Source organism: Paenibacillus sp. FSL M7-1046 (genome assembly GCF_038007405.1).
In the GTDB taxonomy this organism is placed as follows: domain Bacteria; phylum Bacillota; class Bacilli; order Paenibacillales; family Paenibacillaceae; genus Paenibacillus_AQ.
Window position 1 is genome coordinate 5247270 of the sequence record NZ_JBBOXB010000001.1, and the last position, 115343, is coordinate 5362612.

Sequence of the window (115343 nt, forward strand, 5' to 3'; positions counted from 1 at the left end):
TCGATATTGCCCCGAATGGCGATGTGAGCGCCTGCAAGTTCTTTTCTGAGTTGTCCATCGGCAATGTAAACGAACAAACGCTAACAGATATTTGGAACTCCGAGCGTTATGACCGGCTGCGGCGGATTCTGGATGAAGGGTTGTCCCCGGCCTGCTCCAAGTGCAATGTGCTGTACCTGAATACCTATTCGGCACTGACACATGTATGAGGATTGAAGGCGGGAGACACTCTTACAAGCTCGGCATTCTCGGTGCTTCTAATATCATCAGGCCTGCTCTGCTGGAACCGGCTCGTTATGTTGATGATATTACCGTATCCGCTATTGCCAACCGCACTCCGGTAAAGGCCGTGGAACTGGCTTACGCATACAACATCCCCCAAGTTGCAGGCAGTCTTGAGGCGTTGCTGGAAATGAAGGAGCTGGATGCGGTATATATCGCTCTCAGTAACGATCTTCATGCAGAGTGGGCCCTCAAGGCACTGGCGGCTGGCAAGCACGTGCTGGTCGAGAAGCCAATTGCCTTGACTCCCGCAGAGGCGGAACAATTGGGGACGGCTGCGGCACAGCCTACAGCACCGAAGCTAGTCGAAGGCCTGATGGTGGCCCATCATCCTTGGCAGCAGGCGCTCAAATCTATCATTGATTCCGGTCAATATGGCCAGCTGCGCAGTCTGAAGACCCGCATAACCATTCCTGCCAAGGACCAACATTCCGGGAATTACCGCAGCATCAAGTCAAAAGGCGGCGGTGCCTTTGCCGACCTGGGCTGTTACTGGCTACAGTTCGTGGAGAACATAGTGGGGCTTCAACATGTACAAATCTCCGGGCAGTCGCAATTTGACGGTCCGGACGGCTGCGACTGGACTTTTCAGGCATCGCTTAAGTATGACAGCGGGCTGGATGCGGAATGTCTGATCTCCTTTGAGCTGCCTTACCGTGCCTCGCATACCCTTTATTTTGATCAGACGGTGCTGACGGTACCCGATTTCTTACGGCCGCTCAAAGGATTCTATCCTATGAAAATACGCCATGATCTGCCGGATGACCGCAGTACAGTTCAAGATTTTGAACCAATGAATTATTACGTGAACCAGCTTCGAGCTTTCGTTGAAATAATGGACGGGACCCGTGAAGCTGGACTGGAGCGTTCCTTGGAACGGGTAACTCTTCAAGCGCGAATGATGGCTGTGGCCGAACAAGCCTGGAGCTATAGGTAAATAAGAAAACAGTCTGCATCCGGTGGCCAGAACTGCTGGTCCAGGGATCAGACTGTTTTTTTGTGCGGATTAACGGTCTGACAAGGGAGGCGGCTGGTCTATCCAGTTGCGCTCATTGTTCTTTACATAAATCCCCAGTGCTTGGTCAGAGGAAAGCCCGGGGTTGTGGAAAGAGAGCATCATCGCTGCAAACCGTGTGCTTTTATTGACGTTCGGATTGAGTAGAAGCTCTGTAGCCCGCTGTTTGAAATCCTCCGGTTTGTGCGGTGCGGTCTCGACCGTTTCAAGCAAGGCCTTGTGGCTGGGAAAGAGCATACGGTTATAGGCCAGGATCATCCGCCCGCTGTAAAATACCAGATTGCTTACCGTATGCGCCATTAGATAGGCATCGTTATTTTTGGCGGCTTCCTTAGCGAAATAAAAAGCATGCAGATGAATCTGCGCGTTGAAGTCCCGCAAATTGCGCTCACGGTTCTCTTCGGGATAAATGGGGATTCGAGCTACAAGACGCTCCAGTTCAGGCATTCTTGAGAAAAGCACTTGTGAACCGGTAAACGCATACCGTGTCGCCTCGTTACCGCGCTCAGCGGCCAGCTCCAGAAAGTGGAGATTAATCACCTTCACATCCACATACCCGCCTTCATAGGTGCTGGCCTCCCGGTCCACATAAGACAGGTTGTTGTTTCTTGCATGCGCTTCGTAGGATTCATCAGTTACCAACAGATGGACATCCACATCGGAAGTTTCCTTCGCCCGGTCCCGGGCAACCGACCCAGAGGTGATGACCGCCAGACATGAAGCGTCAACTTTCAGCTTGTTCACGAAATTCTCCATTGTCTGTCTATGGTGTTCCAACATCAGGTTCATCCTCTCTATATTGTTTTTGCTCTATTAAGCGTAACGATTACCGTGTTTAGCGGCTATGGTCAATGAAGACATCTATTCATCCGCAGCGTGTAATAATTTCGCTTGCTTTGGAGTTAACTCCAAGGAGTAAACTACATTTGAAGGAAACAATATCTATGGGGAAGTGGGGAACAATCAAATGGAATATGTGAAACTCGGAAATACTGGTTTGGATGTCTCTCGGCTATGTCTGGGTTGTATGAGCTTTGGTGAAGCAGAACGATGGGTCCATCCATGGGTCCTTGATGAAGAGCGGAGTCGTCCCATTATTAAACAAGCTCTGGAGAATGGGATCAATTTTTTTGATACAGCAAATGTATATTCAGACGGAACAAGCGAGGAAATCGTTGGACGGGCTTTAAAGGATTATGCTAATCGCGATGAAATTGTCCTGGCGACGAAAGTTTATTTCCGGATGCATCAAGGCCCAAACGGTGCTGGACTCTCCCGAAAGGCGATCATGAGTGAAATAGATAAGAGTCTTAAGAGACTGGGAACAGATTATGTGGATCTGTACCAGATTCACCGCTGGGATTTCAATACTCCCATTGAAGAAACGATGGAAGCATTGCATGATGTTGTTAAGGCCGGGAAGGCTAGGTATATTGGTGCTTCTGCCATGTACGCTTGGCAGTTTCTAAAGGCATTAAATGTAGCTGAGAACAATGGATGGACTAAGTTTGTATCCATGCAGAATCATTTTAACCTCGTATACCGTGAAGAGGAGAGAGAGATGCTGCCGCTTTGTAAGGAAGAAAAAATCGCTGTTATTCCATATAGCCCACTTGCATCAGGGAGATTGACGCGTGATTGGTCGGAAACCACACATCGCTCCGAAACCGACCAAGTCCAGAAATCTAAATATGATGCGACTGCAAATACGGACCGGTTGATTGTAGAGAAAGTTGCAGCAATCGCAGAGCAACGTGGTGTTCCCCGTGCTCAAATTGCACTTGCCTGGGTGTTGCAGAAAGAACCGGTAACAACCCCAATTATCGGTGCCACGAAAATGTCTCACCTTGAAGATGCCGTAGCCGCTCTTTCCATTACGTTAACAGCTGAAGAAATTGCGTCGCTGGAAGAGCCATATGTTCCTCATCCGGTAGTGGGTCCTATTTCGATGTAATGATAAAATTGCAAGCTATGAACAGACAAAGCCACTAACCTGCGTTAGTGGCTTTTGGTCTCTTTTACTGATTGGAGATTCTTAGACCCTATTTAATTTCCCTTAAATAATCTTCTAGCTTTTGTACTTCAGTATAGGAGAGCTTTAATGAATATCCATCGTTAAAATCCAAAATAAATAAATGCTCAAATGCGTTGTTTGGCAAAGCATATTCGGTTGAATTCATTGATTTTCTTGTCTGAGGAAAGGCATTAGGAAATAACAATGCAGACAAAACCGATCTATCGATAGTCATTTCATCGTTAAATTGTGTAATGATTTCAACCCTAAAAGGAGTCTCTTCTGTAAAATAAGAAGTTGTTTTAGTCTCATTTTTACGCAGCTTTTTATATTGATCTATATAACTTAACAACCTGTCTCTGTAATCACGGTCAATGAGGACAAGCTTTGTTTCATTACGAATGGAGAACTCTGATGACTCAAATGAATCACCAAGGAATGAGAAATCATAGTAGTTGCTATGCAATGATTTTATAACCATTTTCTCAGTATCCGGGGAATTCGCAATTTCGACATTTTGACGTGATGTTATAAACTCATATCGATTTTGAACTCTTGAATTAAACTCTTCATTACGAATACCCTTCATTTCATTACGATTAATATTCAAATTAGCGCCGTAATACACGGGTAGGTGTATGCGGCTGTCCTTTTGCGATTCCACCTGATTCTTTGCATAATCTGGATTCAAATATTGTGTATACGGCTGATAGAATGAACTGTAAGTATGTGTTATTAGCTTGTCAATTTGATCTGGCGAGAGAGGAAAATCTAAAGATTCTAGGATACGACTTTCCTTAATATCAATTAAGTGATAATCAAGCTCTTTATCTTCAGCGAAAGGAGAACCAACCTCATAGATCAGAAATTCCCCCTCCGAGAACCCGTACTGCAGAACAAAATATAAGGTGTCTTCGTTATAAAAAAATACGCTCATTGGTTCATCATGTTGTAAAGTACTAAGATATGAATCTTCGGGAACTCTAAGCCTATATTCATATGGAAACCCTTCAATTTCCATAGCTAATATATTTTCGCTGGTTTTGTTATTGAAAAAAGGATTAACATCGATTAACTGGTATCTAACACTCTTATCATGGAAAACTGAAGACAGATACTCTTTTACATCAACGGGCTCCGAATACAAAAAATGAGGATCAGAGATAAAGCCGCCGTATAAAGGAAAGATTCCGGACCACTCAAAATTCCGCAAGTTATATTTATCTCGCTTGATTTCCACGTTGTTCCCATCATATTCTTTAGAAGATATTTGATTGAACCCGAAAATTTCTTTTTCATAAGTTCGTAAGATTAAGAACGAGAACACAACAAAAGAAACTAAAGTAATTATTATGTAAAATCTTTTCACTTTCATCGCTCCTACATAGTTGTTTCTATTTTATACAATATACTAAATGTATGAGATAGACATTGACTTTACTATACAGTTTTATTGTTGCGGCTGTGCTCTTTTTGCTGAAGTAACGATCGGTGGATTAAAAATTAATGAAAGATATATGACAGTTTTTATTCACCTATAATACCCACTTGACTAGGGGGAATAATAGGTTTATAGTATGAAAAAAGCTTGAAAAACAGAGACGTGTTTTAAAATAATCATCTATTTAATCTATTAATTTAATAATTGTATACAATTATACAAATATATTTAAAGCCACTCTCAAATTATCGATGAGGAGCAATATAGGTATGGTGATACGATCACGAAGGTTGTCAAAGGATAATACCTACTATGCATTAAAACAAAAAATTATTGATAGTGAGTTAGAGCCGAATCAAGCGGTAAATGAAGAAAATTTGGCGGCGTTGCTCGGGGTCAGCCGGACTCCTTTAAGAGAGGCCATTCAGAGATTGGAGAATGAGGATTTTCTCGTTCGTCAGCCGAATGGCAGGTTGCGGGTAGCCTCCGTAACTATCAAAGAGGTGGAAGAGGTATTTCTGATTCGCAGCATGCTTGAAGGCTATATTGCAAGAAGTGCAGCTAAGCATGCTACTGATAAAGATATTCTACATTTAACGACGATGATGGAGCGAATCAAACATTCCTTCCAGTTAGGTGACAAACAGGATTTTGTATCCTATGGCTTTGAGTTCCATGATTATTTATCTGAAATCAGTGAACTTAGGACCTTTGAGAAAGTTCTGAATCAATTAAGAGATCATTCGCTTCGCTACTGTCGCTATGTCTCCATGCATGGAGATTGGAACACACAGGCGGATGAAGAACATAATTATATCCTGCAAATGATAGCTGACAAAAATGAAGATGGTGCAGAAAAAGCAATGCGGGATCATATTCTAAGCAGCTTATCTACTGCGCTTGCGCGAATCAAAGGGATGGAAGAAAACGAGATAGACCATATCGGTCCATAACGAAAGGGGATTACTTCACCTATGAAGCCACTGCATAAGATTGATCAAGCTTTAGCTAGTCAATTGATAGAGGTTCGAAGAAACCTGCATCGAGAACCAGAGCTGGCATATGAAGAGTTCAGAACAACAGAGAAACTGCGCGAATGGCTGACAACTGCCAATATACATATTTTAGACCTCCCTTTAGAGACTGGACTAATCGCAGAGATTGGACAAGGTGACGGGCCTGTTGTGGCCATTCGCTGTGATATTGATGCACTTCCGATAGAAGAACAAACGGAATTACCTTTTGCCTCAGAGATTCCAGGAAAAATGCATGCATGTGGCCATGACTTTCACACCGCTACCATCTTAGGCGCTGCCTTGTTGTTGAAGGAGCGTGAAAGTGAATTGCCGGGAAGAGTTAGAGTCTTGTTCCAGCCGGCAGAAGAAACAGGACACGGGGCGGAAGGTGTCTTAGCATCAGGAGGCCTCAAGGATGTAGCTGCTATATTCGGTTTACATAACTCACCTGACTTGCCTACAGGATCTTTTGGAACGAGATCGGGAGCTTTAACGGCAGGTGTTGACCGGTTTGAAATCACTGTAAAAGGCGTTGGTGCTCATGCTGCTACTCCGGAAAAAGGTGTGGATTCGATTGTGACCGCTGCGCAAATTGTTACAATGCTGCAAACCATCGTAAGCCGCCAAAATAATACTTTAGAGCCAGTTGTGTTAAGTGTTACCAGAATTAACGGAGGCTTCACATGGAATGTGTTGCCGGAAAAAGTTGAATTAGAAGGTACGGTACGTACTTACAATGAAGAGATCCGCCGCCAGATTCCTATACAAATGACCCGAATTATCGAAGGGATTGCTGCAGGAGCCGGGGCTGAGGCGCAATTGCATTGGTATCCAGGCCCGCCAGCAACTATCAATCATGGGGACTGGGCTGACTTCACCAAGGAAGTCGCCTTAGAAGCCGGATATGATGTGCATGATATCCCGCCGCAAATGGGGGGAGAAGATTTCTCATACTATTTACAGCAGATACCGGGTGCTTTTGTAAATATCGGAACAGGCCCGGCCTATGCTTTGCATCACCCCCGATTCGATGTTGATGAGGCAGCTATACTGCCTGCCGCTAAATATTTTGCTTCATTAGCAGAGCAAGCACTTCAGAAGCTGCAAGAAAAGGCTTAATCCTAAATCTTAAATCTACAATATGATTGAGGGGAATGAACATGATTGAATTAAAGAATGTGTACAAAACATTCACTCGCAAAGATATTACGATTGATGCTCTGCAAGGGATCAATTTAAAGGTTGAAAAAGGCGATATATTCGGGGTTATCGGCTATAGTGGTGCGGGAAAAAGCACATTAATCCGTTTAGTCAATTATTTGGAAAGACCCACAAAAGGACAGGTTCTAGTAGCCGGGCGTGATTTGGGAACATACAGCGATAAAGAGCTGCGGGCGGCCAAGAAAAATATCGGCATGATTTTTCAACATTTTAACCTGCTAGAATCTAAAAAAGTATTTGATAATGTCGCGATTCCTCTTGTTCTGTTGAAAAAGAATAAAGATGAAATCCGCAAGCGGGTACAGGAGCTGCTTGAGTTTGTCGGATTAAGTGACAAAGCTGGAAGTTACCCGAGTGAATTGTCAGGTGGACAGAAGCAGCGGGTCGGGATTGCCAGAGCGCTTGCCTCGAATCCGTCTATCCTGCTGTGTGACGAAGCGACTTCTGCCTTAGATCCACAGACAACACGATCTATTTTACAGCTTTTGAAAAAAATCAATGCGGAATACAACATTACGGTGATGATCATTACGCATGAAATGTCTGTCATTCAAGAGATTTGCAACAAGGTGGCTGTGATGGAAGAGGGACGGATCATCGAGCAAGGAAGCGTGCTGGATGTATTCGGTCAACCCAAACATGAGACCACGCAAAATTTTGTGAAAACCGTTATTCAAAACAGCATGACGTCCAGCGTTCAAAAATCAATAAAAGCAGAACATGGAAGTCTGCTCTATAAACTCAGTTTTGTTGGTGAAAGTGCATCTGAGCCCGTTCTGTATGAGATGATTCGTTTTTCCGAGATAAAGGTCAATATTTTATTTGCGAATATGACAGAGATTCAAGAAACGACACTCGGAACAGTGATCATTCAATTAAATGGAGAGCAATCAGAGATTAACAATGCTTTAGCTTTCCTGAAAAGAAGCGGAGTCGGTGTAGAGGAGGTAGAATCTTATGTTTTCGACCACAGTAACAAGTGAACAATTTATGCAGGCCATAATAGAAACGATTCAAATGGTAGGGTTCTCCTTGTTTCTTGGTTCCCTGCTCGGGATTCCAATCGGGATATTGCTTGTAATCACTCGTCCAGGCGGTGTTTTGGAGAACAAAGCCCTTTACGCCATCATAAATCCGATGATTAACATCATTCGCTCTCTACCTTTTATTATTTTGCTGGTTGCGATTGTTCCGTTTACACGGGCCATTGTGCATACTTCGATTGGGACAAGCGCAGCGATCGTACCGCTGATTATCTATATCGCGCCTTATATAGGACGTTTGGTAGAGAACTCGCTGCTTGAAGTGAATCCGGGAATTCTGGAAGCCGCAGAGGCGATGGGGGCTACTCCCTTTCAAGTCATCTGGTACTTTTTGTTGCCGGAAGCGGTCGGATCCTTAATCCTGTCATTGACAACAGCAACGATCGGATTGATAGGTGCAACTGCAATGGCCGGAACAGTAGGCGGCGGCGGAGTCGGCAACTTGGCCATAGTCTATGGATACCAGCGATTTGACACCGTAGTCGTGGTAGCCACCGTTCTTATTCTCATCATTTTGGTGCAAGGCATTCAATCTTTAGGTAACAAGCTGGCAAGAAAAATTCGCCGCTATTAGTTATTACAGAGACATGGAGGGATTGGCAGATGAGTGAATGGAGTAAGCAAGATCGGTTTAAAGCAATATTGTCCAGAGAACGGGCGGATCGTCACATTGTCAGCGGATGGCGTCATTTTATTGACAAGGAACAAAATGCAGAAGATTTAGCAGCAACAACGATTTCTTTCACGCAAAAATATGATTGGGACTGGGTCAAAATTAATCCTAGAGCAACTTATTTAGCTGAAGCTTGGGGTAATCAGTATGACTTTACGGATTATCAGACTGTCTTTCCAAGACAGAAGACGACTGCTATTCCTACAGCCGATAACCTGTGGGATCTCGAAGTGAAAAAGGCAACCCAGACTGCATCTCTGCAGGAGCATTTAGAGGCGGTCAGAAAAATTCGTCAAGGGTTATCGGACACTCCGCTAATCCAAACCGTATTTTCGCCATTAACGGTGTTGCTGTTTATCGTAGGGCGTTCTGCATATGTAACAAAAACAGTGTTTGGCATTGAGCAGCCTGTTACTTTGGAATCGTTGTTTAAAGAGCATAGAGCGGCAGCACACCATGCGTTACATGCTATTTCATTAACCTTAGCTGATTATGTGCAAGAGTTGCAGCATGCGGGTTCAGATGGTTTGTTCTACGCGGTGACAGGTACAGCACATCCGGGATTGTTTGACGAAGCGATGTTCGACGAGTTGTCCAGACCCTATGATTCTATTGTCTTGGAGGCCGCAAGCTATGGCAAAAACATCCTTCATACCTGTGGAGCCCATGCAAAGCCGGAGAAATTCAATGATTATCGTATTGATGGGATCAGCTGGGATACTATAGCCGAAGGCAATCCAGGTTTAGAAGCGAATCTTAAAGCTACTAAAGTAGGCGGCGTTGATCATGGATTGTTTGCAGTAAACAATATAGATCAAATTCAAAAGCAGGCGAAGGAAGCTTTGACGTTAATGAAAAACCAGCCTTTTATTCTCTCGCCAAATTGTGCGATCCCGCTAAATGTTACAGATGAGGCGTTAGAACAACTAAAAAACTCAGTATTTGAATAGGAGATGAAGGTAATGAAAAAGTTAATGTTAGTAATGTTGATAGGTGTTCTGGCGGTGTTAACAGCCTGCGGCAATAAGGAAGCAGAAAGCTCTGGAGATAAGAAGAAGCTTACCGTTGGTTTCGGTGTCGGAACCTATGAGGAACAATTCCGTCAATCGATTCTGCCAATCCTGGAGAAACAAGGCTATACCGTTGATATTAAAACCTTCTCGCAAAACATGCAGGTTAATCCGGCGATGAAGGAAGGCTCCATTGACGCGAGCATATTCCAAAGCACAGCCTACATGGAAGCCATTAATAAAGAAATTAATGCAGACATGACAGGGATTGCTTATGTGCCAGGCGCTCCACAAGGTCTTTATTCCGTAAATCATACTACTCTTGACGATGTTAAAGATGGTACAACGGTGGCGGTTCCCAACGATCCGGTTAACCAGGAGCGTGCACTGCGTATTCTGGAGGAATTGGGCTGGATCAAAATTAAAGAAGGAGCAGGTGTAGCAGACTTCAACATTAACAGCATGGAGCCGGATAAGTATAATATTGATATTAAAATTTTGGACCCGGCGCAAATTCTGGTTTCCCTTCAAGATGTGGATTATGGTGTTGTGAACGGTAATTATATTGCGAATTCACCCGACAGAAAGATTACGGATGCACTCAAGATTGAAAACACGCCAATGCAACACAGAATCATCGTATCGGTTAACAAAAAGGATGAAAATTCGCAGTGGGCCAAGGACTTGAAGGCTGCCTATGAATCCAAAGAGTTTGAAGAATATATCCTTGGAATCGAGAAATATGATGGTTTCATTTTGCCTGAAGCATGGAAAAATAATTAAGTAAGGAGTGAACGAACGTGACCAAGCAAAAGATTCATTTTATTGGCGGAGGACAGATGGCGGAAGCGATCATCCGCGCAAGTATTGCCAATGATACCCTGTCTGCAGAACAAATCAGTGTATCCGATATTAATGAAGCCCGTCTTCAGTTGTTGAATACAAAATACAGCGTAAATACAGATAGTTCGCAGGAGCACGGCCTCTCAACAGCAGAGTTGATTGTAGTTGCAGTTCGTCCACAGGATGATTTGACTGCACTCGGACAAATTGTGCAACAATTCGCTTCACCTGCTGCCGCAGTTGTATCGATTGTGGCGGGGGTAACGATTGCGAAGTTAGGACAATATTTTGGAACTGAACGCCCAATCATTCGGGTCATTCCCAATACGTTGACCGATACGGGTTACGGCTATAGTGGTGTAGCTTTAAATGCCTACGCCACTCGTGATCAAGTTGAAAAGTTCCTGCTCGGGTTCGGCAAAGTACAATATCTGGAGGAGTCATATATAGATATCTTCACTGGGTTCGGTGTAGCTGGACCTAACTATATCTATTATTTCATTGAATCTCTTGCGGATGCGGGTGTCCTCGCCGGACTGCCACGGGAGCAAGCTTGGAAGGTAGCGCTGGAGAATGTTATGGGAGCGGTTGTGATGCTGCAGCAGACAGGTCTGCACCCAAGACAACTGCTTGATATTAATAATTCGCCTGGCGGTGTTGGCATTCACGGCTTGTACGAGCTGAACAACAGTGATTTCGCGGCCGGACTGCAAAGAAGTGTTCTGGCAGCCGTAAAGCGTACTACTGAGCTGGGAGTGAAGGAATAATGGCAATCCTGAAATGGGATCATTTAGTACACTATGTCAATGATCTGGATAAACCGGTTGAAATCTTCGGCGATCATGGTTTGATTGCTTTCAAGGGAGGTTCTCATAAGGATTGGGGAACCTATAATGCCTTAAGTTACTTTGGGCTAACCTATCTTGAGTTTCTTGGCATCGAGAATCTGGAATTAGCGAAGGCAACAGAGCACAATGTTGTAGTGAGGGATGCGGTTAACCTTCTTCCAGAGAAGGAAGTCTTAAGCAGAGTTGTGATCCGGACGAATGATATTGAAGAAATCGCTGCCTCCTTGAAGGCAGCAGGTCTATCATTATCTCCTATAATCAATGGTAAACGTCTGGATAATAAAGGCAGATTAATAGAGTGGCGGATGATGACCATTGATGGAGACTTTCAAGGGCTGGTCTATCCGTTTATCATTCAATGGAACGGGACGGATGAAGAGCGATTGGAACGGTTAACGGCATCCGGAGTCATTCAATCCCATCCTGCGGGACATGCGGAAATCGTGAAGGCGGTATTCCGTGTCTCAGATCCTGCAGCCGCCGCTGAACATTGGGGAGCGTTATTTGGACTGCCAATTGCACAGTCAGAAGTGAATAACACCTTCACCCTTAAAATTGGAGATAAGTCTTTTGATTTCGTGCAAGGGGATGAGAACCAATTCAAGCAGGTCATTTTTGAAACGGATTCCACTGGATTAAAAGGAAAGACGATTCAAGTTGGTGCTGGTGAGTACGTGTTTGTTTAAAAAATAACTGCATCAACTGATTTCCTTGGTTGAAAATGGGTTGTTATCGCATAGCGCGGTAACAACCCTATCTGCGTTTTGTAGAGAGAATGTGGGGAACCTGCCGACTCTCTCTGCATTAAGGCTCTGCTCTGAATCACTTCTGGCTGTGCTGGAGTAAAAGCCGCTCGGCAGCTTCCAAATCCCGTGCAAAATAGTCAGAGCTATTCCGCTTCCCTGCCGATAAAGCGCATTAGCACTGGCAGCCGCATCCTCGAAATCTCCTCGATCCAGCGCATTTTCAAGATAAGGCAACCAACTTTGAAGCGGTGCATCATGGCATAATTTTAAGCTGCCTTCCTTGAGCGGTCTCGCATATTCATCCGCCGCTTTCCGGTCTCCCATCAGCAAATCCGCCTGATGAATGGCATCCAAATAAGCCGCCATCTGTACTGCCCCTCCAGCATGGATCGGAAAAGCTCGTCAAACTGCTAGGGGCGAATAAACAGGAAGCCCAAGCCAGTGAACAGGCAGGAATACAAGATTAAACTGTCGAAAAATGATGTAATTTTTATTATTGGGGCATTTTGCATCAGATGTTAAAATATATCTTATTCAGAAAGAGGAGGAAGTAATATTTATGAAATGGGTTTGGGGAGTAATAACGGCGGCAGTATCAGTAATTGTGCAATTGCTTATCTTGAGTCTCTTAGGTTTTAACTTTTTTAGCTTTTCTGTGTTATTCATTATTCCGGTAGGGGGGATTATTCTCGGAGGTATAGCCACCTTCGGGTATTTTTCTAAAACTGTAAGACAGGGATTAAAGCCGAATAAAAACAACTATTTAATATCGGTTATTTTCATATTACTTTCATTTAGCGGGTTTATGTATGGAGAATATCAGATGGCATATGTCTCATCATCGAATGAAATTAATTATAAGTTTGAGGGGGAGCATATAAGCAATTTTGTGTTTGGAGAATTAGATAAACCTATAACACTATTGAACTATTATGATTATAAATTTAATAATAGCAGTTTAAGCATATTTTCAAGAGGACATGTAGGCAATGCAATAGATATTGAACCAAATAAGTGGGTAAACATCAGCAAATTCCTCATACAATGTGTTGGTTTATTAATAGGTGGTCTAAGTGCCGGATTGCTGGTGACAAGTGGTAAGACACATTGTTCTTCGTGTAACAAAGCCTATTTACAGGAACATAAGCTCTTAGATGTAAATGATGAAATGATAGAGCCGGTATTAAGTGAAATCAATCAATACATACAAAATAACAACGGTGAAGGATTAACAAAATATATCACTGAACAAAAGACACTTTGTGAGGGTGGAGCTTCAGATACTAATGTTAAATATGGATTTAAGTTTGGTCATTGTCCCAATTGTCAACAGGGCTACCTGATCAAGAGTTGTTATACGCTAGATAAACATGGGAATTTTGAAGAGCAAGAAGATAAAAAGGCAGTAATTCCTATCAGCCAAGAGATTGTAACTAGTGTACAAAAAGCAGAAATAGCATCGTAAATGAAAATTTGAGAGAAGTGGAGAAACCTGCCACTTCTTTTTCACGTGCTCCCTTAGATGCGGCTGACAAAAGAAAAAGCGCTCCAGGTATGTTTTCCCATACTTTGAGCGCTTATTTAGACTGTTACTGCGGGATGAGCTGGGTGATCTGGTTCAATAGCTCGTTGACTTGGTTTATAGTCTCGGGAATACCTGTCGATTCGAAGGCGGCTTTTCCTTCTTCCAGGTTGGTTATGGCCTGATCCAGTCCTTGCTGCAGTGTTTCATTGTATCCGACAATAGATTGATGCAGGCCTGCCGCATATTCCGGAACCTGAAGCCCGGCATATTGGACGATCTGTTCCTTGAGGGCAAGCAGCCTATCCTTTAATTCATCCCTGGCCTGCGGGTCTGTGGCAGCATCCGTGGCCCAGGTTCCCATCTCTTGTCCGAACTCCGTCAAAGTTTGCATATAAGAAGCGGTATCGGCGGTGAAATTGACGCTGTCTCCTACCTTTTCCGCAATCCCGCAACCCGGTACAACCAGCAAGATGAGTAGCAGCAGACTTAAGCCATATTTCTTCATTTGCTTCACTCCTTTAGAGTATCGTATGTGCCAAGTTTACTGTAGTTCATACGGCCAGAAGGGCGTCAGGTTGCATGAAAGTGATATGCGGCTACGGTTACCGATGAAGACGATTCTGCTCCATACTTCCAGGGTTTAAGTGCTCCCAAAAGGTTGTGGGGTTCTGGGGGAACTCGTTATTTATAGGGACTTGTATTTTAGAATTTTCACATGGACTATTAAAAGAGATTTTTTTCCATTTTTGCGGGGATGCTGCCCCAAAACACACCTGTACGCTAATCTCCGTCGTGTCAAAAACCATTGAATGCAAGGTTCCTAAACAATCTTCATAAAATGGGCAACATACGCCCTGTGGCACTTTTTCCTCTAGGATTGTCTTTATTGATTCTACAGAAATAGATCCTTTCTTTTTTGAAAAAAAATCTTTTATAGTGTTGTATCGAATCACAGAATGCCTTCTGCGATTATTATCATAAGGCAACATTTCGTTATTCTGATAATGATTCGTCGCGATAAGAAGATCTTCACTGTTTCTAAAAGATATTTTTCTATCGTCTCCGAAGCAGGCAGTTTCAGCTATTGTGGCATTTCCGTAAGTATCAGCAATCAGCAGGTTTACATTGCTTCGTATAGGCATATTCTTCAAAAGATATATGGCATCCTCAACAGAGGAGCAATTATCCAATAAAGACCTCAGCACAAACGGGAACCAAAGTCCTTCACCAAAAGGGCGTTGTCCAAATTCACAAGATGACATGCTTACTGTTAAGCCATGCTCATTTATTCCGTCAAATCTCCCAAACAATAGCAGTGAAAAACCTATATGTGCAGGTTTTCCGTCTGCCCTTGTTACACACAAACACATCTCATCTTCAGTCGAAAATTCATAACTTCTGCCAATTAAAGTGTGCCCATCAGATGTAATACTTGGCAAAGCTGCGAATTGACTGCATGCTCCAGCTTCTATTACATCATCCGCAAATACAGCCAATTTCCCCAGTGGGATTTTTAAGCTGTCTGAAAGTCCAAGGATTTCCTCGTTTACTCCGGGACAAAATTCATCTAAAAGGGTTTGTTTCTTTCTTAATAAAAAACTATCCATACAATCACCTTGTATATTGATACTCATAAGCTCCGGGTTGTTTCTGACTGTATGAGCCAGCTTAGTGCCAATCTCGTAATGGCTGCCCTCTGAGACGAATTTTGAAAAGCTAACGAACTGGTTTGACATGTTGAGCGCCTTCTTTCAGACTATTTTTCAAATAAGCGGGTGGCTTATACTCACCCCTCTGCATATTATGATATTGTTTTTCTTTCATACTGTCCTGTCATTACCTGCGCATAGTTGACAGATCGAAGAGGGTCACAGGCAGAAGTGCAAACTTCGAAAAATAAGTTATATTCTACCATTTAGTAGTATAATAAAAACATGCATCAAGCAGGCGTTTAAACACGATCTAGCATGGAAACTACTTAATAATCTCTAATTGAGGGTGAATTCATAGAAATATTGGATTTTGTGGATGATCCAGGTTTTTTTCGGGACTTGAAAGTAATGGAGGGAAGTCAGAAAGTAATCAGAGAATTGAGTAAATATTACGAGATTTATATCACAACAGCAGCAATGGAGATATTATTTACTGCTCCACACAATGTCAACGAATCAGGTTATGTGCGAGTTAACAACTGGTATGAAGTTGGGGACTATTTTTTAAGTGATAATAAACAAACAACACAAGACTCATAAAGGAATTTTGAGAGTATGCTTGAAGGGGGCATACACTTCAGACAACATCGCATTCACGCAGCGTGCCAGCAAGCTGCCTAATGGGAGTTTTTATTATTTGAAGATAAGCAATTACTACCATTCAAATATTTCCACATAGTATAAGAATACGACATAATATAAGTATCATCACATAAAACGAAATCAGTCTTTTGCAAGGTTTTTTCGTAGCTTATCAATAGAAGGGGTTTCCATCTTACTCTTCATGATCAGCACATCAAATTCATTTTGAAGGCAGACCATCTCGGATTTTGCCACGGCCGTATGCTTTGCCATGACTGTTTCGGCAAACTTTGTGCCCATAATAATTTTAAAAATTGGGGCAATCAAAAAAACGGGAAGTTTGAAATAATGGAGTTTTGATGGTTTGATATTTATACCCAATTTAGTCAACACAGCAAATCCTTCTTTTATCCCCAGAACCAGCAGCTTAATATCTGCATATGATTTTGCTAAAGCATAATTATTACTATTGTATTTATAAAGAGCGTTTCCGATACTTGTAACCATTGCTACATGAGTTTTCTGCCACATATCCATATTATTGCTTACAACAGAAGGAATACCGGCACAGTTAAAAACATCTACTATTTTTTTGAGCCGTTCGGTTTTTTGACCATTGTATTCTGAAAAGGTTGTGGTCTGAAAAATCCGCATGAATCCCTTGCCGATAAAGTAATGTACTCGACCGTCTACACGTTCTCCTCCTGCGGACGGAAAGCCGAGCATCAGCCGGTCACTACCCACAGCCTGAACCCAATCGTCATAACCGGATGCCGTATTGACCACAAAGATGATATTCTTAGATATGTTTTGAGAAAGAACCGGTAATACACTATCTATCTGTATTTTCTGCATTACAACGAGTATGTAGTCGAAAATATGGTCTGGCAGCAGATGTTCAATCACATCTATCTTTGCGATTTCTTCTCGGTTATTGCCTGGATTTACGAGAATCACACCGTTTTTTTTTAGCTCAACAAGTCTTGCTCCCCTTGCAAGGATAGTGACATCATATCCTGACAAAGCAAGTTTCCCAGCGAAAACACTCCCGATTGTGCCCGCACCATAAATTAGGATTTTCAAAAGATCCTTCCTCCTCAAATAAAATATTACATAATTATACAACAAATCCATTGGTAATGCGGTTCGTTTATTCTAAACCTCTGCCTCTAGGCTTACCTTTGTTTCTTAATCAGGTTTGCAAAAATAAAAAAAATCAGTTATATTCAATGTAATTAGATAATCTAACTATAGGAGTAAGGAGGTATACAAATTGAAAAGAAAGCCTGCCAAGGAATATACAACTGAGCAACAATTACCGAGACTTGGAACATCACCTTATTTGAAGTTGATGGAGCTTACAGCTTCATCCGATACCAATCTAAATTCAGCGCATCTGGGACTAATTATGATCTGGCTGGGAGATAACATTTTAGACATGGTGGATATTGATTTAGCTGCTTTTGACATCACGGAGAGCAAGCTGGATCTATTACTCCTATTATCCCTTCACGCCGATCAGGAGTTGGTAACACCTTCATCCATAGCAGACCGATTGGGGATTCGTCGATCGTCTGTAACGGCCTTGTTAATATGGCTGGAGAAAAAAAATTTGATTGTTCGCGAACCGTATGCTAAGGATGGCCGCATGACTCACGTTCGTATTAGCGCTGAAGGCAGTACGCTTGTGAATCAAATATTGCCTACGTTCTGGTCTACTTGCGCATCCCTTGTTGATGAATTAGATAAAGAGGAGCAAGCGGTGTTCCAAAAAGTGCTGGTTAAACTAAATGCAAGCTTAGAAAAACGACTTGGATCGGGTAGATAATTTTTTTGGTCATATAGTTAGATAATCTAATTACATGAGATCAGAGATGGATATAATCTGATTTGATAACCGTGATGGACATTACAAATGAAGGTATGTGATTCAAAATGAAACAAACTCGGCATTCCGGGGACCAGCAGCAGAGTCGTGAACAGCATTTTATATCGCTGCGCATCATGTTTAAGGAGATGTTCTTGCACACAAGGACGCAATGGGTCTTGCTTATGCTTGGTGCCGTCACAGTGATAGCCATTTCCATTCTTGAATTTATGATCCCTCAGTTAACTAAAGAGATCATAGACCAGATCATCCCTGAAAAAAGGTATTACGCACTACTAGAAACGGGAGGTCTTATCCTGCTAGCTGCATTGCTGCTGGGGATATTTAACTTCAGTAGCAGTTATGTAATGACAATTGTTAGTCAGAAGGCAATTCTCCAGTTGCGAAACAAATTGCACAAACACACATTAAGTTTGGATCTGAAATTTTTTGATCGTAATCGGACCGGGGATCTTATGGCAAGGTTAACGAGTGATGTAAATCAACTACAGGAACTGGTTTCAGCCGATAGCCTGTCCATCATAGCGGATGTCATAACCTTCGCTGCGATCGTGGGGTACTTATTATATACGGACTGGCAACTAGCATTAATTACGCTTATTACCTTGCCATTCTTATTTGTAACGTCACGATATTTCAGCCTACGCATTAAGAGTGCCTATAGAGCGGTACGTCACATATCAGCTCAGTTAAACAACTCACTTCAAGATACGTTGTCAGGCATACGAATGATCAAGTCTTTTGCAAGTGAAGATGCGGAAGCTAAGCAGTTCGAGGCATTGAGCGAACAGCATCGGATAGCCACAGTTTTTGCTTCAAGGTTGTCGGAAACTTTCTCGCCAATTATCGATTGGCTGAATTATGTAGGTATGACGTCGGTGCTCCTGTTCGGAGCGTGGCAGGTTATGCATGGGAACATGTCCGTTGGTGATATCGTAGCTTACTTAGCTTATTTACGTTTGTTGCAAGCGCCCATCCGCTCCTTTAGCAGAATGATTACCAAAGTGCAGCAATCGGCAGCAGCATTCGAGCGCATTCAAGAAGTCTTAGCAACCGTTCCAGAGGTTTACGATAAGGAAGGAGCGATTGTTCTGCCGCCAGTAAAAGGACAAATTGTGTTTGATGATGTTGAGTTTGCATATGAAGAAGGACATCCCATTCTACAAAACTTTCAATTGCGGCTTCCATGTAACCAAACTACGGCTTTGGTTGGTTCGTCAGGATCAGGAAAGTCAACGATTGCTTATTTGATTGCCCGTTTGTACGACGTTCAGCGAGGGGACATTTATATTGACAGTTATCCGTTAACGGAAGTGACGGTGAAGTCGCTTCGACAGCAGATGGGGATCGTATCTCAGGACGTAATCCTCCTCAATGGCACGATACGTGAAAATATTGCTCAGGCCACAGAAGATGAGATTAAAGCGGCTGCCCATGCCGCAAACGCCCATGAATTTGTTTCAGCCTTTCCAATGGGTTATGATACGCCCATCGGTGAAAGAGGGGTCAAGCTTTCCGGAGGACAAAAGCAAAGATTGTCAATCGCCAGAGCTTTCTTGACCAATCCTCGTATTCTTATTTTGGACGAAGCTACGGCTGCCCTGGATACGGAATCTGAACAACGTATTCAGCATGCGTTATCTGTGCTTCTTCCAGGTCGAACTTGTCTGGTTATCGCCCATCGTCTTTCCACGATTCAAAATGCCGATCAAATTGTTGTATTGGAGCATGGAGAGATTGTGGAGCTGGGAAATCATGAAAACCTACTCCGCCGAAATGGGCGATACAAGGAACTATACGAGATGCAATTTCCAACAAAATCTAACTTCGAACAAATTTTATAATTGAGGTGTAATATGAACAATCCAATCAATGCTACGGGTGCAACTAGAAATTATAAGCTTATGACCATTATCCTTTGCTGGACCGGCCTTGTTGTCATGTCCAGTCTATACGTAACGATTCCGCTAATTACATTGTTTGCACAGCTTTTTGAAATTTCCACGACGAATGCTGCCGCTGCGGGAAGCACCTTTTCGATAGGCTTTGCCATTGGTTGCTTAATCTATGGCGCGCTGTCCGATAAATACGGACGGAAGACTGTTATATTTGCAGGGCTCCTTTTCCTGACATTGATATCATTAATTCTGGGAACCGTTCACAGCTTTGCATGGATTTTAGGATTAAGAGGACTACAGGGAGCAGCAGCAGCAACCTTCTCTCCAGTAGCACTTGCCTATGCGGTTGAGATGTATCCAGCGGAAAAACGGGTAACTACCATTGGTTTTATCAGTACAGGATTTCTGATTGCAGGTATTGTTGGTCAAGTGGTTAGTAGTATACTCAGTGAGCATTATGGCTGGAACGCTGTTTTTTATATTCTTGCCGTTGTTTATGCGGTGACCGCCATATTAGTGTTCTTCTTCCTTCCCAAAGGCGGTATCCAGCAGGCACACGCTAATATCTGGGAGCCTATTAAGCAAATTGGCAAAGTGTTTGTTCAAAAACAATTGGTATTATGTTATCTAGTAGCATTCGTTCTGCTTATGTCTTTTGTAAGTATGTATACAGTGCTGGGTAACTATCTAAGTACAGCTCCATATGAACTAAGCAAGCAAGAAATTCTTTCTGTCCGTATTATCGGCATAGTAGGCATGCTCGTTTCTCCATTCGCGGGAAGAATATCCAAGCATGTCGGCGTAGGTAGAACGCTTCGCGGTGGATTGTTGCTAGCGATCATTGGTTTGGCGTCTATGGGGATGATTTCTAATCTGCCACTTCTTATTGTGATGAGCATCCTTTTTGTAGGGGGGATCGCACTAGCCGTTCCTTCACTTGTTTCGCTTGTTGGGCAAGTGGGCGGCAAGATGCGCGGGATAGCTGTATCCGTATATACTTTTATATTGTTTACAGGCACAAGCTTCGGTCCGATTATCTCGCTTCAATTGATGAATAATGCAAGTTATTTAATTACGTTTCTTCTATTGGCATGTATTCTGTGCATTGGGTTGCTGGCAGCATGTCTTATTCATCATGAGGAGGCAGGGGAGTTAAACAGCCAGTAAATGTGTGATCAATAAACAAAAAACGATGAAATGACATCATAACGATTGTTTATTAAAGGTAACTTCATTTGAAGTTGCCTTTTTTATTTTCTGAGATTAACGATTACTCATCTGATTTCTTTTTAACGAATCCGTTCTGGAAAGTTAGCAATGAGAGGGACTGGACACGACTGTAATAGAACTTTTTAGATTGTGAATATGCAAGGTTCTGTATAAGGATAAGTTGCTTAGTTTTAAAAATGATAGGAGATGCACCAAAGATCTATGTTTCAAAAGACATTGGTATAGCTAGTCATTGACCCACACGTATTTGTCACTGATGGGATGTTCGCGTGAATCAATTGTTGAATTAATAGAACAGACAATATCATATATATACGATAGGAAAAATTCATGTTATGCTTCAATAACTATGAAAAACTATTTCATCGGAGGTATGTGATTTGGATTTTAGACAAAAGTTATTTGAATCGGTTTCTAATGATTTTATTAATTATCTTGAAATGAAAGAACGATCTACTAGCTATGAGACAAAGAAAAGATATTTGGATGATTTGAATTTCTATATACAAAATTGTATTAATAGTAAAGTCCTTATTGAAGATTATAAAGATTTTTTTAGTAAATATTCTCTAAAAAGCTACCACAAATTGAGAAGTTCAGCTACTGCCAGATATGCTGTTACAAATCTACTTGATTTTTACTTTATTGTTGGAAGGATTAAGCCACAGGATTATATTGAAATAAAAAATGAATTGAAGCAATATCAAAGTAAAAAACAAGAACCATTAGATTTTTTAATAAAAGATGATTTGAATTTTTTACTAGACTTTAATTATCAATATAGCAAGAGAAGGGCTTTCGAAGATAGTTTGTTAACACCCATGATTATTTCTTTGTCATATTCTGCTTTGTTTGAACAGAATCATCTTGCAAAATTGAAGTGGAGTGATTTTGACATTAAATTAAAGAGGATACGGAATATTAGATTTGATACAGATCCATTAGTTAATGAATGGATTGAATTGAATGAGAAATTTTATGAAGTCTGCGAAAAATATTACAACTATAGAATATCAAATGAAATTATAGAAAAATCAGACAATATGATAAGTATTAACGGTCAATCCGCTGACAATTTGTCGATAAATAAATTATTAAATGTGTTAAATGATAATAAGTCAAATAGTTTATTTTTATCCACAAGAGTCAATACACAAAAAATAATACGATCTAGAATTTTAAATGATTTATTGGAAACAAAAGGTAAAGGTCTGATTGATTTTTATAAGATAATTGGTTTTAACAAAGATACACAAATAACAAGTGCAACGAAGGAGTATATAATGAGAGAAAATTCAAAAAAAGCCTATCGGATAAATTAATAAGTTTTGTCGAATGGTTAAAGCATGTTTTAATAACTTAAACTCCCGCAGTCAAAGGCACGGGAGTTTTCGCAATTCTATTAAACAACATGAAGTTACTTTCAATTAACATGAATGTTACACAATAGAATAGTGTTACATAGGCCAAATGACCACGAGGGTAGGCGGGGTAAGACATCCGGGTTCTTTTCGGCTCCATGGAGCTTTGCCGTTTACGTCGAAAGTAACACAATATATAATTATTATATAGTTAGTTACATTAAGTTTAAGAGGTGTTTGGTATGGAATTTGTAGAACCTATCCGTAGTAAGAAACAGATTGATGCTTTGAAGAAGTATCTGCGAGGGCAGAATATCCGAGACTATCTGTTGTTTGTGCTTGGCATTAACTCAGGATTGCGAATATCTGATTTGCTCAAGCTTCAGGTGGAAGAGGTGTACAATCAAGATCGGATCAGCCTTCGAGAGCAGAAGACAGGTAAAAGAAAAGATTTTCCCTTGTCAGATACCTGTAAAAAAGCAATTCAGGAATATGTAAAAGCAACAGGTCATAAGTCAGGAGCGCTGTTTGCCAGCCGCAAAGGTGGGAATCCAATTAGCCGAGTACATGCTTACCGGATACTGAGTGAAGGGGCAAGCCGTGTTGGCATCAAAGAAGCCGTTGGAACACATACCTTGAGAAAGTCGTTTGCCTTTCATGCTTACCAAAGTGGTGTAGATATTACTCGTATTCAAAAGCTGCTCAACCATTCAGCACCGAGTGTCACTCTGGCATACATAGGAATCACTCGACAAGAGCTAGATAATGTTTATTTCAATCTTAACCTATGAAGACGTTAACGGATGTAATACATCTGGTTAACGTCTTTTTCATTTTCAGTAGCATATGAAGGAGGCGTTTTACTAATGAAGCAAATCATCAATGCCAAAGGAACGAACATTTATCCGGGACAAGTAAAGTATGTATGGGTTGCAACTTGTTCTTGTGGGAATAAACTTGTACGAGCAATGAAAGAATCTGGTTTAAACATGTATGTTGGTAAAGAACGGTTTTCCTGCAAACAATGTGGAGAACGCTTACAAAAGGAAGGACAACATTATTTTAAAGGAGATCAGATGATTGGTCGGGAGCAGGTATGGGCGGAAACTGATTTTGATGAATAGCTTTTTTTTAAGAATAGCCTTGAAGTGGTCAAAGTGTTAATTCTTTGTTCAATGAATCTTTACACTTTCATGTGAAGCTATTCCTTCAGGTTATGTTTTGCTCAACAAGATATATGATTCAACTAAGCCGCAAAAGTGGAAATAAGGTGTAAGGAAGTGTCAATTATGGATAAACAAATGCTGCTGATGTTTGCAGATGCCATTGAGCGAAAAAGGTTACTACGAGTTACGTTTACAACCAGAAGTGGAGAGGAACGGAGTAGACGATGTGCGCCACTGGATTTGGCACCTAGTGAACGAGCAAAGATCAAATTTTACAAATATCATATGTGGGACTTGGATAGCGAGCCAAAACCACATTTTCTGAGTTTAAGTCCAGATCAAGTTATCCAACTGGAGATTATCACAGAGCCATTTATACCGGAGCAGATTGTAACCTGGACAAGGAAGAACCCTTGGACAATCATTAGGGATTGGGGAAGCTTGTCGTAAAGCGTGCAAGATAACTTCATTTTAATCAAGCTTTATGAGCCTGTAGTGTAGAAATTCACTATGGGCTTTGTTTTGCCTTTTAAATGAAGATACATAGCAAAATAGTTACTATATTAAACGGAAGAAACGGTGTACGAGGGTCAAGCATGTTGATAAGATCGACTTAAGAAAAATACCAATTTATAGGAGTTAAGAAATGGCAAATAAGAATAGGGTTTCAGGCAGAAACAGCCGTGGAAGTAATCATCTTGAACTGGAAGGTGAACAAACGATGTCAGAACAGCTTCAAAGTGAAAATGAGCAGACAAGTATTGAGGCAGAGGATATTCAAGTTCATGAAGATACAGGTCAAGAACAAGCTCAACAGGACGAGGAGGTCTCGGTTCAGGAAGAACCAGCTCCAACTGAGGCAGCTAATGAGAACTTAGAGGAAAAGCCAATTATTCATAAAGAACAAGAGATCGTGGCTGACCTAAATGATGGAAAACTTCAGCAAGTAATATTAAATGAAGCAAATATACAAGAGTTGCAGCCAGAATCAAACGATGGCAAAGAAGAGCGGCCGCTTGCCATTGAAGATATTGTAAAGCCGGGAAAATTCGGAGTAACGAACAGCCAAATGATTCCTGCCATGAAGCAAGTGATTGCGGATGGCTCAGTCGAAAAGCTGAGAATGCTTCGCTTCATGTACCTGTATTCCTTCGAGAATTCGCTAAGGTATCTGAATAAGTCGGAACGGGAATTCATTCAAAATAACCTCAAATAGAACAAGTCGGAGCATGGATGGGTCATATGCTCCGACTTGTTTTTATTTTGTTAATTTTTCTGACTGTCTTGCGTAGAATGATGCACTTTGGGGAGAGGTATGTCTATCTCGGCCTCGGCTTGGACAGTTTGGCTCAATATCCGGACCACATGCTCATGAAATTGCCGCAACGCTTTGTCGGATGGCTGATTACTTTCCTTGATTACATATTCACATTTTTTCATTGGTATTTTCCTCCAAAAATTTACAGTTGTCATATTCGATGATGTGTCATCAAAAATGCTCAACATTCTACTTGGATGGAGGCAAAAAATTAACAAGTTTGGAGTAGAAGCTATTATGGAAAGCAAAACAATTAAACACGTAGCCGTTTATTTAAGAAAATCACGGGACGATGGTGAGTTTGAAGACGTTCTCTCGAAGCATAGGGATACCCTTCTGACCTTGGTCGAGAATCGAAATTGGACCTATAGGCTATATGAAGAAGTGGCCTCTGGTGAAAAGATAGAGTCCCGTAAGGAAATGCAGAAGTTACTCCGGCATGTCGAAGACAAACTGTACGATGGAGTAGTGGTCATGGATATTGACCGTTTAGGGCGTGGAGAAAATAAGGATTGGGCACTCATTAAAGATACATTTTTAAACTCAGAAACAGTCATTATCACGCCAAACAAGATATACGATTTGGAAATAGACAATGACGATGTATCCTTTGACTTCATGTCCATTTTTGCCCGAATAGAATACAAAACGATTAAGCGAAGAATGAAGCAAGGCAAAGAGGCTGGGGCGAAGAAAGGCATGTGGACAAACGGAAAACCACCGTTTCCATACTATTATGATAAGAATATAAGGTCGGTACTGGTCGATGAAACGAAGCGCCCGATTTACCGAGCGATTGTTGAAAAGTATTTGAATGGAACAAACCTTGGTCATATTGCCATTTGGTTGACGGATAACAAGATACCTACGCCATACAACATTAAGCCCGATGGAAAGAACAAGGGATGGTCAAATATTACGGTTCAAAGATTGCTGGCAAGCGAGATCCATTTGGGTTATATCACTTATGGCAAAACCCGTTCCAAGCGTGGTCAGGTGGAACTTGTACCTGAAGAAGAGCGGATAAAAGTCATGGGAACGCATGAAAAGCTGAAAACGCCGGAAGAACATGAAGTCATTATGGAGCGGCTGCTTAAGAATCGCATGCTGAACCCCAATTCAAGGCGTAACATTTTTCCTTTGTCAGGCTTGCTGTATTGTGAGAAATGCGGTTCTCGGATGAGATTTAGAGTAGGTGAGAACAAGAAACAGGGACAGCACTGGAGTGCATTGTGCTATCACCAGTACAAAGATGGCAGCAAATGCGATCAGCGCGGGAAGGTAATGGATGCTGATTTTTTTAATGCTCTGTATGATCAGATTATTCATGTAGACCCGAACATTTTACGGGAGATAGAATTGCATGGAAGTAGGTACAATGATACACAGGTTATTATCGAGGTCAAAGAGCAGGAGTTGAAGAAGCAGAAGCGGGCATTGGACAAGCTGCATGAATCTTATGAAGAAGACATGATAACGAAGCAAGTGTTTTTAGAGCGAAAGGCTGTTCGATCAAGGCAGATACAGAAGTTGGAGGAAGAGTTGAAGAATTTACGGAAGGTTGTAGTAGATGAAGGTAATTATCCGACTGCGGAGCAGATATATGAGCGGATAGGTGAGTTTAGAGAGTTGTGGAGCAGTTCAGTGACAAGTGAAGAGAAGAATCGGGCGTTGAAGAAGCTAGTGGAGCGGATTGTGTATAATCGGGAAGGGAATAGGGTGGAGTTGACGGTTTGTTATAGGTGAGATTTGAATAATGCTATTGTAGACTTCTGGAATAAGTTCCAGAAGTCTCTTTTCGTATGGTACAATATACCTAAATTAGCTATTATCAGACATAGAATCGTAAATTAGAAGCACATTATGGTTTTTGCTGATTTTGGAAATCGATAATTATAAGTATGATTTGATCGTTATATTTCATGAAACGAGGAGGTTAGCCATGTTTATACATAAAATGATGATTAATAATTTTAGAAATTTTAAAGAACAAGTAATAGAATTTAATGATGGAGTGAATGTAATTATTGGTCATAATAATGCTGGAAAGTCAAATTTACTTAAAGCATTAGCTTTGGTACTTGATTCTCAAGGAACAAAGCGATTGAATGTATATGATTTCAATAAAAATGTTACACTGGCAGAATTGATAGAAAATCCACCTCAAATTAACATATCTTTAGTAATAAAGCAGAGCTTAAATGAAAATTTGAATTCTGATGATTTAGTGACAGTTGGGAATTGGCTTACCAAGTTAGACGAACCATACGAGGCAGTATTAACCTACGATTTTTTTCTTCCTGAAAAAGAAAGAGTTAGTTATGTAGAAGCTATTAGAAATGCCCCTGATCTAGATATAGCTTGGAAAATAATCAATCATGACTTTATAAGGCACTATGTCTATAAAATATGGGGTGGAGATAAGACTGCTCAAAACGTTGCTGATAGTGAAACATTACAGAAGTTTGATTTTCAATTTTTAGATGCAATCCGTGATGTTGAGAGAGATATGCTTTCAGGAAGAAATTCTCTTCTTAGAGATGTGTTGGACTTTTTTATGGATTACGAAATTAAATCAGATTTAGTTAAATCTGAGGAAGTAAAGAAAATAGAGATTAAGCAGAAGAAGAAGGATTTTAGTGAGATTGCAGATACGTTATTACGTGACTTACAAAACAGAATGAGTGTTGGTAAGGAACAGATTTTATCATATGCCAAAGATACGGGGGCTTCATTTAACAAAGCAATACCTAATTTTGAAGGAAGTCTCTCAGATGTGGAAATTTTCTCTGCACTTAGGCTTATTGTTGAATATGAATCCGGCATAAAGATACCGGCTACACATAACGGTCTCGGGTATAATAACTTAATTTTTATGTCACTGCTTCTATCAAAAATGCAAGTCAATGCAGACGGAAAATATTTAGGGAGTAATGCAAAGGTATTTCCGATATTGGCAATTGAAGAGCCTGAAGCACATCTGCATCCAGCCATGCAGTATCAGTTTTTAAAATTCTTAAAGAAAAATAAAAATGAAAAAAAGGTTAGACAAATTTTTGTTACCACTCATTCAACGCATATTACCTCCTCTGTTTCTCTAGATGAGATGATTTGTTTGCATAGCGATGGAGGAAACACCTCTGTTGGATATCCTGGAAAAGTATTTCCCACTGATGAAAGTAGTAAAAAATATGTACAGCGATTTTTAGATGCGACCAAATCAGATATGCTTTTTGCTCAAAAAGTAATTTTAGTAGAGGGTTTAGCAGAACAATTGTTGCTGTCAGTTTTCGCGAAATATGAAGGTGTTTCTTTAGAAGAAAATCATATTGCAGTTATAAATGTGGGTGGTAGATATTTCAATCATTTTTTACATCTGTTTGATAGTGAGAAAATAAATACTCTAAACAAAAAAATTGTATGTTTGACAGATCAAGACCCTGAAAGAAAGAAAAAATCATCTAACACTAATTTCAAAAAATGCTATCCGTTTGAATATGACGCTAATACTAAAGAGTATGAGTATAAAAGAAACACTTCATCATATCAACCAGGTACTCACCCTAATATTGCATTTTTTAGTCAAGATGAAGTTGAAGGAAAGACACTTGAATATGATCTGATTTTATTTAACCCTTCCCTCGAAATATTAGTGACAGATTCTATGAAAAATCAAGATGAAATTAAAAACTTAATGAAGCTTTATGCAGACCAAAAACCACAGACAGATTACGAATCCATACTGAGAAAAAGCGATGAGAATGATAGAATTATTGAAGGTATTAATCAAAATACTTCTTGGAGCGAGAAACAAAAATGTAGAGGATTAATTGCTTCACGATATCTTAATTCAGTAGGGAAAGGAGAAAACGCTTTGGAGCTTGCATATATTTTGGATGAAAATTTAGAAAACAAAGGAACTGATAAATACAAAAAATTTATTGTTCCTGATTACATAAAAGAAGCCATTGCGTGGTTATGTAAATGATCCCAATAAACTCTGATACATTGATTCCTATTGAGCACCATTTTCGAGTCTCTGCGGGTCCTGGGGCAGGGAAGACTCATTGGTTAGTTGAACATATTAAAAATGTTCTCCATAAATCAACAAGATTAGAGAAAACTCGTAAAGTAGCGTGCATTACGTACACGAATATTGGAGTAGAAACGATTTTAAACCGTTTAAACACTACAATAAACCAAGTTGAAGTATCTACTATCCATAGCTTTCTATACAAACATATTGTAAAACCATACGCCGTTTTCCTTGTTGATGATTATGGATTAAATGTGGAAGCAATGGACGGGCATGATGATATTATTTTATCAAATTATTCTTTTTTAAACGAATGGAAAGACCGAACTCAACAGCAAAGATTCAAGGAAGATAAATTAAATGTTGAAGCTTTTAATTCAACAAAATGGAAATTTGATGATTTAGGAGCTTTAGTAGTAAAGCCTGATTATCCTCGTAAGATTGGTAAATATTCTATCAAGAATGATTCGTACTATGAATATAAAAAAATGGCGTGGGAAAGAGGTATAATTCATCACGATGATGTACTCTTTTTTAGTTATCAATTAATTAAGAAGCATCCATTTATTCTAAAAGTGTTACAATCCAAATTTCCATACTTTTTTGTTGATGAATTCCAGGATACAAATCCTATACAAGTGAAGATTATGGGGTTAATTGGAAAAAAAGAAACGATAGTTGGGATAATTGGTGATAAAGCTCAGTCTATTTATAGCTTTCAAGGAGCAGAACCATCTCAGTTTCATTCATTTAACTTAAACAATATAGTTGACTATGTAATGGAAGATAACAGACGAAGCACAAATCAAATTATAGATATTTTAAATACAGTACGTATAGATATAAAACAAAACAAATACAGAAACATAAACGGAGAAAAACCCATAATCATTGTGGGAGAGCGGCTTGATGCCCTTAGAATAGCTAAAGAAAAGAGTAATAACGAGTCGGTAAATTCTTTGTCAAGAATAAATATAATCTCGAATGCAATGAAAAAGGAAATTAAAGGAGATTTATTTAACAATAAGTTAATTGAAGCACTTTTAACCGAAGATAATCCTAGCAGTAGCAATAAATACAGAAGTAAAGTGATTATTGCTTGTATAAAGTCAACTGAGTTTGCTCGCCAGAACGAATTTAAAAGTGCAATAAAAGAATTAGAGAGAATTTTCAAAGATAAGAATGACAAAGATAAAGGAAGAAAAGAAGCTCTGAAACATCTTTGTGTACTCCTTTCTCAGTATGGGGACTTTAAAGAAAAAAGCCTACTAGAATTCCATTCTTTTGTAAAAAGAATAATAAAACCTGATATATCAAATTTATCAAGGGGCGCAGCTAAAACTTTCTATGAAAATCATAGTTACCAGCAATTGGCTTTGTGTGTAAGAATTGATGAAGATACTAGCAGACACAAAACAATTCACAAAGCAAAGGGAGATGAATTTAAAAATGTCTTGGTTGTTCTAAAAGAAGAGAGCGACATCGAATTTTTACTTAATCCTAACTTAAACGATAACGATAAAGAAGAGCAAAGAATAAACTATGTAGCAATAAGCAGAGCTACCGATCGTTTATTTATCAATGTGCCAACATTATCCGAAAAAGAGTCGAAGAAGTTAAAATCACTGTTTGACATTGTAAGAACTGAAACATAAATATTTCATTAGCGATTAGAATCATTCCACAGGAACCAAAGAAATTAAACGTACTCATTTCCAATTAATGAAATAACTAAACTAATGACTCCCAGAAGTTTCTCGGAGTTTTTAGCAGATAATAGGGAGAAGAAAATGATAGACGAGTTATTGAAATACTATAAGAGTAACTTATCAACCTATTCATTAGTGTTCAAGTATATGCCATTTTTAAATGCTATGGTCTCATTCCTGTTCGTATTACTTATAATTTCCGGCTACATTCTGATAATAATCTTACCATTAAGTTTCGCTGCTCCAAGTTATGTTAAAGGGTCAGCTATTTTTTTCGGAGGAATATTGATTCTGTCAATACTAGTAATAAGTTTTTTCAACACAAAGGCTAAAAGAATTTTGAATAATCATTATTCTATTCAAGTTAAAAAAGGGGGGTGGAGAACAGAGCAGTTTGAAGATATGCAGAGAAAATTTCTATCTGAATATTTGAAAAGTAAGGGATTATATTCTGAGGAAAAGTTGAATTTATTAATTAAAATATTAGAAAAAGAAATCGTACGAAGTAAACCCCCAACCTTTTTAGCTCCCGGTGCTTTTTTAGCGTTATTTATACCAGTTTGGTCACAATATGCTGTATTCTTTTTTAAAGCTTTTGATAGTACAAAATTCAATGAATCAACCAGTGTTTTTGTAACTTTTACTGTAGTAGCATTATTTATTTCAGTATGTATAGGAACTTTTAAAGCGATGTTTAGTTTAGTTGAAGATTTTTTCATGATAGAAATAAATATTAAAAAGAGATTTTTGGAAAAAGTGGAAGATGCGTTGCTCTTTTATAATGATACATGTGTTGATTTAGAATACGTTCTTAACAGAAGTAATTAGAATAGTGAAACTACTACTCTTGATTAATTGGAAATATTATTAAGAGAGAGAATAGATGGTTGTTTGAAATAAGATGGAAACATAATGCTAGAGTTAATTCGAAAGGGTTCTTTAGGTCGATTTATATGACACGGATCAGGGTTGGAATAATTATCATCTAAGGAGTTTTTTATTATGAACGAAGAGCAGAAAATTAGAGAACTAAGTTATCTTCGCAATCAAAAAGAGAATCCTACGTCAGGTAATTATAGAAGATATATGGTGAATACTTACAATTATATTTTACAAAATTCCAATGCAGGAAATATGGGTTGGAGCAAAGCAAATACTCGGGAAATGCTAAATTTTGTATATGAAGGAACTCCGGATCATATGGGCTATGAAATGGTGGAGAAATTCAAAAAAACTCTTAGAGATTTAGGATATATTAAGACAGTAAAAGAAGAGAATGAGTGGCGTACTTACATACTCAAAGAATTGGGTTTTTAACTGTTTTAAGGAGAATTATGAAAAATACAACTATTATATTTGAAAATGCAAATAAAAAATTCTTAAATAATGAAGTGGATTTGATTCTTAGTGGTGTCTCAGAACGAACATTATGCGGTTCTTTAATGAGATATCTTCAGGAAGAGATTAAAGAAACTAATTATTCGAAATATCATGTGGATGTGGAATATAACAGAAACAATGGGAAAGTAAAGACCATTATTGATCAAAACATCGAAGTAATACCTATTAATTGTGATATCATAGTGCATAGCCGTGGCGAGATTCCTGAACAAGATAATATAATTGCAATAGAAATGAAAAAATCCACAAATAGAAATTCTGAAAAGATAAAGGATAAGAATCGTTTGATAGCTCTAACTAAAGAAACGTTCGATGATGTTTGGTCATTTGACGGAACAAATCTTCCTGAGCATGTGTGTAGATATAAATTAGGTATTTATTATGAAGTCAACATTAAAAGAAGTGAAGTTTATGTTGAGTACTATAAGAAAGGGCGATTGAGTTCTACAAAAATATTTAAGTTAAAGCTTGGGAGCAATCATGACAGGTAACCCATACCATATGGAGGTACTTTGTTTGCTTTACCTGCGCTTTCTCCCACCTTTTTGGGTAAACTAACCCTAAGTAATACTTCACCAAAATCCCACCGAAGAGGTGATGCCCCATGGCAACTCAAAAGATACCCAATAGATTAGCTAAGGAAAAGTCACCATATTTGCTGCAACACGCACATAATCCGGTGAATTGGTTCCCCTGGTCAGAAGAAGCTTTTGAAATCGCCAAAACGCGACAACATACCTGTCTTCCTATCTTTTAGCTACATCTAATTATTGACCCACACGTACCTGTCATTGATGTGATGTTCGAATGATTAAATTATTCAAGGAAGCTTCTTCCAGAGTTAGGTGGAGGCTTTTTAGTTTTTAAGTGTATTTTGAAATCGTAATATTCTTCCATTTGATAGTATAATTAAAACAAGCTTCAAGCAGGCGTCTAAACACGATCTAGCCTGGAAACTACTTAATAATCTCTAATTGGGCTGAATTCATTGAAGCGAACTATTGAGGACTTGCAAGGCAGAAGGTTATGGAGGATACGCTACATTTGAATGGTTAAATGATAACTTTCCTTTTATCCCACAACTATTTACTGCTCCACACAATGTCAATGAATAAGGTTTTGTGCGAGTTAACAACTGGTGTGAAGTTGGGGACTATTTTTTAACGAAAGAGGTATGAAATGAAAACAAAGTTCATTAACGTTGAAGGATTACATGGTTGTGGGAAATCAACAACTGCATGGAAGCTAAATGAAAAATTGAGGGAGCAAGGTTTCAACTCGAGAGTCTATCTTGAAGTGGACATGGACTATGCTCAAAGAAATCCCTGTGACCTTAGATTTTTAGCTTTATTAAATGAAGAAGAATATAAGAATCTAACTATTCAGTATCCTGAACAATCCAGCTTGATTGAAAGTTTAGTTGAGAAAATTGATGATGAATACTATCAAATTTATTACCCGGACATTAGTGATGATTGTAATGAATTATTAGACAAACTAAAGTCTTATCAGGCATATGAAGGAAGATTGAATAGTGATACTTTTGTAAGAATAATGTTTATGAAATTTAATGATTTTGTTGAGAAAGCATTACAGGATGATATTGTTTATATTTTTGAAAGTGTTTTATTTCAGCACATTATAAATGAATTATTGCGTTTCAGTAACTTATCAGAAACATATATTTCAGCATGTATAGCGAAAATGACAAATATTTTAAAACCATTGAACCCCATATTGTTTCATTTGCGCACTGATAATACTAAAGGAATTATAGATAAAGTTGCATCTGAACGCTTATCAGATAATTATGATTTATATCCTGATTGGATTGATTGGATGATTGAATATGTAAAGAATTCTAGCTATGGGGAGAAGAATGAAGTCGGAAACAGGGAAGATTTAATGGAATACTTTTATAAAAGGGCTGACATTGAAGAGAAGGTATTTAGTTTATTGGATATTGAGAAACATATAATTAACATAGATCCGATAACTAAAGAGACATTGAATTCTATGGTTTACAGTAAGGTAAAATGAAACCTCTTTCCCCAAATCGTACCGAAAAGAGGTAATGCCCCATGACAATTCAAAAAGTATCCTATTGGTTAGTCGAGGGGAAATCACCGTATCTGCTGCAACAAGCTTTGTATTAATATTCACGAGTCTCAAATCGGAGGAACATATGAACATATTTACAAAGCAATTGAAACTAGAGGATCTGAGCAATATCCAATATGAAGTACATACTGGCACATCAAGAGTAGTAGATTATCTCGAAATCATGATTTTAAAATTTATCGGGGATTATGGATATGGATCAGCTGGGAACTCGGATGCAACTTATATGAGCGCAATTGGTAAAGCCGTTTTAGAAGCTTGGGAACCTGGGGGACTAATAATTGACTTAAGCGATCTATCATATGAGTGGGGGGATCGAATTGAAAGCATCTTTTTTGTTGGAGAAGAAAAATATTTAGACACACCGTTTCCAGTAGCATTAATTGTAGGGCGCAGATCAGAAGAGGCTATTAGAACTCTAATAGTTGGCTTAGAAAGCAATAAAACAATTGAAGAAATTGGATGGGTGTTTAAAGATCTAAATAGTGCTTGGGAATATATTGAATCCAAATTAAATGAATATGAAATTAAGTAATCCCAATAAAAAATATAATAACGGAGGTTCTCTGTAATGACGACTGTTTTTTTCTGGGGAATGATAAACAACTCAAAAAAGTATGGTGAAGAACAAATTGAATGGTTAACCAAAGAATTAACAAAGTCCAGTAAAGAAGAGATCCTTCAATTTGAAATAGAATTTAGAAATAAGATGGAACAATCTTATACTTCTTCATTATGGGGGGCAGCGTTTGTAGTAATGGGAGGATGTTCAGATGATGGATTTGATTGCTTTAGGGGTTGGTTAATCTCCCGCGGAGAAGAAGTTTTCAATCAGGTAATAAAGAATCCTGAATTTCTAGCAGAATATTTATCTGAAGAAAATTTGCAAGAGGATGTTTTTGCACCCCAACTGGAAGAGATGCTGTCAGTTGCTTCAGACGCGTACATTTATCAAAAAACCGGTATGTCCGAGTACAACGATGATATAAACACTGAATTTTATAATGAGCTGGAAGCTCGAGGCTACAATTTTGAAGTAACAGAGATTGAAAATGATTGGGAGGAAGAAGACCTGGAAGAAATGTACCCATTATTATGGGAAAGATTTGGAGAGAACCCACTGACCTAAGGAATGTTTTGACGGCGGACAAACCGCCTCGGTCCTCCCGGAATGTAAGGGGTCTTGAAATTCGTGGACTGAGGTAACTGTATGATTTATTAAAATGTGGTGCTATGGAAAAATTTACGTTAGGTATTGCTGTATTGGTATTTGTGATCCTTGCGGGTTGTTCACAGAAGGAATATCATCCAACAAAAGAATCTATATCCAAAATAGAAGCTTCTGTTGAATCGCTAGAGAAATCTGCAGCAGAGATATTAAGTGATCTGGCTAATCAAGAGTTTTCAATCCACGCAGGTCAGATTAGTGAAGATGATTTTGCTTTTATGGAGGCCTTCGGAAAAGCATTCATAAATCTTTATACCGGAGCTGTTGCAGAACAGGAAACCGTATCGTTTAAAAACTACATCGCTAATAAAAATCTCCGTCAGTTCACTAATACAATGTTGGAGTTAGAACAACTGCAGGATTCGAAGGGTGGTAATGGTATAATATTCGGCCTGGACAATGAGTTTAAGAAAGCAGAGCTCAAGAGGCTGGATAACAATCTTTACTATTTAGAGTTACCCTTTTCAAACCAGGGTTCTGGGATGAGCTGCAAGCTGTTAATTCAATCTGTTAACAAGTCATTAACAATAGCGGATGTGTACTTTGGAAACAAAGATGGTGTAGGTACGATGACAACAGGCCACCCAGCGGTAAGGAAGCTTGATAATCCTAAATTGTGGGATGACCGGGAATGGGTTGACGGTGTAATGGAGAAGCTTGAAAAATATGAAACCGAACTCTTGAGCATGTAATGATTCTGTTGATAGTTTATTAGAATAGGCGGATTACGATGGAACCCAAATTCGGCCTTATTGAGTTTGGTGGAAGTACATCGATCCTTTCGGGCGCTGGTAATCAGCATATACTATGGAGGCATGCACTCTGTAGCGATTATACTGAGCATGGCAACCATCATATTGTGTCTCGTGATAAGAAAAAGTGTGCTCGGCAAGCCTACAGCTTATTTTGGATTTGTGGTAGGGATATTGGATCTTATCGGAGCCTATCTGTGGATGGTTGGAACTGCTATGGTATTTGTTTCTCAACTGGCTTTTGCTGCATGGTTTATTTTTCTCGGCTTGAGGGTGCTGGGGAGGATAGAGGAAGCAGTGGGATAGGCTACTTTATTAATATTTTCGGATTGTCCTATCAAGCTGATATACTTATTGGATAATTGAAAAACAAGCTCCCGTAGATTGTCACAGGAGCTTGTTTTTGCTGCGTACTATTCTTTTTTGCCGGGATAACGCTTGGGGTTGTCTGTCTGACCCAGAATATAGTCGATGCTTACTTTATGGAAATTGGCCAGAGTAATTAAAACGGCACTCGGGACATCCAAATTTCCATTCTCATAGCGGGAATAAGTGGCTTGAGTGATATGTAATAGCTCAGCCATTTGTTGCTGTGTCAGATCTTTGTCTTCGCGTAAGTCGCGGATTCTTGTGTACAATATGATCACCTGTGTGTTTAGCGAATAGGTTCCTTTGAGAACTGCGAGACTTACTGATTATTCTAGTTCAACTTTTTGGATAAGAAGCTTTTTGGTTCGTCCTGTTCAGCAAATAGTCAGTGCTCGTCTGATGGAATTCCGCCAGTTTGATTAGAATTGCCGTGGGAATATCAACATCACCGCGTTCATAATTACTATATATCCGCTGGCTGCATTGCAAATATTCGGCCATTTGGGTTTGAGTCAAATCTTTATCTTCACGCAAATCTCGGATACGTTGATACATTTTAAGCACCTCCAAAACAAGCATATCTTAGCGAATTATTCGCTATTGATTTTTAGCGATAAATTCGCTAAGATGGTTAAGAAGAACATTAGGGAGGGGGAGGCAGGTGAGCCTATTGGAGGATTTGTATTACGGAAAAATCTGCCCAAGTGAACGAAGCCATTCTAGCGATCCCAAATATGCACTGTACTCCAAGCAAATCTCTGAACTTATACAAATTCTAAAAGAAAAGCTGCCACCCGATGACTTCACTATGGTTGAAGAAGCCATGGATCTTAATGATATGTTGATCTCGGTCTCTTCCGTTTCTGCGTATACTCTCGGATTTAGAATGGGAGCTGCGATGATAGTAGAAGTATTAGGACACAAAGGAGAACTTATACATACGGAGGAAGGGTACCTTGGAAAAATAAAGTTGGATAGGAGAGAGTCATGAGAGGGCAGGAATCGGTTAGGGGAGAACGGAAAACAAATAAACTTAGTTCCAAAGAGCACTTGTTGATTGATGGATTGCTTATGGCAGAAAATTGGGGTGATAATCAAGGGAAGTGGGTACCCGCAATTAAGCAAGCTATCGCTATGGGTGAGATTGAGAAGCTATTGGAACTTAGGGCCAAGTTTCCATATTCTTTTGAGAACTCACTGAAGCATTTAAAGAAGGAGGAGCGGGAGGTTATAAGACATAAGTGCGAACTTGATTGGAGCAATAACGGGGATTCGGCAAATAGTGGAGGTAATGAATCAAAGTGACAGTTAGAGATGAATAGTATTATTAAAGAGAACCGGGGTGAGATGAATTTCGCTTTGGTTTTTTTGACCAAACCAAGTTAAATGGATTTCAGGAAAGTGTTTGAAATATTAGAGTAAGGTTGTAATAGATGATAGAATTATCCGACTGAGGAGTAGATATATGAGCGGCTTGGTCAGTTTAGGGAATTATGGGACGCCGATGTAACGAGTAAAGTGAAGAATAGGGCAATGAAGAAGTTGGTGGAGTTTATAAGTGGGAATCAGGTGGAGTTGACAGTTTGTTATAAATGAAGATTGCTACGGTGTATCTGTACTTTTGGTGGGAGCTTTTTTGTTCGGAAAGTATAGAATTAGCAATCGTAATATTCTTCCATTTCATTGTATAATAAAAACAGCATCGAAAAAAGCTGGTGTCGAAACTTTTACAACGGAAGAAAAATGCTTTTATCGACTATCTTGGATTATTCTGCGAAGTGTGGAAAATTTATGGTAGATGGAGGATTCAGGTTATGGGAGAAAACAAAATTGGAGCAAGCGATTATCTTGCATTAGGTTTATATGCTTTTGCAGGATTCGGTCTTGAAATTGTACTGTCAATGCTATTGCCTTTTATATTCGGTGTTGGAGGTTCTGAATATACCCTCATCCATCATTGTATACACTGGGTGCTTACATGCATTTTGTGGGGGAGTATGGCACTATTTTTGATAAGGCTTTCAAAGAAAAAATACTCCTTTGATATTATGAAGTTAAACGAAGCACCAGACTCCAAGGGATGGTTACTTGCGGTTGTGATTTCTGTTATAGCAATTACAGTTACCACTATTACATGGGGTGGTTTTAAGCCAGTTCAAGAATACAATGGTATCGTTAAATTCATTTTTCAAAATATCTATTACTTGTTTGAAGCTGCCTTGATTCTACTAACGATTGCTTTTGGACAAAAATTCGGTGAAACGCTCATAAAAAGAGGCAGTCTGCCTTATGGAGGGATTTTTCTTGCTCTCACATGGGGACTCATACACATTTTGCTCCAAGGAAGTCTAACAGGTGTTTATGCTTTCTTCATGTCCATTCTATATGGCATTGTATACATATTGTTAAAAAAGAATATCCGATATTCATATATGATGATGGTAATTATATTTATTTTATAAGCAATTTCAGCATACGGAATCACATAAGACTATGCATTAAAATTGAGGCGCGTATTCAAACTATTGTTACATGACGGAGGAGCGGTACAGACTGAGATCTGCTACCCCTCCCGAATCTTAACCGGGAAAAAATACTCTACCTGCCGGTAGCTCAAGCGTTCGTATGTATGTGGGACAGTAACCTGAAACATCACAGCATGCCCGGGCCGTTCATCAAGAGATGCTTATGAAACTCTTGCAGATGCGTATCAATGACAGGCGGATCCTGAAATTAATACGGAAGTGGCTTCAGGCGGGGGTTATGGAAGAAGGAAACGTAAGGCGATCCGATTTAGGAACACCGCAAGGTGGCGTGATTTCACCACTCTTGGCGAATATCTACCTGAACTACTTTGACCGGCTGTGGGAGAAACACGGAAGTGGGTTGGGAGAATTGACTAGGTATGCAGACGATTTTGTAGTGGTCTGTAAAACTAAAAAGGACGCCGAACATGCGTATGAACTCATATACAGGGTTATGGAACGTCTGGAGTTAACCCTGCACCCAACCAAAACTTGCATTGTAGGCTTATGGACAGGGGACGAAGGGTTCGACTTCCTGGGAATGCACCACCGGAAAACAAAAGCAGAAACTTCTCAAGGGAAGGTGTACTATACCACACAACAGTGGCTAACGAAGAAGGCAGAGGAACGTATTCGAGGCGTGGTTAAAGAAAGATTAGCACCACCCGGCATGCGTTCGAGATCGTTCGCGGAACAGGTGGAATGGCTCAATCCAAAGATTCAAGGATGGAGAAATTATGACTACACGAACTACAGCCAAAAGAGGTTAGCTAAGCTGGATTGGTATATTTTGCAGAGATTAACCCGGTGGTATGCGAAGAAGAAACAACGTAGGAGTTGGATGAGTTCACGATCTGAAGTCAAGTGTATTGCCAATATGTATGGATTAAAAACGCTATTGTAATCTGCATGCCCATGAATGACAAACATCGGAACGCCGTATGAGGGTAAACCTCACGTACGGTTAATGAGGAGGGGCTGGTTTAAACCCAGCCCTTTACTCTAGCAGGTATATATTTGCAGGGAATGAGATGAAATGAACGTCTAAACTAAGAATAGCATAGTGACGGCGAAGAGGGATTTTGAGCTTGATATTAAGGTAATGAAACTAGCCCGAGGGACAACCCAGCACATAATAGATGAGAAAGATATATGCAGGAAAAAGAACTGAGCTCGTATTACTCTGCTCCTTAGAATGCTGCTGTTCGTTTTGGTGGTGATCTGGCCTTACCTGTTGAACTACAGTTACTATATGCTTAGCGTATGGATGTCCTATTTGGTATTGTTGTGTATAGGGCTTACTGCTACTAGTTGCTTATTATTTATTCTATTGGCTGTTCGGAAAATGGCTGTAACATGTCTAAGAAAGGGTGGGTTTGATGTTCTACGTTAATTCGAGAGCCATCATTGAACGATTCAATGATGGAGAACCTGAGATTGTCATACAAAGAAGAATAAAAACAGATTTCTCCTTTAAGTTCGAACTTCCCGGGGGAAGAATAGAACCCTTTGAGTCATTGATCCAAGCTCTGATCAGAGAGGTTAAAGAAGAAACTGGATTAGATGTATACGAAATAGAAGGAATTGAAACAAGAATTGATACCATGGGGATTAATCCGGAATTTGAGGTGGAATACCTTAAACCATTTGCAGCTTATCAAACGGTTAAAGGTCCGGTCGATTCCGTCGGGTATTATTTTAGATGTAAGGCAAAGGGTGAACTCCTGGAAGCAGGTGACGAAACAGCAGATATCCAATGGATTAATATTAAGGAATTAAATAAATTATATATTGCGAATCCACTGGATTTCTCTGATGTTGAGCGGGCGGGGATTAAGTATTACCTGAAATATAGTGGAGTGGCGGAAATGAATTGTGGAAGCCATTTAGGGGACGAACAACAAGATTGACGTAATTGAATTCTGTTTAATTTTTCATAGAGATTATATTTACGAAATATGGTTAAGCGGAATGCAAACAAGCTCCTGTGATTATCACACGAGCTTGTTTGAAAAATGCGGCTTAGAATGCAATTCAGATTGGGCCAAAGGGAGAAACAGGGCCTATATTTGAACGCGTTATGTTATCTCCATTACAAGGATGGCAGAAAATGTGAGCAGAAGGGCAAGGTGTTGGACGAAGAATTTTTAGTTGCTTTATATGAGCGGATCATCAATGTTGACCCAAATATTTTGCAGGAGATCGAGTTACAAGGTCACGGTTATAACGATACGAAGACTATGATTGCCGTGAAGGAGCAGGAGCTGTAAAAGGATAAACGGGCATTAGATAAATTACATGAATCCAATGAAGAGGAGATTATTACGAAGCAGGTGTTTATGGAGTGAAAAATAGTTAGGACAAAGCAGATTCAGAAGCTGGAGGAAGAATTGCAGGATTTGCGGAAGGTGGTAGTAGAGGAAAGCAATTATCCTACGATGGAGTAGATTATTAGGAGGATTGTGGGATGTAGCGGTAACAAGTGAAGAGAAGAATCGGGCGTTGAAGAAGCTGGTGGAGCTTATTGTCTATAATGGGAAGGGAATCGGGTGGAGTTGACGGTTTGTTACAGGTAATTTGATTAAACAATCGACATTGGAGGCTTCTGGGAATTATTTTAGAAGTCTTTTTTTATGTGGTACAATATACCTAAATAATGTATTTTGAGAGATTTTGGTATTTTTAAAGTAGCGCCAATAGAGTTTTATTATTTTCAATAAAGTGGAGAATGAAAAATGAGTGTTAAAAACAACATTTTGAAATGAAGTGCTATTTATACAAAAAAAATGTTACATGAGAAGAGGGGTTATTTGAAAGAACTTCTTAAAAAATCTGAAAGTATGCTTAATTCGGTTGATTCTGATAGTCACAGTTTTGAAGAGTCGAAAAATGATTATGATTTATCTCATAAAGATATTGTAATGGTCAAGAACATTGAAAAACATCTTAGATTATTCGATATTTTTAAATTGAGAAATTCTCAAATGATAACACTTATTTTAGCAGGAGCAAAAACATTAGCCAGCGAGGCTGGCCGATTTTCAATTGAAGAAGCTCAAAACTATTTAAGCTATATGAGCAAGAAGAATCGGGATAAGGTGATCAAAGAACTTCTAGATAAAGGTTGGATTGTGTTTGATGGATTTGATTATGAAATCCCGGGTAAAGTTAGGTCTTTCTTATCTTCTATGTTTTTATCCTTTGCTAAGGAAAATCTTTCAATGGAAGAACAAATAAAAACCACTGTTATGCTTGCAGAGTTTGCAGATGAATTTAATATGAATGAAGAACAAACGGTGTCAATTAAGAATATGGGTTTTCGAGAACTGGCAGTCTGGAAAGACTATCTTGAGAGAGTAATTCAAAAGAATTCGCGGCGTGAAGTTCTAGAAATAGGGAAACATACTCATGGAATAATAAAAGTTATTAGTGAGACGCAGAAAAAACTCAACAGTAATCGGAAAGTTTTTGGTAGAGAAAAATACGACGAATTTTTTGATTTGACAAGCAGTCTTCTAAGTTTGACTACGCAAATTCTTTCTATAGCCATTCAATTTCAAAGAGAAAGTCAAAAAGGATTAGGTGAATTCATTTCTCCTGAAATGATAGAAACGGCTCTTCTCGACGCGCATCAAGAAATTTTAGCGAGTTTTTCAGAAAAAAACTTTTCGGCACCAAAGCATGTATATCAATTAAGAGAAGAGATCATAGATAGCAGAACTAGGTCGTTTTTTGAGAATGAAAAAGAGGGAATTATAGCAACACCACCTCCTGAACCCGTGGACATTATTGAAGAGGAAGTGTTTTTAGATCGAATTCAAAATCCTATGGAACTTTTTTATCAGGAGATTGTAGTGAAAATGAAATTAAAGGAAGTAGCACCTATGTATGAAATACTCTTTCAAAATATAAACAATTTTGGGCATGCTATGTATAAGACGGGGCAACTTCTTAAACTGACGCGAGAATTAAGTAGTGATGATCCTGAGATCATGAAAAAAGAAGTATTTGGACTGAAAGTAAATGATTCCTACAAAAAGCTACCAGAAGGACCTGTGGAAATTATAACAGAATGTTATGTTTGGAGAGATGGTAATGGATCAGAATAAGGAGTTCATTATTAATCCTGAAGCACAAAGAATTTGCTCAATGTTTCACTATGGGTGGGTCTCAAAAAAAGAAATTGGGACAATTGAAAAAGATATTCGTCTTTTTAGAGATGTTCAAATGTATCTATCTTTAACGGGATATGAACTTCTTAATCCTCCAGGGACTGATTGGTATGTTATACGATTAAAAAAAGAATATGATTCAGCCTCGTTTGATTATTTTCATAAGAAAATTAAAGGGTTAGACAGAAGGCACATGGCGCTTCTTACTGTGATTTATGCCAAATTAGTCCTTCCTAAAGAACTTCACCATACTGATCCCGAAAATGAACTGAGTCTGACGATTGATGAAATTGTATACAACTATGGGGCTAAGTTTCAACAGGGAAAACAGAGTCCGCGAAAGACAATCGAAACCTTGCTTACACCTCTAAAGAGGCATCATTATATCTTTTTAGAGAAAGGTAAATCAAGAATAACTGTTGGCCCTAGTATGTACATGCTACATAACGATATGTTGATAGATATATGCGATTATGTAATTCAAGGATTTACTGACAGTTTGAATTCTATTAAGAAAATTGAGGAAGAAGATCTCACTGATAATGAGGAGGATGAGTTAGGTTGATCAAAGACTTCTCAACTGTATATTGGGGATACCTTCCAATGACAAAAGAACCATATAAGGTTCATGAAAAGGTTAACGCCTTTATTGGGCCATCCGGTCATGGAAAAACTACGATTTGGGATGGACTTCGCTTAATGCTGGGTGCAAGTCATTTCGAAAGCAAACGCACATTTTCATTTTATGTTAAAAATAGCAATTGGGCCGTAGTAAGAGTAGCATTTTATAACTTACCTGATGTTAACGGTTTACGCCCTTTTGAATCGGTTAGAAAATTCAAGGATGAAGTTACTGCGTGTTGTAGAATTTATAAGAATGATCAGAGTTCATGGCAAAGAGATTATTATATCTTTGATGGTGAATTTAATGACCTTATAGATCTTCAAACGAATACTAAAGCTTACAGCGAAGCAGCACTAAATGTAAGTAAATATCTTCAAACTTTAGAACAATGTCTAGGAGTGACTAAAGAGTTTCGGAACTTGATGGCAATGAGCCCTGATACCATCAGAGAAGTTGTAAACTCTTCTCCTCGTGAGCTTTTCCATTTAATCTTTGATCTTAAAGGCACAAAAGATTATAAAAAACGCTACGATGAGAGTAAAGAAAGATTAAGTGTACAAGAGATATCCATTGAACGAGCAGAGGAAGAAATGGAACAGGCACAATCTCGATTTGAAGAAATCAAACAAAAAGCGCTAAAGTTCCGCCTCTATCAAACTAAAGAAAAAGAAGTCAAGGAAACCGAAATTAAACTCATTAAACTCGAATATTTTGAATCTCAGGATACAATGAAAGCTACAAACGAGGAATTAATCAAGATAATTGAACAAGGGAAACTGGAAGGTGACAAAGTAAATGAGTTAAATGTCAAAGTAAAGGTAAAGGAAAAAGAAATCGTAGAACTAAACACAGAGTATAATCGGTGGGATAAGCTTGAGGAGCAAGCTATTCAGGATATAACCAGACACACAAGCGAAAAAAGTGTGAAAGATGCAAATATTAATACTCTTGTCAAACAAATAAATGAACTGAAACTTATTGAACCACAAAGTATTGACTATTTATTACAACTAAATGATGTTCTTATAGAAAACTTGGATCAGAAGAAGATAGATTATTCTCAAGTAAAGAATAAGCTTATCGAACTGAAGCAAAAGCTCTCTGAACTAGAAAAAGATTTCCTACCTTACAGAGAAGATGCTAGAAAATTCCGGATAATTCTTGAAGAGAACAAAATTCCATTTATTATGCTCGCTGATGCTATCAATGTGAATTCGGAGATGAGTAAATGGCAAGAAGCAATCGAGGCGTATATTGGAAATAACCGCTATCGGATTATTGTGGAATCAGAAAATTATCTTCCCACAAAAAAACTACAACAAAGGGCTAAATACGGCGCTCGTGTATCATTACCTAACAAAGGGAACAATGTTTTGGTAAGAAATGATGTCCCCTATCCTAGTATTCGCTCAGCCATCAACATCAGCCACCAAGAAAAGATCGAGGGCTTTTTGAGAAACTTGAGCCAAGTGTATCTAGTTGATACTGTAGAAGAAGGCCATGCACTGCAGGCTAAGGGGATAGAGAGTGTTACAATCGAAGGTCTCCTTCAAGATGGTGATGGTGCGATTCATCTGAAGTATCACAGCCTTTGTTGCGGGAAATTAGCCATTGAAGAAGAGAAAAAAAGAACTAAAGAGCTATTATCAAATCAGGAAGAATATTTCAAAAAACTAGAGAGAGAGATTCAAAAGTGCCAAAGTGAATTAGATGAAGTAATAACAGCTATTAAAAATCAACAGCTTTTGGCAAAACTACCGGAGATGACGAATTCTTATTATTTGTACCTAGATCAATCAAAAATGCTATCAGATTTGATTGAGGAAGCAACAAAGCAAAAAGTCCAGGCCAAAGAGAAAAAAGAAGTCATCCGAAAAAAAGAGCGTACTGCTGGGATAGAGCAATCAGTTTTTAATGAACAAAAAGCTCAGGCAATACAAAAAATGGGAGAACTTTCTACGAAACATGATGCTCTACAGCATAAATTGATGTCTCTTGCTTCAGTTGTACAACACGTATTTTCTGAAGTAAAAGCACTTGGACTAAGTGGCGACGATATTGAATTTATTCAGTATGAGGTACAAGGAAGTGCTTTTAGAGATCAACAAGGAAATTTGCTTACATCGAAGGAGTTTCAGCAGAGGCTCAATACGCTGCGTCAGGAAAGGGGGGAACTTTATGATTCTTCGGTGAATGATGAAGTTGTACGTTTAGTTGAAGCTCAGGAAGGACAGGTGGAGCTACTAATACGGAACTTACAAGGACTGAAAGAAGATAGAAATGAGTTAGAACGTACTTGCAATGATTTACTGTTTCAATTCCGTGGTCACATAAAGGAGATTATGAAAGATTATATATCAGAGTTTGAAAGTTTAGCAGACTTGCTAAAAGCTTCGACTAAAGGCAGATTGGTTGAAATTACACCTGAACCTGAAACCTGGGAAATTCATTTGTTTATTGGTTACGATGGGAAGGAGCCAGTTGCAGTCGACGGCCCAGATTTAAGCTCAGGCCAAAAAGCTAGTACTAGTTTAATGATTTTGTTAGCAGCCATAAGTGACAACAGAAACGGACGGACAGCGCCAATCATGTTCTTGGATGAACCCAAAGCACGGGTGGATGATGACCGTGGCAATGAAATCGGACAACTTCTACAAATCACCGATATCCAGTATTTTATTACACATCAACAAGGAGAGTCTTTAAAAACTATTGATTGGATAGATCATGCTTTTACTTGTAGCGCTCGTGAGCCGGACAAACAATTTGCAAACCCACTTATATTAAAAAAACGTGCTAGGAGAACTCTTTAATAAGCAATCAAGTAGAAGGTAGCAAAGAGGGGCTATATTATGATTTTACATCGTATCTTCAAAATTGACGAAAATCATGCTGGATTGGAAGTAAGTAAAGCATATAAAGACTATCGTTTTCCGGTAGAAATGTTGGCGAGCGGACAAAATTACCAGGGGATAGATAATACTTTAAATAAACCTCATGGTAAAAAAGAGTTACTGAAATACATAATTAAGTTGCTCTCAAAAGGTGCAAAGCAATATGGTCCATTTGTTAATCAAGTTCTTCAAACTTATTCATGGCAGGATTTAAATGATGCCCTAGAAATTCTTTTAATTGATGGGGTCATACAAGTAATCTTTAAAAATCAAAAGCCTCGAAAAAGTATTGAATGGCTTCCTAAAATTATAAAACTTGACCCTAGAGCACTGGAGGAATTATCTAGTGAAGTGCCAGACTTTAATGTGGAGTTTCTGAAATTAACAATCATTATAGATAGGTTGATATCTCACACTAAAAATCCATTAAAGGAATATATATTACAATGGATAAAAGATGTTGAGATCAAAGATCATAATGATGTATCAATTGCAGATCGAAATTCCTTTAAAAAATATAAGTCCATAATTTTAATATGTGCTTACTACGTTAGTTTGAAGGAGTCTGAACAAAAAATACCTTTACGCTATTTATCAAATCAAATTTGGAATAAACCTAAGGTATTAAGTCTCTATAAGGACGATGTATTATTTTTAACTGGTTTGACTTTGAAAGAACTGGATTCGGTACTTATCCCTGACCTCAATGGAAACTTAGACTCGCCTTTAATAATGATTTCACCTCTCGAAGAATTTCAAGCAATAATAACTTGGATATCTAACCTCGAGGTTTGTAATATTAACCATAACGAAATATTGCTTTCTATAAATAATATGGATGATTACGTTAAAACTATTCTAAAACTTATTGGAGTTGGAAATTCTATTTTTGAGAGTTTTTTATTGACTTTTACTGTATTGAAGGAAAAACTTATAAAGGAAAATTATTGTGAGGCACAATTGTTTATTTCTAACGATTTAGATAAAGAGACTATAAAATTAAGAAAGAATTTATTGAAAATAGAATATGTAAGGCAGCAATTTGAATTCATAGTTTTAGAGGAAATTGGTAGGGGATCTTTTGCTGTAGTTTATAGAGTATTTGACCCGTATACAAATAAAATTGTTGCTTGTAAAGTGTTATTTCCAAGCAGTCATTTTAAACGAGCTTACAAAAATGATGGAACGGAATATATATTGCGTTTTAAAAGAGAAGTGAAACTTCTTTCAGAAAAACTACATCATGAGAACATAGTCACAGTTGAGAAAATCCATTTGTTAGGTTCTCCTTTTTGGTTTACTATGCCATTAGCGAATTATTCACTAGACAAATGGTTGAAGAATAATCCTAAAGCTTCTGAGGAGCAGCGCATTAAAATATTTAAAAGTATTGTATCAGGAGTGAAGTATCTTCATGGGGAAAAGAAATATCACCGTGATTTAGCACCTAAAAATATTTTAATTTATGAGATGGGAGAAAAATTAGAAGTGAAAATTGCTGATTTTGGGCTAGCTAAAGATCCAGAGTCTCATACTTTACATACAGGTAAATCAAAACATGGTTATGGTCATGAGGATTTTACTGATCCTGAACAGCTAAATAGTTTAGCGGACTCTACAAACCTCTCTGATATTTATTCACTCGGAGCACTTTTGTTTTATTTGTTAACCAATAAACTTCCTAAAAAAATAAAATATGTTCATGTCAATTGTGAAAAAGTGATTTTGAGGGCAATTGATAGACGGAATCGACGTTATCAATCAATTTCCGAGTTTGAAAGTGAGTTAATTGAATTCTATCCAAATATCTGAATGAAACTACTTTTTATCTTCTGAAAGAATTCCATCATAACCAATTTGGGTAAACTAACTCTAAGCAATACTTTACCCAAATTATCTGAAATGAGGGGACTCCCCATGACAACTCACAAATCACCCAATAGATTAGCCAATGAAAAATCACCATATCTGCTACAGCACGCCCATAACCCCGTGGACTGGTATCCATGGGGGGAGGAGGCTTTTGCCAAAGCCCAAGCAGAAAACAAGCCGATCTTCTTATCCGTCGGCTATTCCACTTGCCATTGGTGCCATGTAATGGAACGCGAATCCTTCGAAGACGAAGAAGTCGCCCAGCTTCTTAACAACAATTTTGTCGCCATCAAAGTTGACCGCGAGGAGCGGCCGGATATTGATGCGCTGTATATGTCGGTGTGTCAGGCGCTGACCGGGAGCGGGGGTTGGCCGCTGACGGTGCTGCTGACGCCGGAAAAGAAGCCGTTTTATGCGGGGACGTATTTTCCGAAGCGGCAGATGTTCGGGCGTATTGGGCTGATGGATGTGCTGGAGCAAATTCAACGCAAATGGGAGCAGGACGGTGAAGCGCTGGACAAGCTTGGAGATGAGCTGCTGGCGGACCTTCAGTCGCTGGACCGGAAGAACTCGCAAAGTATCAGCGAAGGCAGCGTAGGAGCAATTCCCGGCGAAGAACTGCTGCACGAAGCTTATGAATTGTACCGCCGCCAATTCGATGAGGAATACGGCGGGTTCGGCAATGCGCCGAAGTTTCCTTCGCCGCATAATTTGTCTTTCTTGCTGGCGTACAGTCAGAACTATGATCAGCCGGAAGCGCTACGGATGGTAGAGAAGACGCTGGATGCCATGTACCGGGGTGGAATGTACGATCATGTGGGCTTCGGGTTCTCCCGTTATTCTACAGACCGTGAATGGTTGGTGCCGCATTTCGAGAAAATGCTCTACGACAATGCGCTGCTGGCTATTACCTATCTGGAGGCATACCAGATCACGAAGAAGCCGCTGTATGCAGAGATTGCGGAGCAGATCTTCACGTATGTGCTGCGTGATATGACCTCGCCTGAAGGGGCATTCTACTCAGCGGAAGATGCGGATTCGGAAGGTGTTGAAGGGAAGTTCTATGTCTTCACCCGTGAGCAGATTGAGGAAGCGCTGGGGCTTGAGGATATGCATTCCTATTGCCATGTGTACGGGATCTCACCGGAGGGCAATTTCGAAGGTGCTAATATTCCGAATCTGCTGCAGGGCTTGCCGGATGAAATGGCTGAGCGGATGGGGTTGAATCCGCTTGGACTGCGGACCCGCACGGACGAATGGCGCGAGAAGCTGTTCGCGTACCGGGAACAGCGTATTCATCCGTCCAAGGATGACAAGGTGCTGACCTCCTGGAACGGGCTGATGATCACGGCGCTGGCGAAGGGAGCGAAGGCGCTGCAGAAGCCGGAGTATGCCAAAGCTGCGGCTGCGGCGGCGGATTTCATCTGGAAGAAGCTGCGGCGTGAAGATGGCAGGCTGCTGGCCCGCTACCGTGACGGGGAGTCGGCAATCCCTGCCTATGTGGATGATTATGCTTTTATGCTCTGGGGGCTGACCGAGCTGTATGAAGCTACGGGCCAAGCTCTCTACCTGGAGCGTGCGTTAACGCTCAAGGACGGACTGCTGGAGCTGTTCATTGACGAGGCAGGCGGCGGGTTCTTCTTCACTGGTCATGATGGTGAAGAACTGCCGATCCGCTCCAAGGAATTGTATGACGGAGCAATTCCATCCGGGAATTCCGTGGCGGCGAAGCTGCTGTGGAAGCTGTCAGTGATCTCGCAGGATGTGGAGCTAAAGGCAATCGCAGAGCGGACCGCAGCGGTGCTGTCCTCCGCAGCATCGGAGTACCCGCCGGGTTATGCAATGTATTTGCAGGCACATCTGGCGATGGCTTCCGGCGGCAGGGAATGGGTGCTCTCCGGCAAGCGGGAGGACCCGGTGCTGCACGGCATGCTCGCCCAGGTGCAGCAGGCTTACTTGCCGGATGCTGCACTGATTGTGAACTGGGAAGGCAGCGGAGAGGATACGCTGCGGAAGCTGCTGCCGCATCTGGCGGACAAGCCGACGGTGGGTGGACAGGCGACGGCGTATGAATGCCGGAACTTTGCTTGCCGCCAGCCGGTTAATAATCCCGAGGCGGTCAAGGAGCTGCTGGCGGCACGGCAATAGGCAGAATGAAATTGCAATAAGCCCGTTATGTAAATCAAGAGGAGCGCAGGATGAACTGCGTTCCTCTTTTTGTTGTGTAACGGCTTGGCCTACTCCATTTTGCGCCAAAGATTTTTTTGCGCGCAGGCAGCGGCTGGACTGAACCTCTACTCCAACTGCTGAACTCTTAATCTGGATTTAACGGGTTCCTTTGCAAGCCTGACAATCTATAAGCTGTACCTTGAAAAAACCTAAGCAGAGTCACCGGATAGACCAAGGTTTATTCTAATGTCTAATCTAATGTCTAATCTAATGTCTATTCCAATTTCTACTCTAAGGGTGCACTTCACACCTCTGACTAGACGTTTTTTTGCAACTTTAGACTTTTTAGTGTGGCGATACCAGCGTGATGGCGTGACTAGTGTTACTAACGAGGTTAGTCTGACTAACCTAACTGGCGTATCGACGCTCAGTTCCGGCTCAACCGGCTCAGCTCCGCGGAAGTTTACTGCCGTATCTAGCCCGCAGCTGCTGAAGCTTATCCAGCTTGCGCAGACTGTGCTCCTTGCTCAATAGCCCCACGCCGAGGATCAGATTTTCGATAATGTAGGTCGGGCCAACCATGGAGTGAAACTCCCATACTTCGCCGCGTCCCGCGTACAGCACGATATCGGCATCATAGGAACGGGGGAAGACCAGTCTGTCGGTAATCAGGATGACCACATACCCCGCTTCGCGCGCGTAATCGAGAATTACCTCCGTTTCCGGCAAAAGCTGGACAAATCCGAACGCCAGCACAACATCCTTTTTCCCGGCATGCATCAACGTTTCCAGCAGCTCGTGACCGCTCGGGGCCATCCGTTTGATCGTGATCCCGAAGCGGGCCATCCGGTAGGCCATCAGTTCAGCGAGGCCCGCACAGGGTCCGGGACTGTAAACATAGATTTGCCTGGCCTCAGATAGGGCTTCTACCGCACGCTGCAGCAGCGCGTCATTCAAATACCGGCTGGTCTCCTCCAGATGATGCGAGCTGATTTCCAGCAGCTTTTGCGGGAGGGAGCCGCTTCCAGTCCGCTGCATCACATCGCGCATTTTCTCGGACGGAGTGGATTCAAAGCGGAAACGGAGCCGGTTTTTGAAGTCCTTGGCATGCTTGAACCCGGCGGCTTTCCAGAACCGGGAGACCGAAGCGATACTTAAGCCCAGCTCGTTGGCGATCTCCTGCTCGGTCATGTAGAGGACGCGCTGCTCATTTTTGGGGATGAAATCGGCAAGGATCCTTTGATTCGGTGAAAAGGGGCGGCGGTTCCAGTCTTTGTACATAGCGGTAAGGCCTCCTGATTAGAAGATTCTGCTTCCACTATACGGCCCCAGTGTGTTGTAAATATTTTTACACCGTTAAAAAAACTGAAAAAAACATTACATTGCATTAACAATCGGGAAAAGCTGTGCTGACACGCACTTTCTATACTTAAGGTAATTTCCTGGAGGGGGCCGATTTGTTCATGAGTACGTTAAAAAACCGTTATACGCTGACCCAATCGCAAAAAATGATGATTTTTGTGCTGTCCATGTCCTTGTACGGTTTGTCCAACATGTTCACGGAGCTGATTCCAAGCCTGCAGCTTGGGCCGATTGAGCTGTCTGTCGAGTATTTCGCCTTCATCCCGCTCACGCTCTGTATGTTGTTTCATCCGCTGTATGCCGCCGTGGGTGCTGCTGTCGGAGAAATAATCTTCGGCGAACTGATGCTCGGCCAATTCGGCGGTCTGGGAGAGCTGGAGAAATTCATTACCTTCTCACTAGCGATGTACACGGCAGGCCGCATGGTCTCCGATCCCAAGAACCGCAGGCAGGTTGGGGTGGCGGCGATTAGCGGTGTGGCCATCCACCAGTTCTTCAGCTCGGTCATCGACATCGTCAAAGTATGGGTCGGGGTAGAGGAGCTGGAAGCCGTTAAAGGACTGGCCGAAAGTATTGTAATCATCGAGGGTGTGGGTTTTCTGAATGATGTGCTGTTCTCCGGCATCCTGTTTGCGCTGCTGCCGACGTTATACCTGGTGCCGCGTTTATACGGCAAAATCGAACCCCTGCTTGGAATGAAACCCCGCGAACGGAATATGAAATACCCCAGCAGTGCCTGGCTGTCACCGAAGCTCGTCATTGGCGGCATCATCCTGTCACTGCTGGCGCTTGGTGCGGAGCTGCTGTCGGAATCCGGCTGGAGCATCGGTGAGTTCGAGCTGCCTGGGGCCGAATCTCATGAGGGAAGTCTGATCTGGTTGAGCATGCTGGCCGCTGCGGTTGTTGCTGCAGCTGTGATTATTGTGCTGCTGCGCCGCGCTGCCCGCAGGCGGCAGGGGGGAGGCCAATTTGATGCGTAAACCGGTACTTGAACTGAAGGAAGTAACGTTTACGTATCCGGGTGCCGAGCAGCCGGTGCTGCGGGAGGTATCGCTCAAGCTTCAGGAAGGTGACTTTATTGCGGTGATGGGCAGCAACGGTTCGGGGAAATCCACGCTCTGCAAATGCTTCAACGGCCTGATCCCGCATTATTACACTGGTGATTTTGAAGGTGAGGTTTTGCTGCGCGGAGAATCTGCAACCGGGAAAAGCGTAAGCCAGCTCTCCAGACATATGGGCTATGTTTACCAGGATTTTGAGAATCAGCTGGTCCGTCCGACCGTTCTGGATGATGTGTGCTTCACCCCGCTGAATTACGGCCTGGCCGATTACCGGGAGCGGGGAGAACGGGCACTTGCGCTGACCGGACTCAGCGGTATGGGCAGCGAATTCATCTGGCAGCTCAGCGGCGGGCAGAAGCATTTGCTTGCGCTGGCCGGAGCGCTGGCGATGGACCCGGATATTCTCGTCATTGACGAGCCGGTCGCACAGCTTGATCCGCAGCATGCCCGCCAAATCTACGACATTCTGCGCCGCCTGAATGAGCAGCACGGCAAAACCATCGTCGTTATCGAGCATCATGCTGAGTTCATTGCGGAATACTGCCATTCGGTTGTGCTGATGGACGGCGGCAGGCTGCGCTGGCATAAGCCGGTGCGCGAAGCGTTGTCTTCGGTGGAGGAACTGCTGGCGCTGGGCATCTATCCGCCCGATGTGACCCGGGCAGCCTGGATGCTGCAGCCCGGACCCCGGAGCGGAACGCTATATCCGCTGAACATGGGGGAGAGCGGCGGCTGCTTCATGCGCCGCTGCGGCATCGAATGGTCCGCCATTGCCGCAGAGCAGCTTCCCGTACCCGTTGAGCGGAAGGGGGAGGCCATTGTCAAGATGGATAAGGTCCTGCTTTCCTACCGGACTATCCACAAAACGGTGCATCCGGTGCTGAAAGGCATTAACCTGGAGCTGCGCTCCGGGGAATCGGTTGCACTGATCGGCAACAACGGCGCAGGGAAGTCTTCGCTGATGAAGCTGATTGCCGGCATCACCACACCTACCGGAGGAACCGTTTATGTCAAGGGAATGAAGGTGAACGGCTTGCCGCCGGAGCGCCTCTCCGGTATTGCCTCCTATGTGTTCCAGAACCCGGAGGATATGTTCATCGACGACTCCGTGCGTGGAGAGATCGCCTATTACTTGAAGGCAAGGCGGCTCACAGATACGGATGAAACGGTAGAAGCGATGATGGAGGCCTTCCGTCTGCATGAGCTGGCCGAGCGTGACGCCCGCCTGCTCAGCGGCGGGCAGCAGCGCAGGGTTTCGCTGGCGATTGGCGCGGCTGTCCGTCCGGCAGTGATGCTGCTGGATGAACCTACCGCCAACCTGGATATTTCAACGAAGCAGGAGATGGTAGAGGTGCTGGAGACGCTGCGCAGTCACGTGGAGACTGTGGTCATTGCCACCCATGACATGGCGCTGGTAGCGGAATGGGCCAGCCGGGTGATCGTGATGAACGACGGGATGATTATTGCCGACGGAAGCAAGGATGAAATATTCTCCGACGGCGCGTTGCTGCGCCGCGCCGGGCTGGCTGAAACCCAGCTCATGGAGCTGAGCCGGATGCTGGGGCTGCCCCGCATCTGCTGCAGCCTCGAAGAATTTACCAGGACTGTGGAATGGAGAAAGGAGGCGGTTACGCATGGTGGAAACAGTCAAACGGGCACTTAACCGGATTTCAGTCGAGCAGATCAAGCTGGAGCTGCTTGGCAATGCTTACAACAGCAGCAGTACTTTCCTCGGCAGGCTGGACCCGCGCACGCTGCTGATCTGGTATGTATTCTTCGCGATTGCGCCCTGGTTTGTGTACAACCGGACGATATTGCTTGGTATGTTTGTGCTCATGGTCATCACGACGATCCTGTCCCGGGTGAGTCCCTATATCATATTTATTCTCTGCCTGGGGTTGATCAGCCAGATCGGCTGGATGTTCCTGGTGTCGCTGTTCTTCGGGGGCGGGGCAGAATCGCTGCTGCCCATGTTGACGCTGACGCTCAAGCTCTCCGTCATTTCACTGGCGAGCATTACTGTCTTCTCCAGTCTGGACCCGGAGCGGCTGAGTGACGGATTGTCCTCTCTAGGGGTACCGGATGCTTTTGCCTTCAGCTTGTCCTACGGTTACCGGATTCTGCCCACACTGCTGGAAGAGTTTCACCAGATTCTGCTCTCGTTCAGATTGAGGGGCCAAAGGCCGCTGAAGCATGGAATCCTGTACTGGCGCACTGCCGCTTATTATTTGCGGATTATCGTGCTGGTCTTCTATCCATTGATGCTGAATACAGCCAAACGTTCCCGGACAACCGTCGAAGCGCTGGAGACCAGAGGGTATACTTATGCAGTGAAGAATCCGCAGGTGCGAAAGATGAAGCTGTCATATCTGGCCATGAAACGAACCGACTGGGCTTTTATTGCAGGCTCTGCCGTGTATATAGGTTTGCTGTTTCTCGCGGGTTCTGCCTATCCGAATTTGCTCTATTAAACTCACCCACAAGCACAAAGGAGAGAAATCCATTTATGAATATAGATCTGCACACCCATGGCAAGCTGTCCAAGAAATCAAGCTTCTCCCCGGATTACTTCCGGGAGATGGTCAGGGAAGCTATAGCGAACGGCTTGGATGCCATCGGCTTGACCGAACATTTTAATACCTCCAATTTCTTCGCGATGTATGAGACGCTGGACCGTATGTATCCTTACAACGGCCATTATTACGAGGCGGACGGCCTGAAGATTTTTCCGGGAATGGAAGTGGATATTGCCGAGACCGGCCATATTCTGCTGATCGGGCTGAAGGAGCATATTCTGGATGTCCGTTCCAGTCTTGAGGATTACACCAAAGAGGGGCATTTCATACCGTTCCGTCAGCTGCTGGATCTGGCTGATTCCCTGGACTTGTGGAAAATCGGAGGCCACCCGTTCCGGAGCTCCACTCCGCTGCATCATCTGGACCCGGAGCAGCTGGCCCGGCTGGATGCTTTTGATTTCAATGCCAAGGATATTTACATGCAGGGAGCGGAGGCGTACCGCGCATTGATTACTCCTTTTGCTGCCAAGCTGGGTGTACCGGTCATTGCCGGAAGCGACAGTCATCAATGCCTGCAATATGGCAGCGTGGTGAATAAGCTGGAATATGCCTGCTCCACGATGAAGGAATTGAGAGAAGCAGTGCGCAAGGGCCATTATTCCATAGAAGTTTCACCCTGCCTGCACACCAAAGTGAAAGCCTCGGTCATGATGAAAAAGCTGCTGAAGCAAATGTCGGGCGAAGCCCCATCCAGGGATGAGGCTGAGGAATATTCGGCTTAGCATGTAAAGATCTGAAGCCCAGTACGATCCCGCCGGGACTACAGAATCAAGCTTAGGATGCGTTTGTCATCTTAAGCTTGTCGGCACGATCAAAGGTTCAGTACTGACTTGTGAAATGCCCAAAAATAAATAAAGGCGAATTTCCGTTCAATTATGAATGAGAATTCGCCTTTGTTTCTCAGTTTCAGATGGATCAGCTCATGTTGTACCCTTTCAGAATATAGAATCAAAATGCTTGTTTTAACGTAGAAAAGATAATTTGAGTTTGATGTTATAATAAATAACACTCGGCGGGCGAATATTCAAATTTCAGTGATTTAGCCCTCGTTTTTTTCTGAAATACAATTAAAAACATCAAAAAGTATCGACAATCTCATTTTAATGTTTTATAATCCTACTAACAAGTCGCCAAATGTGTAATATAAACTAACATTAGAGAAAGGGGGATGACGCTCTAATATTTATAGCAGATACAAATTTTTAGTATTGACACACACGATAAAAGCGCTTACAATCCCTTTAAGGAAAGGTCCTCTCAAGGTATGAAATGTTCAAGGGCATGGAAGGAGGCTTTTATTTTTTTGAACTAAAGTTAAAAGGTTTTAATTATGATGATATTTTTTTAGGATGAAAGTTAAAAGGTTTTAATTTTACAGTACATGGGAGCGAGGGATGTTAATGATTCCAGTCTCAGTCACTAAAGAACATAAGATAAAGCAGGATTCGCTGGCACGAAGGTTTTTCAAGCAATGGGACATTCAACTGATGGTGATTCCCGCATTGTTGTTCGTTTTTGTTTTCAGTTACATTCCGATGTACGGGGTGCTGATGGCATTTCAGGATTACAGCATTTATAAAGGTTTTCTACATAGTCCCTGGGTCGGATTCAAGCATTTTGAGATGTTCTTCAATGCTCCTGAATTCTGGACCGTGATGCGCAATACGCTGGTGATCAGCCTGCTCAAGTTCTTCGTTGGTTTTCCGGCTCCAATCCTTTTGGCGCTCATGCTGAATGAAGTCAAAAAGGCTGCATTCAAGCGGGTCGTTCAGACAATCAGTTATTTGCCGCATTTTCTGTCCTGGGTCATTGTCTCGGGATTTGTCATTTCCCTCCTGTCGACCGATAACGGCAGCATTAACATTCTTCTGCAAAGTGTGCATCTGATCGACGAGCCTATTAACTTCCTATCTATACCAGAATATTTCTGGACGATTCTCGTAACGACAGGTGTCTGGAAAGAAATCGGCTTTGCGTCCATCGTGTATCTGGCTGCGATTGCCGGTGTGGACCCTCATATCTACGAGGCAGCCTCCATTGACGGAGCTAGCAGATTTAAGCAAATTTACCGCATCACCATTCCTTCCATTCTGCCTGTCATTACCATATTTATGATCCTGGCTATCGGCAACTTGCTAAGTGCGGGATTTGAGGATATTTTGCTCTTGGGCTCCAACCCGGTCTTGCGGGATGTCTCCGAAGTTCTGGACACGTATGTGTACCGGATAGGGATAGAGAATTCAAGATTCTCCTATGCGACGGCGGCTGGACTGTTCAAGGCGATCATAAGCGTAGGCATGCTGACTATGGCCAATCTCTTCTCACGAAGATCGGGAAACAGCTTATGGTAATCCGGGGATATGACTTGAAGGAGGCGGCTGCATCATGCACAGGATGAGTTTTGGAGATAAGATGTTGAGCTGGAGTATCTATTTTCTGCTATCGATATTGGCGTTTGTGACGTTCTATCCCTTCTGGAATGCGGCGGTTATTTCATTTAACAACGGAATGGATACGGTTATGGGAGGGGTTACCTTCTGGCCCCGCGACTTCACACTGGACAATTATAAAATCGTGTTCGAGGATTCAAGGCTTGTGAACGGCTTTGTGATCACGCTGCTCCGGACAGGAGTCGGAACGTTGCTATCTATACTGGCTACGGCCATTCTGGCATACGGCATGACGAAGCAAGAGTTGATAGGGCGCAAGTATTACATGATTATGTGCATCGTTACGATGTATTTCAGCGGCGGTCTGATTCCTTCGTTCCTGCTGGTTCGGGAACTGGGACTAATGAATACGTTCTGGGTTCTGGTTATTCCGGGGATCATCAGCGTGTGGAACATGATTATCTTCCGCACCTTTTTCCTGGGGCTTCCCGGGGGCTTGGAAGAATCCGCGAAAATAGACGGATGCAGCAACTGGGGAGTATTGTTCCGCATCGTGTTTCCTTTATCCGGTCCCGTGCTCGCGACATTGTCACTGTTCACAGCCATTTATCATTGGAACGACTGGTTCATGCCAAGCATTTATATCAACAATGTCGATTTGCTGCCGATTCAGACCAAGCTCCAGCAAATCCTCAATTCCAATATTATGAGCGAGCAGATGAGCCAGATGGATTCAGCGGCCAAAAGCCACATGGAACAAATGAAGACCGTCACGAGCAAATCCTTGTCCATGGCGACCATGATGGTTGCAACCGTCCCGATCATGTGCGTGTATCCCTTCGTTCAGAAGTATTTTGTGAAGGGTGTGCTGGTAGGTTCGTTAAAAGAGTAGTCTGTTGCCCAGTGGCCCTCTGGTCATTCCTTCCGGGTTCCAAGCGTCATGCTTGACCAATAGATAGAATATTGAAGGGAGTTTTTAAGATGGTAAAACTGAGGAGATCCATGTTTATGCTTCTGACCACTGCACTGATGGTCATGCCGATGCTGGCCGCCTGCAGCAGCAACAACACGAACTCAACCAACAAGCCTTCAGGAGAAACGTCTACCGGGAACAACAAGGAAGGGGGATTTGCCCTTGGCGATAAGCCACTGGAGTTCTCATTCTATGGGCATTATGATTGGTACTCCATGCCAGCCTGGGGAGAAGATCCGGCTACGAAATGGATAAAGGATACTAAGAAAGTCAATGTCGTTCCCATCAACTCCGGGGGGAATGCCAAGCAGAAGCTCAACACCATGATTGCCTCAGGCGATTTGCCGGATGTGATGTGGATGGAACGAGGCTCCGATATTGAGAAGCTGCGTGCGAACGGCTTGCTGGTGCCCTTGGATGATTATCTGGACAAATACCCTAACTTGAAAAAATGGGCCGGAGAACCGACGCTCAATATGCTGCGCTCCTCGGATGGCAAGCTGTATCAATTCCCGAACTGGTATACCTCGCAGCCTAACGGCAATGCCGGATATATGGTCAACAAGAAAATCTATGAGGAGTTGGGCTCACCTTCATTAGAGACTACCGAGGATCTATATCAATATTTGAAGCAAGTGAAGGAAAAGTATCCGAACGTCATCCCGCTGGAAGTCGGGCAGGCGGATGGAATTGAGATTTTAACCTCGGCGTTTGCGGAGAACCGTCCTTATCGCTTTAATTCGATTATGGCCGTACCTCAAGGCAATGAGCTGACGTCCATCTTTAAAGATCCGGTATACCGTGAATCCATGCAATATTCGAGTAAATTAATGCGTGAAAGGCTGATGACGCAAGATGCGTTCACACAAAAGCGGGAGCAGGTATCGGAGAAGGTGACCACCGGACGGATTGCCGTGTTCGCGTCATCAAGTCCAACCGAATTCGGGGCTGCTGGGGATGCTCTGCTGAAGGCGGCAGATCCGAAGGCAGGATATATTATGGTCTGGCCTATACATAAAGAGGGTCTGGATCGTAACAAAATCTTCCCGGGCGATTACAATCAGCTGGGCTGGAACGTAAATGTCATTACACAAGCTGCAAAAGATCCCGAGGCGGTCTTTGCCTTCCTGGATTGGATGACAGGACCGGAAGGACAGCGGGTAACGATGTGGGGGCCGGAAGGTTTATATTGGGACGGAACGGATGATGAGGACTCTCCGATTTTCACAGATAAATATACAAGTGATGTTGAAGGCCTAAGCAAATTGATGAACTCCACCGTGGACTTCCAATGGACAGGAAACACAGTCTATGTGGATAAGTCGAAGAGCAAATTTGAACAGACGCTGCCGGAGGACAAACGTAGCTGGGAGACACGCTGGCAGCTCGAAATCACCTGGAAGACGCAGTTTAATACGACGGAATTCGTTAATCTGGACCCGCCAGGCGATAGTGAAGAGGGAATCATTGCTCAGAGTGTGAAAGATGTGTTCGACAAGGCCAAATCCAAAGCCATCCTGAGTGCCAAAAATGATGAAGAAGTGCTGGCAATTCTCGATCAGGCTGAAGTGGATGCCCAGAAGAATGGATATGCCAAGCTGCTGAAGTATAAGACGGAAAGATGGCAGGAAAACCTGAAGAATTTGAACAAATAAAGCAAGCAAACTCCTACATCGAGTCCGGCGACACTCATGATATACTAAAAAGAACCAAATCAGATTAGGAGTTTACCTATGAAAGTTAATATATTCGATGTAGCCAGAAAGTCCGGATTGTCTGTCGTGACAGTCTCCCGTGTGCTTAACAATGTCTCATCGGTGCGGGAGAAAAACAGACAAAAGGTGCTCGAAGCCATTAAAGAATTGAACTATAGCCCGAACTCAGCAGCGCGAACCCTGGTCAGGGGGAAGACGGGTGTGATCGGATTAACGCTGACGGCCCTGAACGATACGGTGTTCGACAGTGTCGTGAAATCGGTCTTTGAAAGTCTCAAGCTAAGCGGCTACTTTCTGGCGCTGTCCATTGATTCCGAGCCTGTGAATGGCTTCTCAGAAGCAAGTAATTTCTTGTTCCAGGAAGATCGTGTAGACGGAATCATCGTACTTTCTTCATTAGAAGAAGAGGCTTATATCGCTGAGCTGGAGCGCAAGCGAATCCCCTTTGTGATGATTGACAGTCATGGGGAGCACAGCAATGTTACGACGATCAACGTTGACAACTATTTGGGAGGGTATGAAGCGACCAAACATCTGATTGCGCTTGGACATACGCGTATTGCCCATATCACCGGACAAAGCGTGTTCCTCAGCGCCCGTCAGCGGAAAGAGGGCTTCATGGATGCAATGAACGAAGCCGGACTGTCTCCCTTCATGATTATCGAAGGGGGGTTCGGCACCAATTGTGGCTATGGTCTCATGCAGGACATGATTGCCCGCGGCAACATCCCGTCTGCCATTTTCGCCGCCGATGATGTCATTGCACTTGGCGTCATCCGGGCATTGAAGGAAGCGGGCTACAACGTGCCGGATGATGTATCGGTCATCGGGTATGACGACCAGTCTTTTGCCCAGGAAGTTCATCCTGCACTCACGACCATCCGTCAACCGGCGGATCTGATGGGACAGCATGCAGTGAAGATCCTGCTGGACATGATCAATGGCAGCGAGGTCAGCCATACCAGAGTGCAGCTAAAGCCTGAACTGGTTTACAGGAAATCCACATCAAAATATAAAGGCGACATTAGTCAGGGGTGACTAGGGATTGAACTATTATTTGGGGATAGATGCAGGTGGAAGCAAGACCATTGCTGTAATTACAGATGAGTCAGGAACGATTGTAAGCAGTGGAATGAGTGGATGCGGTAATCATCAAGTCAATGTGGAGCTGGCCCGGACCAGCATTACCGAATCGGTCGATCAGGCGCTGCAAGGCGCGCGGCTAAGCCGCAGCGATATTGCGTTCGCGTCATTTGGACTGGCCGGAGCGGACCGGGAAGCAGATTATGTTGTTTTGCGCCCAATGATTAAAGCGCTGGGTTTCACCAATTATGAGATTGTCTGCGATACCGTTATCGGCCTGCGGGCGGGTACAAGACAGCCGTATGGTGTGGTGTTGATCTGCGGAACGGGAACCAACTGCCTCGGAATTAGTCCTGAGGGACAAGAACTGCAGTGCGGTGGCTTTGGTTATGCATTCGGAGATTTTGGCGGCGGAAGCGAGCTGGCTGTCGAGGTATTCCGTTCAGTGATCCGCTCCTGGGAAGGCAGAGAGGAACGGACACTGCTGACGGAAGCGGTGCTGGGTACGCTCGGGTATGACTCTGTAGAAAGCCTCTTTCATGATTATCTCGATCATGGCAGACATATTCCTGTGGATCTGACCAGGCTTCTCTTTCCAGCGGCGGATCAAGGTGACCGCGTGGCGCTTCGGATCCTTCAGCAGCAAGGGCTTGAGCTGGGTCTTTCGGCGAGAGCCGTCATTGAGAAGCTTGGAATGGAGGAAGCTACACTTGATGTAGTATTGGTCGGCAGTGTCCTGACCCGCAACGGCGGGAAATACATGGCACCGGCCATCAAGGGGCAGCTGACAGAAGGCTGCACAATACGTGTATTAATGATGGAGCCTGTGGGCGGTGCGATCCTGCGCGCGATGGAGAAATCGGGATTGACCATAGCGGATAAAGTATATGAAGCGCTTGAACAGCAGCTTTCCATAGAAGGAGTGAATACAGCATGGGTAAAAGCTTAAAGGTCGTTGTGATTGGCGGCGGTTCTTCCTATACGCCGGAGATTATCGAAGGGTTTATTCTCAATTTTGATAGCTTTCCTGTCCGTGAAATTGTGCTGGTGGATATCCCCGAAGGACAGGGAAAGTTAAAGATTGTTGGCAATCTGGCGCAGCGGATGATTGAGAAGTCGGGTCTGCCCATTACGGTAGAGCAGACGCTGAACAGACGCGAAGCTTTGGTGGGAGCGGACTTTGTGACCACCCAGATGCGGGTAGGTCTGCTCAAAGCACGGATCTGGGATGAGACCATCCCGCTGAAGTACGGGATCATCGGCCAGGAGACGACCGGACCGGGTGGCATGATGAAGGCGCTGCGGACGATTCCGGTGCTGCTGGACATTTGCCGGGATATTGAGGAGATTTGCCCGGAGGCCTGGATGTTGAATTTTACGAATCCGGCAGGGATGGTTACCGAGGCCATTCTGAAGCATACCAAGGTCAAATCCATCGGGCTCTGCAATTCACCGATTGCTGCTTATAAGTGGTTGTCGCAGTTGTATGAGACGCCAGCCAGAGACATTTACTGCGAATTTGTAGGCCTCAACCACCTGCACTGGATTACTCAGGTACACATTAAAGGAGAGGATAAGCTGCAGGAGCTACTGGATAACCGTGACGGTTATTCTGCCAAGAACGTGCCTCAATTCCAATGGAACGCCAGCTTTATCTCATCGCTCCGGGCCATTCCATCCTATTACTTAAAATATTTCTATCTGACCAGGGAACTGCTGGAGGAGCAGCAGCATGCCCTGGAGAATGAAGGAACCCGGGCCGAGGTGGTTAAGCGGCTGGAGGATGAATTGTTCGAGCTATATCTGGACCCCAATCTGTCTGAGAAACCTAAGCAGCTGGAGAAAAGAGGCGGGGCGTACTACTCGGAAGCCGCAGTGCTATTGATGAAATCCATTTACAATGATACTCGCGATATTCAGACTCTCAATGTGCGCAATCAGGGAGTATTGGATTTCCTCCCGGCGGATGCATCTATTGAAGTGAACTGTGTCGTCACTAGCCAAGGGCCGATTCCACTGCCTGTATCACGGGTGCCTGTGGCTGCCAAAGGGCTGATTCATGCGGTGAAAACCTATGAGCAGCTTGCGATTGAAGCTGCTGTTACCGGAGACAGAGGGCTGGCTCTGCAGGCTTTAGCGAACCATCCCTTGGTAGATTCCGTTAATGCAGCGGAGCAGATGCTTGAAGAAATGCTGCTCAAGAACAAGGACTATTTACCGTTATTCTTTAAAGATTGAGCCCGTAGCAGATTCTGTATTTGATGCTGTTTTTCATGCCGCTTTGGTCATTCCGGAGCGGCTTTTTTGATAGAAAGAATCTACGCAGATTTTTAGCGCATCGGTATTGAAATAGCCAGCTATATAAATTGAATCCCGGTAACTGTAAATAGACTGCTTTCTGTCGCTCTTGGCGGCGGCAAAGCAGTCTTGTTTGTTTTTTATAGCTTGTTAACAATCCATTCATAATACTTTGATAATCTCTATAAGTGTTAGGGCGGATGATCATCCAATCCCAATAAATGATGATACGGAGGATAAATGATGTTTACAATGATGAAAAAAAGGCTGGTCGCTGGTCTGGCCGTCTTGGCTGTTCTAGGTGCCGGGTTAGGGGAAACCCTGATGTTTTCCGGGAAACTCGCCTCGGCCGAAACGGCTCAAGCCAAGCCAGAGGTGCATCAGATTGAAGCGCCAGGGAATCTTGATGACACTGCGGGTCTCACTACCTTCGTTGATGGAATCATGGAAGAAGATATGAACAGACTGCAAATTCCGGGAGCGGTCATCTCCATTCTGAAGGACGGCAAGATTATCCTGGCGAAGGGATACGGCAGTTCCAACCTGGAAAAAGCTGTACCGGTTGATCCCGCAACCAGCATGTTCCGGATCGCTTCAACCACTAAGCTGTTCACCTGGACGGCGGTGATGCAATTGATGGAGCGGGGCAAGATTGATCTGGATACCGATATTAATACCTACCTGAAATCAGTGAAGATACCTGCTACCTATCCTGAGCCTATCACAATGCGTCATTTGATGACACATACAGCCGGGTTCGAAGAAGGTGGCGTCGGCTATCAAATCACCACGGACCCTGCCAAGCTGCCGGGGTCGATCTCCGAAACGCTCGACAAGCATATGCCGGCACGGGTAAGACCGCCAGGCGAGATCAGTTCCTATTCCAACTATGGCGCCACACTCGCGGGCCTGATTGTGGAGGAAGTAAGCGGCATTCCTTACGATGATTACATTAAAAAGTACATTTTCGATCCGCTGGATATGAAATATGCGACCGTAGTGGAGCCTTTGCCGGAGCAGTTTAAGCCTTACGAAGTTCTGGGTTACACAAGTAAGAACGGCAGTTTTGTTCCCGGTACACCTACATTCGAAGGTGGTTTTCGTCCCGCCGGCTCAGGTACAGTATCGGCAGAAGACATGGCTCACTTCATGATCGCCCATCTGCAGAACGGGAAGTATGGGGACAAGGAGATTCTGAGAGCGGAAACGGCTAAATTAATGCATTCAACGGCATTTCAATTCGACAAACGTATGCCGGGAGTGGATCTTGGATTCGCCGAGAAACGGTATAACGGCCTGAGTGTTATTGCCCATGGCGGTGCGGACCCGATGTTCAACACGGAATTGTATCTTGTGCCTGCTAAGAATGTCGGCATCTTCGTCTCCTACAATGGCGGTCAGGGCAGTGAGTCCGCAGAAGGTCTGGTTCGAGCATTCTTTAACAAATATTATCCTGCTCCTGTAACTCAGCAGCCTGTGATTTCCGCTTCTACGGAATCTCTAGAAAAGTATGCGGGCTCCTATCAATTTACACGCCGCAATTTCAGCGACATTGATAAATTTTTCAGTTTTTTCTCCCAGATTAATGTGACCGTCTCAGACAATAAACTGTCCTTGGGAAGTGGCAGTGAGCAACAATTATATGTCCCTGTGGACACTAATCTGTTCCAGCATGAGGGAGGCGCGGAACAAATCGGATTCCGCACCGACGACTCCGGGAAAGTCACACATATGCTCTTGGAAGCTATTCCGGATATGCCGCTGGAACGCACACCGCTCATAGATAAGAACAAGTTCTGGTTTGTCCTGCTCGGCGTCTCGAGCCTGATTTTCCTCACTGCTCTGCTGGGACTACTGTTCTCCAGACGGAAGCTCAAGGTGATGACGAATCCTGAAAAATGGGCGATTCGACTCTCCGCAGCGACGGCGGGTTGGGGACTAATAAGCTTTTTCACAACATTTGCAGTGCTTATGTCGTTGGACACGCTGGAGAGACTCAGCAGCGTCAGTACCTCATTTTATCTCGTTTTAGTCATGCCTGTGATATTCGTTGGAATGACTCTGGCTTTGCTTGTCTCGGCTGTGCTGGCTTGGAAGAACAAGTACTGGACGGCTTTCACGCGCGTGCATTACACTCTTGTCGCACTTTCGGCTGTGGCCCTGTGCCTGTTCTTCTACCATTGGAATCTGCTGGGCTGGCAGTTCGGCTAAGGCCATTTCTTGCCAGGAACAAATCATATATAATGTAAGCCTAAGAGAGGGGGATGATCGTGGCTACTATACTTATCGCGGATGATGATGCGAACATCCGAAAGCTGATGTCTTTGTACTTGCGAAAAGAAGGCTTTGAAATCAAAGAGGCCAGCGATGGCATCAAAGCGCTGTCCATCGTGGAGAACTCGCGGGTGGATCTCGTTATTCTCGATATTATGATGCCAGGATTGGACGGTTGGGATCTGTGCAGAGAAATCAGGCGCTGGGATGCCAACCTCGGCCTCCTGATGGTAACAGCCAAAGCAGAGTCGGCACACAAGGTGAAAGGATTTCGACTGGGAACGGATGATTACCTGACCAAGCCGTTTGACCCCATTGAGCTGGTGATGCGGGTAAAAGCGCTGCTTAAACGCTCGCTGGTCATTTCTTCCCAGACTGTGCAGGTGGGCAATGTTGAGCTCAATCGCCGTACCTTTCAGGTCACCCGTGGAGATGAGCCGGTCGCTATTCCTTTGAAGGAGTTCGAGCTTCTGTTTCTGCTGGCCAGCCACCCCGGACAAATCTTCACCAGGGAGCAGCTGATTATGCAGATCTGGGGTTTGAACTATGAAGGGGATGGCCGGACCGTCGATGTCCATATCAGCCGGCTGAGGGAGAAATTCACCGGCAACGACGAGCGATTTCAAATCGAAACGGCCCGCGGCCTGGGCTACCGGCTGATTCCTGAGCCATGATCAAGACCTTGTATGTGCGTGTCATTCTCACGTTTCTCGGCATCATTATTTTTAGCCTAATATGCTCTTTTCTCATTGGTCTATATGTCTTTCAGAAGCAAATAAGCTATGAGGGTCAGAACGAAATGATCGCTGTGGGCAAGGAAATCATTCATCGTTATGATGACGCCAAACCTAAGGATACGGATGAGTTCCTGAACAGCATGGTTAAGGTATCCGCACACCCGATCCACTTGTACAATCCTTCCGGAGAACATACCTTCTATGGGCTTAAAGATAATCCGGCTGTCATCATCACCCCCGAAGCTGTCAAACAAGTGCTGCATGGAAAGTTCTATCGTTCCAGCTCCGATGATAAGGATATATTCATCGGAATGCCGTTTCTGCTAAAAGGGGAGTGGCATGCGATGTTCCTGCAGTATTCCGCCGAGAACGAAAATATCGTTAACCGGATGATGCTCTTCGTGCTTCTACTCGTGCTATTGCTCGGCAGTATATGTATTCTCATTGCCGCCAGGTATCTGGTGGAGCCAATCAAAGCACTGACAAATGCGACGAAGAGGCTGGCAAAGGGCGATTTCGAAGTAGAGTTAAAAGTGAACCGCGTGGACGAAATAGGGGATCTGACGCAAAGCTATGTGGAGATGGCCGGGGAGCTCAAGCAGCTGGAGCAGATGAGGCAGGACTTTGTATCCAATGTCTCTCACGAAATTCAGACACCGCTGACATCTATTTCCGGGTTTGCCAAGGCTTTGCGAAGCGATGATCTGGTAGTGGAGGAAGAACGCAGCGAATACCTTGATATCATTATTGCGGAGAGTGAACGTCTGTCCAGACTCAGCGATAATCTGCTGAAGCTTGCTTCCCTGGACTCCGAGCACCATCCTTTCGAAGCAGGCTCCTTTAATCTTGACGAGCAGATTCGAACCGTCGTTGTGACCTGCGAACCGCAGTGGTCGGCCAAAGGCATCGTCATTGATCTTGAGCTGCCGGTAGCTGTCAAGATCAAGGGAGATGAAGATCAGCTTAAGCAAGTCTGGATGAATCTGCTTAGCAACAGCATCAAGTTTACACCGCAGGGCGGGAACATCCGTATCGGGATAGACGTAGGTGCAACAGAAATATCCGTTACCATTAGCGATAACGGGATCGGTATTTCCCCGGAAGAGTTCAGCGCAGTGTTCCAAAGGTTCTATAAAGTCGACAAGTCACGGAACGGGAACAATAACGGCAACGGCCTCGGACTGGCGATTGTGAAGAAAATTGTCTCTCTGCATCAGGGGAGTATCGAGGTGGATGGTGCAGTAGGAGGGGGCACGACGTTTATCGTCAGACTGCCTTTCTCTCCATCTGCTGCGACCAGCCGGAAGGGTCATAAGCCCTCAGATGATGATCTGGTGGAAGGGAATTAAGCTGACTTCTGTGGAGTGCATTGCCCCTTAAGTGCTCATGAAGCACACTTAAGTGGTTTTGTGATGGTGGGAATGCCGCACGCCCAACATGATGAAATCTTTGAACTGGCGATCGTTAGCCTTGTCTTCTTCTGTGACTTCTCCGCCGCGTTGGTGGGCAATAATTACGGCTTTTTGCAAATACATGAAATACAGGTGGGTGGACTTCAGCAGAATGTCCATCCACCTTGTTTTTTCCCCGGGAGCTACCGGTACGGTGTCCAATTGCACTAGGCGCGTGTACCACCCCTGCATCGCTTGCTTGAAATCAGGCAGTTCAGCGGGATTCTTGGACAGAGTGCTATAGTAGACGCCAAAAATGGCATCGTAATAGATCAACGACTCCTGATGCTCCCTAAGCGCCAAATACTTGTCCAGAATAATCTCCAGGGATTCTTCGGGCTGCTCGAAACTAAAGTCAAACAGCAGCTGTCCGAACATCCGCTCCAGATTCTCAACATAGATCTGGGCGGCTAATTCTTCCTTGTCCTTATAATGATGATACAAAGTACGCCGGGAGACACCGGCTTCTTCTGCAATCTGAGCCATATCGGTACGCTCAATGCCTTGCGTACAGAATAGGTTCAGCGCTGTATCCTTAATCATCTCCCGCGTCATTTGCATCTGCTTTTCACGCAGCTTCATGCATCTTCTCTCCTGCCTCTTGCCATTTTTCCGTGTGCTAAATGTCTTTAAATCTTAATTATGCTGAGCTTACTCTTACTTCTCAAGGAACTTGCTGCCCACCGAATAGGGCTTCTGATGGTTAACCGCATCCCCCAGCCATTTCAGCAGTGTAACTCCATCCTGTTCTGCTTGAAAAAAAGTTTCTCGCGTTGCAAATGTGTGCTGGGTTGTGCCCTTCTCAGCATCCAGTCCATAGTCCGTCAGATAATAATAATAATTTGGTAACGCGGCGTCCAAAGAACGCACGGATGCCCGCATTTGCTGTGACCATTCGTTGATCTTCTTCTGGTCCTGTGGCCCTTTATAATCATTGATGTTGTTCTGAAAGTGAATCAGGATCTCGTCAAATAACGAGTAGGATTGTAATAGTACGGCATTGGGCGGCAGGAGATGTCCGTTGGCTTTAAAGGCTGCCCCAATGATATCCGCTTCGGCGGGATACCCAAATGTCTTGGTAAAGTCAGCGTGCCATTCCTGATCCACAACCTTCGGCCATTTGTCCGATTTCAGGAAGGAGCTGTCGGAATATTGATAAATTTCGGAGTCCTTATAATGACTGGAAATCTCCTCCGCCCAGAAGGCGGAGCCGAACCCGCCGGCACTTTCGCCTGCGATGAGCAGCTTGTCGGGCTTATCCACATTAGCATAAATCCAGTCGAGGCTGCTCCGCACGTTATTGCTGCCGTTATAGCGCATAGTGAAGGGGGTGCCGTCTTCCTTCTTATATTCCGCATTGTGCTTGCCGATATGGAAGTCACCGGTCGAATAAGGCAGATATACAACATTCCAGCCGTTGAAGGGGTTGTCAGGGTTATCCGTGTCCATCATGCCTCTCAGCAAGGAGAGCATATAGAAGGGGATGTTGGGAAAATAATTGCCTGTATCCCCGCCCTTAATGAAATTCATGATCTTGATCGGATGCTCGGCGCTTTTGGCATCCCAACTGGCCCCGCCTCCGGAAAAGAAGATAATCCAGTTATTGTTTTCCCCTTTTTTATTCCATAGAAAATACTCTGAACCATCACTAGAGATGACATTTCCGTCCAGCTTGACTTTATTCCACTTGTAAGGCTTCACTTCTGCCAGTTCGGAGGTTGTGGTCACAGGTCTCTTGATTACAAAAGCGCTGATCGCAAGAACGGCTATCAAAATAAGACTCAACAATCCAATTCCTGTGAACATCGTGATTTTCCCTATTCTTCTCATATCCATCTCTCCCTTAATGGGAGTATACGTCAAGCTGACTCATTGCACAAGGTGTATACTTTAATGGTGGTGAATATAGTTGGTTGCCTCTATAAGGCTTGACGACTAGGCCACCACAAATTGAATTGCTCACTCTGAGATCTTAGGAGGCGTTTGTCATCTTAAGCTTGTCGGCATGTTCAAAGGTTGAGTACTGCGCTTTTTGGACAAATATATTATTACAGCAATTACTGACCAATATCCTGCAATGGCAGCGGCAGAAAGCTCTACGCCGAAATTCCCTCCAGTCAGTAAGGTGGAATCCAAGGTTAATTTGTAAGAGAGAATAACATTCTCAACAGGTTTTGTCCCAATATGTAAAATATCACCAATCATAACTATGTTCCATACAGCATGCACTATCGCACTGCTCCAAATGGAGCCGCTTCGGTACACGATTAAGGAGAACATAATGCCGACACTGGTCCCCCCGACGAAGAGCAGAAGCAAATCAGCGGCATTGAGGCCTGCGCCTATCGCATGGATCAAACCGAAGATGACAGACGGCACCCAGATTGCTACCGTTTTTCCCCACCGCAGTTCAAGTGATTTCATAATGATTCCCCTGAAGATCATTTCTTCAACGATGCCTGCACCCAGCCCAGTGCCGACAATTGCTGTTACAATAATGAGGGCAGTCTCTCCTGCATCCATGTTGCCGGGAATAAATTCACCGGGCAAGCATAACAGGATTGCTGATACAGCAACAGGCAGTGTAACGGCACACAGCAGCCATCTTGCAGCAGCACGCGGTCTATGTATGCGGCATTCCTGTAAAGACAGCTTCAGTATCCGTTCACTTAACAGCTTAACTCCCAGATAGGCAAGCGCAATATACAGCAAGTAATATAGAACAATGGATACCGTGTGCGGAAAGGGTACCAAGTAGATCAGACTTGCAATAACTTGGGCAAGGACCAGAACCAGGATTCCTCCAACTATAGCCAGTAAGGCTTTGCCAGTAGAGAGGCCGGCCCTCATGCTTTTTTTACTCATAATCAGTCTCCTTCTTGAATGTTGTCCCTTAATAGTATATCTTCATACTAATTCCCGTAACAACGGACCTTAGTCTAGCTTTTTATCGAACAGGATTTCGCCTGCCTGACAGAGAAATACATAGAAACGATCTGCACATTCGGTTGACCGGGAAGGAGATGACATCTTATGCGGAGTGAAAAGTCAGTGATCGGACAGCTGGTGCAGTACAAGGCGATGAACGCAGCTCCTGTCGTTGTGATGATGTGCGGAGTGGCAGGGTCGGGTAAAACAACCTTTGCTCAAAAGCTAGAGAAAGAGGGATTCGTCCGTCTCTCAATAGATGAAGACATTTGGGCTTCTCACGGACGTTATGGAGTAGATTACCCTGAAGAGAATTATGAGCAGTATAAAGAACAATCCGAAATGAAGCTGCGCGGGGAGCTGGTCCGCCTGATCCAGGGGAAGCAGCATGTCGTCATCGATTTCAGCTTTTGGCAGCGTCAAAGACGGAACGATTACAAGCAGCTGATTGAACAGTATGGCGGCGTGTGGGAACTGATTCATTTGAAGGTTGAGCCTGAGGAATTACGGCAGAGGCTGCTAATCCGCAGTGAGCGATTTGATGCCAATGCGGCGTTTCCAATCACTGAGGACACGCTTACACGGTTTTTAAACGGTTTTGAGACCCCTTCTGGGGAAGGGGAAACAGTGGTCGAAGCATAGATCATTCTCATATACCTACCCAAAATGCTAAGTTTATAAAAATATACCCAGTCTAACACTGAATTTTCGTGTTCTGACTGGGTATTTGCTTGTTGTAATGATATAGGTTAAGACTTAGCTTGTTATTCTTTCGTTTCTTTAGGAGTTACCCTAGCCGGTCGAACGACCCAATTGCTGCGGTTCATCGGTTTTACTGTATCAATCCGCGGATTCGGAATCTCAGGAGCGCTCTCGGCTGGGGTTGCCGATTCTGCGGATTCTTTGTCCGTTACATTTTTCTTCGCCAGTCCGCCTCCGTTATGCTTGCCTTTGTTCCATACTCTGTTCTTGCCCATGGTTACACTCCATTTCTATACGCTGATTTATTTACCATATCACAACATCGAAAGGTAAGAAAGTACACTTGAGCCTGCTATTTCAGTTATAGGGAGTCTTCAAACAGCAAAAATAGTCCGGAAAGTGAGTTAATGTGCCCCTAAGCATAAAACATATGTTTTGACAAGTTATAAAATGTACTATTGATTCGTGCTGATGGTGACTATAATAATATAGAATTGAAAGGAGAGCACCCTGATGCCCATCAAGATAATTACGGATAGCGGTTCCGATATCCCCCTTGAGTATGTTGACCAATATGATATTACTGTAGTCCAGCTGCCGGTTCATTTCGGACATGAGCTGATGCCGGAAGATACGGAAACGAAGGCTTTTTATGCTAAAATGCGTGAATCGAAGGAACTGCCGACCACAGCAAGTCCCAGTCCGCAAGTCTTCCTGGATAAGTTCAAAGAAGTGGAAGCAGGCACTGACATTATGGTCGTCTGCATGTCCTCCAATATTAGCAGCACCTATCAGGCCGCGATGATCGCCAAGGAAATGTATGAAGAAGAAGGATTTCCGAATGCGATTGAAGTTATAGATACGAAGAGATTTTCCGGTGGACTATCCCTGATTGTCGCCTTCGCGGCGAAATGGTCGGTGACCTGTTCAAGCCTTGCGGAATTGAAAGAAATGATTCTTCTCAAATCCCGGGAAGTGGAAGCATTCTTCACGCTGGATACGTTGGAAAATGTAATCAAGGGCGGACGGCTGAACCGTTTGTCTGGCGCGGTGGCTTCGGTGCTGAACATCAAGCTGCTGCTCAAAATCAGCGAGGAAGGCACAGTTGAGGTGGTGGAGAAAACCCGCGGGCTGCCCAAGGCGCTCAACCATCTGCTGGCCAAGCTTGAGGAGAAGCAGCATGATTATGAGAAGGCGGTTATTGCCATTGTGCACAGCAACTGCGAGAAGCTGGCCCTGGAGATTAAAGAACGCATTCTCGAAAAGCACCCCTTTAAAGAGGTCGTATTCTCCAGCATGGGGCCGGTTATGGGCACCTATGCCGGCGAAGGCGGAATCGGAGTGGCTTTTTAAAGGGATGTAACCCTAAAAAAGATAAACAAGCCGTACATGGGAACTAGCCCCGCGTGCGGCTATTTGGTTTTCCGGGAGACTTGTCTGGGGCGGCATTCTATACGATAGGGGAGGGGAAGACACCTTACTATAGGCATCAGCATAGACTGAAGCAAAACCAATTACGGAGGTCAACCAACATGTCGACATATAATTCCAGCCAGCAAGCGACGGTTATCTATCAAGCCGATCCTGCTGTAGTCCAGCACCTGCACGGAGTGCGTGAATCTCTGCACCACTCCTGCAAGCCCTACTTAAACCACAAAGTGAAAGTACAGACGATTGACGGACTCATGCATGAGGGAACCATTGCGGGGATGGACAGTAAAAATCTGTACCTGTCAGTTACCGCCACCACACAATCTGTACGCGGATACTATAATCCCTACTACAAACCATTCCCGCCGGGTCCGGGCTACTATCCATATCCCGCGCCGATTAACAATAATGTGATCTTGCCGCTTGTGCTGTTCGAACTGCTCGCCATCTCTTTGATTTAATCCCGGGCCTATCACGAATAGAAGACATGATCTGGATCATCGGCAGCTCTGCCGTATGTTCTGGTCATGTCTTATGCCGTTTGTATCTGTATAAGATAAATCCGGGCTTTCGAAGACTGGCTATTCGATGTAGAATCAAAGGTGGATTGCGGGAATTTTTTCAGGAGGTAGAAAATGATTACATACCCTTTATTGAACGACGGGGCAGCGATCGGTGTGACGGCTTCTTCATATGGCGTAAGTCCACTAGACCGTAAGCTGTTCGAGCAAGCCTGTGAGCGGATGAAAGAAAAAGGATACCGGGTGCATTGCGGCGAGACGGTATTTAAACAGAATAAAGCCAAATCAGCTTCAGGCAAAACACGTGCCGAGGAATTTAACTCCATGATGCAGGATGACGCCATCGACCTTATCATTCCGCCATGGGGCGGGGAATTGTTGATTGAAATGCTGGAATATATAGATTTCAGCCTGGTGCAGGAGAAATGGATATTGGGTTTTTCCGATATCAGTCTGCTGCTGCTTGCCATTACGCTGCAGACGGGTCTGGCAACAGCGCACGGTCCAAGCCTGGCAGATCTGAGAGGGAAGCAAACCGATAACACTACAGCTATGTGGCAAAAGGTAATGTCCACGACCCGTGGAGGTTCGATTATGCAGAAATCTTCAGCAAAGTATCAGCAGGAGGGGGGAGTGGACGTCAATTCCCCCTTTATCTTTCATTTGGATGAGCCGACGGTTTGGAAATCGGTGACTGCTGGTGAAGTAACACTGTCCGGGCGTTTGCTTGGCGGATGCATAGATGTGATCCGGCATATTATCGGGACACCTTTCGGAAATGTGCAGTATTTTCAGCAGAATATGATTCACAACGAACCGATCCTGTGGTATTTGGAGAATTGTGAATTGAACACGGTGGATTTGCGCCGGTCTTTGGTGCAGATGAAACTGGCTGGCTGGTTCGAGCATTGCTCCGGTATTATGTTCGGGAGAAGCGGTGCCAATCGTCCGGTGGACAGCTATACGGTGGAGGATTGTTACAAAGAGTTGTCTGAGGAGCTTCAATTGCCGGTAATCTATGATGTTGACTTCGGCCATGTTCCGCCGCAGCTCACTTTAATCAACGGGGCGTATGCGGAGGTGAAGGTGCAGAACGGTGCGGGGACAATTACCCAGTACTTTAAAGATTAGCGGAAAATGATTAAGGGACAGCCCGGCGGCTGCCCCTTTTTTGTTCAGACTGCTGAATCCACTTCGCCGCTATTCTCAAAGCTGATGTTGTCAATCATGACAGAGATTTTTCCTGAAGGGACTTCAAGCTCATACTCATGATTGCGCTGGGCCATCAGCAGCTGCATACCCAGTGGCGACAGCCAGGAAATCTTCCCTTCGGCCGGGTCGGTGTATGCAGGGAACACAATGGTATAGGTGTCTATATAACCATCCGCCAAATAGCGGAGGTCCAGCCGGCTTCCAATCAATACACTCGAGCATAGTTTCTCTTCACTATAGTCTGATAGAAGTTGCTCTAGAACAGTGCAGTAGCGGTTAATCAGTTCCTCCGCCTGTTTTCTCTGAGGATGTTTGCCAGGGTAATAATGATTGAGAAATCCATTTCTCTCTTCATCAAAATATAACAGCTGCTTTACCAGTTGAGTCCGGGAGGTTTGCAGTAGAAGACTATGGTTCATAGTAGATTTCACCCCCTCTAAGAAAAACATCCCCTGCTGCCATCTTGTAATTCGTAATCATGTCCAGCCCTCCTCAAAATTTGGTGTACCGCCCTTAAAAAAGGGTGTGCAAATAGAGATCTCCTTAAATGGAAACCTTCACAACAGTATATCAGCTTCTCAGCAGAGAACCAAACGATTGTTACACAGGGCTGCCATGGATTTTTTCATAATTATGGAGTGAAAACATTTGACCCTTCTCCCATTGGATGTTAAGCTTGACTGATATTAAGGCATTTCGCAGTTTACTGCGAAGTGCCTTGCTGTATGTTTAGAGGTTTCTTACATTAAATGTTACCAGAGGAGTGATGCGCCATGAGCACTTCATTGTTTTCTTATATAGAATTCGAACTATCAAATAATTACATCTATTAAAGGAGAATATTATGATTCAAGTTAAAGAGTTTGTAGATGCGGATAATTCCTATGCTGAAAATAAGGCGAATGAATTTCTGATGGGATTGCAGGAAGAACAAGTGGTGAAGGTGTGCTACGGTTCCGTAGTCAAATCTTCGCGGGACGGGGCGGAGCATCAACGGAGCACCATTCTGATTGTGTATAAGACGAATGAAAAGCTATAACTGGAGTTTGTTTTTTACGTGGTTGTCCGCCCTTTCCACGTTATGTATTGTGATCATCTTACTTTATCATGCGTTCAGCATTTAGCCGTTCACATTAACGGAAGAACAATAAAGGGACAGCCCGGAGGCTGTCCCTTTATTTGTTGGAATACTGCGAAAATAAGATTAGGTGCTGACAATTGCCGTTATTTCTTCATCTAGCTCCAGTCTGAGATCTTCGCGGTAAGCCCGGATGCCATACTCACTGTGCATATAGCGGAGAATCGCTTCAGTTATATTGGATTCCACCAGGTATTGGCTTCGGCCTTGAATCCACACCTCTGCGCTGTACCCGGTATCTTCCTCCCAACTGAGTTCTACCTGAACATCTTCCACACGGACTGCCTTGCGTTCAGCCATATGCAGGCAGAGGGCGTTAATAATTTCATCCATGCTTAGAACAGTTGTTGGCATTAGTAACGGCCATCCCTTTCCTCAAGCCTGCGTCTTTCTTTTCTGCGGCGGAAGAAGGACATGATCAGTACCACTACAAGATAGACGGCAAGCATATTAATCATTAGGCCAAGGAAATTCCCGAAAGCGCCCATTCCGCCGAACATGCCCCCGAAGAGGAAGCCGGCGATTCCGCCGATCATCAGGCCTTTCATCAAGCTGCCTCCGCTGAAGAATCCGCGTTTTGCAGTGCCGGCTGTTGTTCCTTTGGTGCTATCGCTTTTTTTCACATTATTGGTAGTAGATTTCTTTGGAGTGGTGGTGAATCCGCGGGTTCCGGATTTAAAGCCGCCTCCACGTCGTGCATCCGCAAAGTCAGGAGCGGTTACGGCAAAAAACAGGGTAAAGGCCATTACAATCATCATTACGCGTTTCATGGGTTTCATTGAGTACAAGTACCCTCCTAAAGGTTGTCTTGGATTTGTAGTGTCTGTCCGGTAATACGTAGTATGCCCTAGGAGGTTTCAATTTTAATATAATAATTTAGAGATTAAATGCCGGAATACAAATTATGGCCAAAAAAAAGTGCGTGGATCCAGGATCCACGCAAACAGCAGTTTCAGAGAGTTGCCTTGTTCTCCACATACCCGTCCGAGACAAGCTCAAGCGCTCCGGTTGCCGGATCGATGATCATGCCGTGCACAGGCACGTTTGGGGGGAGTAAGGGGTGGCGCTTGATCAGCTCCACAGTTTGAATTACCCCTTCCTCCACATTGTCAAACCCGCGCAGCCACTTGGTTAATTTAATCCCTGAGTTCTCCAGGGTCGAAAGGACCTGTTCGGAAACGCCGCGCTCTTTGATCGAGTTGATCATCTTGTCTGCATTCAGCGAAGCCATGCCGCATTCGTAATGGCCGACCACAATAACTTCGTCCGCATCCAGCTCGTATAACGCGACCATTACGCTCCGCATTACGCTGCCGAAGGGCTGGGAAATGATCGCACCGGCATTTTTAATGATTTTGACATCACCGTTTTTGAAATTCATCGCTTTGGGCAGCAGCTCTACGAGCCGGGTGTCCATGCAAGTGATGATCAGCATTTTTTTATCAGGGAAGCGGCTGGTCAGATAGGCTTCGTATTCTTTTTTCTCGACAAACTGTTTGTTGAACTCCAGGATATTTGTAATTTGAGTCATGACCATGCTTCCTCCTAAAAGTTTTGTGAGCATAGCTTCCTAGGTTTACTTCGTGCAAAACTTGCCTCGGAAGCATACACTATGTTTTGTGAGCATAGCTTCCTGTGTTTAGGAATATATGCTTAAGGGTTAACGGGGAGTTACTTCGCAAGTAATTCCAGCCCCTGGCTGGGGTACTTCGGTATTGCGCAAATCTCTTACAAGAATATTCTTGCCATAAATCTGTGAATGACTGTCCAGCTTGAACGAAGAGAACCGCTCCTCGGCATCAAGCCGCATTTGCGCTTCATAAAAGATCTCCTGCTGGCGGCTGATGATAAAAGGCAACTCGTCTGCATCAATGGAAACATCGCCGGATTGTGCTTCATTAACGATCAGCAGAACATTGATTCCGTCGCAGCCGCAACCCTCCGTATCATAAAAGAGTTTAAAAAGCCCCGGCTGATCCCCAAGCCTTTCCTTCAGCTTCCTCTCGGCCAGAGGTGTAATCTGAATCTTCATGTTCTGTTCACACTCCTATCGGCTTAATGATAAAGTATTTCAAATTAGAGATGTAAGGCTCTGAAGTTGATTATACTTATTTAAAAAAGTATCATCAAGAGGAGACGCTAAAACAGAGAAAGCAGGTGCTCGGATATGGAACAGACGGTTAAAGAAGAGTGGGAGAAATTTGAAGAGCTATTATTAAAAATCAGCGGGTATTCTGAAACAATCGGACTTTTGCATTGGGATCTGCGTACAGGCGCACCTCGTAAAGGGGTGGAGATCCGTTCGGGTACGATCGGCATGCTTAGCGGAGAACTGTTCAGACTCCAGACTTCGCCGGAAATGGGAGAGTTCACTGAATTTTTCAGCCGCCCGGCTGTCAGCAGCCAGCTAAGCGACAACCAGAACAAAATCGTGAAAGATTGCCGCAAAGAGTTCGAGCGCAGCAAGAGCATTCCATCCAAGAGATTTGAGGAATATTCGGTTCTGTCGGCTCATTCGCAAACCGTGTGGGAAGAAGCCAAGGATAGCAATGATTTTGCCTCCTTTGAGCCGTTCTTAAGCCGGATTGTTGCCTTTAAGCAGGAGTTCATTGATTATTGGGGTGTCAAAGGCACCCGATACGATACGCTGCTGGATATGTACGAACCAGATCTGACCACCGAAAAAGTCGATGGGATCTTCGATCGTCTGCGCAGCCGCCTTGTTCCGCTGGTGGAAGCCATCAATGCTTCGACTAACAAGCCGGACACGAAATTCCTGAGTGAAATCTATGCCAAAGAGCAACAGGAGAAATTCGGCCTCTTTGTTCTGGGGCAGATGGGCTATGACTTTGAAGCGGGCCGACTGGATGAAAGTGTACATCCTTTTGCAACCGGGCTGAATCCAGGCGATGTGCGCATCACTACCAACTATTTGCTGGACAACGTTACTAGTGCTATTTTCAGCTCGCTCCATGAGGGCGGACATGCTCTGTATGAGCAAAACATCAGCAAGGCTCTGGTCGGCACACCGCTGGCTCAAGGGGCATCTATGGGCATCCATGAATCCCAGTCGAGACTGTGGGAGAATATGATCGGCCGCAGCCGGGCCTTCTGGCAGCGTTATTACGGCGATCTGCAGCAGCATTTCCCTGAACAGCTGACAAATGTGGAAGTGGAAGATTTCTACCGTGCGATCAACAGTGTGGCGAATTCCTTCATCCGCATCGAAGCCGATGAGCTGACTTATAACCTGCACATTATCGTCCGTTATGAAATCGAGAAGCTGATCTTTAATGAAGGTCTGGAAGTGAAGGATCTGCCAAAAGTATGGAATGCCAAATATCAGGAATACCTCGGCATTACACCGCCGACCGATGCGCTTGGCGTACTGCAGGATGTCCATTGGTCCGGCGGTGACTTTGGTTATTTTGCCTCATACTCCCTTGGTAATATGTATGCTGCGCAAATTTTGAACACTCTGCGCAAAGAGCTGCCGGAATTTGATGCTCTGATCGCCGAAGGCAATCTGCTGCCAATTAAGGAATGGCTTACAGACAAGATCTACCGGTACGGTTCGGCGCTGACGCCTTCACAAATTATCGAACAGGTGACCGGCGAACCGCTGAACCCGGATTATCTGGCTGACTATCTTGAGGCGAAATATACGGAGCTTTACAAGCTGTAAATCCCAAATGAGGCTATAGGCTGGAATGAGTTCCGGGAAAACGATATAATAGAAGGAAACCGCAAACGGAAGGATTTTATTATGGCAAACACGCATACTTACAGCCGCAGGGAAGAGGTAGCCAATGCAATTACTCATGGTATAGGTACGGTACTGAGTGTAGCTGCACTTGTCCTGCTTGTTGTATTTGCCAGTCTGAAGGGGACGGCTTGGCATGTAGTCAGCTTTTCCATTTATGGAACGACGATGCTGCTTCTGTATCTGAATTCCACACTGGTTCATAGTCTCAGGGAGGGCAAAGCGAAGGATCTGTTCGAATTCTTTGACCACTCCTCGATTTATCTGTTTATTGCCGGTACCTATACACCATTTTTGCTGGTAGCCATTCGTGGCACGCTTGGATGGAGCCTGTTCGGCATTATCTGGGGAGTGGCATTCTTCGGAGTATTGTTCAAGGCCTACTTCGTCAAAAGGTTTCTGTTCATGTCCACTGTCTTCTACATTGCGATGGGCTGGCTGATTGTGATCGCCTGGAATCCTTTATCGGCTGTAGTGGCCGGAGGGGGCATGACACTGCTGATGGCAGGTGGAATATTGTACACGCTGGGGACCATCTTTTATGTATGGAGAGGTTTCCCGTACCACCACGCCATCTGGCATGTGTTTGTACTGGCGGGAAGTGTGACCCACTTTTTCGCGGTGCTGATTTACCTGCTTCCCATCCGTTAATTCAGAGCATTTCGGGACAGAAATTAGGGTTTGGGCACAAAGAATAAGATGACAAGCAAAAAGGCTTGACATCTTTCTTTGTTTTCGGTATCATAAGGGACGTTGTGAAGCTGTAAAGTGTTTTTCCTTGACGAAGGGAGTGCCCTTAATGAGTCAGGAGAATAGGCTCGAGAAAACTAACCGGATTAACTTGTTATTTGCTTTCTATGAACGCCTGCTTACTGACAAGCAGCAAACGTTTCTTAAATATTATTTCCACGATGATTTCTCACTCGGAGAGATCGCCGCGGAATTTGAAATCAGCCGCCAAGCCGTTTATGAACATATTAAACGTGCGGAGCAAGTGCTGGAGAATTATGAAGAGAAGCTTGGGCTTCTTGCCAAGCATGAAGACCGCAACCGATATTTAGAAGAACTGCGCAGACTGCCGGACAATGGGATGCTGCCTGAGCAATATAAACAGCGGTTCACGGATATCCTGGATCGTTTGCAGAGGTTAGAGTAGCATGAAGGGAGACAGCCGCATATGGCGTTTGAAGGTTTAACCGGAAGATTGCAGAATGTGTTCAGCAAGCTGCGCGGCAAAGGAAAAGTAACTGAAGATGACGTCAACGAAGCGATGCGTGAAGTGCGGCTGGCGCTTCTGGAAGCCGATGTTAACTTCAAAGTAGTCAAGGACTTCGTGTCCAAGGTGAAGGAGAAGTCGATCGGCAAGGAAGTGATGGACAGCTTTACTCCCGGCATGGTCATCATTGATATCGTTAACAAGGAATTAACCGACCTGATGGGTGGAAGCCAAGCGAAGCTGGCCAAGTCCAATAAGCCGCCGACAGTCATTATGATGGCGGGTCTGCAAGGGGCCGGTAAGACGACCACTTCAGGCAAGCTGGCCAAGCTGCTGCAGAAGGGCAATCACCGTCCTTTGCTTGTAGCGGGCGATATTTACCGGCCGGCTGCAATCAAGCAGCTGCAGGTGCTGGGCGAACAAATTAAGGTTCCAGTATTCTCTCTGGGAGATCAGACGAGCCCGGTGGAGATTGCCAGACAAGCGGTCCAGCACGCGAAGGACAACGGACTGGATTATGTGATCATCGATACTGCAGGCCGCCTGCATATTGATGAAGAGCTGATGGAAGAGCTGAAGCAGATCCATAACGTCGTGAATCCTGACGAGGTGCTGCTTGTAGTGGATGCCATGACAGGTCAGGATGCTGTAAATGTAGCCGACAGCTTCAACAAGCAGCTTGAGCTTACCGGCGTAGTGCTGACGAAGCTCGACGGCGACAGCCGCGGTGGTGCGGCATTGTCCGTCAAAGCGGTAACCGGCACTCCGATCAAATTCGCCGCACTGGGCGAGAAGATCGATGCGCTGGAACCGTTCCACCCGGAACGGATGGCTTCACGGATTCTCGGCATGGGCGATATGCTCTCCTTGATCGAGAAGGCTCAGGCCAACATTGATACCGAAAAAGCGAAGGAAATGGAACGTAAGATGCGTAATGCGGAATTTACGTTCGACGATTTCCTGGAGCAGATGGATCAGGTCAAGAAGCTTGGCCCGATCGACCAGATTCTCGACATGCTGCCTGGCATGAATAAAGCCAAAGGCATGAAGGACCTGAAGGTCGACGACAAGCAGATGGGCCGCGTCGAAGCAATTGTTCATTCGATGACCAAAGCGGAGAAAGCCCAGCCAGAGATCATCAATCATAACCGCCGCAAGCGCATCGCCGCAGGCAGCGGAACCAACGTAGCCGAGGTTAACCGTCTCATCAAGCAGTTCGATGAAATGCGCAAAATGATGAAGCAGTTCTCCGGTATGATGGGCGGCGGCGGCGGTAAGGGCGGTAAGAAAAACGCCATGAAGCAGCTTAAGAGCCTTGGCGGCGGCAAGGGTATGAAGTTCCCTTTCCGTTGATTTAAGAAGAGTTTGCCTTTGGTAGTTTCTAATAGATCAGACATTGTACAACATCAGATGATCAAGAGGGTCTTAATCTTTTGATCTTAATCTTTTGATCTAAAGAGTTTGTAAAACCAGTTCCCTAGTACCGTCCGTTGTTAAGCGGGTCCCGCCAGGGACGAAAAGCGGTCCTGCCCGAACTATCCCAGGTCCCGCCAGTCTGAATGCCCACGACAATTGCACTTAACCGGGTGTCCAGAGGGCAGAGCCCTTGGGGCCCTCCCTTGGCTAAGGGAGGGTTTGGGAGGGATCGAAAAAAGGTTTCCGGCAAACTCTTCCCAATCTTTCGATATTCTTTTAAGGAGGTGAATTTCGTGGCAGTACGTATTCGTTTGAAAAGAATGGGTGCACATAAAGCGCCTTTCTATCGTGTAGTGGTTTCCGATTCCCGGTCCCCTCGTGACGGTCGTTTCATCGAGGAAATCGGTTATTATAATCCGATTGAACAACCGGCAGTAGTTAAGATCGATGAGGAAAAAGCTCTTAAATGGCTTCAAACAGGTGCACAAGCATCTGATACCGTCCGCAACTTGCTTTCCAAAGCAGGCGTGATGAAGAAGTTCCATGAGCTGAAGCAACAGAAATAATGACTGATTGCGAGGGTCCTCTATGGAAGAATTAGTTGGTGTTATTGCTAAGGCTTTAGTGGATCATCCAGAAGATGTGATCGTGCGGACTGTAGAGAAGGATCACCTGATTGTATATGAGCTCTCCGTACATCCTGATGATGTCGGCAAGGTCATTGGCAAGCAGGGGCGGATCGCCAAAGCGCTTCGCACAGTAGTCACATCTGCAGCAGTCAAGAGCGATAAACGCGTTACCGTGGATATTTTATCTTAATGGATGCGTTCAATGAGGGGCTAGGGATAGTATATCCCGGCTCCTTTTTGTTCAAATATAGCAGTATAGATTAATGTACAAAGAACCAAAATAGGCGTTGCCGTGCCATTTATGTACGAGTCCTATTGCAGCAGTAACGCTGATAATATTTGAAGGAGAGGATTATATGACGGAAGAGTTAACCGTAGGCAGGCTGGTCAATACCCACGGCATTCGCGGGGAGGTCAAGATTTTATCGCATACCGATTTTCCGGATGTCCGCTTTGCGCCGGGCAAAAAGCTGCTGCTTATCCCCGCTGATGGAAGTCCGAAATTCGAGGTGATCGTGGAATCCGCCAAAGAGCATAAAGGGATGTTCATTGCCAAACTGAAGGGCTATACCAACATCAATCAGATCGAGAAATATAAAGGCAGCCTGCTTAAGGTTCCTAGTGATGATCTGGTCGAGCTTCCGGAAAATGAATATTACTTCCACCACATCGTTGGCTGCGAAGTATACACTGATGAGGATGGAAGCCAGCCGCTGGGCACGATTACAGACATCCTGCAGCCTGGAGCCAACGACGTCTGGGTTGTGAAGCCGGCCAAAGGACAGGATATTCTTATTCCGGTCATCAATGATGTAGTGCTTGACGTGGATATTGCAGCCCAGAAAATCACCGTTCACCTGATGGAAGGACTATTGCCATGATGAGAATTGATGTGCTGACGCTCTTCCCGGAAATGTGTGAGGGTGTATTTGGCACAAGTATTCTTGGCAAAGCACGTGAAAAAGGTATCGTCTCCCTAAACGCAGTCAATTTCCGTGATTTCTCAGGCAACAAGCATAACAGTGTGGATGACACGCCCTATGGCGGAGGTGGGGGCATGGTGCTGAAGCCTGACCCAATCTTTGCTGCCGTGGAACATGTGCTGGGCATCTCGCAGGATGGACAGCAAGCTAAGGAGATCATTGCGGGAAGTTTTTCCGAAAGCGACGATGTAAACGGAGATGAGCGCCAGCATGGTACTGGAGCAATAGCGGAACGTACGTCTGCTTCTCCTGTGAAACCGCGTATTATCCTTATGTGCCCGCAGGGAAAACAATATAACCAGCACATCGCCGAGGAATTGGCCCAGGAGCAGCATCTGATCTTTATCTGTGGCCATTATGAAGGTTATGATGAACGGATCAGAGAGCATCTCGTAACGGATGAGCTGTCCATTGGGGATTACGTGCTGACTGGTGGTGAGCTGCCCGCCCTGACGGTCATCGATTCGGTGGTACGGCTGCAGCCCGGGGCCCTCGGGAATGAAACCTCAGCGATAACAGATTCGTTCAGCACCGGCCTGCTGGAGTATCCGCATTATACGCGTCCGGCTGAGTTTCGGGGATGGAAGGTGCCGGATATGCTGCTGAGCGGTCACCATGCCAATATCGAAATATGGCGGCGTGAGCAGGCTCTGGAACGAACCCTGGAGCGGAGACCGGATCTTCTGGATACCGCCGAATTAACGGTGAAGGATAAGAAGACACTGGAGCGTTTGCGGCAGCAGCAGAACAAGCCTGAACAAAATAATTAATGGCACAAGGCATATCACACGTCTTTTTAACGTATATTACGTTGAGGAGGCGTTTTTTGTTATGTAGTGATTAATTTAACAGACACATAAGCTTCACAAAAAAATAAGAGCAAATGTGCGTAGTTATCCTTTTTTTAGGGTAATAAATAGAGGTGCCGCAATAAGATATGCAGCTTAGATGCAGCTAGCTTAACAATTGAAAGGAATGAACTGAAAGTGACTACGAATACGCGTGAAGAATTTAAACCGGACGTGGACACTGTCCACAAGGAAGCGGAGCCGCTCCGCACAGTAAGCGATATTATCGATTTTTATACGAATCGTAAATCGTAACCCCCTTTTTTGAGTAGAGAACAGACCCTGGCAACAGGTCCAATAGGAGAAGTGCTATAGTAATAGCAGCAGTAACCCAAAAAAACCATTAGAACAGACGGATCAATGACCCGCTGCTTTAATGGTTTTTTACATGAAAAAGACCGTCCGAAGACGGTCTCTCTACCCGAGGCGCTGTTTTATTACTTTGATCCGTATCCCGCGCCACCAAAGCCAGTTGTTCAGCCGTTGGTCCGGGTAAGGGATACGTTCAGCATGTCATGCTTGATGTGAACGCACCTCCTTTCCTTGTGCCAAGAGTATAGCATAACGTAATTTAAAAATCTATAAAATTTTAAGAATATATTAAAAACTATTTTCACAGAAGAAAGCATTGCTTTGATGAGAACCCGGAGATCTGCGCTTATTTTCGTTTTAGAACGTCAATAGCCGCCGCATAAGGTCCGCAGCTTCCTCTGCAACCTCGGCATCCGGGATTGCTAAGTCACCGATGCCAGCCTGGCATTGATAACGAATCTTTAGCGTGCCATCTATGTGCTGTTTTTCTATAATGCTAATTCCGCTCTGATGTGCCTGCGCCTTTATCATGAGCTCTTCTTGCGTTAATCTTTCCCGGGCCTGTGTCAGCCACGCGACGTACGGGTCAAGTGTGTGCATCGAGAGGAATATCTGGGAGTCCCGTTCGAAGGCGGCTTTCACCATCGGAAGGATCGTGTAAGGACGGATGAAGTTGCGGACTTCTGCGGTGATAGATGCGGGTGAGTTGCGTGTTGCGGACATTACAGTGCCTCCGTTCGATTGCGAATGTATGTTCGCATTATATCGCATGTGAACAAGTTTGTACAGGTGCGCGTTATTTTATTGCATAGGTGCACGGCCATACGCTATAATAAACGCGAGATTGGTAAAAGCTGTGACGACCGTATGGGCAATCGTTGACAGAACGTGATAATGGCGCGGAAGTTACGGAGTAGCCGTCGGGGTATAGCGCAGCCTGGTAGCGCGCACCCTTGGGGTGGGTGAGGTCGCAGGTTCAAATCCTGTTACTCCGATAAGACACTAAAAAACCGCTTCATACGGATTCAAGATTCCGTATGAAGCGGTTTTTTGTCCAAATATAAGACCCCCATGCCGCTGCGCGGCACCACTGAGGAATGAAAATATGGGCGATACTGGGTAGTGGGCTGGCGAAGGTAGGTCGGAAATTCTTGGTGATACGAACCCGCATATAAGACGGACCCCAACGACCCGGTGCATCACAGATTGTTGCTCCCATTGGGAAGCACGCAGGGCAGAATAACCTTAGCATTGGTCTTTGCACCAGCCTTAATCTCGGCCAGCAGGTAGGAGAAGCAAAGATGGAAGTATTCATTGAACGTTGCTGTGGACTGGATGTACACAAGAAAAGCATCACAGCATGTATCATTACGCCGAAAGGAAAGGAGATTCGAAGTTTTGAAACACTGACTCGTCGGCTGGTCGATCTGGTGGATTGGATCAAAAGCGAGCGGTGCAGCCATGTCGCGATGGAGAGCACCGGGGATTACTGGAAACCGATTTATAACCTGCTTGAACTGGAAGACGTCAAGCCGGTCGTGGTGAACGCGCAGCATATCAAAGCAGTACCCGGGCGGAAAACGGATGTGAAGGATGCGGAGTGGATTGCAAAGTTGCTCCGGCATGGACTGGTGCAGGGGAGCTATATTCCGGGTCGGGAGCAACGTGAGCTTCGGGAAATCATTCGCTACCGGCGAAGTATAATTGAAGAACGGAGCCGGGAAGTGAATCGTCTGCAGAAGGTGCTGGAGGGTGGGAATATCAAGCTCTCATCGGTGGCGTCCAATGTGCTGGGGGTGTCTGGACGGAGCATGCTGGAAGCCATGATTCAGGGCGAAACGGATCCATCGACTTTGGCGAATTTTGCACAAAAGAAGCTGAAGGCGAAAAAAGAGCAATTGAAGCTTGCCCTTGAGGGTAGCCTGGGTCCACATCAACTGCTCATGCTGGAAAAACAGTTGTCGCATATCGACCAACTGAATGAGCTCATCACAGAACTGGATGAAGAAGTGGAACGCCGGATGTCCCCTTTTGCGGAGGACCTGAAGTTATTGGATACCATTCCCGGTGTTGGTAAACGAACTGCGGAGCAGATTCTGGCAGAAATCGGAACGGACATGACACGGTTTCCAAGCGCGGGGCACTTGTGCTCATGGGCAGGAATGACTCCAGGTCACGATGAAAGTGCGGGAAAGAAGCGATCGGCGAGGACGCGAAAAGGAAATAAAAAGCTGCGAAGCGCACTCGTAGAATCTGCGCGCGCGGCAGGACGAAAAAAGAATACCTACCTGTCGGCCCAATATCACCGGATCGCAGGCAGGCGAGGAAAAAACAGAGCGGCCGTAGCCGTCGGTCACAGCATTTTAGCGATAGTCTATGTCTTGTTAACGCGAAGACAGGCATATAAAGAATTAGGGTTTGACTACTTCGACCAACGAAACCACGAGATGGTGATGAACCGATCCATAAAACGCTTGGAATCGTTGGGGTATCAAGTAAACCTGAGTGAACAATTGGCCTGACAGCCGATTTCAAAAAAATAAAAAACATGGGGTTTGTTTTGGTATGTGTACTTTGGTGTTCTGAAGAAACTTTATTTTCAGGGCAGAATTTATATGCTTCACGCTATAAACTATCCTTCTATTTCTCGCTGAAACGGATACCGTCCTTTTGAGGACGGCAAAGCCGTTTCCACTTGGTTATCGTCGCTCTAGTACTTCACTGTCACTGCGGGTAAGCTTAATGATCCCAGTAACCAATGCATATAATGCAACAACCGTGAGTACGATAATGGCCCAGACGTAGTTTCTTACTGTGTAAGTAAGTGATGCAAAGATTAGGAACAAGGCGATGCGCAGTATTCCCTCGTTAATAAAATTTCTCCCTGCTGTACTCATGATTCATGCCTCCTTAAGTTCGGATTAGTACATATACAAGCCCGTAAGCGCTTTACTGTTTGTAATCTTATTATAAACCTTTTCCAACGAAAAAGACACACATTGTTCACAAGTTATTTATTTCACATATATTTCACAATGGTAACTTAGCCGTTACCGGCTAATCCCTCCAGTCATAATATAAATCATTACAGTAAAGGAGGAGTTACGGGTGGAAGCATATTATAATTGTCTGCAATGCAAAAACAAAAGGGTACGGATTATGACAACCGATGGAAAACAGCATGAAGGTATCATCGTGGATGTGGATCGGAACAATGTCTATCTGAAAACGAAGGGCAACGGAAAAATGAAAACCTCGGCATTTTACCCAGGCAATTATTACGGTGGTTTTTATGGGTACGGCAGTGAAATTTTAACTTTAAGCTTGTTTACACTGCTGGCAATCGCGCTGATCTAAAAGGCGAAAAAGTGGGCCTCCCTAATCTGGGAAGCCCATTTTTTGCGTATATACGTAAATTTTGATATTCGGTTCGGTGTCTTTCATTTTAGTTCTGTATGGAGATGGAGCCGATTTCCGTGGATAGGGACAATAGCGGTCCACCCCCGTTTAAATCATGTTTGCCCGAACCTGTACCGGAAATATGTCCAAGCTCACTGGAGGCCTCCACGGTGCATTTGAGACTGCTGTCCAAAGAGGCGGATATTTTACCTATGTCACTTTTAGCTTTGAGACTGCTGCCGTTTTTCATCTCATTGATATTTAGCTCGATGCTTCCGGTATCTGTCTCTACCTTGGACTTGCCGGTGACTTCAACATCCCGGAGTGTGATGGCTCCAACATCGCTCGAAATGTCAAAGGTTCCCTGCAACTGGCTCAGCTCAATAGAACCTACATCATTATTGATTTCAAATCTGTCGACACTAGCTGGAAGCTCAATCAGGTAGTTGATGCTGAAATCTGAATAGCCGTATTTTTTGTGTGCCCAGGACCATAAATCCTTTTTGGGACTGTCCTTGGCATAGGTGGATACTTTAAGCTCGTCACCGCTAATTTTTACAGATACTTCAGCATTATCAAACAACTCTGGAGCATATTTGCTGGAGGCATGATGGGCTACAATAGTAGCGGTTACGTTGACAGTATTTCCTGTAGAGGAGATGACCTCAACCTCACCCACTGCATTGTCCAGGGTAAGTGTAGAGGAAGACCCCACTTTCGAGGTGGCAACAAGTTCTTTGCTGACACTGTCGGCTGTGATCTGTTCTGCCACGACGGACGCAGTATTCTGAACGGCTTGATGCACATTTTCCATGGCTTCTCCGATATCCTGCCCTAAATCTGCTGCTGCTTCACTGATTTCCTGCCCGAGTTCACTAGAGAATTCTTCAAACTCCCCATTGCTGTCAGCAACTTCCTGTTGGGAGTTGCCGGATAAGCGCTGTTCAAGTTGATTATCGGCAGCTTCCTTGCCAGGTAGTTCTCTGCAGCCGGCTAATAGTACAATGGAGAAAACAGCCAGTGCTGCAATCTTTGCTGGTTTATAATTTTTTTTCAAATGGAGCCCCTCCTAAAAGTCTGTATATTGCTTATGTATAATCGTTATTATATATTATGGTAAATAATTGAATAACAGGCTGGAGACCGGTTGCTGTGCTGGACTAAAGTCCAGTACCCATGGGCGCGACTACAAATCAATAAACGATTGTGTTAAAATTAGCTGTAGATGAAAGGTTCAGTAAAGCTGAAACGGCGGGTTGGAAATCAGAGCAATGGAAGTGTAGAAGTGTAACGGAGCCTGGCAGCAGAAAACAGACCGACTCTCAGGCACCACGAAGGGCGGTCTATTACTATTTTGACTGTAAAAAGTCAAGGGAGCGGATGAAGCCTGATGCGATATGCAGCAATCCTGATCGTATTGTTATTTGTTGTGGTTGTTTACTGGCTGTTTAACAGACGGCATAAGAGGGCCGGAAGTCCAAAGACTGCAACGGCCAGCAATGTGATCTCGATGGACAGACACCGCAAAGCTAAGCAGAGTTCCACGGATCAGCTCTGTTCCTCATGCAAGAAGAGAAACGGCAAACTTATCTTTTATGCCCAGGATAATGGAAGCGTAGTCGGACTATGCAAGGAATGCAAAACCAAAGCCCAAAAGAAGGATATGCTGCCGCTCTAAAAATATAGTTGTATTAGCCTACTCTTTATGTTATTATTATTTCTGTTGTGTGGAATACGGTGGTCCTCTGCGGATAATGAGGGAGAGCGATGGTCTCTCCGGAAGAGGCATGAACACCTGTACGGAAGGAGGAAGTCCTAAATGAATATCCTACAAGCAATTACGCAAGAACAAATCCGCAAAGATATCCCGAGTTTTCGCCCGGGTGACACTTTGAAGGTACACGTAAAAGTTATCGAAGGAACTCGTGAACGGATCCAGTTGTTCGAAGGCGTTGTAATCAAACGTCGCGGCGGTGGAATTGGTGAGACTTTTACGGTTCGTAAAATTTCTTACGGTGTTGGTGTGGAAAGAACTTTCCCAATCAACTCGCCTAAACTCGAGAAAATCGAAGTGGCTCGCCGTGGTAAAGTTCGTCGTGCGAAGCTGTACTATCTTCGTGAACTGCGCGGTAAAGCTGCAAGAATTAAAGAAATCCGTCGCTAGAATAGTGACAAAGGAAAGGGGCTTGAGTTCAAGCCCCTTTCGTTTATTCTTGTTGCTATATCCGGTTCTTCTCGACCCCAATAATGGACATTGAAATAGTTGCCTTAGGATCAGCTTCTCCGAAAAGGCCTCCTGAAGGAGTAATCGTGGAGGGGTTTTTGGCAGGAGTTTTTTTGTGTTGTATAGTGAGTATAGGATGAAGAGAGGACGGTGAATTATGCAGCAGGATTTGCAGCAGGGACAAGGGGAGATCGTGGAGTCCGGCGGACAGAACCCCAAGAAACAGAAGAATGAAGTATTGGAATGGATTAAAGCGATAGCAATTGCATTGGTTCTGGTAATTCTGATACGATGGCTTTTATTTAAGCCGTTTATTGTGGATGGACCTTCCATGAAGCCTAATTTCCATACCGGTGAACGGGTAATTGTAAATGAAATCTTGTATGACATCCGCTCTCCGCAGCGTGGCGAGGTGATTGTGTTTCATGTGCCTTCAGAGGGCAAGGACTTCATCAAGCGCGTAATTGGAGTGGCTGGAGATACGGTGAAAGTCGAAGGGGATGTCGTTACAGTTAACGGTGAACCTGTGAACGAAACTTACATTCAAGGCGCGATTGATGAAGCGCATAATAATAATGCTTTGTACAATAATAAAAATTTCCCTAACGAAGATTTTACTGACGGCACAGTGCCCGAAGGACATGTATTCGTAATGGGGGATAACCGCTCAGACAGTACAGACAGCCGGATGATCGGTTATGTGCCGCTTGGTGATATTGTAGGCCGTGCAGATCTGATTTTTTGGCCGGTCAAAGACATTTCAGTAATTAACCATTAAGCTGACAGAAGTCAAAGGAGGTGACGGCAATGGCCATTCAATGGTTTCCGGGTCATATGACGAAGGCTAGACGGCAAATTGAGGATAAGCTGAAGCTGATAGATGTTGCAATAGAACTGCTCGATTCCCGTCTGCCGCTTTCCAGCCGCAATCCGATGATTGACGATATTTTACGGGACAAGCCGAGATTGATTATTCTGAATAAAGCAGATTTGGCTGATCCAGAAGCGACGCGTAAATGGTTGTCGTACTTCAAAGCCCAGGGGCATGTCGCCCATCCTGTAGATGCGTCTACCGGAACAGGTGTGAAGGAAATCCCTGAACAGGTTAAACTGCTGCTGAAGGAGAAAATTGATCGGCAAATTGCCAAGGGGATGAATCCGCGGGCGATGCGCGCACTAATTGTGGGGATTCCCAATGTGGGCAAATCGACGCTCATTAACCGGATGGCAGGCAAGAGCATCGCTGCGACCGGTGACCGTCCAGGGGTCACAAAGGGCCAGCAATGGATCAAAACGGGCGGAAATCTGGAACTTCTGGATACCCCGGGTATTCTGTGGCCAAAGTTCGAGGATCAGGATGTAGGCTACCGCCTTGCGGTAACCGGAGCTATTAAAGAGGAGATTCTGAACGTCGAGGATATCGCCTTTTATGCTGTCAAATATCTGGTCTCGGATTATGGTTCCCGGTTTAAGGAACGCTTCGGGATTGATAAGCTTCCTGAGGATCTGGAGAACCCCGATGAGATCGTTGCCGTTCTGGAAGCGATAGGGCGTAAACGTGGCTGCCTCATCAGTGGCGGGAGAGTGGATCTGGAGAAGGCATCACGTACGTTACTCCATGAACTGCGGGCAGGAAAGCTTGGAACCTTTACTTTGGAGATGCCTTAAGCACGGTGAAATAATGATTGGATTATAAGCCATCCACTTTTTGGGGTGGCTCTTTTTGTTGTCTTTGTTTTGAAGCATGATTGAAATGGGTCCTATGCAGATTTATTTTATTAACTTAAAGAGGGATGCCCCCTGAAGGCTTCATATGATAAGCTAAACAGCAGTAGGATTGAATATAAGTGAAACTGGCGGTGGATGAACAGTGAGTACTACAGATATGTTGTTATACGAAAAAGAAGGCTGGGAGCAGTCGTTTTGCCGGATTGCCGGTGTAGATGAGGTGGGCAGAGGCTGTCTGTTCGGGGATGTTGTCGCCGCAGCGGTGATATTGCCAGAAGGCCTTATTATAGAGGGTGTTGACGATTCAAAGAAGCTGAGCGCCAAGAAGAGAGATGTTTTGTTTGAGCTCATTATGGAGCAAGCGCTGGCGGTTGGTGTTGGCCACGTTGACTCTGCGGTGATTGATGAAATTAACATTAAACAGGCTTCGCGGCTGGCGATGAAGAAGGCGGTGGAGGGCTTGAGCCATACTCCGGATTACATGCTAATAGATGCAGAAAAAGTGGATCTGCCGTTTCCTCAGCGTTCAATTATTAAAGGAGATGCCAATAGTCAATCTATAGCTGCGGCATCCATTGTGGCGAAGGTGACCCGTGACCGGCTCTGTGAAGGCTTGTGGGAGGAATTATACCCGGACTATGGGATTAAAATACATAAAGGCTACGCGACCAAGCTTCACCGCGAGCAAATTGTGGCCCTGGGGCCAACGCCTATGCACCGGCGGAGCTTCATCAGCCGGATATTGGCGGAGCAGCAGACGTTATTTTAAAAAAAGAACTCAAATGTCGATATACTAAGAAGACATTAAACGAAGGGAGGAGAAAACGGCATGAATATCGGATCTTTGATTCGAGGATTGCTCGGAGACAGTAAACCGGGAGAAGCCAAGTCTTTGGAACTGAAGGAAGGCCAGGTCGTTCGTGGTGTAGTCCTCAGTGTGTCGGAATCCGGCAAAGAAGCGGTCGTACAGATCCAAGGCACGCCTGTCCGTGCGGAGCTGGAAACTCCGCTGCAGCCTGGACAAACCTTAAATCTGCAGGTTGCCCCTCCGGGTGAGGGCGGGCTGCCCGTATTGAAGCCGGTCTCCCTTGGCGAATCAGCTCTTGCATCATCTCAGAGCATGGGGGAAGCACTGGAATCACTTGGGCTGTCAAATTCCAAGGCAGGACGGGAGATTATTCAGGCCATGCAATCAGGAGGCCTGCCCCTGACCAAAGAGACGGCGGCGAAGCTCGATGCGGTGATGAACGCCAAGCCGCAGGGCGTGCCTACTTCGGAGTGGCTGGAAGCGGCAGTGATCTCGGTGAAACGGGGACTGCCTGTGACAGCGGAGAGTGTGAAGGGGCTGCAGCAGGCTGTGTTTGGTCCGAAACTGCATGAATTGCTGACCAAGCTTGAAACGGAGCTTACGCTCTGGGCGCAGCAGGAAAGTGAAGGGGAGGGTGGAAAGGCCATAGTTGGTTCGGAGAAGCTTACGGCTCATTCCGGATCTGCTGCCCCTTCTTCTACCGGCAATACTGGTACTGGTCTTGCTGTGGCAGGCGGAGAGCTTGATGTTGATCCGGCAGCGGTTAAAGCTGTCCTAGCGGCTTCTGCTATGCCGGACGAAGCTGCTGACGGGGCCAAACCAGCTGTGCAGTCTACGGCAGCGCAGGCTGGCGCAGGGAAGGGTGAACAGGCTGCGGCAGCGATGGCCGCGAACACACCCGAAGCCGAAGGTACTAATCCTGAAGCCGCAGCCAAGAACGTGGCAGGTACTGCTGCGGCTGTGCCGGCAGACAACGAATCTGCCGACGCGGGTGTTCTCCCTAAGGCAGCAAATGCGGCTTCAGGGAGTTCGGCTGAAGGAGCTGACACGCAGAATCCTGCGGCGCGGCTGAAAGAGAGTGGAGCAGATCCTGCAGCGGTACGAATCGGTGCAGGATCTGCCGGATCAGAGGCGGAGCCTGCGGCGAATGCGGCCAAGCCGGGGACCGCAGCTCAGCCGGAGCGTGCGCAAGCTGCCGCAGGCAATTCCGGTGGACCGGCAGCGCAGCAGTCCGGCACGGCGCTGCTAACGAAGCTGCAGGGCGTGCTCAGCGAGCTGCGCGGCACACTGCCGCAGCTCGCCGCTTCGCCGCCCGCTAACGTTGCGGGCGGAAGCCCTGCGCCAACGGCAGCTTCTATGCCGGCGGCAGCATCGGCGCAAGCGGCGGCACCAACACCGGCGGCAGTGCCACCACCGGCGGCATTGGCTGCGCCAACGGCGGCAGTGTCAACGCCAGCGGCTGCGCCACCGGCGGCAGTGCCAGCGCCTGCGGCTGCGCCGCCGCAGGGCAATGCAGCCCCGCTGACGCAGGCGGGGCAAACCCAGGCCCCCGCGGCGTCAGCGCCGCGCGGGGAGAGCCCGGCTGCTGCGTCAGCGCCGCAGCCGGGGCCCGCTGCCACCCAGGACACGGAGTCCTGGGTGGGGCGGGTGCTGAAGCTGCTCGGCGCGGAGCACGAGCAGCAGGCGGTGCGCGGCGGCTTCGCAGCCGGCGCAGAGGCGCGGCTTGTGACAGCGGCCGCGGGAACGCGTGAAGCAGCGCTGCCGCTGGCGGCGCTGCAGGGCGGTGCGGCGGCGGGTGAAGATGCCGCCGACACGCTGAAGGGCGTGCTGCTGCAGGTGATGAGCAGCGATGCGCCGCCTGCGGTGAAGGAAGCCGCAGGCCAGCTTGTGCAGCAGCTAACGGGACAGCAGCTGCTGCTCAACACGGACCGTACGGCACCGTTCGCACAGGTGACGCTGTTTCTGCCGCTGCGGGGCGAGGATGGACAGGAAACGGCTTCTGTCCATATTCAGTCGCGGCGTGGCCGCAAGGGTGAACTGGATGCGGCGAACTGCCGGCTTTGGTTCGATTTGGATATGAAGCAGCTGGGACAGACGCTGGTTGACGTCCAAGTGGTCGACCGGATCGTAAGCCTCAAGGTGCATAATAATGATCCTTGGGTACTTGAACTGCTGGAGGATCGGCGGGAGGATGTCCAATCCGCAGTGGAGTCAATAGGCTACCAGCTTTTAAGCTTGCGCACAGAGCCTTTGCCGGAGCCCGGCTCGCTTGCGGCATCCGGTATGAAGACTGTGTCCAAGCTGGCAGACTATGTTCCTGACTCCTACAAAGGAGTCGATTACCGGATATGAGTGAGCCAAATGAAGTTTCACAGAACCTTAAGAAGGCTGTTGCACTGAAATATACTCCAGGCCAAAGCGAAGCCCCGGTAGTTGTGGCCAAAGGGCAAGGCGCTGTGGCAGATATGATTTTGCAGCGGGCCAAGGAGAACGGGGTTGCCGTTCAGGAGGATGCAGCATTGGTGGAGGTCCTGTCGAAGTTGGACCTCGATCAGCAGATTCCTCCTGAGCTGTACCATTTGGTGGCGGAGATTCTAAGCTATATCTACCAGAGTGACCGTTCTGCAGGAGAGCGGAGGCTCAAGTGAGGGAGAATGGCACAGGCGGGCGGTATAGCCGCAAACAAAAAGGCACAGCAGCTGAACAAGCTGCTGTGATGTATTTGACTTCCCAAGGTTACGATATTATAAAATGCAATTGGCGCTGCCGCAGCGGCGAGATTGACATCATTGCTGAGCTTGAAGGCAGGCTGATCTTCGTGGAAGTACGGAGCCGCAGCGGAAACCCTCAGCAGGGGACACCCGAGGAATCTGTGAACACCCGCAAAATACGGCAGGTGCGCAATACGGCAGAGGTCTATTTGCATGCCACAGGTCAGGAAGAACGGCAGGTCTCCTTTGATGTGATTTCAGTATTACTGAATGACGATACGAGTATCGCTGCTCTAAGGCATATTCGCGAGGCATTTTAAGTAGTTTTTTGTCGATTTAATGTCCGTATTAGAGCTTATGTCTTGACATTACTTCCGTGTCATGGGTCATTTCTTAAGGGAAATGGGTAAACATTATTGTAACTTTTAATGCTGCCATGAGGAGGGTTGTCCGCATGAGGAATCAACCATTTGATATACAAGTAAGTTTTACATGCCAAGAATGTGAACAGAAGATCGCTGTAGATTTAGGCGGAGAGCCTTTATCCGTTGTCTGCTGCAGCCAATGCAACAAAACCTTCACCGTTATGCGGCCAGCCATTGCCGAGGAGATATTGATTGATTGGGAGAATGAGGCACTTATCCAAAAGATTCGGGCCGAAAAGAGCCAAAGCGACAGCAGCAGCCTGTTGTCACTGGTTATTAAAGTGATAGAGCTGCTAACCTGGCGGGATAAGGGCAATGGACAGGTGGAGGCAATTAGGGAAATGCGTAAATGGCTTATTGATCATGAAGAAGTCCCGCCACTCGCCGAATTGATTCAACTGGATGCAAACCAGCGTTCCAACAAACGGGAATGGCGTAAATAAAAGTAAGTGCAGCGTAATTGGGAAATCAGAATATAAAGAGTTTCCGTGAAAGTTGGGTGTACGCAAATGTCTAAAGTATTTTTTACCTCAGACCACCATTTTGGGCATAAGCTGATTATTGATTTTGAATCACGTCCCTTCAGTGGTGTGGAGGAGATGAACCGGACGATGATCGAGAACTGGAATTCCGTGGTGGGGGAAGGGGATACGGTATTTCACCTTGGGGATTTTTCATTTATGAACCTGGAAGCGACGACGGGGATAGTGTCTTCGCTGAACGGCTACAAGATACTGATTCTCGGCAATCATGACCGCGGACGAAGCCGAAAATGGTGGCTGGAGGCGGGTTTCGACGAGGTTAGTGAATATCCGATGATCTACAAGGATTTCTTCTTTCTTTCACATGAACCGATGTATATGAACAAACATATGCCTTACGTGAATGTCCATGGTCATATTCATGGGCAGAAATATGAAGGAAACAATCATTTTAATATTTGTGTGGAGCATTGGGGCTACAAACCGCTCTCTTTTGAGCAAATTAGGGATGCTGTGGTGGTAAGTGAAGAAGGTTAATTCATCACCTTTTTAAATGCCCTTTCACATTTGTGCAAATAAGCTGGAACGGTGATCTCCGTTCAGCTATTGCGCATGGCTGCAGATCATTTGTATACTAGTTATAATATAATCTCGGAAAATGAGGAAGCACCCTTTTTCTTGAAAAGACAACGCTCAATGTGGGGCGTATTTCAGGAGAAGAGGTGTTTTTTTTATGTATGGAAAAATGCACAGCGCCTGCCTGTATGGGATTGAGGGTGTGATGATCGGTGTTGAAATTGATCTGGCCAACGGTTTACCACAGACGAATATCATTGGATTGCCTGATTCTGCTATTCGTGAAGCTGTGGAAAGAGTGCGTGCGGCGGTCAAAAATTGCGGATATCGTTACCCTCAGCAGCGTGTTACGGTCAATTTAGCTCCGGCTGATCTGCGTAAGGAAGGTTCGGCATTCGATCTGGCTATTGCCCTGGGCATTCTGACGACAAGCGGCCAACTGGTGATGCCTGAGGCAGAAAAGCTGCTGCTGATCGGCGAACTGGCGCTCGACGGCAGCCTGCGACCTGTTACAGGTGTGTTGCCAATGGTAGAGGCAGCGCGGCGTACCGGATTTCGTGCTGTATTGGTGCCATTGGGCAACGCAGCTGAGGCCGCTTTAATTAGCGGGATCACAGTGTATGCTATAGAGCACTTGCGGCAGCTGCCGCAGCCTGAACAGGAATCGGTAGTGAACCTGGCGGACACCGCAAAGAGAAGCGGGGTAGAGCAGCAAATTGTAAGCGTGAATACAATGGGTGTTGATGAATCGGGCGGCTCAGTCGAAACTAAATCTTCTCTGCCAATAGGATTGTCTGCTGCTGAAGCTGTAGCTGTGACAAAGGAGACTGTCCTGCAAAATCCGCTGCCGTTTCCGGTTTCCGTCAGCAGCGGTCTTGCGAACAGCGAGCGTCCTCCGGTCATGGCGCTTACGCTGGATCATTTGAAATATATACCGGCAGTGATGTATGAAGGATCTGCTTTAACTGAAGACAACGGTATGCTGGAGGATTACAGTGATGTTCTAGGGCAAAATCATGTGAAGCGGGCTTTAACCATTGCGGCGGCGGGGATGCACAATATTATCCTGATGGGACCACCAGGAACGGGGAAAACGATGCTCATCAAACGGCTTCCTAGTATTCTACCGCCGCTGAATGACAGTGAATCCCTGGAGGTGACCAAAATTTTCAGCGCGGCGGGCAAGCTTAAGGATGCTCACAGCGGGCTGCTGCGGGGGCGCCCGTTCCGTTCGCCGCATCATACTATCTCTGCGGCAGGGCTTATTGGTGGTGGAGGGATTCCCAAACCTGGTGAAGTCAGCTTGGCCCAACGCGGTATTCTCTTTCTGGATGAGCTGCCGGAATTCTCGCGCAATGTACTAGAGGTTCTGAGGCAGCCCTTGGAGGACCGGGTAGTGACGATCAGCCGTGCCCGCGCTGCTTTTACTTTTCCCGCCCAATTTTTGCTAGCCTGTTCTATGAATCCTTGCCATTGCGGGTATTTGGGAAGCGGAGGGTTGCAGCAGAGATGCACCTGCAGTCCTGCGCGGATTGCACAATACCGCTCTAAGATTTCCGGACCGCTGCTGGACCGGATTGATATGCAGGTGGATGTTCCCCGTCCGAAGGATTGGGGCGGTGAGGGGTCTTCATTATCTTCGGCAGTGATGCGCGCAGAGGTCCTGAAAGCTCAGGCTATTCAGACAGAGCGATATAAGGCTCTGCCGATATCCTGGAACAGCGAACTATCCGGTGCGGCTTTGCGCCGTTATGCCAGTTTGGGCAGGGAAGGCACATTGATGCTGCATACCATTCTGGAAAGTCTCGGCTTAAGCATGCGGGCCCATGACCGGATTATTAAGCTGGCCCGGACGATTGCCGATCTGGAGGGATCCGCAGACATTGCTTCTGCACATCTGGCGGAGGCGGTGCAGTACCGCAATCTGGACAGGCAGATCATGACAGAGGACTAGCGACTTTTAGTATATAGTCTATTACGAATGATGAGAGATATTAACGGCAAACAAGCCGCCCATAGCCAATGGACGGCTCGTTCTGTTCTCACTTCGAGAATGGTCGAGAAGACGCATATTCTTTACAGTACGTTGATTTCCACTTCAATGTTACCGCGGGTAGCGCGGGAGTATGGGCAGGCACCGTGGGCGGCTTCTACAAGCTGGGCAGCAGTTTCATGGTCAACGCCTTTAACCAGAACATCAAGCTTCACAGCGATGCCGAACCCCCCGTCTTCAACTTTACCGAAGCTTACAGTAGCGGTAACTTCGCTGCCTTCAATCTTCACTTTGCCCATCCGGGCCACCATGTTCAACGCGCTGTCAAAACAAGCGGAATATCCGGCAGCGAACAGCTGCTCAGGATTTGTGCCTTCGCCGCCGGCGCCGCCCATTTCACGGGGAGTGCTAATCGTAAGAGCCAGCTTAGGGTTTTCCGACTCAATAGTTCCGTTTCTTCCGCCTACTGCTTTAACTGTAGTTTCATACATTTTTTGTTGAATAGTCATCATTATTATCCGCTCCCGTTCATTTGATAATATATTGTACACAACTTAATTTAACACAATTAAAATAATAGTCAATCTATTTTTCGCTATTAACATGATATTACGGATGAATTGTGATAAAATAATGTCATAAAGGCAGGTGAAGAAGAAATGCAAAAGACAACCACAACTCCTGAGCTAATGCTTGATAATCAACTTTGTTTTACCATCTATGCTTGCTCGCGCGAATTTACGAAGCTGTACCAGCCTCACCTGGACAAGATCGGTTTAACGTACTCCCAGTATCTAGTAATGATCGTGCTTTGGGAAAGACAGCAGTGTACGGTTAAGGAACTGGGCGAAGCCCTGTTTTTGGACTCCGGTACCTTAACGCCGCTATTGAAACGGCTGCAGGCAGCTGGTTTGATTCTGCGTGAGCGTTCCTTGCAGGATGAGCGGAAGGTTCTAATTTCACTGACAGAAAAGGGCTGGGCTCTGCAAGGTGAAGCGGCATGCATCCCGGGGAAAATGGCGGAAGGAACGATGCTCTCGGCAGATGAATTTGTTGCTCTGCTGGGTCAGTTTAAAGACCTACTGGCTCGTGTACACGAAGCCAACATTAATGCCTCTAAATAGCTCTTGAAAGCTATGTCAATATAATCGTTCGCATTCCGGCATGAAATCAAGCGAAAATGTGTGTGCAAATAGTGAAAGTTTTTGAGGAAAGCGCTTTTAAAACATGTTACAATATTCTGGGTTTCCTTTTCTGACATATAGCTAAATATAGATGAAAATCTGTATTTCAAAGCTTGTGTCACTGGCAGAAGCCATGCCGTTTCTATTAGATGCGGTTAGGTTTTCTGCTTGTGCCGGAATATGTAGCAATAAACCGGTCTGGACCCGGCTTTGGACAATCAAAACGGAAAGCGGAATGGCTGCAGGCTGCCTGTTTAAGCCACCGCAACACTTTAGGAGGCTTCCGGTATGAATATCCACGAGTATCAGGGAAAAGAAGTACTTAAGAAGTACGGCGTAGCCGTACCGAACGGAAAAGTAGCTTATACAGTGGAGGAAGCAGTAGAAGCTGCAGTATCGCTGGGTACACCGGTAGTGGTTGTAAAAGCGCAGATTCATGCAGGCGGACGCGGAAAAGCCGGCGGTGTAAAGGTAGCGAAGTCGCTTGACGAAGTCCGGTCTTATGCCGGAGAGATTCTTGGCAAGACACTGGTAACCCATCAAACCGGTCCTGAAGGCAAGGTTGTAAAGCGGCTGCTGATTGAAGAAGGCTGCCAGATTGTGAAAGAATATTACATTGGAATCGTGGTGGACCGTGGCTCCGGCCGGGTGGTCATGATGGCTTCTGAAGAAGGCGGCACGGAAATTGAGGAGGTAGCGGCCACTCATCCGGAAAAGATTTTCAAGGAAATCATTGATCCTGCAGTAGGCTTGCAGACTTTCCAGGCCCGCAAACTGGCGTACAGCATTGCTATTCCGACAGAACTGGTGAATAAGGCTGTCAAGTTCATGCAAGCGCTATATTTGGCTTTTGTGGATAAGGATTGCTCCATTGCGGAGATTAATCCGCTGGTCGTTACAGCTGACGGGAATGTGATGGCTCTGGATGCCAAGCTTAATTTTGACTCTAACGCATTGTTTCGGCATAAGGATATTCTGGAGCTGCGGGACCTTGATGAAGAGGACGGGAAGGAAATTGAAGCCTCGAAATACGATCTCAGTTATATTGCCCTTGACGGCAACATCGGCTGTATGGTCAATGGCGCGGGACTTGCGATGGCTACAATGGATATCATTAAATATTACGGCGGCGAACCGGCCAATTTCCTGGACGTAGGGGGCGGTGCGACGACCGAAAAGGTTACCGAAGCTTTTAAAATCATTTTGTCTGATGATAAAGTGAACGGGATTTTCGTCAATATATTCGGTGGAATTATGCGCTGCGACGTTATCGCCACAGGTGTCGTGGAAGCGGCCCGGCAGCTTGGTCTGACCAAACCGCTCGTCGTGCGTCTTGAGGGAACCAATGTAGCACTGGGCAAGCAGATTCTTGCCGGTTCCGGACTGAATATCGTTGCTGCCGATTCCATGGCGGATGGTGCCCGGAAAATTGTTGCTCTTGTGTAATCGCGGCTGGGCCTTTGAGCGCCAGTGCTCGTATTCGACAAACTAAGTAGGGATGTGACCTAAAACATGAGCATTCTTGTAGATAAAAATACGAAAGTCATCACGCAGGGCATAACAGGTTCGACGGGCTTGTTCCATACCAAGGGAGCGCTGGATTACGGCACGCAAATGGTGGGCGGGGTTACACCGGGCAAAGGCGGCACGACGGTGAACATCACGCTGGAGAACGGCAGTGAGGTCAGCCTTCCTGTATTTGATACGGTGATAGCAGCCAAGGCAGCGACCGGGGCAACTGCGAGTGTAATCTATGTGCCACCGGCGTTTGCTGCCGATTCCATTATGGAAGCAGTGGATGCAGGGCTGGAACTGGTCATTTGCATTACAGAAGGCATCCCGGTACTGGATATGGTGAAAGTATCGCGTTACATGGAAGGTCGTTCTACGGTTCTGATTGGTCCGAACTGTCCGGGTGTGATCACACCGGGAGAGTGTAAAATCGGCATTATGCCGGGCTACATCCATACTCCGGGGTACGTAGGGGTTGTCTCACGCAGCGGAACTCTGACCTATGAGGCGGTGCATCAACTAACTGAGCGCGGCATCGGCCAGTCTTCGGCAGTAGGGATAGGCGGAGATCCGGTTAAAGGATCGGAGTTTATTGATATTCTCAAGCTTTTTAATGAGGATCCGGGAACCAAGGCGGTCATTATGATCGGAGAAATCGGCGGTACTGCAGAGGAAGAAGCTGCTGTATGGATCAAGGAAAATATGACCAAACCGGTAGTTGGGTTCATCGGTGGGGTTACTGCACCTCCAGGCAAACGAATGGGCCATGCAGGTGCGATTATTTCCGGAGGAAAAGGGACGGCCAGCGAAAAAATTGCCGTGCTGGAATCCTGCGGTATTAAGGTGGCTCCTACTCCGGCAGAAATGGGCTCTACACTTGTAAGTGTGCTGGAAGAGCGCGGCATTCTGAGCGCTTTTACCGGAAGCTAAGTTTCTACTATTATATTTATCAGCATACGTATGTTCTTTAGCAGGGCATCGTGTATAATATGTTCAAAGGTAAGCAACCTTTTGTTCCTGTTCATGGGGATAAAAGGTTGCTTTTTTTGCGTTCAAATCTGCTGACGTATAGACGTTTAAGGAACTGTAACTTGCATTTCTGACACAGGTATCACAAAATAGGGAAGGCTGACCTTCCTCACGAGGGAGAATGTGCATATGGATTCGCGATATTTGTTGTTTGGATTAAATGAAGTGGAAGGCATCGGCTGGAAGAGTATCGACAAAATTCGTCGAGCGGGTATGTTGACGGATTTGGCTTTTACCTGTGGTGCCGGTGATTGGGAACGTGTCGGAATCAGCGGGAAAATGTCGCAGCGTCTCGAAGCGGTATATACTTCCGAGTGGATTCACTGTCGTCACATTCTAATGAAAGAAAGCGGAGTAGAAATGGTAACTCTTCTCGACGAGGAGTATCCCGGGCTCCTGAAAGAGACGCCGCAGCCCCCATGGGTGCTCTACTATCGTGGCAGCCTCGCCCTGGCCTCCCGCCCGGCGATTGCCATGGTTGGTACCCGTGTGCCTACGGCATATGGCCGTAAGGTGGGGGAGATGCTCTCAGAGCAGCTAAGCGGGGCAGGCCTTACTGTAGTGAGCGGACTGGCCCGGGGAATCGACAGTGTATGCCATGAAGCGGCCCTGCGTGGATGCGGGAGTACGATTGCGGTGGTCGCGACGGGACTGGATAAGGTCTATCCCTTAGAGAACCGGGAACTAGAACATCAAATCGCACAGGATGGACTTGTAATCAGCGAATATCCGATTGGCACTAAAAGCCACCCAGGCTTGTTTCCACAGCGCAACCGGATTATTGCCGGCCTTGCCCTTGGGACGGTGGTCGTAGAGGCGGACAGCCGCAGTGGCTCGCTAATTACTGCCGATGCCGCCCTGGAGGCTGGTAGAGATGTTTTTGCCGTGCCGGGTCCAGTGACTTCACCCAAAAGCCGGGGTGCGAACGACCTGATCAAACAAGGGGCAAAATTAGTGACCGGCGCTCACGACATCGTGGAAGAATACATATCCTATCTGCCTGTAAAGTCGGTGGAACAGAGAGAGAAAGAGCTCTTTAACCCGGAAAACGGAGACAAGCTGGCAGAAAAGAAATTGACAAGTGAGGAGTCTCACCTATACCATATACTGCATCAAGGCCCATTTACGTTGGATGAGCTGTTGGGTAGAACGAGATGGGATTTTGGACATTTGCATTCAGTTCTGTTATCTTTAATCATAAAAAAAGCGGTAACACAATTACCGGGTGCAATTTATAAGGTAATTTAATATAGAAGAGATTGTGTTAAGCGTATGCTTTCGGATTCAGATATGCCCGAAGCAGTTCTAGGAAGCTTATGCTTACAAAACTTTTAGGAGGAACAACCTATGGCGGATGCATTAGTTATCGTCGAATCGCCTGCAAAAGCGAAGACCATCGGCAAATATTTAGGCAGTAAATATATCGTAAAGGCCTCAATGGGACATATCAGAGATTTGCCAAAGAGCCAGATTGGCGTGGAAGTAGAGAATGATTTCAGTCCCAAATATATCACGATCCGCGGAAAGGGTTCCATATTGAAGGAACTCAAAGACGCCAGCAAAAAAGTGAAAAAAGTCTATCTGGCGGCTGACCCGGACCGTGAAGGTGAAGCCATTGCCTGGCATCTGGCGCATGCGCTGGATTTGGATAATACCGAGGAGTGCCGTGTTGTCTTTAATGAAATCACCAAACAAGCCGTAAAGGATGCTTTTAAGACACCCCGCAAAATCAACATGGATCTTGTGAACGCACAGCAGGCCCGGCGGATTCTTGACCGCCTTGTCGGTTACAAGATTAGCCCACTATTATGGAAGAAAGTCAAAAAAGGCCTGTCGGCCGGACGGGTTCAATCGGTTGCAGTCAAGATCATTATGGACCGGGAGAATGAAATTTCCGCTTTCGTCCCTACTGAATATTGGAGCATCACCGCAAAGCTCGGCATTCGTGACTCCAGTTTTGAAGCGAAGTTTCATAAGCTGAATGGAGTGAAAAAAGAGCTGGGCCAGGAAAGCGATGTTCAGGAAGTTCTGGAAGCTATCAAGAACGCCGCTTTCAAAGTAAATGAAGTGAAAGAGAAGGAGAGGCAGCGCCACCCTTCTGCACCGTTTACGACAAGTTCACTGCAGCAGGAAGCTGCACGTAAACTGGGCTTTCGTGCAGCCAAGACGATGTCCGTGGCACAGCAGCTCTATGAAGGTGTGGAGCTGGGCAAAGAAGGCACCGTCGGTTTAATTACCTACATGCGTACTGACTCCACCCGGCTGTCCACAACGGCACAGGATGAAGCCAAGGAACTGATTGGGGCAAAATACGGTGAGAAGTTTGTGCCGGAGTCGCCTCGCCAGTATTCCAAAAAAGCCGCAGGCTCGCAGGACGCGCATGAAGCGATCCGCCCTACTTCAGCTTTCCGCGAGCCGGAGACCGTCAAAGAATATATGAGCCGCGATCAATTCCGCTTGTATAAGCTGATCTGGGAGCGTTTTGTATCCAGTCAAATGGCTTCTGCGCTCTTGGATACGCTCTCCGTGGATATCGCCGCAGGCGATGCTGTCTTCAGAGCCGTAGGCTCGAAGGTTTCTTTCCCGGGCTTTATGAAGGTTTATGTAGAAGGTAATGATGATGGAACAACAGATGAAGAGAAGTTTCTGCCTCCGCTCAAAGCCGGAGATGATCTGACTAAACAGGACATTGAACCCAAACAGCATTTCACACAGCCTCCACCGCGATATACAGAAGCACGTCTTGTTAAGACGCTGGAAGAGCTGGGTATTGGGCGTCCAAGTACCTATGCACCAACGCTGGAAACGATCCAGAAGCGTGGTTATGTGGCTATCGAAGAGAAGAAATTTATGCCTACTGAACTTGGTGAGCTGATTATAGAGCAGATGGAGGAGTTTTTCCCCGAAATTCTCGATGTGGAATTTACAGCACATATGGAGGGGGATCTTGACCATGTAGAAGAAGGCGCCGAGGATTGGGTGAAGGTACTTGCCCAATTTTACGAATCTTTCGAGAAGCGGCTAATCTTTGCGGAAGAAGAAATGAAAGAGATCGAGATTGAAGATGAGGTCTCCGACGAACTCTGCGAGAAATGCGGTAAGCCGATGGTTTACAAGCTGGGGCGTTTCGGGAAATTTCTGGCATGCTCAGGATTTCCGGATTGCCGTAATACCAAGCCGATCGTGAAGGATATCGGAGTAAACTGTCCGAAATGTCATGAAGGCAAGGTTGTAGAGCGGCGCAGCAAAAAGGGACGCGTCTTCTACGGCTGCGATCAGTATCCAGGCTGTGATTTTGTTTCCTGGGATAGACCATCCATTAAACCATGCCCTGTATGCAATTCCTGGATGGTTGAGAAGCGCAACAAACAAGGGACCAAGCTGCAATGCACCTCGTGCGATCATACAGAGGCCGTGTTGGACAACGAAGAATTAGCAGAATAATAGTCGCTACAGGAGGAAAGGAAATTGACAGAAACAGCTAAAGTAACAGTAATAGGCGCCGGTCTTGCCGGCAGTGAGGCCGCATGGCAGATCGCTTCGAGCGGAGTGCCGGTCAGACTATATGAAATGAGACCTGTTGTAAAGACGCCTGCGCATCATACGGATCAGTTTGCTGAACTGGTATGCAGCAACTCCCTGCGTGCAAACGGACTCGGCAATGCCGTAGGTGTATTGAAGGAAGAAATGCGGCGGTTGAATTCGCTGGTCCTGGGTGCCGCAGACCGGCATGCGGTTCCTGCCGGCGGCGCACTTGCCGTAGACCGGGACGGATTTTCGGGTGAAATTACTTCGACGCTGCACAATCATCCTTTGGTGGAAGTCATAAATGAAGAACTTACGCATATACCGGAGGAAGGGATTGTCGTTATCGCGACTGGTCCGCTGACTTCTCCGGCTTTGTCTGCTGAGATTAAAGCGCTGCTCGGTGAAGAGTATTTCTACTTCTATGACGCTGCAGCGCCGATTGTGGAGAAAGACACCATCGACATGAGCAAGGTGTATTTGGCCTCCCGTTACGACAAAGGGGAAGCAGCCTATCTTAACTGTCCGATGACGGAAGAGGAATTTGATGTTTTTTATGATGCGCTGATCTCGGCCGAGACCGCAGCACTTAAAGATTTTGAGAAAGAGATTTACTTTGAAGGCTGTATGCCGATTGAAATCATGATGAAGCGCGGCAAGCAAACGGCATTGTTCGGCCCAATGAAGCCGGTAGGACTCATGAATCCCCACACTGGAAAATTGCCTCATGCAGTAGTGCAGCTGCGTCAGGATAATGCTGCAGGTACACTATACAACCTGGTTGGATTCCAGACCCATCTTAAGTGGGGGGAGCAGAAACGTGTCTTTTCGCTGATACCGGGTCTTGAAAATGCGGAATATGTCCGTTATGGCGTAATGCACCGCAATACTTTTATTAATTCTCCCAAACTGATGCATCCCACATATCAGATGAAAGGCAAGGAAAGATTGTTTTTTGCCGGACAGATGACAGGTGTCGAAGGTTATGTGGAATCGGCTGCTTCCGGAATGATCGCCGGAATTAACGCGGCCAGAGCTGCACTTGGCGAGGAAGGCTTGATCTTCCCGGAGGACAGTGTGCTGGGCAGCATGCCTGCTTACATCACTTCCGCGGATCCGGAACATTTCCAGCCAATGAATGCCAACTTCGGCCTGCTTCCTAAGCTTGAGAAGAAAATCCGCAGCAAGAAGGAAAAAAATGAATTTCTGGCTCACCGTGCACTGGACAGTATTGCCGGTTTCGCTGCCCGCACAGGACTTCCCTACACAGAGCCGGAGATAACTGAACCAAGCCCGTCATAAACAAGGGTGTGTTAAGCCGTTCTTTTGCAAGTGGCATCCCACAAAACTTAAGGTATATGCTTTCGAAGCCAGTTTTGTTCGATGGGATTCAAGGTGCGAAGCTCACAAAACTTTTAGGAGGTTGCAAAATCATGTTACCCAGCTTTCATGCGACTACAATTTGTGCGGTTAGACATAATGGCCATGCGGCAATAGCCGGCGATGGTCAGGTTACTTTTGGAGAAAGTGTCATCATGAAGACGACGGCTAAAAAAGTCCGCCGCCTGTACAGAGGACAAGTAATCGCTGGCTTTGCGGGTTCCGTGGCCGATGCGATTACATTATTCGAGAAGTTTGAAGGCAAGCTGGAGGAGCATCACGGCAATCTGCAGCGGGCAGCTGTGGAACTGGCCAAGGATTGGCGCCAGGACCGCATCCTGCGCAAGCTGGAAGCCTTAATGATTGTGATGGATAAAGAGGGGATGCTGCTGATCTCCGGTAACGGTGAAATCATTGAACCGGATGATGATGTGTTGGCCATTGGCTCCGGAGGCAACTTTGCACTGGCGTCAGGACGTGCGCTGAAACGCCATGCTCCGAATTTAGAAGCTGCTGAAATTGCCAGGGAAGCACTGCAAATCGCTTCCGAGATTTGTGTATATACCAATTCCAATATTATTGTTGAACAATTATAGGCACGGCGCCGCAGAAAGAGGGAGGAAGTCATAATGGGTAATCAATCGCTTACACCGCGTCAAATCGTAGCAGAACTCGATAAGTATATCGTTGGCCAGAAGCAGGCTAAAAAATCGGTGGCAGTTGCACTGCGTAACCGTTACCGCCGCAGTCTGCTTGCTGAAGAGCTGCGCGATGAAGTTGTTCCAAAGAACATTCTGATGATCGGTCCTACTGGGGTAGGGAAGACTGAGATCGCCCGCCGGCTTGCCAAGCTTGTAAATGCCCCGTTCATCAAAGTAGAGGCTACCAAGTTTACCGAGGTTGGTTATGTGGGGCGCGACGTGGAATCTATGGTCCGCGATTTGGTGGAGACCGCCATCCGTATGGTTAAGCTTGAGCGGACAGAGAAGGTGAAAGACCGGGCTGAGGAACTGGCAAATGAGCGGATCGTCTCGATTCTCGTTCCGTCTACTTCCAAAAACAAGTCACAGCGGAATCCCTTCGAAATGATTTTCGGCGGCAATAACGCAAGCTCCGAAGATACAAAGGAAGAGCCCGAGGATGGTTCGCTCAGCGAACGCCGGCGTGGTGTCAAATTCAAACTGCTGGCAGGACAGCTGGAAGACGACATCATTGAAATCGACGTGGAGGATACCGCCCCTACGATGCTGGATATGTTTGCCGGGCAAGGCAATGACCAGATGGGAATGAACATGCAGGAAATGTTCGGCAGTCTACTGCCCAAGCGGACCAAAAAACGCAAGCTGCCGGTCAAGGAAGCACGCAAAGTGCTGATCCAGGATGAAGCGGCTAAGCTGATTGACATGGACGACGTCATTCGGGAATCCGTGTCCCGTGCCGAGCAGTCTGGTATTATTTTTATCGATGAAATCGATAAGGTTGCCAGCCAGGGCAAAGGTTCTGGACCCGATGTTTCCCGTGAAGGGGTGCAGCGTGATATATTGCCTATCGTCGAAGGATCTACGGTGATGACTAAATACGGACCTGTGAAGACGGATTATGTCCTGTTTATGGCAGCGGGAGCCTTTCATATTGCGAAACCTTCCGACCTTATCCCTGAGCTTCAGGGGCGATTCCCGATTCGTGTGGAGCTGAGCAGTCTTACACTGGAGGATTTCGTCTCCATATTGACTGAACCGGAGAATGCGCTGACGAAACAATATGTTAATTTGCTCAAGACGGAAAATATTGAAATTCAGTTCCAGCCGGAAGCGATCCAGGAAATCGCCAAAATTGCAGCCTCTGTGAACCAGAACATGGAAAATATAGGTGCGCGTCGTTTGCATACTATTCTCGAGAAACTGCTGGAAGACCTATCTTTTGAAGCTCCTGAATTGACTCTCGATACAATGGTAATCACTCCGGAATATGTTCGTGAAAAACTGTCAGGAATCGCACAAGACCGCGATATAAGCCAGTATATCCTCTAATCCGACAGCCTCCAAATTTACTTCAAATTAGGTATATGGAAGTAGTGACATGACAAAAGTCGGTGGAAATCAACCTTTTTATGTCACTATATGCTAAATAAAGTTAGATATTGGAATGAAAAAGGTAAATAATTGAAAAACCATGCTTTAAGCCCTCTCTTTTCAGAAAAGATAGGGCTTATTTCTTATTGTAATAATATACAATTTCTAAGAGAATCAATGTATATGAGATTGACATTTTAAATCTTCATCGACAGCTTTCGACCTGCACTTCATGAAAAAAAGTTAAAAATTTAGCTTTATTTGTCGAAAGTAGCAGGATTTCGGAAGAAGTTGTGGAATTCTTTTCATTATGATAGCTTTGGAAGGGGGGGATTTGCATGGGTTTGCTAAACAATGTCAGTTTTCAAAGACTACAGGCAGGCATTGATGCCGCCAATAAACGACAAAGTGTTTTGGCCAACAATGTGGCAAATGACGACACACCGAATTTCAAACGCTCCGACGTTTCTTTTGAAAGTTTGCTTAGGCAACAGGAAAGTGGACTGAAGTCAACGCTTAACGCGAAGATATCGGATTCCCGCCATTTCCAATTCGGATCGGCTACAGCTGTTCCGTCTGCAGTAGTCACTACAGACCACACCACCTCGATGAACAACAATGATAATAATGTGGATATGGATCGCGAGATGGCGTTAAGCGCCGAGAATCAGCTTCGGTACAACTCTTATGTACATCTGTTAAACAGTGATATCGCTAAAATGCGCACAGCAGTTGAGGGGAGGTAGCAAATAGTGAATTTTGGTAGCAGCTTTGGAATAAGCGCTTCAGCTTTAACCGCTCAGCGGCTGCGGATGGATGTAATATCCTCCAACATTGCCAACGCTGAAACAACCAGAGCCTCTGTAGTGGACGGCAAAGCCGTACCTTACCGGAGAAAGCTGGTGGTGCTGGAGACAGCCGAGAACAAAAGCTTTTCCAACATATTGAATGCTAAGATGAATGGTGAAAGCGAAGGGGTTAAGGTACAGTCGATTATTGATGATGCCTCACCTATGAAGCCGGTATACAACCCCAGCCATCCTGATGCGGATGCCGAAGGTTATGTGTATATGCCTAACGTAGATGTTACGAAGGAAATGGTAGATATGCTGTCTTCCTACCGTTCCTATGAAGCTAATGTTACGATGCTAAACGCGTCCAAGGCTATGGTAAGCAAAGCGCTTGAAATTGGTCGGTAATTTTGAAATGACATCTTAGGAGGAAAACAGTTGATACAGAATTTAACTATTGGAACCCAAGCTGTTCAACCGCTTGCTATGAAGCCAGTAGCTACAGAGTCAGAAGCGGTTAGCGGTTCCAAACAAAGCTTTGGTTCTTATCTGCAGGATGCACTTAATCAAGTGGCAGAGCAAGAGCAATATTCCAAGGAAATGAGTAATAAATTCGTATTGGGAGAAGTCAACATTGATGAGGCTTTGATTTCTTCCCAGCAGGCATTGCTGAGTTTGCAGCTGACTACACAAGTCCGGAACAAAGTGATCGAAGCCTATCAGGAAATTATGAGAACTCAAATCTAAATAATCCTTAGCTTAGTTTCGGATGGGGTGACACTGTGAATGAACGATTGGCCCAGTACCGGGAAAAAATCACCCAGTATTGGAACAGATTTAGCGCTAAACAGAAGATTCTATTTTTTTCTACATTGTTTATCATTATTTTAATAATCGTAGTTTTGACCATGCAGCTTTCGAAGACGGAATATGAAGTGGCATTTCAAGATCTGGACAGCACGGACTCCGCCGGAGTCATGACTTACCTGGATACAAAAGGAATTTCATACCGTTTAAGTCCGGATGGACACAGCATATCCGTACCAAGCACAGAGGCCGCTCGCATTAAAGTTGATATTGGCTCGCAGGGAATCGTGCAGGGAGGTTCCATCGGGTATAAAGTGTTTGACGAATCTTCGTCGATGATCGGTACGACGGACAGTGAGTTTGATGTTAAATACAACAATGCTTTAAATGGTGAAGTGGAACAGCTGATGAGACGGATGCAGGGAATCAAGGATGCTAAGGTACTGATTAATTTGCCCAAAGAGACGGTCTTTGCCGCTCAAGAGGGTCAGGAGCAGGCTTCGGCTTCCGTTGTACTTTCCTTTGATCCAGGATTTAGACCATCACAGGACAATATTGACGGTTATTTCAACCTTGTAAAGACTGCAGTGCCGAATTTGCCGATTGACAACATCACGATTGCAAATAACGAGATCGAGTTGATGCCGACAGCTAAAGGCGGACAGGCAGGGGTTACCAACCAGGTTGAAGAAAACTTTGCTCTTCAAAAGAAATTTGAAGAAGAAGTTAAGAAAAATGTGAAACAGTTCCTAACTACGCTCACAGGACCAGATAAAGTCGATGTCCTTGTCTTCTCTAAGTTAAATTTTGACAAAGAGAACCGGAAAGAAGATCTTGTTACTCCGGTAGATACAGAGAATATGAAAGGGATTGAAATCAGTTCGCAGATTATCAGCAATTCCTATTCGGGGCAAGGAAATACTACCGGAGGCGTTGCGGGTACGGGCTCAGAAGATGTCTCAGGTTATCCATCTGGAACTAATACAGGCACTTCTACATCTGAAGAATCATCAGAGACCCGAAACTACGAAGTGAACCGGATCACCAAGGATATTATCGCTAGCCCGTATACTGTAAAAGATTTAACCATAAATGTTGCGGTTGAACCACCTACAGGACAAAATATTTTGGATGATAATACTTCAGCAGCAATTAAGAATATTCTGACCAATATTGTAAGAGCTACTCTAGCAGATTCAGGAGTCACTTATACAGACGCAGATTTGACCAAAAAAGTTTCGGTATACTCGCAACAATTTGGAGATACAGCTGCTGATACAGGGTCGGGCGGACTTGCTACGTGGATGATTTGGGCCATTGCTGCGGCAGCATTGCTGGTCGGCGCAGGTGGGGGATACTTCATTTACCGCAGCCGCAAGAAGACAGAAGAAGAAGAAGTGGAAGAAGACATTCCGCTGCAGGTTCCTACCGAGTTTCCTTCTATTAACTTGGAGAGCGTGACGAATGAAAGTCAGGTTCGCAAGCAGTTGGAAAGTCTGGCGAAGAAAAAGCCGGATGAATTCGTAAACTTGTTGCGTACATGGCTTGCAGACGAACAGAGGTGAACTAATGGCAAAAGCTAGCCAGCAGGGTCTCAGCGGCCGTCAAAAAGCGGCGATCCTGCTTATCACACTAGGCCCTGAGGTATCAGCACAAATATTCAAACATCTAAGAGACGAGGAGATTGAACAACTGACTCTGGAGATAGCCAATGTCCGTAAGGTGGATAGCGGCGAGAAAGAGTCAATCATGTCCGAGTTTCACCAAATATGCCTCGCTCAGGAATATATCTCTCAAGGCGGTATTAACTACGCCAAGGAGATTCTGGAGAAAGCGCTTGGTTCAACCAAGGCTATGGAGGTCATTAACCGCCTGACGGCAACGCTGCAAGTTAGACCTTTTGATTTTGCACGCAAAGCTGATCCGCATCAAATATTAAACTTTATCCAGAATGAAAATGTACAAACTATTGCCCTTGTATTATCTTATCTGCAGTTTGAGCAGGCAGCTTCCATTCTTTCTTCGTTACCACAAGAGAAGCAGGCTGAAGTTGCGAGAAGAATCGCGATTATGGATAGTACTTCACCTGAGGTTGTCACGCAAATCGAACGCGTACTGGAGCAGAAACTTTCTGCAACAGTAACGCAGGATTATACGAATGCAGGCGGTATCGAATCTATCGTACAGATCCTGAACGGTGTTGACCGGGGGACGGAACGTACGATTCTGGATTCCCTGGAAATACAGGATCCGGAGCTGGCCGAAGAGATCAAAAAACGGATGTTCGTATTCGAGGATATTGTCAATGTCGACAACCGTTCCATCCAGCGCATTATCAAAGATATCGAGAATGCGGATTTGCAGCTTGCACTCAAAGTGGCCAGCGAAGAAGTGCGCGATGTTATTTTCCGCAACATGTCCAAACGGATGGCCGAAAGCTTCCGCGAGGAAATGGAATATATGGGTCCGGTGCGGTTGCGTGATGTTGAGGAAGCACAGACCCGCATTGTAGGCACGATCCGCAGACTCGAAGAGTCAGGTGAAATTATCATCGCCCGTGGTGGAGGAGATGACATCATTGTCTAAGCTGATTAAACATTCTCAATATGTTCCCGTAGATGTGCTTAAGCGGCTGGAACAAGCCAGGCAGCATGCAGGGCTTGTTGTAGAGCCGGCTCACGAAGAAACAGCAGCAGCAGGAGAGGTTCAATATCAGGACCCGGCCCGTGAAGAGGCAGAGCAAGCACGCAAGCAAATGCTGAAGGACGCCCAGGAGTTCGCTGAAGGACAGGTCCGGAACGCATCGCAGGAAGCTGAGAATATTGTGGAATCGGCACGGAATGAAGCTGAGGAATGGTGGCGGCAGCGCAGGGAGCAGGATGAGCATCTTATAGAAGCTATTAAGGCCGAGGCGTTTCAGCAAGGTTACAAGGAAGGCGTCACACAGGCTGAACAGGATATGGTGCAAAAGCT

The 115343-nt window shown here is 45.0% G+C and carries 118 protein-coding genes, 1 tRNA gene and 1 pseudogene (2 of these 120 cut by a window edge); 98 read left to right on the forward strand and 22 right to left on the reverse strand.

What is annotated here, in order from left to right; translation table 11 throughout:
- Positions 1-209, forward strand: partial view of a radical SAM/SPASM domain-containing protein gene (locus tag NYE29_RS23255; RefSeq protein ID WP_340897716.1) — the final stretch only. The gene continues 985 nt to the left of window position 1, outside the view; 209 of the gene's 1194 nt are visible here — the last part of the coding sequence; the start codon falls outside the window, past its left edge; its stop codon occupies positions 207-209.
- Positions 206-1219 (forward strand): Gfo/Idh/MocA family protein, encoded by a 1014-nt coding sequence (locus tag NYE29_RS23260; protein ID WP_340897717.1) that lies wholly within the window; start codon positions 206-208, stop codon positions 1217-1219. The genes NYE29_RS23255 and NYE29_RS23260 overlap by 4 nt, the downstream gene beginning before the upstream one ends.
- Before the next feature lie 69 nt (positions 1220-1288).
- On the opposite strand, the gene NYE29_RS23265 is transcribed toward NYE29_RS23260, so the two are convergent.
- Positions 1289-2041 (reverse strand): nucleotidyltransferase domain-containing protein, encoded by a 753-nt coding sequence (locus NYE29_RS23265; protein WP_340897719.1) that lies wholly within the window; start codon positions 2039-2041, stop codon positions 1289-1291.
- Positions 2042-2264: 223 nt separating this feature from the next.
- Between NYE29_RS23265 and NYE29_RS23270 the strand changes: the two genes are divergently transcribed.
- Positions 2265-3251, forward strand: a complete 987-nt coding sequence (locus NYE29_RS23270; RefSeq protein WP_340897720.1) for an aldo/keto reductase — start codon at positions 2265-2267, stop codon at positions 3249-3251.
- A gap of 88 nt (positions 3252-3339) precedes the next feature.
- On the opposite strand, the gene NYE29_RS23275 is transcribed toward NYE29_RS23270, so the two are convergent.
- Positions 3340-4680, reverse strand: a complete 1341-nt coding sequence (locus NYE29_RS23275; protein WP_340897722.1) for a hypothetical protein — start codon at positions 4678-4680, stop codon at positions 3340-3342.
- A 341-nt stretch (positions 4681-5021) separates the two neighbouring features.
- On the opposite strand from NYE29_RS23275, the gene NYE29_RS23280 reads away from it, so the two are divergent.
- The 8 genes from NYE29_RS23280 to NYE29_RS23315 are packed head-to-tail and all read left to right on the forward strand — an operon-like array spanning position 5022 to position 12092.
- On the forward strand, positions 5022-5705 hold the full coding sequence (locus NYE29_RS23280; RefSeq protein WP_076114509.1) for a GntR family transcriptional regulator: 684 nt from the start codon (positions 5022-5024) through the stop codon (positions 5703-5705).
- 30 nt (positions 5706-5735) lie between these two features.
- Positions 5736-6887: an amidohydrolase gene (locus NYE29_RS23285; protein WP_445322217.1), complete on the forward strand. Its 1152-nt coding sequence runs from the start codon at positions 5736-5738 to the stop codon at positions 6885-6887.
- Between the two features lie 41 nt (positions 6888-6928).
- The gene (locus NYE29_RS23290; protein WP_340897725.1) at positions 6929-7972 is read left to right on the forward strand and encodes a methionine ABC transporter ATP-binding protein; all 1044 of its coding nucleotides are present in this window, start codon (positions 6929-6931) and stop codon (positions 7970-7972) included.
- Positions 7947-8606 (forward strand): methionine ABC transporter permease, encoded by a 660-nt coding sequence (locus NYE29_RS23295; RefSeq protein ID WP_038593806.1) that lies wholly within the window; start codon positions 7947-7949, stop codon positions 8604-8606. Before NYE29_RS23290 ends, NYE29_RS23295 begins: the two co-directional genes overlap by 26 nt.
- 29 nt (positions 8607-8635) lie before the next feature.
- Positions 8636-9655: a uroporphyrinogen decarboxylase family protein gene (locus NYE29_RS23300; RefSeq protein ID WP_340897727.1), complete on the forward strand. Its 1020-nt coding sequence runs from the start codon at positions 8636-8638 to the stop codon at positions 9653-9655.
- A gap of 12 nt (positions 9656-9667) precedes the next feature.
- Positions 9668-10498 (forward strand): MetQ/NlpA family ABC transporter substrate-binding protein, encoded by an 831-nt coding sequence (locus NYE29_RS23305; RefSeq protein WP_038593800.1) that lies wholly within the window; start codon positions 9668-9670, stop codon positions 10496-10498.
- Between the two features lie 17 nt (positions 10499-10515).
- On the forward strand, positions 10516-11325 hold the full coding sequence (gene proC, locus NYE29_RS23310) for a pyrroline-5-carboxylate reductase (protein WP_340897728.1): 810 nt from the start codon (positions 10516-10518) through the stop codon (positions 11323-11325).
- On the forward strand, positions 11325-12092 hold the full coding sequence (locus NYE29_RS23315) for a VOC family protein (RefSeq protein WP_076114501.1): 768 nt from the start codon (positions 11325-11327) through the stop codon (positions 12090-12092). Before proC ends, NYE29_RS23315 begins: the two co-directional genes overlap by 1 nt.
- A 12-nt stretch (positions 12093-12104) precedes the next feature.
- Here NYE29_RS23315 and NYE29_RS23320 read toward each other — a convergent pair whose 3' ends face one another.
- On the reverse strand, positions 12105-12518 hold the full coding sequence (locus tag NYE29_RS23320) for a hypothetical protein (protein ID WP_340897729.1): 414 nt from the start codon (positions 12516-12518) through the stop codon (positions 12105-12107).
- A gap of 193 nt (positions 12519-12711) precedes the next feature.
- Here NYE29_RS23320 and NYE29_RS23325 point away from each other — a divergent pair, with 193 nt between their 5' ends.
- The gene (locus tag NYE29_RS23325) at positions 12712-13617 is read left to right on the forward strand and encodes a hypothetical protein (protein WP_340897730.1); all 906 of its coding nucleotides are present in this window, start codon (positions 12712-12714) and stop codon (positions 13615-13617) included.
- 124 nt (positions 13618-13741) lie between these two features.
- On the opposite strand, the gene NYE29_RS23330 is transcribed toward NYE29_RS23325, so the two are convergent.
- The gene (locus NYE29_RS23330; protein WP_038593784.1) at positions 13742-14182 is read right to left on the reverse strand and encodes a DUF6376 family protein; all 441 of its coding nucleotides are present in this window, start codon (positions 14180-14182) and stop codon (positions 13742-13744) included.
- A 97-nt stretch (positions 14183-14279) separates the two neighbouring features.
- Positions 14280-15413, reverse strand: coding sequence for a C45 family peptidase (locus tag NYE29_RS23335; protein WP_340897731.1), 1134 nt, complete (start codon positions 15411-15413; stop codon positions 14280-14282).
- Between the two features lie 279 nt (positions 15414-15692).
- Here NYE29_RS23335 and NYE29_RS23340 point away from each other — a divergent pair, with 279 nt between their 5' ends.
- Positions 15693-15929: a hypothetical protein gene (locus NYE29_RS23340; protein WP_340897732.1), complete on the forward strand. Its 237-nt coding sequence runs from the start codon at positions 15693-15695 to the stop codon at positions 15927-15929.
- 183 nt (positions 15930-16112) lie between these two features.
- Here NYE29_RS23340 and NYE29_RS23345 read toward each other — a convergent pair whose 3' ends face one another.
- Entirely contained in the window at positions 16113-17054 is a 942-nt protein-coding gene (locus NYE29_RS23345) for a ketopantoate reductase family protein (protein ID WP_340897733.1), read from the reverse strand.
- Positions 17055-17244: 190 nt separating this feature from the next.
- Here NYE29_RS23345 and NYE29_RS23350 point away from each other — a divergent pair, with 190 nt between their 5' ends.
- The 20 genes and pseudogenes from NYE29_RS23350 (at position 17245) to NYE29_RS23445 (ending at position 36385) form a co-directional block, all read left to right on the forward strand.
- The gene (locus NYE29_RS23350) at positions 17245-17799 is read left to right on the forward strand and encodes a MarR family winged helix-turn-helix transcriptional regulator (protein WP_340897734.1); all 555 of its coding nucleotides are present in this window, start codon (positions 17245-17247) and stop codon (positions 17797-17799) included.
- Between the two features lie 107 nt (positions 17800-17906).
- Positions 17907-19703 carry an ABC transporter ATP-binding protein gene (locus NYE29_RS23355; RefSeq protein WP_340897735.1) on the forward strand — a complete coding sequence of 599 codons (1797 nt, stop codon included), beginning with the start codon at positions 17907-17909 and terminating at the stop codon, positions 19701-19703.
- Between the two features lie 12 nt (positions 19704-19715).
- On the forward strand, positions 19716-20924 hold the full coding sequence (locus NYE29_RS23360) for an MFS transporter (protein ID WP_340897736.1): 1209 nt from the start codon (positions 19716-19718) through the stop codon (positions 20922-20924).
- 443 nt (positions 20925-21367) lie between these two features.
- A complete protein-coding gene (locus tag NYE29_RS23365) occupies positions 21368-22309 on the forward strand; it encodes a hypothetical protein (protein WP_340897737.1) in 942 nt (313 codons plus the stop codon).
- A gap of 281 nt (positions 22310-22590) precedes the next feature.
- A complete protein-coding gene (locus NYE29_RS23370; RefSeq protein ID WP_066371156.1) occupies positions 22591-23139 on the forward strand; it encodes a site-specific integrase in 549 nt (182 codons plus the stop codon).
- A gap of 75 nt (positions 23140-23214) precedes the next feature.
- Complete coding sequence (locus NYE29_RS23375; RefSeq protein WP_038593762.1) at positions 23215-23472, forward strand: hypothetical protein; 258 nt, start codon at positions 23215-23217, stop codon at positions 23470-23472.
- 165 nt (positions 23473-23637) lie between these two features.
- A complete protein-coding gene (locus NYE29_RS23380) occupies positions 23638-23964 on the forward strand; it encodes a hypothetical protein (RefSeq protein ID WP_052092162.1) in 327 nt (108 codons plus the stop codon).
- Between the two features lie 196 nt (positions 23965-24160).
- Complete coding sequence (locus tag NYE29_RS23385) at positions 24161-24730, forward strand: hypothetical protein (protein ID WP_340897738.1); 570 nt, start codon at positions 24161-24163, stop codon at positions 24728-24730.
- 339 nt (positions 24731-25069) lie between these two features.
- Positions 25070-26578, forward strand: coding sequence for a recombinase family protein (locus NYE29_RS23390; RefSeq protein ID WP_340897739.1), 1509 nt, complete (start codon positions 25070-25072; stop codon positions 26576-26578).
- A 196-nt stretch (positions 26579-26774) separates the two neighbouring features.
- Positions 26775-28820 carry an ATP-dependent nuclease gene (locus NYE29_RS23395; protein ID WP_340897740.1) on the forward strand — a complete coding sequence of 682 codons (2046 nt, stop codon included), beginning with the start codon at positions 26775-26777 and terminating at the stop codon, positions 28818-28820.
- Positions 28817-30523 (forward strand): ATP-dependent helicase, encoded by a 1707-nt coding sequence (locus tag NYE29_RS23400; RefSeq protein WP_340897741.1) that lies wholly within the window; start codon positions 28817-28819, stop codon positions 30521-30523. The genes NYE29_RS23395 and NYE29_RS23400 overlap by 4 nt, the downstream gene beginning before the upstream one ends.
- A 135-nt stretch (positions 30524-30658) precedes the next feature.
- The gene (locus NYE29_RS23405; protein WP_340897742.1) at positions 30659-31405 is read left to right on the forward strand and encodes a hypothetical protein; all 747 of its coding nucleotides are present in this window, start codon (positions 30659-30661) and stop codon (positions 31403-31405) included.
- A gap of 174 nt (positions 31406-31579) precedes the next feature.
- On the forward strand, positions 31580-31894 hold the full coding sequence (locus NYE29_RS23410) for a hypothetical protein (RefSeq protein ID WP_340897743.1): 315 nt from the start codon (positions 31580-31582) through the stop codon (positions 31892-31894).
- Positions 31895-31911: 17 nt separating this feature from the next.
- Complete coding sequence (locus NYE29_RS23415; protein WP_340897744.1) at positions 31912-32469, forward strand: hypothetical protein; 558 nt, start codon at positions 31912-31914, stop codon at positions 32467-32469.
- 113 nt (positions 32470-32582) lie between these two features.
- A pseudogene (locus NYE29_RS23420) lies at positions 32583-32739 on the forward strand (DUF255 domain-containing protein); the annotation flags it as partial.
- A gap of 418 nt (positions 32740-33157) precedes the next feature.
- The gene (locus NYE29_RS23425; RefSeq protein ID WP_340897745.1) at positions 33158-34018 is read left to right on the forward strand and encodes a hypothetical protein; all 861 of its coding nucleotides are present in this window, start codon (positions 33158-33160) and stop codon (positions 34016-34018) included.
- Positions 34019-34163: 145 nt separating this feature from the next.
- Positions 34164-34634: a hypothetical protein gene (locus NYE29_RS23430; protein WP_340897746.1), complete on the forward strand. Its 471-nt coding sequence runs from the start codon at positions 34164-34166 to the stop codon at positions 34632-34634.
- A 36-nt stretch (positions 34635-34670) separates the two neighbouring features.
- Positions 34671-35228 carry a DUF4240 domain-containing protein gene (locus tag NYE29_RS23435; protein ID WP_340897747.1) on the forward strand — a complete coding sequence of 186 codons (558 nt, stop codon included), beginning with the start codon at positions 34671-34673 and terminating at the stop codon, positions 35226-35228.
- 104 nt (positions 35229-35332) lie between these two features.
- Positions 35333-36019 (forward strand): hypothetical protein, encoded by a 687-nt coding sequence (locus NYE29_RS23440; protein WP_340897748.1) that lies wholly within the window; start codon positions 35333-35335, stop codon positions 36017-36019.
- A 150-nt stretch (positions 36020-36169) separates the two neighbouring features.
- On the forward strand, positions 36170-36385 hold the full coding sequence (locus tag NYE29_RS23445) for a hypothetical protein (protein WP_340897749.1): 216 nt from the start codon (positions 36170-36172) through the stop codon (positions 36383-36385).
- Between the two features lie 107 nt (positions 36386-36492).
- On the opposite strand, the gene NYE29_RS23450 is transcribed toward NYE29_RS23445, so the two are convergent.
- Together NYE29_RS23450 and NYE29_RS23455 are read right to left on the reverse strand one after the other, a co-directional pair.
- A complete protein-coding gene (locus NYE29_RS23450; protein WP_340897750.1) occupies positions 36493-36717 on the reverse strand; it encodes a helix-turn-helix domain-containing protein in 225 nt (74 codons plus the stop codon).
- A 67-nt stretch (positions 36718-36784) separates the two neighbouring features.
- Positions 36785-37003 (reverse strand): helix-turn-helix domain-containing protein, encoded by a 219-nt coding sequence (locus tag NYE29_RS23455; RefSeq protein WP_038593724.1) that lies wholly within the window; start codon positions 37001-37003, stop codon positions 36785-36787.
- A 106-nt stretch (positions 37004-37109) separates the two neighbouring features.
- Here NYE29_RS23455 and NYE29_RS23460 point away from each other — a divergent pair, with 106 nt between their 5' ends.
- The 11 genes from NYE29_RS23460 to NYE29_RS23510 all read left to right on the forward strand — a co-directional run bounded on the left by NYE29_RS23460 (position 37110) and on the right by NYE29_RS23510 (position 50684).
- Positions 37110-37439 carry a DUF6809 family protein gene (locus tag NYE29_RS23460; protein ID WP_340897751.1) on the forward strand — a complete coding sequence of 110 codons (330 nt, stop codon included), beginning with the start codon at positions 37110-37112 and terminating at the stop codon, positions 37437-37439.
- On the forward strand, positions 37436-37753 hold the full coding sequence (locus NYE29_RS23465; protein ID WP_340897752.1) for a hypothetical protein: 318 nt from the start codon (positions 37436-37438) through the stop codon (positions 37751-37753). The genes NYE29_RS23460 and NYE29_RS23465 overlap by 4 nt, the downstream gene beginning before the upstream one ends.
- Positions 37754-38262: 509 nt before the next feature.
- The gene (locus NYE29_RS23470; RefSeq protein WP_340897753.1) at positions 38263-38910 is read left to right on the forward strand and encodes a hypothetical protein; all 648 of its coding nucleotides are present in this window, start codon (positions 38263-38265) and stop codon (positions 38908-38910) included.
- Positions 38911-39130: 220 nt separating this feature from the next.
- The gene (locus tag NYE29_RS23475) at positions 39131-39877 is read left to right on the forward strand and encodes a reverse transcriptase domain-containing protein (protein ID WP_340897754.1); all 747 of its coding nucleotides are present in this window, start codon (positions 39131-39133) and stop codon (positions 39875-39877) included.
- A 475-nt stretch (positions 39878-40352) separates the two neighbouring features.
- Positions 40353-40883: an NUDIX hydrolase gene (locus NYE29_RS23480; protein ID WP_340897755.1), complete on the forward strand. Its 531-nt coding sequence runs from the start codon at positions 40353-40355 to the stop codon at positions 40881-40883.
- 117 nt (positions 40884-41000) lie between these two features.
- Positions 41001-41243 carry a hypothetical protein gene (locus NYE29_RS23485; RefSeq protein WP_340897756.1) on the forward strand — a complete coding sequence of 81 codons (243 nt, stop codon included), beginning with the start codon at positions 41001-41003 and terminating at the stop codon, positions 41241-41243.
- 540 nt (positions 41244-41783) lie between these two features.
- Positions 41784-43082 (forward strand): hypothetical protein, encoded by a 1299-nt coding sequence (locus NYE29_RS23490; protein WP_340897757.1) that lies wholly within the window; start codon positions 41784-41786, stop codon positions 43080-43082.
- Positions 43069-43710, forward strand: coding sequence for a hypothetical protein (locus NYE29_RS23495; protein WP_340897758.1), 642 nt, complete (start codon positions 43069-43071; stop codon positions 43708-43710). Before NYE29_RS23490 ends, NYE29_RS23495 begins: the two co-directional genes overlap by 14 nt.
- Positions 43707-46583, forward strand: a complete 2877-nt coding sequence (locus NYE29_RS23500; protein WP_340897759.1) for an AAA family ATPase — start codon at positions 43707-43709, stop codon at positions 46581-46583. Before NYE29_RS23495 ends, NYE29_RS23500 begins: the two co-directional genes overlap by 4 nt.
- A gap of 39 nt (positions 46584-46622) precedes the next feature.
- On the forward strand, positions 46623-48476 hold the full coding sequence (locus tag NYE29_RS23505) for a serine/threonine-protein kinase (protein WP_340897760.1): 1854 nt from the start codon (positions 46623-46625) through the stop codon (positions 48474-48476).
- A gap of 105 nt (positions 48477-48581) precedes the next feature.
- A complete protein-coding gene (locus NYE29_RS23510) occupies positions 48582-50684 on the forward strand; it encodes a thioredoxin domain-containing protein (protein WP_340897761.1) in 2103 nt (700 codons plus the stop codon).
- Between the two features lie 468 nt (positions 50685-51152).
- On the opposite strand, the gene NYE29_RS23515 is transcribed toward NYE29_RS23510, so the two are convergent.
- Positions 51153-51986 (reverse strand): MurR/RpiR family transcriptional regulator, encoded by an 834-nt coding sequence (locus NYE29_RS23515; RefSeq protein WP_038593692.1) that lies wholly within the window; start codon positions 51984-51986, stop codon positions 51153-51155.
- A gap of 182 nt (positions 51987-52168) precedes the next feature.
- Between NYE29_RS23515 and NYE29_RS23520 the strand changes: the two genes are divergently transcribed.
- From NYE29_RS23520 to NYE29_RS23580, 13 genes are all read left to right on the forward strand, one after another.
- Positions 52169-53047 (forward strand): cell division protein FtsQ, encoded by an 879-nt coding sequence (locus NYE29_RS23520; protein WP_340897762.1) that lies wholly within the window; start codon positions 52169-52171, stop codon positions 53045-53047.
- Entirely contained in the window at positions 53040-54791 is a 1752-nt protein-coding gene (locus NYE29_RS23525; protein WP_340897763.1) for an ABC transporter ATP-binding protein, read from the forward strand. The genes NYE29_RS23520 and NYE29_RS23525 overlap by 8 nt, the downstream gene beginning before the upstream one ends.
- Positions 54763-55599, forward strand: coding sequence for an energy-coupling factor transporter transmembrane component T family protein (locus NYE29_RS23530; protein WP_306080818.1), 837 nt, complete (start codon positions 54763-54765; stop codon positions 55597-55599). Before NYE29_RS23525 ends, NYE29_RS23530 begins: the two co-directional genes overlap by 29 nt.
- A gap of 35 nt (positions 55600-55634) precedes the next feature.
- Complete coding sequence (locus NYE29_RS23535; protein WP_340897766.1) at positions 55635-56426, forward strand: PHP domain-containing protein; 792 nt, start codon at positions 55635-55637, stop codon at positions 56424-56426.
- Positions 56427-57104: 678 nt separating this feature from the next.
- The gene (locus NYE29_RS23540) at positions 57105-58055 is read left to right on the forward strand and encodes an ABC transporter permease (protein ID WP_156130912.1); all 951 of its coding nucleotides are present in this window, start codon (positions 57105-57107) and stop codon (positions 58053-58055) included.
- 34 nt (positions 58056-58089) lie between these two features.
- A complete protein-coding gene (locus NYE29_RS23545) occupies positions 58090-58986 on the forward strand; it encodes a carbohydrate ABC transporter permease (protein WP_340897769.1) in 897 nt (298 codons plus the stop codon).
- 89 nt (positions 58987-59075) lie between these two features.
- Positions 59076-60722, forward strand: a complete 1647-nt coding sequence (locus NYE29_RS23550) for an extracellular solute-binding protein (RefSeq protein ID WP_340897770.1) — start codon at positions 59076-59078, stop codon at positions 60720-60722.
- Between the two features lie 78 nt (positions 60723-60800).
- The gene (locus NYE29_RS23555; RefSeq protein WP_340897771.1) at positions 60801-61820 is read left to right on the forward strand and encodes a LacI family DNA-binding transcriptional regulator; all 1020 of its coding nucleotides are present in this window, start codon (positions 60801-60803) and stop codon (positions 61818-61820) included.
- A gap of 7 nt (positions 61821-61827) precedes the next feature.
- Entirely contained in the window at positions 61828-62814 is a 987-nt protein-coding gene (locus NYE29_RS23560; protein ID WP_340897772.1) for an N-acetylglucosamine kinase, read from the forward strand.
- Positions 62799-64103, forward strand: a complete 1305-nt coding sequence (locus NYE29_RS23565) for a 6-phospho-beta-glucosidase (RefSeq protein ID WP_340897773.1) — start codon at positions 62799-62801, stop codon at positions 64101-64103. The genes NYE29_RS23560 and NYE29_RS23565 overlap by 16 nt, the downstream gene beginning before the upstream one ends.
- A 303-nt stretch (positions 64104-64406) precedes the next feature.
- On the forward strand, positions 64407-66374 hold the full coding sequence (locus NYE29_RS23570; protein ID WP_340897774.1) for a serine hydrolase domain-containing protein: 1968 nt from the start codon (positions 64407-64409) through the stop codon (positions 66372-66374).
- Positions 66375-66433: 59 nt separating this feature from the next.
- Positions 66434-67111, forward strand: coding sequence for a response regulator transcription factor (locus tag NYE29_RS23575; protein WP_340897776.1), 678 nt, complete (start codon positions 66434-66436; stop codon positions 67109-67111).
- Positions 67108-68523 carry a HAMP domain-containing sensor histidine kinase gene (locus tag NYE29_RS23580; RefSeq protein WP_340897777.1) on the forward strand — a complete coding sequence of 472 codons (1416 nt, stop codon included), beginning with the start codon at positions 67108-67110 and terminating at the stop codon, positions 68521-68523. The genes NYE29_RS23575 and NYE29_RS23580 overlap by 4 nt, the downstream gene beginning before the upstream one ends.
- Positions 68524-68571: 48 nt before the next feature.
- Here NYE29_RS23580 and NYE29_RS23585 read toward each other — a convergent pair whose 3' ends face one another.
- The 3 genes from NYE29_RS23585 to NYE29_RS23595 all read right to left on the reverse strand — a co-directional run bounded on the left by NYE29_RS23585 (position 68572) and on the right by NYE29_RS23595 (position 71490).
- Positions 68572-69207: a TetR/AcrR family transcriptional regulator gene (locus NYE29_RS23585; RefSeq protein ID WP_340897778.1), complete on the reverse strand. Its 636-nt coding sequence runs from the start codon at positions 69205-69207 to the stop codon at positions 68572-68574.
- A 75-nt stretch (positions 69208-69282) separates the two neighbouring features.
- Positions 69283-70455 (reverse strand): pectin acetylesterase-family hydrolase, encoded by a 1173-nt coding sequence (locus NYE29_RS23590; protein ID WP_340897779.1) that lies wholly within the window; start codon positions 70453-70455, stop codon positions 69283-69285.
- Between the two features lie 156 nt (positions 70456-70611).
- Entirely contained in the window at positions 70612-71490 is an 879-nt protein-coding gene (locus tag NYE29_RS23595) for a CPBP family intramembrane glutamic endopeptidase (protein ID WP_052092158.1), read from the reverse strand.
- 168 nt (positions 71491-71658) lie between these two features.
- Here NYE29_RS23595 and NYE29_RS23600 point away from each other — a divergent pair, with 168 nt between their 5' ends.
- Positions 71659-72195, forward strand: coding sequence for an AAA family ATPase (locus tag NYE29_RS23600; protein WP_038593659.1), 537 nt, complete (start codon positions 71659-71661; stop codon positions 72193-72195).
- Positions 72196-72317: 122 nt separating this feature from the next.
- On the opposite strand, the gene NYE29_RS23605 is transcribed toward NYE29_RS23600, so the two are convergent.
- Complete coding sequence (locus NYE29_RS23605) at positions 72318-72530, reverse strand: hypothetical protein (protein WP_038593656.1); 213 nt, start codon at positions 72528-72530, stop codon at positions 72318-72320.
- Positions 72531-72768: 238 nt separating this feature from the next.
- Here NYE29_RS23605 and NYE29_RS23610 point away from each other — a divergent pair, with 238 nt between their 5' ends.
- The 3 genes from NYE29_RS23610 to NYE29_RS23620 all read left to right on the forward strand — a co-directional run bounded on the left by NYE29_RS23610 (position 72769) and on the right by NYE29_RS23620 (position 75338).
- The gene (locus NYE29_RS23610) at positions 72769-73608 is read left to right on the forward strand and encodes a DegV family protein (RefSeq protein WP_038593654.1); all 840 of its coding nucleotides are present in this window, start codon (positions 72769-72771) and stop codon (positions 73606-73608) included.
- Positions 73609-73787: 179 nt separating this feature from the next.
- Complete coding sequence (locus NYE29_RS23615) at positions 73788-74147, forward strand: acetyl-CoA acetyltransferase (protein WP_340897780.1); 360 nt, start codon at positions 73788-73790, stop codon at positions 74145-74147.
- Between the two features lie 174 nt (positions 74148-74321).
- Positions 74322-75338, forward strand: coding sequence for a S66 family peptidase (locus NYE29_RS23620; RefSeq protein ID WP_038593648.1), 1017 nt, complete (start codon positions 74322-74324; stop codon positions 75336-75338).
- 44 nt (positions 75339-75382) lie between these two features.
- On the opposite strand, the gene NYE29_RS23625 is transcribed toward NYE29_RS23620, so the two are convergent.
- Complete coding sequence (locus NYE29_RS23625; protein WP_038593645.1) at positions 75383-75838, reverse strand: GreA/GreB family elongation factor; 456 nt, start codon at positions 75836-75838, stop codon at positions 75383-75385.
- A 425-nt stretch (positions 75839-76263) separates the two neighbouring features.
- On the opposite strand from NYE29_RS23625, the gene NYE29_RS23630 reads away from it, so the two are divergent.
- Positions 76264-76458, forward strand: a complete 195-nt coding sequence (locus tag NYE29_RS23630) for a sporulation protein Cse60 (RefSeq protein ID WP_038593642.1) — start codon at positions 76264-76266, stop codon at positions 76456-76458.
- Between the two features lie 165 nt (positions 76459-76623).
- On the opposite strand, the gene NYE29_RS23635 is transcribed toward NYE29_RS23630, so the two are convergent.
- The 4 genes from NYE29_RS23635 to NYE29_RS23650 form a co-directional block, all read right to left on the reverse strand.
- On the reverse strand, positions 76624-76911 hold the full coding sequence (locus tag NYE29_RS23635) for a YxcD family protein (protein WP_038593639.1): 288 nt from the start codon (positions 76909-76911) through the stop codon (positions 76624-76626).
- On the reverse strand, positions 76911-77336 hold the full coding sequence (locus NYE29_RS23640) for a hypothetical protein (RefSeq protein WP_445322182.1): 426 nt from the start codon (positions 77334-77336) through the stop codon (positions 76911-76913). Before NYE29_RS23640 ends, NYE29_RS23635 begins: the two co-directional genes overlap by 1 nt.
- 173 nt (positions 77337-77509) lie before the next feature.
- Positions 77510-78088, reverse strand: a complete 579-nt coding sequence (locus NYE29_RS23645; RefSeq protein ID WP_038593636.1) for a beta-class carbonic anhydrase — start codon at positions 78086-78088, stop codon at positions 77510-77512.
- 129 nt (positions 78089-78217) lie between these two features.
- On the reverse strand, positions 78218-78589 hold the full coding sequence (locus NYE29_RS23650; protein WP_340897781.1) for an iron-sulfur cluster biosynthesis family protein: 372 nt from the start codon (positions 78587-78589) through the stop codon (positions 78218-78220).
- Between the two features lie 135 nt (positions 78590-78724).
- Between NYE29_RS23650 and NYE29_RS23655 the strand changes: the two genes are divergently transcribed.
- The 8 genes from NYE29_RS23655 to trmD all read left to right on the forward strand — a co-directional run bounded on the left by NYE29_RS23655 (position 78725) and on the right by trmD (position 85334).
- On the forward strand, positions 78725-80242 hold the full coding sequence (locus tag NYE29_RS23655) for a carboxypeptidase M32 (protein WP_340897782.1): 1518 nt from the start codon (positions 78725-78727) through the stop codon (positions 80240-80242).
- An 81-nt stretch (positions 80243-80323) separates the two neighbouring features.
- Positions 80324-80971, forward strand: a complete 648-nt coding sequence (trhA, locus tag NYE29_RS23660) for a PAQR family membrane homeostasis protein TrhA (protein WP_038593630.1) — start codon at positions 80324-80326, stop codon at positions 80969-80971.
- Between the two features lie 148 nt (positions 80972-81119).
- Positions 81120-81476, forward strand: coding sequence for a putative DNA-binding protein (locus NYE29_RS23665; RefSeq protein ID WP_038593628.1), 357 nt, complete (start codon positions 81120-81122; stop codon positions 81474-81476).
- Positions 81477-81497: 21 nt separating this feature from the next.
- Positions 81498-82889 (forward strand): signal recognition particle protein, encoded by a 1392-nt coding sequence (ffh, locus tag NYE29_RS23670; RefSeq protein WP_038593625.1) that lies wholly within the window; start codon positions 81498-81500, stop codon positions 82887-82889.
- A 356-nt stretch (positions 82890-83245) separates the two neighbouring features.
- A complete protein-coding gene (gene rpsP / locus NYE29_RS23675) occupies positions 83246-83518 on the forward strand; it encodes a 30S ribosomal protein S16 (protein ID WP_036688604.1) in 273 nt (90 codons plus the stop codon).
- Positions 83519-83540: 22 nt separating this feature from the next.
- The gene (locus tag NYE29_RS23680; RefSeq protein WP_038593622.1) at positions 83541-83771 is read left to right on the forward strand and encodes a KH domain-containing protein; all 231 of its coding nucleotides are present in this window, start codon (positions 83541-83543) and stop codon (positions 83769-83771) included.
- A gap of 166 nt (positions 83772-83937) precedes the next feature.
- On the forward strand, positions 83938-84462 hold the full coding sequence (gene rimM / locus NYE29_RS23685; protein WP_038593619.1) for a ribosome maturation factor RimM: 525 nt from the start codon (positions 83938-83940) through the stop codon (positions 84460-84462).
- Positions 84462-85334 carry a tRNA (guanosine(37)-N1)-methyltransferase TrmD gene (gene trmD / locus NYE29_RS23690; RefSeq protein WP_340899783.1) on the forward strand — a complete coding sequence of 291 codons (873 nt, stop codon included), beginning with the start codon at positions 84462-84464 and terminating at the stop codon, positions 85332-85334. Before rimM ends, trmD begins: the two co-directional genes overlap by 1 nt.
- A gap of 747 nt (positions 85335-86081) precedes the next feature.
- On the opposite strand, the gene NYE29_RS23695 is transcribed toward trmD, so the two are convergent.
- Complete coding sequence (locus NYE29_RS23695; RefSeq protein WP_340897783.1) at positions 86082-86447, reverse strand: hypothetical protein; 366 nt, start codon at positions 86445-86447, stop codon at positions 86082-86084.
- Between the two features lie 198 nt (positions 86448-86645).
- Between NYE29_RS23695 and NYE29_RS23700 the strand changes: the two genes are divergently transcribed.
- Together NYE29_RS23700 and NYE29_RS23705 are read left to right on the forward strand one after the other, a co-directional pair.
- Positions 86646-86719: transfer RNA gene (locus NYE29_RS23700), tRNA-Pro, on the forward strand.
- Positions 86720-87025: 306 nt separating this feature from the next.
- Complete coding sequence (locus NYE29_RS23705) at positions 87026-88246, forward strand: IS110 family transposase (protein WP_340897784.1); 1221 nt, start codon at positions 87026-87028, stop codon at positions 88244-88246.
- 177 nt (positions 88247-88423) lie between these two features.
- Here the strand turns inward: NYE29_RS23705 and NYE29_RS23710 are convergent, their stop codons facing one another.
- The gene (locus tag NYE29_RS23710; protein WP_038593613.1) at positions 88424-88621 is read right to left on the reverse strand and encodes a hypothetical protein; all 198 of its coding nucleotides are present in this window, start codon (positions 88619-88621) and stop codon (positions 88424-88426) included.
- Between the two features lie 211 nt (positions 88622-88832).
- Between NYE29_RS23710 and NYE29_RS23715 the strand changes: the two genes are divergently transcribed.
- Positions 88833-89081 (forward strand): hypothetical protein, encoded by a 249-nt coding sequence (locus NYE29_RS23715; RefSeq protein WP_038593610.1) that lies wholly within the window; start codon positions 88833-88835, stop codon positions 89079-89081.
- An 88-nt stretch (positions 89082-89169) separates the two neighbouring features.
- On the opposite strand, the gene NYE29_RS23720 is transcribed toward NYE29_RS23715, so the two are convergent.
- Positions 89170-90180 (reverse strand): hypothetical protein, encoded by a 1011-nt coding sequence (locus NYE29_RS23720; RefSeq protein ID WP_038593607.1) that lies wholly within the window; start codon positions 90178-90180, stop codon positions 89170-89172.
- A 333-nt stretch (positions 90181-90513) separates the two neighbouring features.
- Between NYE29_RS23720 and NYE29_RS23725 the strand changes: the two genes are divergently transcribed.
- The 11 genes from NYE29_RS23725 to NYE29_RS23775 all read left to right on the forward strand — a co-directional run bounded on the left by NYE29_RS23725 (position 90514) and on the right by NYE29_RS23775 (position 100031).
- Positions 90514-90801 (forward strand): hypothetical protein, encoded by a 288-nt coding sequence (locus NYE29_RS23725; protein WP_340897785.1) that lies wholly within the window; start codon positions 90514-90516, stop codon positions 90799-90801.
- Positions 90802-90942: 141 nt separating this feature from the next.
- Positions 90943-91287 carry a 50S ribosomal protein L19 gene (rplS, locus tag NYE29_RS23730; RefSeq protein ID WP_038593601.1) on the forward strand — a complete coding sequence of 115 codons (345 nt, stop codon included), beginning with the start codon at positions 90943-90945 and terminating at the stop codon, positions 91285-91287.
- A 217-nt stretch (positions 91288-91504) separates the two neighbouring features.
- On the forward strand, positions 91505-92125 hold the full coding sequence (gene lepB / locus NYE29_RS23735; RefSeq protein ID WP_038593598.1) for a signal peptidase I: 621 nt from the start codon (positions 91505-91507) through the stop codon (positions 92123-92125).
- A gap of 29 nt (positions 92126-92154) precedes the next feature.
- Positions 92155-93015, forward strand: a complete 861-nt coding sequence (gene ylqF / locus NYE29_RS23740) for a ribosome biogenesis GTPase YlqF (protein WP_038593595.1) — start codon at positions 92155-92157, stop codon at positions 93013-93015.
- Positions 93016-93232: 217 nt separating this feature from the next.
- Positions 93233-93844, forward strand: coding sequence for a ribonuclease HII (locus tag NYE29_RS23745; RefSeq protein ID WP_038593593.1), 612 nt, complete (start codon positions 93233-93235; stop codon positions 93842-93844).
- 60 nt (positions 93845-93904) lie between these two features.
- Positions 93905-96235, forward strand: coding sequence for a DNA ligase (locus NYE29_RS23750; protein WP_340897786.1), 2331 nt, complete (start codon positions 93905-93907; stop codon positions 96233-96235).
- Positions 96232-96531, forward strand: coding sequence for an EscU/YscU/HrcU family type III secretion system export apparatus switch protein (locus tag NYE29_RS23755; RefSeq protein WP_038593587.1), 300 nt, complete (start codon positions 96232-96234; stop codon positions 96529-96531). Before NYE29_RS23750 ends, NYE29_RS23755 begins: the two co-directional genes overlap by 4 nt.
- Complete coding sequence (locus tag NYE29_RS23760) at positions 96528-96914, forward strand: YraN family protein (protein ID WP_038593584.1); 387 nt, start codon at positions 96528-96530, stop codon at positions 96912-96914. The genes NYE29_RS23755 and NYE29_RS23760 overlap by 4 nt, the downstream gene beginning before the upstream one ends.
- A gap of 134 nt (positions 96915-97048) precedes the next feature.
- A complete protein-coding gene (locus tag NYE29_RS23765) occupies positions 97049-97462 on the forward strand; it encodes a hypothetical protein (protein WP_038593581.1) in 414 nt (137 codons plus the stop codon).
- A gap of 66 nt (positions 97463-97528) precedes the next feature.
- On the forward strand, positions 97529-98038 hold the full coding sequence (locus NYE29_RS23770) for a metallophosphoesterase (RefSeq protein WP_076110116.1): 510 nt from the start codon (positions 97529-97531) through the stop codon (positions 98036-98038).
- A gap of 196 nt (positions 98039-98234) precedes the next feature.
- On the forward strand, positions 98235-100031 hold the full coding sequence (locus NYE29_RS23775) for a YifB family Mg chelatase-like AAA ATPase (protein ID WP_340897789.1): 1797 nt from the start codon (positions 98235-98237) through the stop codon (positions 100029-100031).
- Between the two features lie 122 nt (positions 100032-100153).
- Here NYE29_RS23775 and NYE29_RS23780 read toward each other — a convergent pair whose 3' ends face one another.
- Entirely contained in the window at positions 100154-100582 is a 429-nt protein-coding gene (locus tag NYE29_RS23780; RefSeq protein WP_076110114.1) for an organic hydroperoxide resistance protein, read from the reverse strand.
- Between the two features lie 147 nt (positions 100583-100729).
- On the opposite strand from NYE29_RS23780, the gene NYE29_RS23785 reads away from it, so the two are divergent.
- From NYE29_RS23785 to NYE29_RS23850, 14 genes are all read left to right on the forward strand, one after another.
- Positions 100730-101194, forward strand: a complete 465-nt coding sequence (locus NYE29_RS23785) for a MarR family winged helix-turn-helix transcriptional regulator (protein WP_038593568.1) — start codon at positions 100730-100732, stop codon at positions 101192-101194.
- A 348-nt stretch (positions 101195-101542) separates the two neighbouring features.
- A complete protein-coding gene (gene sucC / locus NYE29_RS23790; protein ID WP_340897790.1) occupies positions 101543-102700 on the forward strand; it encodes an ADP-forming succinate--CoA ligase subunit beta in 1158 nt (385 codons plus the stop codon).
- Positions 102701-102766: 66 nt separating this feature from the next.
- Positions 102767-103696, forward strand: coding sequence for a succinate--CoA ligase subunit alpha (sucD, locus tag NYE29_RS23795; protein ID WP_038593560.1), 930 nt, complete (start codon positions 102767-102769; stop codon positions 103694-103696).
- Between the two features lie 228 nt (positions 103697-103924).
- Positions 103925-105043: a DNA-processing protein DprA gene (dprA, locus tag NYE29_RS23800; protein WP_340897791.1), complete on the forward strand. Its 1119-nt coding sequence runs from the start codon at positions 103925-103927 to the stop codon at positions 105041-105043.
- 99 nt (positions 105044-105142) lie between these two features.
- Positions 105143-107239: a type I DNA topoisomerase gene (gene topA / locus NYE29_RS23805; protein WP_076110111.1), complete on the forward strand. Its 2097-nt coding sequence runs from the start codon at positions 105143-105145 to the stop codon at positions 107237-107239.
- Positions 107240-107263: 24 nt separating this feature from the next.
- Positions 107264-108622 (forward strand): FADH(2)-oxidizing methylenetetrahydrofolate--tRNA-(uracil(54)-C(5))-methyltransferase TrmFO, encoded by a 1359-nt coding sequence (gene trmFO / locus NYE29_RS23810; RefSeq protein ID WP_340897792.1) that lies wholly within the window; start codon positions 107264-107266, stop codon positions 108620-108622.
- Between the two features lie 131 nt (positions 108623-108753).
- On the forward strand, positions 108754-109296 hold the full coding sequence (gene hslV, locus NYE29_RS23815) for an ATP-dependent protease subunit HslV (RefSeq protein ID WP_038593549.1): 543 nt from the start codon (positions 108754-108756) through the stop codon (positions 109294-109296).
- Between the two features lie 33 nt (positions 109297-109329).
- Positions 109330-110730: an ATP-dependent protease ATPase subunit HslU gene (hslU, locus tag NYE29_RS23820; RefSeq protein WP_340897797.1), complete on the forward strand. Its 1401-nt coding sequence runs from the start codon at positions 109330-109332 to the stop codon at positions 110728-110730.
- 380 nt (positions 110731-111110) lie between these two features.
- Positions 111111-111518, forward strand: a complete 408-nt coding sequence (gene flgB / locus NYE29_RS23825) for a flagellar basal body rod protein FlgB (protein ID WP_340897798.1) — start codon at positions 111111-111113, stop codon at positions 111516-111518.
- A 6-nt stretch (positions 111519-111524) separates the two neighbouring features.
- Positions 111525-111971, forward strand: a complete 447-nt coding sequence (gene flgC, locus NYE29_RS23830) for a flagellar basal body rod protein FlgC (RefSeq protein WP_038593540.1) — start codon at positions 111525-111527, stop codon at positions 111969-111971.
- 30 nt (positions 111972-112001) lie between these two features.
- Complete coding sequence (gene fliE, locus NYE29_RS23835) at positions 112002-112310, forward strand: flagellar hook-basal body complex protein FliE (protein ID WP_076110107.1); 309 nt, start codon at positions 112002-112004, stop codon at positions 112308-112310.
- 35 nt (positions 112311-112345) lie between these two features.
- Positions 112346-113935, forward strand: coding sequence for a flagellar basal-body MS-ring/collar protein FliF (gene fliF / locus NYE29_RS23840; protein WP_076110106.1), 1590 nt, complete (start codon positions 112346-112348; stop codon positions 113933-113935).
- A gap of 4 nt (positions 113936-113939) precedes the next feature.
- Complete coding sequence (fliG, locus tag NYE29_RS23845; RefSeq protein ID WP_038593531.1) at positions 113940-114956, forward strand: flagellar motor switch protein FliG; 1017 nt, start codon at positions 113940-113942, stop codon at positions 114954-114956.
- On the forward strand, positions 114949-115343 hold the start of the coding sequence (locus NYE29_RS23850) for a FliH/SctL family protein (RefSeq protein ID WP_340897799.1). 460 nt of this gene lie beyond the right edge of the window; the window shows 395 of its 855 coding nt (coding positions 1-395); its start codon is at positions 114949-114951; its stop codon lies off the right edge, out of view. Before fliG ends, NYE29_RS23850 begins: the two co-directional genes overlap by 8 nt.

Excerpts from the sequence above, each read along its gene's own strand:
- NYE29_RS23260 (WP_340897717.1), top strand. The coding sequence starts at position 206 with ATGAGGATTGAAGGCGGGAGACACTCTTACAAGCTCGGCATTCTCGGT.
- NYE29_RS23270 (WP_340897720.1), top strand. The coding sequence starts at position 2,265 with ATGGAATATGTGAAACTCGGAAATACTGGTTTGGATGTCTCTCGGCTA.
- NYE29_RS23280 (WP_076114509.1), top strand. The coding sequence starts at position 5,022 with ATGGTGATACGATCACGAAGGTTGTCAAAGGATAATACCTACTATGCA.
- NYE29_RS23290 (WP_340897725.1), top strand. The coding sequence starts at position 6,929 with ATGATTGAATTAAAGAATGTGTACAAAACATTCACTCGCAAAGATATT.
- NYE29_RS23295 (WP_038593806.1), top strand. The coding sequence starts at position 7,947 with ATGTTTTCGACCACAGTAACAAGTGAACAATTTATGCAGGCCATAATA.
- NYE29_RS23300 (WP_340897727.1), top strand. The coding sequence starts at position 8,636 with ATGAGTGAATGGAGTAAGCAAGATCGGTTTAAAGCAATATTGTCCAGA.
- NYE29_RS23305 (WP_038593800.1), top strand. The coding sequence starts at position 9,668 with ATGAAAAAGTTAATGTTAGTAATGTTGATAGGTGTTCTGGCGGTGTTA.
- NYE29_RS23315 (WP_076114501.1), top strand. The coding sequence starts at position 11,325 with ATGGCAATCCTGAAATGGGATCATTTAGTACACTATGTCAATGATCTG.
- NYE29_RS23320 (WP_340897729.1), bottom strand. The coding sequence starts at position 12,518 with ATGGCGGCTTATTTGGATGCCATTCATCAGGCGGATTTGCTGATGGGA.
- NYE29_RS23325 (WP_340897730.1), top strand. The coding sequence starts at position 12,712 with ATGAAATGGGTTTGGGGAGTAATAACGGCGGCAGTATCAGTAATTGTG.
- NYE29_RS23330 (WP_038593784.1), bottom strand. The coding sequence starts at position 14,182 with ATGAAGAAATATGGCTTAAGTCTGCTGCTACTCATCTTGCTGGTTGTA.
- NYE29_RS23335 (WP_340897731.1), bottom strand. The coding sequence starts at position 15,413 with ATGTCAAACCAGTTCGTTAGCTTTTCAAAATTCGTCTCAGAGGGCAGC.
- NYE29_RS23355 (WP_340897735.1), top strand. The coding sequence starts at position 17,907 with ATGAAACAAACTCGGCATTCCGGGGACCAGCAGCAGAGTCGTGAACAG.
- NYE29_RS23360 (WP_340897736.1), top strand. The coding sequence starts at position 19,716 with ATGAACAATCCAATCAATGCTACGGGTGCAACTAGAAATTATAAGCTT.
- NYE29_RS23370 (WP_066371156.1), top strand. The coding sequence starts at position 22,591 with ATGGAATTTGTAGAACCTATCCGTAGTAAGAAACAGATTGATGCTTTG.
- NYE29_RS23375 (WP_038593762.1), top strand. The coding sequence starts at position 23,215 with ATGAAGCAAATCATCAATGCCAAAGGAACGAACATTTATCCGGGACAA.
- NYE29_RS23380 (WP_052092162.1), top strand. The coding sequence starts at position 23,638 with ATGGATAAACAAATGCTGCTGATGTTTGCAGATGCCATTGAGCGAAAA.
- NYE29_RS23385 (WP_340897738.1), top strand. The coding sequence starts at position 24,161 with ATGGCAAATAAGAATAGGGTTTCAGGCAGAAACAGCCGTGGAAGTAAT.
- NYE29_RS23390 (WP_340897739.1), top strand. The coding sequence starts at position 25,070 with ATGGAAAGCAAAACAATTAAACACGTAGCCGTTTATTTAAGAAAATCA.
- NYE29_RS23395 (WP_340897740.1), top strand. The coding sequence starts at position 26,775 with ATGTTTATACATAAAATGATGATTAATAATTTTAGAAATTTTAAAGAA.
- NYE29_RS23400 (WP_340897741.1), top strand. The coding sequence starts at position 28,817 with ATGATCCCAATAAACTCTGATACATTGATTCCTATTGAGCACCATTTT.
- NYE29_RS23405 (WP_340897742.1), top strand. The coding sequence starts at position 30,659 with ATGATAGACGAGTTATTGAAATACTATAAGAGTAACTTATCAACCTAT.
- NYE29_RS23410 (WP_340897743.1), top strand. The coding sequence starts at position 31,580 with ATGAACGAAGAGCAGAAAATTAGAGAACTAAGTTATCTTCGCAATCAA.
- NYE29_RS23415 (WP_340897744.1), top strand. The coding sequence starts at position 31,912 with ATGAAAAATACAACTATTATATTTGAAAATGCAAATAAAAAATTCTTA.
- NYE29_RS23425 (WP_340897745.1), top strand. The coding sequence starts at position 33,158 with ATGAAAACAAAGTTCATTAACGTTGAAGGATTACATGGTTGTGGGAAA.
- NYE29_RS23430 (WP_340897746.1), top strand. The coding sequence starts at position 34,164 with ATGAACATATTTACAAAGCAATTGAAACTAGAGGATCTGAGCAATATC.
- NYE29_RS23435 (WP_340897747.1), top strand. The coding sequence starts at position 34,671 with ATGACGACTGTTTTTTTCTGGGGAATGATAAACAACTCAAAAAAGTAT.
- NYE29_RS23440 (WP_340897748.1), top strand. The coding sequence starts at position 35,333 with ATGGAAAAATTTACGTTAGGTATTGCTGTATTGGTATTTGTGATCCTT.
- NYE29_RS23445 (WP_340897749.1), top strand. The coding sequence starts at position 36,170 with ATGGCAACCATCATATTGTGTCTCGTGATAAGAAAAAGTGTGCTCGGC.
- NYE29_RS23455 (WP_038593724.1), bottom strand. The coding sequence starts at position 37,003 with ATGTATCAACGTATCCGAGATTTGCGTGAAGATAAAGATTTGACTCAA.
- NYE29_RS23465 (WP_340897752.1), top strand. The coding sequence starts at position 37,436 with ATGAGAGGGCAGGAATCGGTTAGGGGAGAACGGAAAACAAATAAACTT.
- NYE29_RS23470 (WP_340897753.1), top strand. The coding sequence starts at position 38,263 with ATGGGAGAAAACAAAATTGGAGCAAGCGATTATCTTGCATTAGGTTTA.
- NYE29_RS23475 (WP_340897754.1), top strand. The coding sequence starts at position 39,131 with ATGCTTATGAAACTCTTGCAGATGCGTATCAATGACAGGCGGATCCTG.
- NYE29_RS23480 (WP_340897755.1), top strand. The coding sequence starts at position 40,353 with ATGTTCTACGTTAATTCGAGAGCCATCATTGAACGATTCAATGATGGA.
- NYE29_RS23485 (WP_340897756.1), top strand. The coding sequence starts at position 41,001 with ATGCAATTCAGATTGGGCCAAAGGGAGAAACAGGGCCTATATTTGAAC.
- NYE29_RS23495 (WP_340897758.1), top strand. The coding sequence starts at position 43,069 with ATGGATCAGAATAAGGAGTTCATTATTAATCCTGAAGCACAAAGAATT.
- NYE29_RS23505 (WP_340897760.1), top strand. The coding sequence starts at position 46,623 with ATGATTTTACATCGTATCTTCAAAATTGACGAAAATCATGCTGGATTG.
- NYE29_RS23510 (WP_340897761.1), top strand. The coding sequence starts at position 48,582 with ATGACAACTCACAAATCACCCAATAGATTAGCCAATGAAAAATCACCA.
- NYE29_RS23515 (WP_038593692.1), bottom strand. The coding sequence starts at position 51,986 with ATGTACAAAGACTGGAACCGCCGCCCCTTTTCACCGAATCAAAGGATC.
- NYE29_RS23520 (WP_340897762.1), top strand. The coding sequence starts at position 52,169 with ATGAGTACGTTAAAAAACCGTTATACGCTGACCCAATCGCAAAAAATG.
- NYE29_RS23525 (WP_340897763.1), top strand. The coding sequence starts at position 53,040 with ATGCGTAAACCGGTACTTGAACTGAAGGAAGTAACGTTTACGTATCCG.
- NYE29_RS23530 (WP_306080818.1), top strand. The coding sequence starts at position 54,763 with ATGGTGGAAACAGTCAAACGGGCACTTAACCGGATTTCAGTCGAGCAG.
- NYE29_RS23535 (WP_340897766.1), top strand. The coding sequence starts at position 55,635 with ATGAATATAGATCTGCACACCCATGGCAAGCTGTCCAAGAAATCAAGC.
- NYE29_RS23540 (WP_156130912.1), top strand. The coding sequence starts at position 57,105 with ATGATTCCAGTCTCAGTCACTAAAGAACATAAGATAAAGCAGGATTCG.
- NYE29_RS23545 (WP_340897769.1), top strand. The coding sequence starts at position 58,090 with ATGCACAGGATGAGTTTTGGAGATAAGATGTTGAGCTGGAGTATCTAT.
- NYE29_RS23550 (WP_340897770.1), top strand. The coding sequence starts at position 59,076 with ATGGTAAAACTGAGGAGATCCATGTTTATGCTTCTGACCACTGCACTG.
- NYE29_RS23555 (WP_340897771.1), top strand. The coding sequence starts at position 60,801 with ATGAAAGTTAATATATTCGATGTAGCCAGAAAGTCCGGATTGTCTGTC.
- NYE29_RS23565 (WP_340897773.1), top strand. The coding sequence starts at position 62,799 with ATGGGTAAAAGCTTAAAGGTCGTTGTGATTGGCGGCGGTTCTTCCTAT.
- NYE29_RS23570 (WP_340897774.1), top strand. The coding sequence starts at position 64,407 with ATGTTTACAATGATGAAAAAAAGGCTGGTCGCTGGTCTGGCCGTCTTG.
- NYE29_RS23580 (WP_340897777.1), top strand. The coding sequence starts at position 67,108 with ATGATCAAGACCTTGTATGTGCGTGTCATTCTCACGTTTCTCGGCATC.
- NYE29_RS23585 (WP_340897778.1), bottom strand. The coding sequence starts at position 69,207 with ATGAAGCTGCGTGAAAAGCAGATGCAAATGACGCGGGAGATGATTAAG.
- NYE29_RS23590 (WP_340897779.1), bottom strand. The coding sequence starts at position 70,455 with ATGAGAAGAATAGGGAAAATCACGATGTTCACAGGAATTGGATTGTTG.
- NYE29_RS23595 (WP_052092158.1), bottom strand. The coding sequence starts at position 71,490 with ATGAGTAAAAAAAGCATGAGGGCCGGCCTCTCTACTGGCAAAGCCTTA.
- NYE29_RS23600 (WP_038593659.1), top strand. The coding sequence starts at position 71,659 with ATGCGGAGTGAAAAGTCAGTGATCGGACAGCTGGTGCAGTACAAGGCG.
- NYE29_RS23605 (WP_038593656.1), bottom strand. The coding sequence starts at position 72,530 with ATGGGCAAGAACAGAGTATGGAACAAAGGCAAGCATAACGGAGGCGGA.
- NYE29_RS23610 (WP_038593654.1), top strand. The coding sequence starts at position 72,769 with ATGCCCATCAAGATAATTACGGATAGCGGTTCCGATATCCCCCTTGAG.
- NYE29_RS23615 (WP_340897780.1), top strand. The coding sequence starts at position 73,788 with ATGTCGACATATAATTCCAGCCAGCAAGCGACGGTTATCTATCAAGCC.
- NYE29_RS23620 (WP_038593648.1), top strand. The coding sequence starts at position 74,322 with ATGATTACATACCCTTTATTGAACGACGGGGCAGCGATCGGTGTGACG.
- NYE29_RS23625 (WP_038593645.1), bottom strand. The coding sequence starts at position 75,838 with ATGAACCATAGTCTTCTACTGCAAACCTCCCGGACTCAACTGGTAAAG.
- NYE29_RS23630 (WP_038593642.1), top strand. The coding sequence starts at position 76,264 with ATGATTCAAGTTAAAGAGTTTGTAGATGCGGATAATTCCTATGCTGAA.
- NYE29_RS23635 (WP_038593639.1), bottom strand. The coding sequence starts at position 76,911 with ATGCCAACAACTGTTCTAAGCATGGATGAAATTATTAACGCCCTCTGC.
- NYE29_RS23640 (WP_445322182.1), bottom strand. The coding sequence starts at position 77,336 with ATGAAACCCATGAAACGCGTAATGATGATTGTAATGGCCTTTACCCTG.
- NYE29_RS23645 (WP_038593636.1), bottom strand. The coding sequence starts at position 78,088 with ATGACTCAAATTACAAATATCCTGGAGTTCAACAAACAGTTTGTCGAG.
- NYE29_RS23650 (WP_340897781.1), bottom strand. The coding sequence starts at position 78,589 with ATGAAGATTCAGATTACACCTCTGGCCGAGAGGAAGCTGAAGGAAAGG.
- NYE29_RS23655 (WP_340897782.1), top strand. The coding sequence starts at position 78,725 with ATGGAACAGACGGTTAAAGAAGAGTGGGAGAAATTTGAAGAGCTATTA.
- trhA (WP_038593630.1), top strand. The coding sequence starts at position 80,324 with ATGGCAAACACGCATACTTACAGCCGCAGGGAAGAGGTAGCCAATGCA.
- NYE29_RS23665 (WP_038593628.1), top strand. The coding sequence starts at position 81,120 with ATGAGTCAGGAGAATAGGCTCGAGAAAACTAACCGGATTAACTTGTTA.
- ffh (WP_038593625.1), top strand. The coding sequence starts at position 81,498 with ATGGCGTTTGAAGGTTTAACCGGAAGATTGCAGAATGTGTTCAGCAAG.
- NYE29_RS23680 (WP_038593622.1), top strand. The coding sequence starts at position 83,541 with ATGGAAGAATTAGTTGGTGTTATTGCTAAGGCTTTAGTGGATCATCCA.
- rimM (WP_038593619.1), top strand. The coding sequence starts at position 83,938 with ATGACGGAAGAGTTAACCGTAGGCAGGCTGGTCAATACCCACGGCATT.
- trmD (WP_340899783.1), top strand. The coding sequence starts at position 84,462 with ATGAGAATTGATGTGCTGACGCTCTTCCCGGAAATGTGTGAGGGTGTA.
- NYE29_RS23695 (WP_340897783.1), bottom strand. The coding sequence starts at position 86,447 with ATGTCCGCAACACGCAACTCACCCGCATCTATCACCGCAGAAGTCCGC.
- NYE29_RS23705 (WP_340897784.1), top strand. The coding sequence starts at position 87,026 with ATGGAAGTATTCATTGAACGTTGCTGTGGACTGGATGTACACAAGAAA.
- NYE29_RS23710 (WP_038593613.1), bottom strand. The coding sequence starts at position 88,621 with ATGAGTACAGCAGGGAGAAATTTTATTAACGAGGGAATACTGCGCATC.
- NYE29_RS23725 (WP_340897785.1), top strand. The coding sequence starts at position 90,514 with ATGCGATATGCAGCAATCCTGATCGTATTGTTATTTGTTGTGGTTGTT.
- rplS (WP_038593601.1), top strand. The coding sequence starts at position 90,943 with ATGAATATCCTACAAGCAATTACGCAAGAACAAATCCGCAAAGATATC.
- lepB (WP_038593598.1), top strand. The coding sequence starts at position 91,505 with ATGCAGCAGGATTTGCAGCAGGGACAAGGGGAGATCGTGGAGTCCGGC.
- ylqF (WP_038593595.1), top strand. The coding sequence starts at position 92,155 with ATGGCCATTCAATGGTTTCCGGGTCATATGACGAAGGCTAGACGGCAA.
- NYE29_RS23745 (WP_038593593.1), top strand. The coding sequence starts at position 93,233 with ATGTTGTTATACGAAAAAGAAGGCTGGGAGCAGTCGTTTTGCCGGATT.
- NYE29_RS23750 (WP_340897786.1), top strand. The coding sequence starts at position 93,905 with ATGAATATCGGATCTTTGATTCGAGGATTGCTCGGAGACAGTAAACCG.
- NYE29_RS23755 (WP_038593587.1), top strand. The coding sequence starts at position 96,232 with ATGAGTGAGCCAAATGAAGTTTCACAGAACCTTAAGAAGGCTGTTGCA.
- NYE29_RS23765 (WP_038593581.1), top strand. The coding sequence starts at position 97,049 with ATGAGGAATCAACCATTTGATATACAAGTAAGTTTTACATGCCAAGAA.
- NYE29_RS23770 (WP_076110116.1), top strand. The coding sequence starts at position 97,529 with ATGTCTAAAGTATTTTTTACCTCAGACCACCATTTTGGGCATAAGCTG.
- NYE29_RS23775 (WP_340897789.1), top strand. The coding sequence starts at position 98,235 with ATGTATGGAAAAATGCACAGCGCCTGCCTGTATGGGATTGAGGGTGTG.
- NYE29_RS23780 (WP_076110114.1), bottom strand. The coding sequence starts at position 100,582 with ATGATGACTATTCAACAAAAAATGTATGAAACTACAGTTAAAGCAGTA.
- NYE29_RS23785 (WP_038593568.1), top strand. The coding sequence starts at position 100,730 with ATGCAAAAGACAACCACAACTCCTGAGCTAATGCTTGATAATCAACTT.
- sucC (WP_340897790.1), top strand. The coding sequence starts at position 101,543 with ATGAATATCCACGAGTATCAGGGAAAAGAAGTACTTAAGAAGTACGGC.
- sucD (WP_038593560.1), top strand. The coding sequence starts at position 102,767 with ATGAGCATTCTTGTAGATAAAAATACGAAAGTCATCACGCAGGGCATA.
- dprA (WP_340897791.1), top strand. The coding sequence starts at position 103,925 with ATGGATTCGCGATATTTGTTGTTTGGATTAAATGAAGTGGAAGGCATC.
- topA (WP_076110111.1), top strand. The coding sequence starts at position 105,143 with ATGGCGGATGCATTAGTTATCGTCGAATCGCCTGCAAAAGCGAAGACC.
- hslV (WP_038593549.1), top strand. The coding sequence starts at position 108,754 with ATGTTACCCAGCTTTCATGCGACTACAATTTGTGCGGTTAGACATAAT.
- hslU (WP_340897797.1), top strand. The coding sequence starts at position 109,330 with ATGGGTAATCAATCGCTTACACCGCGTCAAATCGTAGCAGAACTCGAT.
- flgB (WP_340897798.1), top strand. The coding sequence starts at position 111,111 with ATGGGTTTGCTAAACAATGTCAGTTTTCAAAGACTACAGGCAGGCATT.
- fliG (WP_038593531.1), top strand. The coding sequence starts at position 113,940 with ATGGCAAAAGCTAGCCAGCAGGGTCTCAGCGGCCGTCAAAAAGCGGCG.